Source organism: Paenibacillus sp. ACRSA, assembly GCF_022346845.1.
Classification (GTDB): domain Bacteria; phylum Bacillota; class Bacilli; order Paenibacillales; family Paenibacillaceae; genus Paenibacillus.
In genome coordinates this window covers 1-115343 of sequence record NZ_JAKRNP010000010.1, presented here as the reverse complement: position 1 = coordinate 115343, position 115343 = coordinate 1, and the positions used below count along the sequence as shown (strand labels likewise).

Annotated in this window: 79 protein-coding genes, 1 rRNA gene, 1 other RNA gene and 1 riboswitch (1 of these 82 running past the window's edge); of the genes, 63 read left to right on the top strand and 18 right to left on the bottom strand. The window is 45.8% G+C overall.

The window, feature by feature from the left end; genetic code table 11:
* The 14 genes from MH215_RS23265 to MH215_RS23200 form a co-directional block, all read left to right on the top strand.
* Window positions 1–512, top strand: the 3' portion of a protein-coding gene (locus tag MH215_RS23265; protein ID WP_239293547.1) for a sugar-binding transcriptional regulator. Its footprint begins 514 nt before the window's first position; 512 of the gene's 1026 nt are visible here — the last part of the coding sequence; its start codon lies beyond the left edge, outside the window; it ends in the stop codon at window positions 510–512.
* A 111-nt stretch (window positions 513–623) separates the two neighbouring features.
* Complete coding sequence (gap, locus tag MH215_RS23260; protein WP_056695277.1) at window positions 624–1631, top strand: type I glyceraldehyde-3-phosphate dehydrogenase; 1008 nt, start codon at window positions 624–626, stop codon at window positions 1629–1631.
* A gap of 147 nt (window positions 1632–1778) precedes the next feature.
* Window positions 1779–2960, top strand: a complete 1182-nt coding sequence (locus tag MH215_RS23255; protein WP_239293546.1) for a phosphoglycerate kinase — start codon at window positions 1779–1781, stop codon at window positions 2958–2960.
* Between the two features lie 33 nt (window positions 2961–2993).
* Complete coding sequence (gene tpiA, locus MH215_RS23250; protein ID WP_056695281.1) at window positions 2994–3746, top strand: triose-phosphate isomerase; 753 nt, start codon at window positions 2994–2996, stop codon at window positions 3744–3746.
* Window position 3747: 1 nt separating this feature from the next.
* A complete protein-coding gene (gene gpmI, locus MH215_RS23245; protein WP_239293545.1) occupies window positions 3748–5292 on the top strand; it encodes a 2,3-bisphosphoglycerate-independent phosphoglycerate mutase in 1545 nt (514 codons plus the stop codon).
* Window positions 5293–5532: 240 nt separating this feature from the next.
* Window positions 5533–6819, top strand: a complete 1287-nt coding sequence (gene eno / locus MH215_RS23240) for a phosphopyruvate hydratase (protein WP_056695285.1) — start codon at window positions 5533–5535, stop codon at window positions 6817–6819.
* A 209-nt stretch (window positions 6820–7028) separates the two neighbouring features.
* Window positions 7029–7262 (top strand): preprotein translocase subunit SecG, encoded by a 234-nt coding sequence (secG, locus tag MH215_RS23235; protein ID WP_056695287.1) that lies wholly within the window; start codon window positions 7029–7031, stop codon window positions 7260–7262.
* A gap of 526 nt (window positions 7263–7788) precedes the next feature.
* Window positions 7789–10560 (top strand): ribonuclease R, encoded by a 2772-nt coding sequence (gene rnr, locus MH215_RS23230; protein WP_239293544.1) that lies wholly within the window; start codon window positions 7789–7791, stop codon window positions 10558–10560.
* A gap of 292 nt (window positions 10561–10852) precedes the next feature.
* On the top strand, window positions 10853–11335 hold the full coding sequence (gene smpB, locus MH215_RS23225; protein WP_145051992.1) for an SsrA-binding protein SmpB: 483 nt from the start codon (window positions 10853–10855) through the stop codon (window positions 11333–11335).
* Window positions 11336–11855: 520 nt separating this feature from the next.
* Window positions 11856–12220, top strand: a transfer-messenger RNA (tmRNA) gene (gene ssrA / locus MH215_RS23220).
* 105 nt (window positions 12221–12325) lie between these two features.
* Window positions 12326–12985: a hypothetical protein gene (locus MH215_RS23215; RefSeq protein ID WP_239293543.1), complete on the top strand. Its 660-nt coding sequence runs from the start codon at window positions 12326–12328 to the stop codon at window positions 12983–12985.
* 103 nt (window positions 12986–13088) lie between these two features.
* Entirely contained in the window at window positions 13089–13286 is a 198-nt protein-coding gene (locus tag MH215_RS23210) for a hypothetical protein (RefSeq protein ID WP_239293542.1), read from the top strand.
* Window positions 13279–13851 (top strand): ATPase, encoded by a 573-nt coding sequence (locus tag MH215_RS23205; RefSeq protein WP_239293541.1) that lies wholly within the window; start codon window positions 13279–13281, stop codon window positions 13849–13851. Before MH215_RS23210 ends, MH215_RS23205 begins: the two co-directional genes overlap by 8 nt.
* Before the next feature lie 196 nt (window positions 13852–14047).
* Complete coding sequence (locus MH215_RS23200; RefSeq protein WP_239293540.1) at window positions 14048–14935, top strand: hypothetical protein; 888 nt, start codon at window positions 14048–14050, stop codon at window positions 14933–14935.
* A gap of 178 nt (window positions 14936–15113) precedes the next feature.
* Here MH215_RS23200 and MH215_RS23195 read toward each other — a convergent pair whose 3' ends face one another.
* The 3 genes from MH215_RS23195 to MH215_RS23185 all read right to left on the bottom strand — a co-directional run bounded on the left by MH215_RS23195 (window position 15114) and on the right by MH215_RS23185 (window position 16449).
* A complete protein-coding gene (locus tag MH215_RS23195; RefSeq protein WP_128099861.1) occupies window positions 15114–15404 on the bottom strand; it encodes a transporter in 291 nt (96 codons plus the stop codon).
* Between the two features lie 42 nt (window positions 15405–15446).
* Window positions 15447–15752: a hypothetical protein gene (locus tag MH215_RS23190; protein WP_239293539.1), complete on the bottom strand. Its 306-nt coding sequence runs from the start codon at window positions 15750–15752 to the stop codon at window positions 15447–15449.
* A 184-nt stretch (window positions 15753–15936) separates the two neighbouring features.
* A complete protein-coding gene (locus tag MH215_RS23185; RefSeq protein ID WP_239293538.1) occupies window positions 15937–16449 on the bottom strand; it encodes a hypothetical protein in 513 nt (170 codons plus the stop codon).
* Between the two features lie 318 nt (window positions 16450–16767).
* Between MH215_RS23185 and MH215_RS23180 the strand changes: the two genes are divergently transcribed.
* Window positions 16768–17394, top strand: a complete 627-nt coding sequence (locus MH215_RS23180; protein WP_239293537.1) for a polysaccharide deacetylase family protein — start codon at window positions 16768–16770, stop codon at window positions 17392–17394.
* A 219-nt stretch (window positions 17395–17613) separates the two neighbouring features.
* On the opposite strand, the gene MH215_RS23175 is transcribed toward MH215_RS23180, so the two are convergent.
* On the bottom strand, window positions 17614–18873 hold the full coding sequence (locus MH215_RS23175) for a hypothetical protein (protein ID WP_239293536.1): 1260 nt from the start codon (window positions 18871–18873) through the stop codon (window positions 17614–17616).
* Between the two features lie 289 nt (window positions 18874–19162).
* On the opposite strand from MH215_RS23175, the gene MH215_RS23170 reads away from it, so the two are divergent.
* The 5 genes from MH215_RS23170 (at window position 19163) to MH215_RS23150 (ending at window position 26127) form a co-directional block, all read left to right on the top strand.
* Window positions 19163–20116, top strand: a complete 954-nt coding sequence (locus MH215_RS23170) for an alpha/beta fold hydrolase (protein ID WP_239293535.1) — start codon at window positions 19163–19165, stop codon at window positions 20114–20116.
* Window positions 20117–20276: 160 nt separating this feature from the next.
* Complete coding sequence (locus MH215_RS23165; RefSeq protein WP_239293534.1) at window positions 20277–21530, top strand: mechanosensitive ion channel family protein; 1254 nt, start codon at window positions 20277–20279, stop codon at window positions 21528–21530.
* A gap of 236 nt (window positions 21531–21766) precedes the next feature.
* Window positions 21767–23689, top strand: coding sequence for an AraC family transcriptional regulator (locus MH215_RS23160; protein WP_239293533.1), 1923 nt, complete (start codon window positions 21767–21769; stop codon window positions 23687–23689).
* 375 nt (window positions 23690–24064) lie between these two features.
* A complete protein-coding gene (locus tag MH215_RS23155; RefSeq protein WP_239293532.1) occupies window positions 24065–24970 on the top strand; it encodes a phosphatidylinositol-specific phospholipase C in 906 nt (301 codons plus the stop codon).
* Between the two features lie 302 nt (window positions 24971–25272).
* Window positions 25273–26127, top strand: coding sequence for an aldo/keto reductase (locus MH215_RS23150; protein ID WP_239293531.1), 855 nt, complete (start codon window positions 25273–25275; stop codon window positions 26125–26127).
* A 139-nt stretch (window positions 26128–26266) separates the two neighbouring features.
* On the opposite strand, the gene MH215_RS23145 is transcribed toward MH215_RS23150, so the two are convergent.
* Window positions 26267–29437: an alpha-mannosidase gene (locus MH215_RS23145; RefSeq protein ID WP_239293530.1), complete on the bottom strand. Its 3171-nt coding sequence runs from the start codon at window positions 29435–29437 to the stop codon at window positions 26267–26269.
* Between the two features lie 198 nt (window positions 29438–29635).
* Here MH215_RS23145 and MH215_RS23140 point away from each other — a divergent pair, with 198 nt between their 5' ends.
* Window positions 29636–30562: a helix-turn-helix transcriptional regulator gene (locus MH215_RS23140; RefSeq protein ID WP_239293529.1), complete on the top strand. Its 927-nt coding sequence runs from the start codon at window positions 29636–29638 to the stop codon at window positions 30560–30562.
* Between the two features lie 236 nt (window positions 30563–30798).
* On the opposite strand, the gene pdxA is transcribed toward MH215_RS23140, so the two are convergent.
* The 4 genes from pdxA to MH215_RS23120 form a co-directional block, all read right to left on the bottom strand.
* Complete coding sequence (gene pdxA, locus MH215_RS23135) at window positions 30799–31800, bottom strand: 4-hydroxythreonine-4-phosphate dehydrogenase PdxA (protein ID WP_239293528.1); 1002 nt, start codon at window positions 31798–31800, stop codon at window positions 30799–30801.
* Entirely contained in the window at window positions 31797–33092 is a 1296-nt protein-coding gene (locus tag MH215_RS23130; RefSeq protein ID WP_239293527.1) for a four-carbon acid sugar kinase family protein, read from the bottom strand. Before MH215_RS23130 ends, pdxA begins: the two co-directional genes overlap by 4 nt.
* Before the next feature lie 312 nt (window positions 33093–33404).
* Window positions 33405–34391, bottom strand: coding sequence for a 2-keto-3-deoxygluconate permease (locus tag MH215_RS23125; protein ID WP_239293526.1), 987 nt, complete (start codon window positions 34389–34391; stop codon window positions 33405–33407).
* A gap of 166 nt (window positions 34392–34557) precedes the next feature.
* Window positions 34558–36240 carry a sigma-54-dependent transcriptional regulator gene (locus tag MH215_RS23120; RefSeq protein ID WP_239293525.1) on the bottom strand — a complete coding sequence of 561 codons (1683 nt, stop codon included), beginning with the start codon at window positions 36238–36240 and terminating at the stop codon, window positions 34558–34560.
* Between the two features lie 227 nt (window positions 36241–36467).
* Here MH215_RS23120 and MH215_RS23115 point away from each other — a divergent pair, with 227 nt between their 5' ends.
* The 13 genes from MH215_RS23115 to MH215_RS23055 all read left to right on the top strand — a co-directional run bounded on the left by MH215_RS23115 (window position 36468) and on the right by MH215_RS23055 (window position 48313).
* On the top strand, window positions 36468–36686 hold the full coding sequence (locus tag MH215_RS23115; protein WP_239293524.1) for a hypothetical protein: 219 nt from the start codon (window positions 36468–36470) through the stop codon (window positions 36684–36686).
* Between the two features lie 224 nt (window positions 36687–36910).
* Window positions 36911–37615: a PspA/IM30 family protein gene (locus MH215_RS23110; protein ID WP_239293523.1), complete on the top strand. Its 705-nt coding sequence runs from the start codon at window positions 36911–36913 to the stop codon at window positions 37613–37615.
* A 50-nt stretch (window positions 37616–37665) separates the two neighbouring features.
* Window positions 37666–38697: a TFIIB-type zinc ribbon-containing protein gene (locus MH215_RS23105; protein ID WP_239293522.1), complete on the top strand. Its 1032-nt coding sequence runs from the start codon at window positions 37666–37668 to the stop codon at window positions 38695–38697.
* Complete coding sequence (locus MH215_RS23100) at window positions 38694–39587, top strand: TPM domain-containing protein (protein ID WP_239293521.1); 894 nt, start codon at window positions 38694–38696, stop codon at window positions 39585–39587. Before MH215_RS23105 ends, MH215_RS23100 begins: the two co-directional genes overlap by 4 nt.
* An 83-nt stretch (window positions 39588–39670) precedes the next feature.
* On the top strand, window positions 39671–40726 hold the full coding sequence (locus MH215_RS23095; protein ID WP_239293520.1) for an SPFH domain-containing protein: 1056 nt from the start codon (window positions 39671–39673) through the stop codon (window positions 40724–40726).
* A gap of 229 nt (window positions 40727–40955) precedes the next feature.
* Window positions 40956–41186 carry a DUF896 domain-containing protein gene (locus tag MH215_RS23090; protein WP_239293519.1) on the top strand — a complete coding sequence of 77 codons (231 nt, stop codon included), beginning with the start codon at window positions 40956–40958 and terminating at the stop codon, window positions 41184–41186.
* Window positions 41187–41269: 83 nt separating this feature from the next.
* A complete protein-coding gene (locus MH215_RS23085) occupies window positions 41270–42244 on the top strand; it encodes a ring-cleaving dioxygenase (protein ID WP_239293518.1) in 975 nt (324 codons plus the stop codon).
* 93 nt (window positions 42245–42337) lie between these two features.
* Window positions 42338–43429, top strand: coding sequence for a low temperature requirement protein A (locus MH215_RS23080; RefSeq protein WP_239293517.1), 1092 nt, complete (start codon window positions 42338–42340; stop codon window positions 43427–43429).
* 149 nt (window positions 43430–43578) lie between these two features.
* Complete coding sequence (locus MH215_RS23075) at window positions 43579–46365, top strand: glycoside hydrolase family 3 C-terminal domain-containing protein (protein ID WP_239293516.1); 2787 nt, start codon at window positions 43579–43581, stop codon at window positions 46363–46365.
* 20 nt (window positions 46366–46385) lie between these two features.
* The gene (locus MH215_RS23070) at window positions 46386–46580 is read left to right on the top strand and encodes a hypothetical protein (protein WP_056697353.1); all 195 of its coding nucleotides are present in this window, start codon (window positions 46386–46388) and stop codon (window positions 46578–46580) included.
* A 196-nt stretch (window positions 46581–46776) separates the two neighbouring features.
* Window positions 46777–47004, top strand: coding sequence for a hypothetical protein (locus MH215_RS23065; protein ID WP_056697352.1), 228 nt, complete (start codon window positions 46777–46779; stop codon window positions 47002–47004).
* A gap of 111 nt (window positions 47005–47115) precedes the next feature.
* Complete coding sequence (locus MH215_RS23060; RefSeq protein ID WP_239293515.1) at window positions 47116–47679, top strand: hypothetical protein; 564 nt, start codon at window positions 47116–47118, stop codon at window positions 47677–47679.
* A 205-nt stretch (window positions 47680–47884) separates the two neighbouring features.
* The gene (locus MH215_RS23055; protein WP_239293514.1) at window positions 47885–48313 is read left to right on the top strand and encodes a VOC family protein; all 429 of its coding nucleotides are present in this window, start codon (window positions 47885–47887) and stop codon (window positions 48311–48313) included.
* A gap of 119 nt (window positions 48314–48432) precedes the next feature.
* On the opposite strand, the gene MH215_RS23050 is transcribed toward MH215_RS23055, so the two are convergent.
* Window positions 48433–49311 carry a hypothetical protein gene (locus tag MH215_RS23050; RefSeq protein WP_239293513.1) on the bottom strand — a complete coding sequence of 293 codons (879 nt, stop codon included), beginning with the start codon at window positions 49309–49311 and terminating at the stop codon, window positions 48433–48435.
* A 233-nt stretch (window positions 49312–49544) separates the two neighbouring features.
* Here MH215_RS23050 and ytxJ point away from each other — a divergent pair, with 233 nt between their 5' ends.
* Window positions 49545–50084: a bacillithiol system redox-active protein YtxJ gene (gene ytxJ / locus MH215_RS23045; RefSeq protein WP_239293512.1), complete on the top strand. Its 540-nt coding sequence runs from the start codon at window positions 49545–49547 to the stop codon at window positions 50082–50084.
* Between the two features lie 137 nt (window positions 50085–50221).
* On the opposite strand, the gene melA is transcribed toward ytxJ, so the two are convergent.
* On the bottom strand, window positions 50222–51523 hold the full coding sequence (gene melA, locus MH215_RS23040) for an alpha-glucosidase/alpha-galactosidase (protein ID WP_239293511.1): 1302 nt from the start codon (window positions 51521–51523) through the stop codon (window positions 50222–50224).
* Window positions 51524–51716: 193 nt separating this feature from the next.
* Here melA and MH215_RS23035 point away from each other — a divergent pair, with 193 nt between their 5' ends.
* The 6 genes from MH215_RS23035 to MH215_RS23010 all read left to right on the top strand — a co-directional run bounded on the left by MH215_RS23035 (window position 51717) and on the right by MH215_RS23010 (window position 58012).
* Window positions 51717–52559: an AraC family transcriptional regulator gene (locus MH215_RS23035; RefSeq protein ID WP_239293510.1), complete on the top strand. Its 843-nt coding sequence runs from the start codon at window positions 51717–51719 to the stop codon at window positions 52557–52559.
* Between the two features lie 74 nt (window positions 52560–52633).
* Window positions 52634–52824, top strand: a riboswitch (cobalamin riboswitch).
* A 176-nt stretch (window positions 52825–53000) separates the two neighbouring features.
* Window positions 53001–53939, top strand: a complete 939-nt coding sequence (nikB, locus tag MH215_RS23030) for a nickel ABC transporter permease (protein WP_056697361.1) — start codon at window positions 53001–53003, stop codon at window positions 53937–53939.
* Window positions 53940–54773 carry a nickel transporter permease gene (nikC, locus tag MH215_RS23025; protein ID WP_239293509.1) on the top strand — a complete coding sequence of 278 codons (834 nt, stop codon included), beginning with the start codon at window positions 53940–53942 and terminating at the stop codon, window positions 54771–54773.
* A 13-nt stretch (window positions 54774–54786) separates the two neighbouring features.
* Window positions 54787–56388 (top strand): ABC transporter substrate-binding protein, encoded by a 1602-nt coding sequence (locus MH215_RS23020; protein ID WP_239293508.1) that lies wholly within the window; start codon window positions 54787–54789, stop codon window positions 56386–56388.
* Window positions 56385–57185 (top strand): ABC transporter ATP-binding protein, encoded by an 801-nt coding sequence (locus tag MH215_RS23015; protein WP_239293507.1) that lies wholly within the window; start codon window positions 56385–56387, stop codon window positions 57183–57185. The genes MH215_RS23020 and MH215_RS23015 overlap by 4 nt, the downstream gene beginning before the upstream one ends.
* Window positions 57182–58012, top strand: coding sequence for an ABC transporter ATP-binding protein (locus MH215_RS23010; RefSeq protein WP_239293506.1), 831 nt, complete (start codon window positions 57182–57184; stop codon window positions 58010–58012). The genes MH215_RS23015 and MH215_RS23010 overlap by 4 nt, the downstream gene beginning before the upstream one ends.
* A gap of 209 nt (window positions 58013–58221) precedes the next feature.
* Here MH215_RS23010 and udk read toward each other — a convergent pair whose 3' ends face one another.
* The 3 genes from udk to MH215_RS22995 form a co-directional block, all read right to left on the bottom strand.
* Complete coding sequence (gene udk, locus MH215_RS23005) at window positions 58222–58854, bottom strand: uridine kinase (RefSeq protein ID WP_145052078.1); 633 nt, start codon at window positions 58852–58854, stop codon at window positions 58222–58224.
* A gap of 239 nt (window positions 58855–59093) precedes the next feature.
* A complete protein-coding gene (locus MH215_RS23000; protein WP_239293505.1) occupies window positions 59094–60215 on the bottom strand; it encodes a DUF4179 domain-containing protein in 1122 nt (373 codons plus the stop codon).
* Entirely contained in the window at window positions 60199–60735 is a 537-nt protein-coding gene (locus MH215_RS22995) for a sigma-70 family RNA polymerase sigma factor (RefSeq protein ID WP_239293504.1), read from the bottom strand. Before MH215_RS22995 ends, MH215_RS23000 begins: the two co-directional genes overlap by 17 nt.
* Before the next feature lie 331 nt (window positions 60736–61066).
* On the opposite strand from MH215_RS22995, the gene MH215_RS22990 reads away from it, so the two are divergent.
* From MH215_RS22990 to MH215_RS22975, 4 genes are all read left to right on the top strand, one after another.
* A complete protein-coding gene (locus tag MH215_RS22990) occupies window positions 61067–61900 on the top strand; it encodes a PRD domain-containing protein (protein ID WP_239293503.1) in 834 nt (277 codons plus the stop codon).
* Window positions 61901–62037: 137 nt separating this feature from the next.
* Window positions 62038–63969, top strand: coding sequence for a beta-glucoside-specific PTS transporter subunit IIABC (locus tag MH215_RS22985; RefSeq protein WP_239293502.1), 1932 nt, complete (start codon window positions 62038–62040; stop codon window positions 63967–63969).
* Window positions 63970–64011: 42 nt separating this feature from the next.
* Window positions 64012–65469 carry a glycoside hydrolase family 1 protein gene (locus tag MH215_RS22980; RefSeq protein WP_239293501.1) on the top strand — a complete coding sequence of 486 codons (1458 nt, stop codon included), beginning with the start codon at window positions 64012–64014 and terminating at the stop codon, window positions 65467–65469.
* A 6-nt stretch (window positions 65470–65475) separates the two neighbouring features.
* Window positions 65476–66441: a 2-keto-3-deoxygluconate permease gene (locus MH215_RS22975; RefSeq protein ID WP_239293500.1), complete on the top strand. Its 966-nt coding sequence runs from the start codon at window positions 65476–65478 to the stop codon at window positions 66439–66441.
* 136 nt (window positions 66442–66577) lie between these two features.
* Here the strand turns inward: MH215_RS22975 and MH215_RS22970 are convergent, their stop codons facing one another.
* Window positions 66578–67261 carry a type 1 glutamine amidotransferase domain-containing protein gene (locus tag MH215_RS22970; protein WP_239293499.1) on the bottom strand — a complete coding sequence of 228 codons (684 nt, stop codon included), beginning with the start codon at window positions 67259–67261 and terminating at the stop codon, window positions 66578–66580.
* 260 nt (window positions 67262–67521) lie between these two features.
* On the opposite strand from MH215_RS22970, the gene MH215_RS22965 reads away from it, so the two are divergent.
* Window positions 67522–68169, top strand: a complete 648-nt coding sequence (locus MH215_RS22965; protein ID WP_239293498.1) for a TetR/AcrR family transcriptional regulator — start codon at window positions 67522–67524, stop codon at window positions 68167–68169.
* Window positions 68170–68362: 193 nt separating this feature from the next.
* Window positions 68363–68827, top strand: coding sequence for a hypothetical protein (locus tag MH215_RS22960; protein ID WP_239293497.1), 465 nt, complete (start codon window positions 68363–68365; stop codon window positions 68825–68827).
* A 232-nt stretch (window positions 68828–69059) separates the two neighbouring features.
* Here the strand turns inward: MH215_RS22960 and MH215_RS22955 are convergent, their stop codons facing one another.
* Window positions 69060–72086: a DEAD/DEAH box helicase gene (locus MH215_RS22955; protein ID WP_239293496.1), complete on the bottom strand. Its 3027-nt coding sequence runs from the start codon at window positions 72084–72086 to the stop codon at window positions 69060–69062.
* The gene (locus MH215_RS22950) at window positions 72083–73858 is read right to left on the bottom strand and encodes an SWIM zinc finger family protein (protein ID WP_239293495.1); all 1776 of its coding nucleotides are present in this window, start codon (window positions 73856–73858) and stop codon (window positions 72083–72085) included. The genes MH215_RS22955 and MH215_RS22950 overlap by 4 nt, the downstream gene beginning before the upstream one ends.
* Window positions 73859–74137: 279 nt before the next feature.
* Between MH215_RS22950 and MH215_RS22945 the strand changes: the two genes are divergently transcribed.
* Window positions 74138–74968 (top strand): endonuclease/exonuclease/phosphatase family protein, encoded by an 831-nt coding sequence (locus MH215_RS22945; protein ID WP_239293494.1) that lies wholly within the window; start codon window positions 74138–74140, stop codon window positions 74966–74968.
* Window positions 74969–75084: 116 nt separating this feature from the next.
* On the opposite strand, the gene MH215_RS22940 is transcribed toward MH215_RS22945, so the two are convergent.
* Window positions 75085–75906, bottom strand: a complete 822-nt coding sequence (locus tag MH215_RS22940; RefSeq protein ID WP_239293572.1) for a methyl-accepting chemotaxis protein — start codon at window positions 75904–75906, stop codon at window positions 75085–75087.
* 541 nt (window positions 75907–76447) lie between these two features.
* Between MH215_RS22940 and MH215_RS22935 the strand changes: the two genes are divergently transcribed.
* The 15 genes from MH215_RS22935 to MH215_RS22865 form a co-directional block, all read left to right on the top strand.
* Window positions 76448–78760 carry a glycoside hydrolase family 88/105 protein gene (locus MH215_RS22935; protein WP_239293493.1) on the top strand — a complete coding sequence of 771 codons (2313 nt, stop codon included), beginning with the start codon at window positions 76448–76450 and terminating at the stop codon, window positions 78758–78760.
* A 327-nt stretch (window positions 78761–79087) separates the two neighbouring features.
* Window positions 79088–79567: an ArsR/SmtB family transcription factor gene (locus MH215_RS22930; protein WP_239293492.1), complete on the top strand. Its 480-nt coding sequence runs from the start codon at window positions 79088–79090 to the stop codon at window positions 79565–79567.
* On the top strand, window positions 79564–80847 hold the full coding sequence (locus MH215_RS22925; protein WP_239293491.1) for an MFS transporter: 1284 nt from the start codon (window positions 79564–79566) through the stop codon (window positions 80845–80847). Before MH215_RS22930 ends, MH215_RS22925 begins: the two co-directional genes overlap by 4 nt.
* Before the next feature lie 374 nt (window positions 80848–81221).
* The gene (gene kamA / locus MH215_RS22920) at window positions 81222–82625 is read left to right on the top strand and encodes a lysine 2,3-aminomutase (protein WP_239293571.1); all 1404 of its coding nucleotides are present in this window, start codon (window positions 81222–81224) and stop codon (window positions 82623–82625) included.
* A gap of 73 nt (window positions 82626–82698) precedes the next feature.
* A complete protein-coding gene (locus tag MH215_RS22915) occupies window positions 82699–88494 on the top strand; it encodes a non-ribosomal peptide synthetase (RefSeq protein WP_239293490.1) in 5796 nt (1931 codons plus the stop codon).
* Complete coding sequence (locus MH215_RS22910; RefSeq protein WP_239293489.1) at window positions 88487–96361, top strand: non-ribosomal peptide synthetase; 7875 nt, start codon at window positions 88487–88489, stop codon at window positions 96359–96361. The genes MH215_RS22915 and MH215_RS22910 overlap by 8 nt, the downstream gene beginning before the upstream one ends.
* A gap of 2 nt (window positions 96362–96363) precedes the next feature.
* Window positions 96364–102822: a non-ribosomal peptide synthetase gene (locus MH215_RS22905; RefSeq protein WP_239293488.1), complete on the top strand. Its 6459-nt coding sequence runs from the start codon at window positions 96364–96366 to the stop codon at window positions 102820–102822.
* 74 nt (window positions 102823–102896) lie between these two features.
* On the top strand, window positions 102897–106820 hold the full coding sequence (locus MH215_RS22900; protein ID WP_239293487.1) for a non-ribosomal peptide synthetase: 3924 nt from the start codon (window positions 102897–102899) through the stop codon (window positions 106818–106820).
* A 352-nt stretch (window positions 106821–107172) separates the two neighbouring features.
* Entirely contained in the window at window positions 107173–108507 is a 1335-nt protein-coding gene (locus MH215_RS22895; RefSeq protein WP_239293486.1) for an ABC transporter substrate-binding protein, read from the top strand.
* 50 nt (window positions 108508–108557) lie between these two features.
* A complete protein-coding gene (locus tag MH215_RS22890; RefSeq protein ID WP_239293485.1) occupies window positions 108558–109508 on the top strand; it encodes a carbohydrate ABC transporter permease in 951 nt (316 codons plus the stop codon).
* Entirely contained in the window at window positions 109505–110353 is an 849-nt protein-coding gene (locus MH215_RS22885) for a carbohydrate ABC transporter permease (RefSeq protein ID WP_239293484.1), read from the top strand. The genes MH215_RS22890 and MH215_RS22885 overlap by 4 nt, the downstream gene beginning before the upstream one ends.
* Before the next feature lie 24 nt (window positions 110354–110377).
* Window positions 110378–112225 (top strand): cache domain-containing sensor histidine kinase, encoded by a 1848-nt coding sequence (locus MH215_RS22880; RefSeq protein ID WP_239293483.1) that lies wholly within the window; start codon window positions 110378–110380, stop codon window positions 112223–112225.
* A complete protein-coding gene (locus tag MH215_RS22875) occupies window positions 112222–113826 on the top strand; it encodes a response regulator (protein ID WP_239293482.1) in 1605 nt (534 codons plus the stop codon). The genes MH215_RS22880 and MH215_RS22875 overlap by 4 nt, the downstream gene beginning before the upstream one ends.
* A gap of 50 nt (window positions 113827–113876) precedes the next feature.
* A complete protein-coding gene (locus tag MH215_RS22870; protein ID WP_239293481.1) occupies window positions 113877–114428 on the top strand; it encodes a GNAT family N-acetyltransferase in 552 nt (183 codons plus the stop codon).
* 826 nt (window positions 114429–115254) lie between these two features.
* Window positions 115255–115343 (top strand): 16S ribosomal RNA (locus tag MH215_RS22865); the annotation flags it as partial.

Sequence of the window (115343 nt, the reverse complement as noted above, 5' to 3'; positions counted from 1 at the left end):
TCCCTGCACGCGGTGGACTAGGAGAAAGCCTCGAAATTCAGGCCAATACGATCGCATCCACGATGGCAAAGCGGGTAGGAGCACAATACAAACTCCTGCATGTACCGGATTTGCTTAGTGACCATGCCTATGAATCCCTTGTTCAAGATCCGGGTGTCCAGGAGATTCTGCAGCTGATTAGACAATCGCGCATCGTTATTCACGGAATCGGTGATGCCGTGGAGATGGCACGGCGACGTAAACTTGCTACAGAGATCGTGGAAGAGCTTCAGGAGCAAGGAGCCGTATCGGAATCATTCGGTTATTATTTTAATGATCAGGGTAACGTGGTTCACACCATGCTTACACTCGGCATGCGACTTCAAGATATCGAACGAACCGATGTAGTGATCGGGATTGCGGGTGGCAAAAGCAAAGCGGCTGCCATTCACTCCGTGCTTAGATTCGGCCAGGAAGATATATTGATTATTGATGAGGCTGCTGCCAAAGTCGTCGTTGCCGAACTGGAATAAGAATTTGTTTTTTAGAACACTTCAAATTTGTTGTCTTGACGGACTTCACGGTCTGTCTTGAATATATAGCTTCATAAAAAAATTCAATCAAAACTTGGGAGGAACTTACTCATGATTAAAGTAGGTATTAACGGTTTTGGACGTATTGGTCGCTTGGCATTCCGTCGTATTCAAAATGTAGAGGGCATTGAAGTTGTAGCAATCAACGACTTGACTGATGCTAAAATGCTGGCTCATTTGCTTAAATATGATACAACTCAAGGTCGCTTCGATGGCGATGTTGAAGTACATGATGGCTTCTTCAAAGTGAACGGCAAAGAAGTTAAAGTATTGGCTAACCGCAACCCAGAAGAACTTCCTTGGGGAGACCTCGGTGTAGATATCGTTCTGGAATGTACTGGTTTCTTCACAACTAAAGAAGCTGCTGAGAAACACTTGAAAGGTGGAGCTAAGAAAGTTGTTATCTCCGCACCAGCTACTGGCGACATGAAAACCATCGTTTACAACGTAAACCATGAAATCCTCGACGGTACTGAAACTGTAATCTCCGGCGCATCTTGCACAACGAACTGCCTGGCACCTATGGCAAAAACGTTGCAAGACAAATTCGGAATCGTTCAAGGTTTGATGACTACAATTCACGCTTACACTGGCGACCAAAACACGTTGGATGCTCCACACCCTAAAGGTGACTTCCGTCGTGCTCGCGCAGCGGCTGAAAACATCATCCCTAACACAACTGGTGCTGCTAAAGCAATCGGTTTGGTTATCCCTGAACTGCAAGGTAAATTGGACGGTGCAGCTCAACGTGTACCAGTAGCAACTGGTTCCCTGACTGAGCTTGTAACTGTATTGGGTAAAAAAGTTACTGCTGAAGAAGTTAACGCAGTAATGAAAGAAGCTTCCGATCCACAAACTTTCGGATACACTGAAGACGAAATCGTATCTTCCGATATCCAAGGTATCACTTTCGGATCCCTGTTTGATGCAACTCAAACTAAAGTTCTGACTGTTGGCGACCAACAATTGGTTAAAACTGTAGCTTGGTATGACAATGAAATGTCCTACACTGCACAATTGGTTCGCACTTTGGAGCACTTTGCAAAAATGATTAAGTAATATCTGCAATAACATAGAGCGGAAACAGAGTATTGTTTCCGCTCTTTATATATCAACCTTTTGCAAATTTCTCAAAAACACCAGGATTGACAAGGGTTTTTCGCTCTTCATTGGTCCACAAAATACATGGGTGCGGAGGAAATACAGATGAACAAAAAAAGTGTACGTGATATCGAATTGACAGGAAAACGGGCTTTTGTACGTGTAGATTTTAATGTACCGCTCGAAGATGGTAAAATTACAGATGACAAGCGTATTCGTGCAACGCTGCCTACGATTAATTTCTTGATCGAAAAAGGTGCTAAAGTCATTTTGGCAAGCCACATGGGTCGTCCTAACGGCGAAGTGGTTGAATCCTTGCGTTTGACTCCAGCAGCAGAGCGTTTGTCTGAATTGCTTGGTAAAACAGTTGTTAAAGCTGACGATTCCGTTGGCGAAACGGTTAAAGCTCAAATCGCTGAATTGAACAACGGTGACGTATTGTTGCTTGAAAATGTTCGTTTCCATGCAGGCGAAGAGAAAAATGATCCAGAACTGGCAAAACAATTTGCTGAACTGGCTGACGTTTTCGTTAACGATGCGTTTGGTGCAGCACACAGAGCACATGCTTCAACAGAAGGTATCGCTCACTTGTTGCCGGCTGTATCTGGTTTGTTGATGGAAAAAGAGCTTGAAGTGTTGGGTAAAGCAATCTCTAACCCTGAGCGTCCTTTCACAGCAATCATCGGTGGTTCTAAAGTTAAGGACAAAATCGATGTGATCGACAACCTGTTGAACATTGCAGACAACGTAATCATCGGTGGAGGTCTGTCTTACACGTTCATGAAGGCTCAAGGTCATGAAGTAGGTCAATCCCTGTTGGATGAGTCCAAATTGGATGTTGCTCTGGGCTTCATCGAAAAAGCGAAGAAATTGGGCAAGAACTTCTACCTGCCAGTGGATATCGTGATTTCTGATGATTTCAGTGCGAATGCAAACACGAAGATCGTTGAAGTTGGCGACATTCCTGCAGATTGGGAAGGTATCGACATCGGTCCTAAAACACGTGAGATCTATGCTGACGTTGTTAAAAACTCCAAACTCGTTGTATGGAACGGACCTATGGGCGTATTCGAAATCGAGCCATTCTCCCACGGTACACGTGCAGTAGCACAAGCTTGCGCTGAGACAGAAGCTTACACTGTAATCGGTGGCGGCGACTCCGCAGCAGCAGCAGAGAAGTTCAAATTGGCTGATAAAATGAACCACATCTCCACAGGTGGCGGTGCATCCCTCGAATTCATGGAAGGCAAAGTGCTTCCAGGCGTAGTTGCATTGAACGACAAATAAGATTTAAGCTATAGCATGAAGGAGTTGAAAACCATGAGAACACCGATTATTGCAGGTAACTGGAAAATGTTCAAAACTGTTTCCGAATCTAATGACTTCATTCAGGAAGTTAAAGGAAAAGCGGAAGTAGAAGGCGTGGAAACTGTAATCTGCGCACCATTTACGAATCTGCCAACACTGGTAGAAGCGGTTAAAGGTACAAACATCAAAATTGGTGCTCAAAATCTTCACTTTGAAGATAATGGTGCATTCACAGGTGAAATCAGTGGCGTTATGCTGAAAGACCTGGGTGTGGATTATGTCATTATTGGTCACTCGGAGCGCCGTCAATATTTTGCGGAAACCGATGAGACTGTTAATAAAAAGCTGCATGCGGCATTCCGTCACGGATTGACTCCAATCTTCTGTCTTGGTGAGACGCTCGAAGAGCGTGAAGCGAACCAAACTAAAGACGTATGCAAAGTGCAAACGGTAGCTGCTTTTGAAGGTCTGTCTGCAGAGCAAGCAGCACAAGTCGTTATTGCTTATGAGCCAATCTGGGCGATTGGAACAGGCAAATCTTCCACTTCCCAAGATGCGAATGAAGTTATTGCTTACATCCGTACATTGGTGAAAGATCTGTACAACGAGCAGGTTGCGAATGCAGTTCGTATTCAATACGGCGGCAGCGTTAAACCTGAGAACGTAACTGAATACCTCGGACAAAGCGACATCGACGGCGCACTTGTTGGCGGTGCTAGCTTGCAGCCGGCTTCGTTCATCGCGCTTGTTGAGGGGGCGAAGTAAGATGACAGCTCCAAAACCTGTAGCACTGATCATCATGGATGGCTTCGGTCTTCGTAATACGGTTGAAGGCAACGCGGTAGCGCAAGCCAAAAAACCGAATTATGACCGTTATATGAGCCAATTCCCACACACAACACTCACTGCTTGCGGTGAGGCTGTAGGTTTGCCAGAAGGGCAAATGGGGAACTCTGAGGTTGGTCACCTTAACATTGGTGCTGGCCGGATCGTTTACCAGGATTTGACCCGTATCTCCAAATCGATTCGCGATGGTGAGTTTTTCGATAATGAAACTCTCGTTAAAGCTGTACGCGAAGCGAAACAAAGCGGCAAAAAGCTTCATCTTTACGGATTGTTGTCTGATGGTGGCGTACATAGTCACATCGACCACTTGTTCGCTATGCTGGATCTCGCCAAAAAAGAAGAAATGAATGATGTATATATTCATGCCTTCATGGATGGCCGTGATGTTATGCCGGACAGTGGTAAAGACTTCATGCAAAAACTGATCGCGAAAATTGAAGAGGTTGGTGTAGGAAAGATCGCTACGGTACAAGGTCGCTATTACGCGATGGACCGTGACAAACGTTGGGAGCGAGTTGAGAAATCATACCGCGCTATCGTTTATGGAGATGGCCCTAAATACACTGATCCACTCAAAGCGGTTGAAGAATCGTATGAGAAATCCGTATTTGATGAATTCGTTGAACCAACGGTTATCGTCAAAGCGGATGGTGAGCCGGTAGGTTTGGTAGAAAGCGGCGATTCCGTTATCTTCCTTAACTTCCGTCCTGACCGTGCAATCCAGTTGTCGCAAGTATTCACGAACCAAGACTTCCGCGGTTTCGATCGTGGACCGAAGTTCCCTCAAGGCTTGCACTTTGTGTGCCTGACTCTGTTCAGTGAGACGGTTGAAGGTTATGTGGCGTACTCGCCGAAGAACCTCGACAATACACTGGGTGAGGTTCTGGTACAGAACAACAAAAAACAACTGCGTATTGCAGAAACAGAGAAATACCCGCACGTAACGTTCTTCTTCAGCGGCGGACGTGATGTTGAGCTTCCAGGCGAAACTCGCGTACTGATTAACTCACCAAAAGTTGCAACATATGATTTGCAACCAGAGATGAGCGCTTATGAAGTGGCAGACGCATGTGTACGCGAGATTGAAGCAGACAAACACGATGCAATCATTCTGAACTTCGCTAACCCTGATATGGTTGGACACTCCGGCATGCTGGAGCCAACAATCAAAGCGGTTGAAGTAACAGACGAGTGCATGGGACGTGTTGTCGACGCAGTTCTCGCAAAAGGCGGCGTTGTGCTGATTACTGCGGATCATGGTAACGCGGATATGGTATTCGATGAGCAAGGACGTCCGTTCACTGCACATACAACGAATCCTGTTCCATTTATCGTTACTGACTCTAATGTAACATTGCGTGAAGGCGGAATTTTGGCTGATATCGCGCCAACAATTCTTGACCTGATGCAATTGCCTAAACCGGCAGAAATGACAGGAACATCTGTCATCGCTACCCGTAAATAAGATACACAACCTCTTATATGAATTGGGTAGTTTGGCGTTTGCCCCGGAACGAAGGCAGCAGAAATAGTCTGAAGAAGCAACGCGTTCGCCTTTATCACATGATTTCAACTTATGACGATAAGTTCAAAGAAATCAGGGGATAACAGCGATCGGAAGACGATTCTGCTGACGTAGTGAATAAGGGCAAGCACAAGTTTTCCCGAATTTAAATAAATCCAAATTTAAAGGAGATTATCACTCATGACTATTATTTCTGACGTGTACGCTCGCGAAGTCCTTGACTCCCGCGGTAACCCTACAGTAGAAGTTGAAGTATACTTGGAGTCCGGCGCAATCGGACGCGCAATTGTTCCATCTGGTGCATCCACTGGTGCCCACGAAGCTGTTGAGCTTCGCGATGGTGACAAATCCCGTTACCTCGGTAAAGGCGTTCTGCAAGCTGTTAAAAACGTAAACGAAACAATCGCTCCAGAAGTAATCGGTATGGATGCATTGGATCAACTGGGTATCGACAAATTGATGATCACTTTGGATGGTACGCCAAACAAAGGTAAATTGGGCGCTAACGCAATCTTGGCAGTATCTATGGCTGTAGCTCGCGCTGCTGCTGACGCTTTGGACTTGCCACTTTACGTTTACCTCGGCGGATTCAACGCTAAAGCTCTTCCAGTACCAATGATGAACATCATCAACGGTGGTGAGCACGCTGACAACAACATTGACGTTCAAGAGTTCATGGTTCTTCCTGTTGGCGCACCAAGCTTCAAAGAAGCTCTTCGCGTAGGCGCAGAAATCTTCCACAACCTGAAATCTGTACTGAGCTCCAAAGGCTTGAACACAGCAGTAGGTGACGAAGGTGGTTTCGCACCAAACCTTGGTTCTAACGAAGAAGCAATCACTACAATCATCGAAGCGATCGAAAAAGCTGGTTACAAACCAGGCGTTGACGTATTCTTGGGTATGGACGTAGCTTCCACTGAGTTCTACAAAGATGGTAAATATACACTTGCTGGCGAAGGCAAATCTTACACTTCTGCTGAGTATGTTGACCTTCTGGCTTCATGGGTTGAGAAATACCCAATCATCACTATCGAAGACGGTATGTCCGAAGATGACTGGGATGGTTGGAAATTGCTCACTGAGAAATTGGGAGACAAAGTACAACTCGTTGGTGACGACTTGTTCGTAACGAACACAGAGCGTCTGGGTAGAGGTATCGAGCAAGGCATCGGTAACTCCATCCTGATCAAAGTGAACCAAATCGGTACACTTACTGAAACATTTGATGCAATTGAAATGGCTAAACGCGCAGGATACACTGCTGTTATCTCCCACCGTTCCGGTGAGTCCGAAGACAGCACAATCGCTGACATCGCTGTTGCAACAAATGCAGGTCAAATCAAAACAGGTGCTCCTTCCCGTACAGACCGTATCGCGAAGTACAACCAATTGCTCCGCATTGAGGATCAACTGGGTGAACTGGCTCAATACAATGGTCTTAAAGGATTCTACAACCTCAACAAATAAGCTGTGTATACAGCTTTTCGGGCAAGCCGGGTAACCGGCTTGTCTTTTTATTATGGTGAGGAATCTGCGTCAAACTTTGCTATTACAGTGGATAAAGTTGGATGAATGTATAGGAAGCACTACTTGTATCACAGCAGTAGCTATGGTACAATCAAACTAACTGTTTTTATGGTGAGATGTTATGCCCACATGGGTAGGAGGTGGAAAGAATGGATATTGCTTTGAAATTGCTGCTCGTTGTTTTCTCGATCGGTCTAATCACTGTAGTATTGCTGCAGCACGGGAAAAGCGCTGGTTTGGCGGGTGCCATCTCCGGTGGTGCGGAACATCTTTTCGGTAAAACGAAAGCGCGCGGACTGGATCTTTTCTTGCAACGTGCAACGGTTGTACTCGGTGCAGGTTTCATGATTTTGTCTATTATTGTTACGATCGTGTCCAAGTAAGAAGGATACTTTCTTATACAATTCAATAGCATGAGCGGAATTCGCTTGTAAGATTAACCTTCGTTTCGAGAAGAAACGGAGGTTTTTTAATAAGTTTTAACGTGTCCAGTATTTTCCTGCCACTACAATCACATGATTTAATTTTCTCTTCTGTTCGGTTCTCCTTCCTTCGAAGGTATGCCCCTGCGATGTAGGGAATGTACCTGTCTGTGCTTCCGCGCATAATCTATTCCTATAATGAGGTTCATGATACATGAACATGTGGATTGATCCCTTTTTCAGTAAGTATAGAAGAAGTAATTCTAACTTGAAATAATCCGTAGTTACGTTTGAAAGCGTGCTTATGCTTAAGCAATCCTGCGTCTGTGGTTTTTTTGTTAGGGACGGATGTGCTGGATTGAATTCGTGTATACTAGGGTATGAGATAGTAAGGTATGCATTACATTGCATGAAATTGGTAAGGATTCCGATACATAAAGAGATGAGACCAGATCATACTTTTATGTTTCCCGAGGTGAATATATTAATGATAACAGAACAACAATTGCTCGACTTTATGCGGGAGACCGCTTATAAACCAATGACTTATCAAGAGCTGGAACAGCACTTCGAGATTGAAGATGCGGCTGATTTCAAATCTTTTTTGATTATGCTCAATACGCTGGAGGAATCCGGCAAGATTTTGCTTACCCGTAACAACCGTTACGGTATGCCTGAACGTATGGACTTGGTTCGTGGACGTTTGCAGGCACACGCCAAAGGGTTTGCGTTTCTGATTCCAGAGGATCGAGAGCACCCAGATGTGTACATTCACGCGAATGATATGAAAAGTGCGATGAACGGAGACATCGTGTTTGTGAAGGTCACTTCTAAAGGGCCATCAGGTGGACGTTTGGAGGGCGAGATTGTTCGCATTGTTACACGTGCGGTGACACAAGTCGTCGGTGTATTCCAAAGCCATGAAGTATACGGATTCGTCATTCCGGATGATAAACGTATTAACCGGGATATCTTCATTCCGCGTACCAATTTTGCTGGAGCTGTCGATGGACAAAAGGTTGTAGCGAAGATCGTTAGTTACCCAGAAGGCCGTGCAGCGGCTGAGGGTGAGGTTATTGAGATTCTTGGGCATAAGGATGAGCCGGGGATTGATATTTTGTCCGTCATTCGTAAACACCAATTGCCAGAAGCTTTCCCAGATGAAGTCGTTGGTGAAGCAGAACAGGCTCCGGACTCCATTACAGATGAGGAGATTGTGCAACAGGGTCGCCGTGATCTGCGTGGACTGAATATTGTTACGATTGATGGCGAGGATGCCAAAGACTTAGATGATGCGGTAAACGTTGAGAAGCTGCCTAATGGTAACTACCGTCTGGGTGTTCATATTGCTGACGTCGGTTACTACGTGCGCGAGAATTCTAAATTGGATCAAGAAGCTTACAACCGTGGATGTAGTGTGTATTTGGTGGATCGCGTTATTCCGATGTTGCCACAGCGCCTGTCCAACGGCATATGCAGCTTGAATCCGCAAGTGGATCGTCTGACATTGTCCTGTGAGATGGAGTTTAACGACCAGATGAAGGTTGTGAAGCACGATATTTTCACAAGTGTCATTAAGACCAAAGAGCGGATGACGTATTCCAATGTTCGTAAAATCCTTGAAGGCGAAGAGCCTGAATTGCTCGAACGGTATAAAGATCTGGTGGATGACTTCCATCTGATGAAGGAGATTGCCTTGAAGCTGCGTGCGATGCGTATGCGCCGTGGGGCAGTTGACTTTGATTTTGAAGAGTCCAAGATCATTGTAGATAAAGAATGCAAACCGATCGATATTGTAAAACGGGAGCGTTCAATTGCGGAACAAATCATTGAGGAGTTCATGTTAGCGGCTAATGAAACGGTGGCAGAGCATTTCCACTGGCTTAAAGTACCGTTCATCTATCGCGTGCATGAAGACCCAGATCAAGAAAAACTGCAAAATTTCCTCGCCTTTGCGGCGAATTTTGGACACCACGTGAAAGGTCGCGGTAACGCCATCCATCCACGTGCACTCCAATCGTTGCTTGAGGACATCAACGGAACGAAAGAGCAGACAGTTATTAGTACGATGATGCTACGTTCCATGAAACAGGCGAAGTATGATTCCGAAATGTCGGGTCACTTCGGTCTGGCGGCAGAATTCTATAGTCACTTCACGTCTCCAATTCGTCGTTATCCTGACCTTGTTATTCACCGTGTGATTCGTGAGGTTATTGAAAACAACGGAGCTCTGCCGGAAAATCGTCAGGAGTACTTGGCTGGACGTATGGCGGACATTGCACAGCAATCATCCGAACGTGAACGTGTTGCGGTGGAAGCAGAACGTGATACGGAGAAAATGAAAAAAGCGGAGTATATGCTAGATAAAGTGGGCGAAGAATTCGAAGGCATGATCAGCAGCGTAACGAGCTTCGGTATGTTTATTGAGCTGGAGAATACAGTAGAGGGTCTTATTCGCCTGAGTGCGCTCACGGACGACTACTACCATTTTGACGATCAACATATGGCTCTCATTGGAGAGCGTACTTCCAAAGTGTTCCGGATCGGTGACGAAGTGAAAATCCGCGTAGCACGTGTAAGCATGGAAGAGTATACGATTGACTTTGAAATGGTGGATATGAAGCCTCGCGGTGAACGTCCTGGTGGATTCAGTGGTGGTCGCGGCGGTAAAGGCGGTCGCCCTGGTGGTAGCGGTGGACGTGGTGCAGCGAAAGGTGGATTCAGCGGTTCACGTGGTGGCAAAGGTGGCTTGGGCTCTACAGGTGGTGCTGGAAGAGGCCGTGGTGGCAGATCACCAGAAGAGAGCAGCAAAGGCGGACGTAGTGGCGCAGCGAGTGCTGGAGCAGGCTCAACTGGCGGCTTTGCTGGTAAGGGCAGTGGCAAACCGAAGGGTGAGCGCCGGAGTGGAGAAGCTGGCGGATCGACTAATCGTGGCAAAGGAGCAGTAAGCTTCGGCTTCGGTTCAGGCAAAGGCGGTTACAGCTCTGCACCAAGTGGTAGTCAGGAGAGTAGTGCTGGCGGAGGCCATGGAAGTGGTTCAAGCGGTCGCAGCGAACGCGGTGAGGGCAGCTTCAAATCCGGTAAAGGTGGAAAAGGCGGTAGTAGCCGCAAAAAAACATCACCTAGTGGTATCTTTATTGGCGATGCAGCAACACCTGGAGGCACTCAAGAAGGTGGAGCACCTCGTCGTAAGCGGAAGAAGAACAAAGGCGGAGCGGGTAATAGTACGGCGGCTTTTGTACGGAAGAAGAAAAAGTAAGGAAGACTGTTGAATAGATGAGTTGAACTGAAAAGGTTCATGATCCAAATGAGCAGAACAATCCTTGAAGAAGCGTTATAGATGAAAAGAGACAGTCTTGAGGAATGTGTGAAGCTGTTTCGTATGGTCTGGAAAAGGTGTAATGAGGAGGGGCGGCTGAGGTCGCCTCTTTCTTGATTTTAACAGCTGTACTTGCTACAATTGAGGTCTGGCACAGGTACTTTGGTGCAACATGAATGCATGTGGACACAGGCATTGGAACGGATTTATTTTACGAAGAAGGAGTGAGGACATGGGCAAGAATGATGGACAGAGTAAAGTACTCGCACAGAACAAGAAGGCTTCCCATGACTACTTCATTGAAGATACGTATGAAGCGGGCATGGTGCTTACCGGAACGGAGATTAAGTCTATTCGTAACGGACGTGCGAATATTGGAGATGCGTTTGCCACAATTCGGAACGGTGAGATTCATATTCACAATATGCATATTAGTCCTTTTGAACAAGGGAACCGACATAATCCGATTGATCCAACACGTACGCGCAAGTTACTGATGCACAAGGCACAGATTCACAAGCTACTCGGGCTGTCGAAACAGGATGGTTACAGCATTGTGCCGCTGAAAATTTATGTGCGTAATGGCTATGCCAAGCTGCTGCTTGGACTGGGTAAAGGTAAGAAACAATATGATAAACGTGAGACTGCTGCCAAGCGGGATGCACAACGTGATATTCAAAGAGCAATGCGCGAGAAGCAGAAGATTGCTCGTTAATTGGATGGTTAGGCGTGAGAGGCTGTATCTAGATTTGTCAGCTAGTATTTATGCGTGAAGTAGTGGAAGTCGTATTACGTTAGAAGAATCTCAAGACTTGTCCGGTAAGGGCGGGATTGAGATTTTTTATTGTTTGTGGAGCAGGTATGGTTGCGTGTGATGCGATAAGATAAGTTGGTGGCTGCTTAATATGCACGAATCGTGGGTAAAATAGTTAAGTGAAGCTGATTGTGAAACGAAGCTACGTGGCAGTGAACTTTACTTCGTCTGAGGGACGCGGTATAATATGTAGACGATTCGCTCGTAACTGCTGTATTGGTTAAACTTGCACAGTTACTCAGTCAGCTGGAATGTCTTCCAGCAATCTGTACTATATCGGTGAGCTGTCCTGTGATAAGATTACTTATGTAGCAGACAGGAATGCCGAGTTAGAAAGAGCATCTTTTTACCTTGGAGGAAAAAGATGTGCAGCACCTTTGCTCCGTATTCACGGATTAATCCTGGAGCCCTTCTTATATGAGGGGGCGTTTATGGATTCGACGGGGATAGTTCGAGCATGGGTAGCGGGTAGTGGGGACGCGTCCGCTTCATCAACGCTAAAGCCTATTAAACGGCAAACAACAAACAAACTACGCTTTCGCAGCCTAAGAAACTGTGTGCGTGCTTCTAACCTGCATCGCCCATGTGACAGGATTAGGGGCTAACAAGTAGTGGGATACGCTGTCACATCTCCGCCTGGGGTGTGCTGAAGAAGACAATCAGGCTGACCCAACGTATAGCCGGTTACGGGGCGATACTCGGGTGACATCAAAACTGTGACTACACCCGTAGAAGCTTATGTGTCGTTATCTTCGGACAGGGGTTCGACTCCCCTCGCCTCCATTAGTAGTATCAGCGACGGCCACCATTTGGTGGCCGTTTTTGTTTGGTATATTAATCTATTACTCTGGTAACACTAGTTACTATACTAATAGAGTTGGAGTGAGAACATTGACCTTAATGACTAATCAGAAGAAAAAACAATTTCACATTTCAGACTATAAGAATTTAGTAAGAGAAATAATTATGGAAGGTTCGTTGTTCTCATTATTCAAATTCCAAACTGAAACGATACGAACGTTAACTACTGAGGATGAAGCAGAATACACACAACAGAGAATTGTTGAGTTTTTGAATATATTAAAAGAAGTAGCCGATGATTGCTTGTTATGCAATAAGTGCAATCAAACATATAAATTTAGGATTTGTACCGGACTAAGTTATAAAGAAGACAATGCAATTGAGTTAACTTGTGAAGGGTGTGACGATTGTTACACTCATTCTGAGGAGCGAAGTCATTTCACCTATTTTAACTTTGAAGCATGGAGAGAAGTAGATAATTTAAGGAAGCGATCTAGGGGATTCACTATAAGTTATCGACTTAGTAGTTCACCTGAGAGGGCACTTCTTTTAATAAATGATAATAAAGAGATGTGCCCTGAAATATGGATTAATGGCCATCGAGTTTTTCAAGCAGAGGAAGTGAAAAATTACTGGAATTACTCAAAAGAGCTACTTAAAAAATGGAAAAAGAATGAGGAAATACAAGCGGAATTTACACGGAAAAAGAATATAACGATTTATGAATTAGATGAAAGAAAAAATGGATAACTATTTTAGCTATATAACACCATCAATCAGTGTTCTGATTGGTGGTGTTCAGTTTGTGATATAATAGGGATAATAACAATATAAAACTGGAGGGGGACTGAGAATGTTTACAAATCGAAAACAACTCCATGAAATTCTAAAAAAAGCAAATCAACATGCACGGAAACAAGCTAAAGAATCAGGTGCCTCTATCTATTATATAAAGAACAACAAACGCGTTCGTGAGGATGCTGAAGGCAATAAATTCGAAATTATATTTGATGCTGCTGGGAAACGCCAGGAGTTTGAGTATCATGAGTGAGACCAGACCAGTCATGACTGTGTTTGCTGGAACCAATGGAGCAGGGAAAAGTACACTCAGCATGCAAATGAGAGAGTGGCTTGGTGAACTGGTCGATCCGGATCAAATTGCAAGAGAGTTGAATCCAGAGAATCCGCGCAGTGCTGACTTATCTGCTGGTAGGGAAGCTGTAAAAAGAATCCGATCTCTCATTAAAAGTGGTAAAAACTTCGCTATTGAAACGACATTGTCTGGATCGTTTGTTTTGAAACACATGCAAATTGCAAAAGAAAACACTTACGAAATTGTTGTTTACTATATCGGCCTTGAGGATGTTCAAATGCATATAGATCGAGTTGCATCTCGGGTTGAACAAGGTGGACATTGGATTGCAGAAGAAGACATTCGTTATCGATATGGTCAGTCATTGAAGAACCTTAAACCGGCTCTAGCCATCGCAGATCAGGTTATCATAATTGATAATACATACGAGCCTTTAATTGTTGCAGAAATCATACAGAGTAATTTGATCTATTGTGTTGAGTCCATACCTGCTTGGGCTAATCCTGTTCTTATTGGTTACTGATACTCGGTTGACATTAAAACTGTGACTACACCCGTAGAAGCTTATGTGTCGTTATCTTCGGACAGGGGTTCGACCCCTCTCGTCTCCATTCTATAGACCCCGGGCCTTTTACTGTTTGTAGTGGAATTTCCACATAGGAATTCGGTTTTAGGTAAAAAATTATAGAGTTTTGAGTTATTGATAGGGGAGAAAGCAGTTGAATAAGTTTATCAAAGGGTTTAAAATATTCACACTGAATGGATTTAAAGATCAAAGTAAAGCTCACATCATAGGTTTTATTAGTTTTTATTTCTCAATCTTTTTTACTATTGGGTCTCTAATCTTCTCAGTCTATGCTTATTACGTTCCGAATGAGTTGAACAAGGATGCTGTCTATAAAAATCTGAGATATTTAGAATCAAACGGGAAATGGGGAAGTTTAGTAAACGAAGTGGATGAATTACAAGATAGAGAGAAGTATAAGGATATTTATTATCTATTTAAAGGAAGGATAACAGCAAGAATTACCCAGGTTCCAAAGGTGAACCCTGATTTTTACTTTTCAAGAGTTGGTCTAGAAAGTCCTTACTATAATGAGATGTTGCAAAGCAGAGTTATTAATTATCTTATAAATTTTAAAGGCAATGAAAGGGCAGATAAGCTTACAAGTCTTGCTAACGAAATGGAGGATAGTAAGCTTAATTATAACTATTATTACTTTTATGTTAAACTTTTATCGCTTGAAACTTATAACTATCAAACTGTTCTTCAGCTTTATAAACAGTTTAGTAGTTTGTATGATGAATATCAAATTGCTGATTTTAAGTTTAATTTTACCACTACGGAAGTAGGGGCAGTTAATTTTGATAATAGAGCAAATACAGAAATACAATCATTATATTTGATATTCTTAACGGAACTATTGTATTTAGGTGAACAAGAAAATATGAAATCATTTTCGAAAGATATAGGGTTTGCGAAAGAACATATTATTAATAATAATGAATTTATTATAAACCAAGTCCAACTATTCTTAAGCTTTACAGAAGCACCTAAATCTTTTGAAGAGTTACAGGTGTTATTGCACGCAATTCTAACACAGTAGATAAAAAATGAATTTTGAACTGACATCAAAACTGTGACTACACCCGTAGAAGCTTATGTGTCGTTATCTTCGGACAGGGGTTCGACTCCCCTCGCCTCCATTAGTAGTATTAGAAAAAGCACCCAAGAGGGTGCTTTTTTGATTTTGGTGAGTTGAAAAGGGATCGCTATTCTCTTCTCTAAAAACATGTAAATGACACAATGCTTCTTAGATCAACTCCGGTAAACACCCATCTTCGACCGGTCCATCTAAAACCTGCAACGGATGTACGCCCTACAAAGGTTGGGAAGAACCAGAACGAGTTCCCATTTCTTAGCCACACATAGGTGTTGCGGAATAAACAACCGACAATAGCTCCGGGGTCGATGGCGAATGCTGTAGCAGCGGGTTGCGGTGGTGTGAATTGTGGAGGAGGAGAGGATGGTGGCTGCTGTGTTCCTTGTGGTCCTTGAGGCGGCATGAATGCCATAAGATTTCACTCCTTAATGATAGGATTAGGCTTAGGTCAGGCCTATAATAATGAAATGGCGAGTAAATTGAACAGCACTAGGGGTAATACGACATCATTTTGGAAACCAGGAACAAAGCCTCGATTAGTCATAGGGCTTGGTAGTTTTAAGTATAAAATTCCCCTTTCGCAGTGGATAAGTAACCCTTCAAAAACATCGCCATCTACTGTCTCCACTCGAACAAGTGTATTAACATGGTGTTTACATGTATTTGTTACATGGTCTTGAATGGATTTTAAGTTATTCATAGTGGTTGGATCCATTCGAAACAATGTTTGTTCTTGTTGCCCCTGCAGTTGCAAGTTCATGGTCATGACCTCCAATTTAGATTCGTTCATATTCTCCATGCTATGCAGAAGCCTATAGGGGAGTGACAGTCTGCATGCGGTTGTAACAGGTCTCCATTCTTTTAAATGGGCTGACCCGAAGGAGATTGAGTAAATAAAAAAGCCCCTGGATATCAGGAGCTTCCTCAATAGCACACTTGAATCGTTAATTCATAACATCAGAAATGGATGAACCCGTTACCCCGGAGAAGTCTCCATTTACTTTACTACCCCCGCCACTCCATTGAAGCGTATAGTCTCCACCACGCACGCCTTGTTCAAAACCTTGTTCGAAGCTTTTCCACGTGAAATTTTCTTTTCCGGCAATCTCCTGAGAGAAATATACTTTTCCCGTACTATTGTGTGTTAAGGAAACAAAAACCGAATGACTACTATGGTTGTTCATAGAAAGTTTAATATGGCCATGTCCCGCATTTACAGTGAAGGATTTTTGTACAACGGCATCACCACTTACAGTATCACCAATGGGATTGTCCGTACCAATAACCATTGAGTCGATCGACTTTTCTTCGGTAAAAGGACTACTATTGGGAATTTCAATTGTTTTCGAGTTTGCAAGTAAGCCTTCCTGATTTGTATTTGTGGAAATATAAGCAATTATCGCTGTTATCGTCATGGCTAAAGCTAATGTCAGCCATAAGCTACGTTTTTTCTTCATCAAATTAGTTTCTCCCTTATAGAGTCTGCTCTCTTAGACGTATTTAAATATATAAAGCTATCTACATATTATTAAGTATATTTGTAATATTATTACACTTAATGCTGCTAGTAAAGTTAGGTCTGCTATTGCCAGTTCAGAATTGAGAAAACCGATGATGGCTAATTTCTATTTCAGACCTCATATTTTCCCTATATTCCCATGCTGTTTGATATAATTGTTACCATAATACGATTGTACATATATCATAACTCCATGTGTAAAACACACACTTTAAGGTTTTATATTCAAGTTATCATAGAGAGGAGCTATTATTTCATGAATAATATGTCGTTGGTTGAGCAGCTATCTGTTCGGGAAAAGACTGTAGCTTTCACATTTGATGATGGACCGCATCCGGTATACACACAGCAAATCCTTGAGATTTTCCGTCGTGTGGGGGGACAAGCGACCTTCTTCATGATTGGTAAGGAGATGGAATCGTACCCGGAAATTGCAGCTGAGGTTCACCGTGAAGGGCATGAGATTGCAAATCATACGTTTACACATCCCAATCTGACCGAGTTGACGTTGGAGCAAGCTGGGGAGGAACTACAACGAGCGGAGAACGTCATTCAGGAAGTAACAGGAAATCGAGCGAAGCTTTTCAGACCACCATACTTTGGGATAAATGACGATATCCTATCTCTGGCTGTGGAACAGGGTTACCATACGGTTGCTGCGGTTAACGGTGGTGCGAAGGATTGGGACAATCCTGGTGTGGAGTATATTTTGGAGCATACAAGGCCTACGGTAAAGCCGGGTAGTGTACTCATTTTTCATGATGGGTATGGGGATCGTTCACAGACAGTGGAGGCTGTTCGAATACTGGTAGAAGAGCTTATTGCGCAAGGGTACCGTTTGGTAACAGTAAGTGAATTACTAGCCATCTCGGATGAAGCGTGAGGAAACAAGTTAAGGTGGATCTAGCATGAAGTTGTTATTCGCACCGCGTGCAGTGCCCAGCTCGCGGTGCGTTGCATCATACCAATGGTGTTAAACCAGCCCACTTAGAGACATCACATGATTTTAATAAGAACTATAAGAACTACAAGCGCTGCCGCCCAGTTAACTAGATCATAGTCATATTAAAAGGTGACCCTCTCACCCTGACAATCACTCAACCTACTTACCCGTAAGTTCATACTTCGCTAATGTTTTCTCCATGGTCAGATAAAATGTATTGGCATTCACGAAGCGGATGTTCTCAGCCGAGAATGGCGCTTGGTCTAATTTTAATGCGTTTATCGAGCTCAGCGTACGATCCAGCACATGATATACCGCTTTGGATGGCAGTGTAACATAATCATTGTGGGTAAACCCTTGCTCAATTAACTTCACAGGAACCAGTCCTTTATCCTCGACTGCACCGAATACAAAGGTATCTTTATTCAGAAACTGTAGCTTACCAAGCTCAGGAAGATCGTCAAAGGTTCTTGTGGAGATCTGTTTGTTGTTTGTGTCGTAAACGCTAAGTGTATTTTCCTCTTGAATGAGGAAGTGGTTTCCGATCGATTGAAACAGAGTACTGTTAGGTACTGGTGTGGGCAAGGAGCGCGTCCATTTCTTTTTCCCTGTAGGCGAAATGCCCTGCAACGTTTCCATCCCTGTCTTTTCGTCGATGAGAGGAACAAGAATCGTACCCCCGCTTAGCACATCAAAGTCGTTATGGTATGGGCTGAAGTACTCTTTTGGCCATTCGTAAGAAGTGACTTTTTTATTTCTTGAGATGGAATAAATCGTTATGACTGTAGCATTCTCCTCATAGTTGGCGGTACCAACATAATCCCCTTGGATGTGTCGAATATTGCCATTGTACAATCTACTAAGGATTTCTTTACCTTCTGGTGAGTACAGCTTGAGTAGGTTCTGCTCCTTTACAAAATCAATAACTGCATAACGGCCATCGCTCAGCACCTCGAAGTTTCCTCCATCAGGAAAGACCTTTTCCCATCGTGGCTTCATATTGGCATCCAACGCAATCAGCTTGCTGCCATGTTTGTTTCCGACTTTAACGTCCTCTACATAATAGGCATTTCCATTGGCATCAATGTTGTATGGATTATATCTGTAAGGTGAGGTGTGAACCCATTTTTGTTTGCCGGTTACGTCGTTGACAGCCATCATCTGATAGGTAGATTTGTTTCCTGCTTTATGACGTAGCAGCATGTAGGCCGTATTGTCCTTCGTAGACACGATGGGTAAGTACTGATCTTCGATAGGCTTATGGGCAAAATCATCTGTGGTTGTATTGGCCGGTACCGTCGTACTCCAAGTAAGCTTGGGGAATTCTGTGAAGTCTGCGGCCGAAATTGTGCTTACTAGTGTCATACTCAGTGCGGTGATTAGCATCAGTACTTTAGTACCGAGAGAAAGTCTGCTCATTCCTTCATATCCTCCTATAATTCATCATCTGTACGCGTATAACTAAAAAAACTAATATGTAATTATCGCCATTATACCAGGTATTGTAGTATATTTCGTATAATAACGAATAGTAGAACGTGATCCAGATGTATCCATTCTACGAGAATATGAGTATTGCATTAAGCAATATCGAGCTAACTTAATATGAGCCGGGTCACAAGTAGAGCTTCATGTAGAAAGTTTAACAGTTTGAAATGTACATACACATACCTGATTTACGGAGCAAACATGCTGTAGGAGGACAACAATGAGAGTTTGGCTGAAAAGAATGGGATATAGCGTCATCGCTTTGCTGGGTCTTCTGCTTATATTTATCGCTATTAGCTTCATGAATCATCGGATTCAATTAAAACAAGAATCAGCTCTACTTGTACCGCCAGGAACGATGGTCAATGTGAACAATCATCAGATGCACGTTTATACCGAAGGTACGGGATCACGAACGCTTGTCTTTATGTCGGGCGGGGGCACATCGGCTCCTGTACTGGATTTCAAAGCTTTATACACTAGATTATCAGATCAATATAAGATTGCAGTTGTAGAAAAAGCAGGTTATGGCTTCAGTGAAACCGCCAAGGTCTCCCGTGATATCGATACGATGTTAGAAGAGACACGAACCGCACTGAATTTGGCAGGACAGCAACCACCATATGTCTTGTTTCCGCATTCGATGTCAGCTATTGAAGCCTTATACTGGGCACAGACGTACCCTGATGAAGTCGAAGCGATCATTGGACTTGATCCTGCGGTTCCAGAGGTGTATGAAGAATACCCACTCCCTTCGCCTGGAACAATGGTAATTACCGGTATGGGAGCACGCATTGGAATCACCCGCTTTTTCCCCGGCATTGTAGATTCATCCGCAGCTATTCAGCAGAAGCATCTCTCGTCGCAAGAAGAGGAGCTTTACCGAGCCCTATTCTACAAAAGTACGCAGACGTCGAATATGAACGATGAAGTGAAGATGATTAGAGATAACGCGGCCAAGGTTCTGGAACACGGTGTTCCAGATGTACCGATGTATTTCTTTAGTTCAAGAGGAGAGGAAGTGCCGGTGAAGAACTGGCAGGCTGTTTTGAAGAATTACATAGCTTCTGTGAAGAATGGCGAAATTCTAATCTTACCTGGTGGACATTATATTCATAACGAGGTACCAGATCGCATTGCGGAGGAAAGCAAACGATTTATAGAGCAGTTATAACAAGCCAGCTGGCAGGCTGCGACTAAAGCGGCCTAGTGAGGTTAAACGAAAGAAAGACGAAGAAGCCACCTACTTAGGTGGTTATTTTTGTAGGCATTTTGCGTAGCATCACAAACTACTCTATAATAGTAGGCTAAACTAACTGTGTGGGGAGGATACTATGGACTTTATCAGAAATCAACTAGAGCAACTTGGCATGAGTGAACCATCCATTAGTTATCTTTCAAATATCATTATGGTTCTGTTTATCGCGTTGATCTCGATACTGGCAAATTATATCGCCAAGCGAATCGTGCTGAAGACGGTTCATCAAATCGTGAGTAACAATAGGTTCCATTGGGGTCACATCGTTGTTCAGAAGAAGCTGTTCCACAGACTCTCTCATCTGGTTCCCGCCATTATCATCTATTATTCAGCTTACATCTTTTCGCCTTATCAGGCCTTGATTGAAAAAGCAGCCATGACCTACATGATTATCATCATGATCACGGTGCTGAATGCCCTGCTGAATGTGTTCGATGATATCTATCGCACCTATGAGGTATCGAAGATTCGCCCGATCAAGAGCTACATCCAAGTGGCGAAGATTATCCTGTTCATTATCGGCGGTATTATCGTTATTTCGAGCCTGATCGGTCAGAATCCATTGATTATTCTTAGCGGACTTGGTGCATTATCGGCGGTACTGATGCTGGTGTTCAAGGATTCCATTCTTGGTCTAGTCGCGGGTGTGCAATTATCATCCAATGATATGGTACGTGTAGGCGATTGGATTGAAATGCCGAAATATAATGCAGACGGTGACGTCATCGACATTACACTGAATACCGTGAAGGTGCGAAATTTTGATAAAACGATTACGATGATTCCCAGCTATGCTCTAATCTCTGACTCGTTCCGCAACTGGAGAGGTATGCAGGTCTCTGGCGGTAGAAGAATTAAGCGAAGCATCTATATTGATATCAGTAGTATCCAGTTTTGCACGGAGGAGATGGTAGCTGAATTTGAGAAAATTCACTACTTAACCGATTATGTAACCGCCAAGCTAGAGGAGATTGAAGCCTACAACGTTGAGCATCAGGTAAATCGGGAAAGCAATGTGAACGGTAGACAGCTCACCAATGTGGGTGTCTTCAGGGAATATATCCATCAATACCTACGGAATCATCCTAAAATTAATCAGGATATGACGATGATTGTAAGACAATTAGCACCGGAAGATCGCGGACTTCCTCTTGAAATTTACGCATTCAGCAATGATATCAATTGGAGTGTATATGAATCCGTACAAGCCGATATCTTTGATCATATCTTTGCGGTTGCGCAAACCTTTGGACTTCGTGCGTTCCAGAATCCAACGGGGCATGATATTGTACAATTGAAAGATAACAAAGAATATGTGAGGGGATACTGACTAAGGTTTTGCCAAAATCTCACTTGAAAACGAATGAGTGAGATTATCCTAAGGTAAATGTTAACCATAATAATTTACCACTGCCAGTACAACGAATACCGGTATCAAAAGCTGTTAATCCGTAGAGGTTAATGGCTTTTTTTCTATGATATAATGGGCATATTTACTCCACAGGCTTCTCGTCTTCGGAGAAGATTATCGGTTTTCATCGGAATAGTCAGGGGAGAGGGAGATGTATGGATTGGGATGCTTATATTGAACGGTGGAGCCGAGCCGCCGTTCGATTGCTAGATATTCGGTATTATCATGCAGCACAAGATAAAGTCCCAAATGAGGAAGTGATCGATCATAACTTCTTCGTAGTTGTGACTCATGGAGAGGCCAGTATAAGTCTAGCGGGCGAGATGTATCAGGGTAGGGCACCCTATATAATGCACGGGGGAGAAGGAGCCGTACTTACCTTGCAGCCGCTGGATCAGGAATTTACTTGTTACATCATTCAATATGTTGCACACGCCACAGCATTGGAGGATCGTGAGAGCTTCAATCTCCCTTATGTATGTGTACCATTTGCGGTATTATCCATTCAGGATAAGTGTAAGACGATGAACCGTCTATGGCAACAACCTAGCTCGATGGACAAGTTACAGGCGCAAGCTATGTTTCTCCCGTTTGTGCATGAGGTCATGAGAGTAATTCAAACGACAGCAACGAAGGAAACGAGTAAACCTAATATTGTGACAGAGACAATTAACTACATTCACACAGATTACAGCGAATCGATTACAGCGGAAGAATTGGCAGGAAGGTTCCAGTGTAGCACAAGCTACTTGTCTCGTTTGTTCAAGAACCAGATTGGACTTGGTCCGATTGAATACCTCATTCATGTGCGTATACACAAATCGAAGCAGCTTCTATTAAAGACAGAGGCACGTATTCAGGAAGTCGCAAGCAACGTGGGGTATGCGGATGTTTACTATTTCAGTCGTTTATTCAAAAAGCATACCGGCTTATCGCCACTACAGTTTCGTGCAGAACATCAACAAACAGTTCAGGTTCAGTATAATCCATTACGATGGTTGGAATCGTCTATTGTAAGCCCCAACTCCTATTCCCATAATGAGAATGAGACTTATTATCAATTGAATAAGGAAGGGGACACATCGATGTTTAGATTTTCAAGACCAACCTTTGGAGCGATGATGCTACTATGCACATCCTTGCTTCTCAGTGCGTGCCAGACAGGCAGTACTACAGATACAGCGGCTTCCCAGCCGACTACACCATCAGAACCATCGACGACTACAGCTACATCCACAGACAGCAACACTACAGAAACGCGGATGTATACTCATTTGAAGGGTGAAACGGAAATTCCCGTGCATCCTCAGCGTGTCGTCAGTTTCTATCATATGGGTGAACTGATGACTCTTGGGGTAAAGCCGGTTGGTACAACAACATACATTCTGGATAATCCGCTGATAGAGGATCTTTCCGGTATCGAAGATGTTGGCGTTCCGCCGGATGCCGAGAAAATTCTGTCGCTGAATCCAGATCTGATTGTGACAACGGCTGCTTTTGCAGAGGCCATGGAAGGTGGATATGATGCACTAAGCCAAATCGCTCCGACGATTGTTGTCGAGCAGTATAATGACCCCATCAAGGATGTGGAAATGTTTGGTGATATTCTTGGGAAGCAGGAGGAAGCCAAGCAGTGGAATGATAAGTTCGCAGCCAAACTCGCTGAATATAAGGAGAAAGTTAGCCCTTATGTGAGTGATGATGAGACCTTTTCTATTTTGAACGTGAGACCTGATGCACTCTTTGTCTACGGGGATACCAATATGGGAGGCAATATCATCTACAAGTATCTTGGTCTGAAGCCAGCCGCGAAAGTAGAGACAGACGTGATCCAAGGCGAAACATGGGAGATCTCAGCCGAGGTGGTTCCGGAGTATATCGGTGATCGGTTATTGCTCGCGGTGACTGAAGGAGCAGAAGAACATCTCAAGGATGTACAGAAGCTGATTCAACAATCACCAGCAGGGAAGGCGGGCAAGGTATACTCTATTGATTTTGATAAGTTTCTTATGAGCGATCCGATCTCTGTCGAAAAACAGCTCGACATCGTTGTTGATATACTTACTGAGAATAAATAATAGCCAAAATCCTGATTATGTAACAGCTAATAGAACCTAGCCTCTTAAAAGAATTCCCAAAAAGCCCTCATTATTCATGATGAGGGCTTTATTCTATTTTACTTCTACTTATCTTCCCATCTACAATCGTCCCCCCTAAACACTTCATAAAGTAATCATACATGTTCTGTTAAATGTATTTTTCGTCCATTTTCTCAATTAATCTGCATTTTACCTAGACCTAATCACATGTAAACACTAGAGCAGTAGAGTTGAGGTATAGACATCTAGACAACCCCACAGTATGCACATCAGCCTGTAATAGGCATTTGATCATTGAGCTGGCGCCGCTTCCTGATCAGACACACACCAAAACAAGCAAAGGTGGTATTTACATTGTTCAAAAGAATAAGCCTGGCTCTTGCATTCGTCACTCTCTTTTCATGGACGTTGACCAGTGTGTCCTCCGCGTACAGCAGCTCGAATTGGATGGGATCACTTCCAGCCAATACCTCACTAGCTTCTCTTTCCATTCCGGGAACACATGACAGCGGTGCTCTATATGAGCCCATCAATGGAACTGCCAAGACACAGGATCTGACGATTGCGCAGCAATTAAATATTGGGGTTCGCTACCTCGACGTGCGTACGAGACATTACGGGAATGCGTTCACCATCCACCATGGGTCAGTCTATCAAAACCAGAACTTTGATGATGTATTAAATGCGGTCATCGGCTTCCTGAACAATAATCCATCGGAGACCATTATTATGAGTGTAAAAGAAGAACATACCCCAGCGAATAATACACGCAGTTACGAAGAAACATTTAAATCCTATGTCGCCAAAAACCCGGACAAATGGCTACTAACCGACCACATCCCTACCCTTGGCGAAGCCAAAGGCAAGATCGTATTACTGCGTAGATTCGATATGAGTCAAACTCCGTACGGTATTAACGCTACCGCATGGCAGGAGAACACAACCTTCAACATCCAGAATGCAGCCAAAATGAAGATCCAAGATTACTTTAAAGTATCGGATAAGAGCAAGAAATGGACGGATGTTCAGAACATGTACAATGAAGCCAAGACGCAAAACCCTTCCTGGCTGTACCTAAACTTCACAAGTGGGTATGACCCGGGTTGGATCGGCATCCCAAACATTCGCTCTGTGAGAGACTTCGTGAATCCCAAAGTAAACTCATTCTTTACGACCAATACCAAAGGACGTTTTGGTGTATCTGTAATGGATTTCATTGACGAGGGTGCAGCGGCTAAGATCATCTCCACTAATTTTTAATCGAAGATAGAACCTCCAAAGAAGACGTTGGTCCCTGTGACTGGCGTTTCTTTGGTTTTTGTTGAGAAATGGATAATGAATTATTACATTGCAGACCTCAGTGTATTTAACCTTCAAGAGAGTGAGTAGTATGCAAACTTAGATGTAGTAAGAAGTAAGTGTGTCTATTATGTGTGATCAGGACGGATAGCTTAACGGCGAATTGATTCAAGCGGGTATGAGGGGTTAAGATAAACCGAGAGGGGGATATCCCTTTTTTCTCCAAAACACATAAATAATATCGAACAAAGGAGCGTTCTCATATGAAACATTCAATCCCGCAATATACATTAAATGATGGCTTGCAAGTGCCCGCGATCGGGTTCGGTACGTATAGTCTAAAAGGAGAAGAAGGCGTGAAATCGATCGTGTCTGCCATGGATGCAGGTTATCGATTGATTGATACAGCGTACAACTATGAGAACGAGGCGACGGTTGGAAAAGCAGTCAAGCAGAGCTCCGTTCCTAGAGAAGAACTATTAATTTCCTCTAAGTTGCCAGGGCGCTATCACGCGTTTGACAAAGCATTAGTGGCTATCCAAGAATCACTCTACAGAGCAGACTTGGATTATTATGATCTCTACTTAATTCACTGGCCGAATCCAAAAAAGGATATGTATGTGGAGGCTTGGCAAGCTCTAATTGAAGCGAAGAAACGTGGATATATCCGTTCCATTGGCGTAAGTAACTTCCTGCCTGAACATAATGAACGACTGATGAAGGAAACGGGCGTAGCACCAAGCCTGAATCAGATTGAACTACATCCATTCTTTGACCAAACGAGTCAACGGGAGCAGGATGCGAAGCATGGCATTGTAAACGAATCCTGGAGCCCCATTGGACGTGGCAATGATGCCGTACAGGATATCTTAAAAGACGACAAAATCCTACGCATTGCTGAAGCGCATGGCAAAACGCCAACCCAGATTATTCTGCGCTGGCATATCCAGCTCGGTTCTATTCCAATCCCTAAGGCAAGCTCGCTCCAGCATCAGCAGGAGAATATCGATATTTTCGATTTCGAGCTGAACGCAGAGGAGATGCAAGTCATCTCTTCCTTTAGCCGACCAGATGGACGACTGTGGGATCAAGATCCGAGTGAGTATGAGGAGTTTTAAAGGGTGCAAATTAAATAGTTGCATATGTATCCTATAGTGGTTGTGTAATTGTCAGTATCAACAAAAAAAGTGCTCCTGTCTTTAATGAGACTAGGAGCACTTTTTGCGATAAAAGAGTACACGTAACATACCAACGTTATTATGCCTTCGGGATACGGAAAGTCAGTATTTCATACGGTTTAATAGCGAAGGAGATACGACCATTGTCGACGGCACATTCGGCTTCCACATTCTCCAATAGATCACATGCATATGCCGTTGAACTAGAACCTTCAGGCAACTGGAGAGCAGCCCGAGTGCGGCGACCATGTGCTTCATAAACACGGATGATGGTATCATCGTTGTCCTCGGCTTTTTTGATAACCTCTAACACGACATTGTCCTGATCCACGGATGCGAGCGACCAGACCCCTGGCATGCTGCCAGCTTGCAAGCCAATCTCACGAGCTACGAGCGGGCGATTGACATCGTATGCCGTTTGGATGACACGTCCCTCACGGAAATCGCCTTGGTGTGGATAGAGGGAGTACGTGAACTCGTGTAGCTCTTTGTCGGCATTCTCATTCGGATACGTTGCACTCTTAATGAGTGACAGTCGCATCACCGAATTATGGATGTCATATCCGTACTTACAATCGTTCAGCAATGCAACACCATACCCATTCTCCGCAAGATCCGCCCATTTCTGTCCGCAGACCTCGAACCTAGCCTGATCCCAGCTTGTATTCCGGTGGGTTGCACGCTCTACGTTACCGTATTGAATCTCATAGACAGCTTTCTCACTCCAGATATCCAGCGGGAAAGCAGTTTTCAACAATAAATGCTCCTGCTTCCAATCTACCAACGTACGGAAATCAATCCGGCGTGTATGTGCATAGAAAATAATTCTCTGCTCAATGACGGAATCGAGGAATTGCCGTTTGACTTGGAGCACAGAACGCACCGGCCCGCTTTCCACCCATTCAAGCGCCTGTAGATCACTAACTTCCCACATATGTTCTTCATAATATTCGTCAATGTTCCATGCCTCGTATTCGGCAGGACGATCCTCGAATACTTGCAGTACATTGCCACGTTTACCAGCCTGGAGCAGCTCGCGACCCTCTAATTTGTCCCAAACGGATACGAACTCGGCATTTTCATTCAGTTGAACATCGTACCACGGTGTCTGAATGCGTTGCTGACCAGCTTCCCATTGTGCAACCGATACGCCCACAATCTGTTCGGTGGACACATCAGGCAGGATGCGGAAGCTTTTATATCCAGAAGGTGGTACGTTCTCCGCAAGGAATACAAGTCCACCCTCCGGTGTACGTTGACTTGGTACAGGACGATCCCCGTCGTATACTGTCACTTGTTTCGTAAAAGTAGGCAGCTCGACGACAGCGGTTCGTTCGAAGCCGGTAGTGTTAAACACAACGATGGTTTCTCCATCCGACTGAATGCTACTCACAATTCCGTTCAACGCACTGCTTTTCAGTTCGTCCGTAACTTGAAAGACCTCTTCATATTGTTCTTTCGAATCAATATACACTTGCTCAATGGCACTTCCCGGTAGCGTGTCGTGGAATTGATTCAGCATGGTAAGCTTCCATGCGTGCTCTAGAGCATCCGTTGGGTAGGTCGCTTGTGCATCTACCTGCTGACGAATGACAGAGAATAACTCAGCATCAGCCAACGCAAATTCGCTGTGGCGGTTGTACCGTTTGTTGCGAGCCATAGAAGTATACGTTCCGCGGTGGTACTCCAGATACAGCTCACCTGACCAGCGAGGAACGGAACAAACATCGGTCAGATTCTGCTCCAGCTTCTCAAAGAACTCACGGACAAAGGTACGTTTCACCGTAGGCATGCCAGGTAATCTTTTCTCAAGACGTCGACCCTGCTCCAGCATTTCCTCTGTTGGGCCACCGCCTCCATCGCCAAATCCGTAGCACTGCAATACATCGGTATTGATGTTTTTGTTCTGGTATCGCTGCCATGTTCCCTTGATCTGAGATGCATTGAACCGTCCATTATAGGTTGTCTCGAACCTGCGCTGTCTGAATTCGGGATGCTTGTCGTAGTCTGTAGCCGTGATGAAATGCGTTAACACCTCAGAGCCATCGATACCTCGCCAGTACATCGTGTCGTTCGGAATTTGGTTCGTATCATTCCAAGCGATTTTGGTCGTCATAAAATAATCGATGCCACTCTTGCGCATAATCTGCGGCATGGCTGCACTGTAACCAAACACATCGGGTAACCATAACACTCGGTTTTCCACGCCGAATTCTTCCTTGAAGAAACGTTTGCCATAGATAATCTGACGAATCATTGATTCACCAGAGATCAGGTTACAGTCGGCTTCCAGCCACATCGAGCCTTCGGCTTCCCAGCGGCCTTCGGCTACTTTTTCTTTGATTTTGGCATAGAGTGCCGGATAATCAGCCTTCAAGTACGCATACAGCTGAGGCTGCGAAGACATGAACGTATATTCTGGGAACTTGTCCATCAGATAGAGCACACTCGCGAAGCTTCGGATGACCTTCTCCCGTGTCTGATCCAATGTCCATAGCCATGCCACATCAATATGGGTATGACCGATACAGTGGACTGTAGGGATATGATCTCCCGCAGGTCGGGCATCATGATAGACATGATTTTGCAAATATTGACGGGCTTCCAGCACCGATGCATGGAAATCAGCACTGTTCTCCTGGCGGAGATCCAGTAGATTAACCGCCTGATTCAGATGTTCAATCAGCTTGAGTCGTTCCAGATCATCGTCACGTAATAGGTCGGCGGCTTCAAGCGCCGCTCTGAGATCATAATATAAGTCAGATACAGGCTGATGATGTTCAGCTATATATACATTCAAGAATACATCCGCTGTCGAAGTGCTACAGTACGCATATAATGCCAGTTCGAACTCTTCGCCCTTAACTGCAGCCGGGGTGAGATCAATTTCGGTGTGGTTGACGTCGAGTCCGCAGATCAATTCCCCATTCAGGAATGCAAAGAATTGAGGGTTATCATAGTTCCACACATCGTCAGCACCCGTTACGATGGCGCAAACGACTCTTTTTCCTTCCATATGGTCAGGTATGTGAACACGGGTCTTGAAGCAACTGTGTGCATCCTTGCCACCCCAGCCGTCTCCCTTGCGGAAGACATTCCAGGAGGTCGGGTCTTCATGCACCAATTCCCATGAATGATAACCACTTTCTTTATGGTAAAGCTCAGGTATATCTGTTTTTGAAGTCAGTCGTGCACGTTCCAAGTGTTTAACAATGGTATGGATCCGAGTATACAAGGAATTCATTTTCATGTTTGTTTCCCACCTTGGTTTGAAGTAAGTACAGGCTGTAGTCGTTGATGGAGCTGAATTATTGCAAGCGCTAACATATCAACTTTATCATACCAGAAGAGAAATGGGCGAAACTATGTATTGTATGCTGAAAACAACGTTTTTTATTGCATTTCATGCTAAAATAAATTCAACAAACTCAGGATTGGGGGCATGTCCATGAGACCATCCGTTTTGGCATACGAGCAGGGATATGCAATCCATGTTAACCAGCCTGGAGAAGCATTGTTCTATCACTTGGATTATGACGAACGATCCCATGATCTGAATATGGAATTTCAGCACTTTCATGATTTTTATGAAATCTGTATCCTCATGGATCGCACGGCTGCACATATTATTGAAGGCAACATATATGAGATTCAGCCTTGGGATATTGTCTTGCTAAGGCCTTCATTATTGCACAAAACCAAATACCCTAAAGGTACGCCGCCCAAAAGACTCATTATTAACTTTGCAATACCACGCAATGTACCTGGACTTGAGAACGATTACAAAGAGTTATTCTCCATATTTGAGGAGCAGATACCGATATTCAGATTTTCCGAAGAAAGGCGTGCAGAGGTACTTGCGCCTATCAATGAAATTTTTGCGCTATCACAGCGTCCCTCAGCGCTTCATTCCGTCGCCATTCATAGCAAATTCGTTGAATTTCTGTGTGCGATCCATCAGCACTCCGCGGAGAATGACTATGTTCGAGAAGAGACAGGCTCTGCGATGTCGAGACGAATGTATGCCATTGCATCCTATATCCATAGCCATTACCAGCATGAGCTTTCTCTTGAGGAGATATCTAAGAAATTTTTCGTGAGTGCTCATCACTTGTCTCGCCAGTTCAACAAAATAACAGGATTTACGTTCACGGAATATATTCAGATGACTCGAATTCGTAACGCCCAGCAAATGCTCCTGAACACCAATCACAAAATTACTGATATTGCAGCACAGTGTGGCTTCGCCAGTTTCTCTCAATTCAATCGTATCTTCAACAAATTCAACAGCATGTCACCGAGTGCATATCGTCGAAGTAGACAGCCGCAGAGTGGGCGTGAAGTTATGCTGGTAGGGAGCGATCCGAGTATATAAGGCTCTGAGCCATTTGAGAAGTAAGCAATAAACTGGAACAATCAACAGAATGGCCGTGCAATGATAACCCAGACCATATGACAAATTCTAGAGACAGGAAATATGCGCAAGAAATATAAATAAGGCAAACCCTCGGAGTTAAAGAGGGTTTGCCTTGTTTCTTCTATATAAAGATACATCTACATAGAGATAGTTTCCTGACCAGACTCACTGATGTGCCCGTGTGAAGGATGCTTTTAAACTTGACCTTTTGGCGCCAACTCAATAGCAGATCGGATGGCAGCCAGCATGCTTTTATCATCGGCGATATTTTTACCAGCGATATCGAAGGCTGTACCGTGGTCTACGGACGTACGAATGATGCCGCCTTTCAGACCAACGGTGATGTTCACACCTTCCTCGATGCCCATCACCTTGATCGGTGCGTGGCCTTGGTCGTGATAGCAGGCTACGACGATATCGAAATCACCGCGACCAGCGCGGAAGAAGAGGGTGTCCGCCGGGAGTGGGCCAACCACGTTAATGCCTTCCTGTTGCGCACGTTCAATACCCGGCTGCAGCTTCTCTTCTTCTTCTCCGTTACCGAACAAGCCGTTCTCTCCGGCATGAGGATTAATTCCACATACAGCAACGCGTGGATTCTCAAAGCCTGCTTTTTTCAGTGTATCATGGGCAAGCTTCACAACGGTGTAGGTTCTTTCCGGATTAATGCTCGCGATCGCATCGATCAGACCCATGTGTGTTGTCAGGTGAATGACTCTTAAATTAGGCGTTGTCAGCATCATGGAAAAGTCCTGTGTATCTGTCAGGTCAGCCAGAATCTCGGTGTGTCCCGGATACAGGTGCCCCCCTTGGTGCAAAGCTTCTTTGTTCAAAGGTGCCGTGCAGATGGATTGAATCTGCTGCTTTTTGGCAAGGTCAATGGCTTTGGCGAGAAACTGAAATGCTGCATCTCCTGCCACGGCAGACACTTTGCCATATTCCAGATCGGCAGGAACGAGATTCAGATCAATCACATCCACAGTACCGAACTCATACTTGGCTTCGGAAGGCTCTTGAATAGCGTTGACGTTCAGACTTGAGCCGATAACCGGCAGCACGCGTTCTAGAATCTTCGCATCACCGATAACGAGTGGATTGCACTGATCATACATTTCTTGATGACCCAGTGCTTTCATAATAATCTCCGGCCCAATACCTGCTGCGTCGCCCATCGTAATTCCAATTGTAGGTTTCATACGAGAATACCCCCTTTTAATTTTTGAATTGCATGGATAAAGACATCGGGTTTGCCGAATCCGCCAGCTTTGGTAATCACATGCAGATCATCAATCCCGATAAACTTGGAGATCGGTACACCGATTTCAAGCTCATCCAGCAGCTCGAAACCGCTAATATTCCATTTCAGACAGATTTGTTTAGCTGTATCGCCACCCGTCATGGATACCCCTTTGAAAAGTCCCTCTTCCAGTAGTCTGGCACAGACCTCACCCATCGCAAGTACAATTTCATTGCTGACTTCCGTATGATTGAGACCACGTATTTCGCCCGTTGCTCGTGCCAGTTCAATGTCCACTTGTTCTGCGGTGGAGTATAGGACGACATCTTGTCCTTCCAGCGCTTTGGATCTCACCTCTGCATAGACGCGTTCCATTTCCTCTGCACGGTCAGCTGATGCAGACACAGCTTTGAAAGAGTGGAACAGAACGGACGAGATGCGAGTCTGTTTCAGCAGTAGATTTAACTGCTCGCGGGAATTTTTGTTCACGCTGCCCACAACTGTCAGGATGGGGCCGGGATTCATCGGTATTGTAAGTTCGGCCGACTTGGATTCAAGCTCGTAATGAGCAGGGAGGTAGTTAGCAATACCAGCAGATCCTGCCCAGGCAAAGGTATACTCCAGCTCGCGAGTCATCTGCAAGATCATCTCCAGATGCTGTTCTTCTGTGGAATCTACGAGTACATAGGGAATGTTATTTTGTTTAAACTGTTCCAGTTTCACTTGAATGTGACCTTCGCCAACCTCGAGATCAGCAATCGTAATTTCGCCCACTTCATAATTCGTCTGCTGTTTCAGCAAGTCCGGAAGGTAGGAAAGAGTTACGGGTGTCTTCGGATCATTCGCAATCTCGGTATCTGCGAGCGGAACGCCGTTCAGGTAATGGATACCCTCAAGGATAGTACGGTTATTCTTCGGATAGCCTGGAGCAATCATCATAAAATCAGGTTTGACGACATCATACAGGGCATCAATCTCGATGCCGATGTTTCCACGCATGGTCGAATCCATCTTTTTGAAGATTGTCTCAAACCCGTTGTTCTTCAGCAGTTGGGCTGCCTGATATACACGTTCATACGCTTCCTGTGAGGATATCGAGCGACTATCTGTATCAAAGACGACGGCATCGTAACGTGTAAGAGGCTCCTCATCCATATTAAAAAGAACACTGGTCTTCAAGCCATGACGGGCAAGCTGCACCCCGCTGTCATTGGCACCGGTCAAATCATCTGCAATAATGGCTAATTTCATGCAGTTATCCCTCCTTGTAAGCACAATTCTATAAGTCCGCTCAGATCATTATTTAAGCACATGTTCAAAAAGGTCGGTTTTCAGTACCGAGAAGATAGGATGAAGCTAGAAATGGAGTAGTGGAGCGTAGGCAAACCTACGTGAGCAACTACATTGTTTCCAAAGGAAACAACCTTCTTAAGCATCTACCTATTTCGGCTGAATCCTATCTTCGATGCTGAGATGCCGTTAGACATCTTTCGTAATCAAAAGCGGACTTTTTGAACTACCTCTTTAAGCACAGATTAAGCATATTAGATCAGATGAAACCATCTATGTGGTTGGTCGTTGATTGTATTTCTCGACTCCGCCTGATTTCTCCAGTCGTTTGGAGAGGAAACCGATGAAGATCGGTAATAGGATGGCTGTCGTAACAACACTCGCGGCAATCTGTACCGTTGCAATCTCGGCAATAGGGCCAAACGAAGCATTAGCAGCTACGATGGCAGCAGGTGTACCTACCGCATTCCCGGCCGTTGAACCTTCAGAAGCACCAACAATGGGATTCCAGCCAATCGCTTTGAACAACAGATATCCGATTCCGCCTGTGAGGAGAACCGTCAGAACGCCAAGCATGATTCCACCAAGTCCACCTTGAATGATCGAGGAGAAGTTGATTCCCATACCCAGTGAGAAGGCGAAGAACGGAACAAGTTTGTCACTGCCTTTGTGTAGCCATTCCGCCAGACTGCGGTCCAGATTACCAATAATGACACCAACGATGAGCGGAAGCAATACCGCAACGAATGCCATAGGAGAGAACATGCCGTTGGCAAAACCCATCGCACCGAAGATGGAGAGCGCTACCATAGTCAGGAATGGACCATCACTGAGCGCGAGGAATGGATAGGCGGCTTTGTCATCTTCTTTACCGTATTGACCAGCGAGTGCAATGTACAAACCGCCGTTCGAGTTGGTCATTGCAGCAATAATGGCAAGTGGGGCAAGGCCTAAGAATAACCCGCTTGAGTCGGCAAATAAAATGGCAACGAGGCCGAATGCTGCACCGATCGCCCACTTGACGGCCAGCAAGGTAACACCCTTACCGACGGATGAACCTGCTGTTTTGAACGTAATCTGTGTACCCGCAATCAACAGGAACAGCGCGATCAACGTACTGGAACTGTTAACGAAGAGAGCTTCCGTGAATCCACCAATGCGCAGAGCATTCGGGAAGAATGTATTAATGGTTGCACCAAGTAACAGGGGAACAACCATCATACCGCCAGGGATGCGATCTAAAGTTGCTTTAATGTTCATAGTCGTAGCTCCTTATGAAGTAATCGTTTTTATAAAGCGTTTGCAGGGATTATGTTATCCCAAATCGTTTAATATAGCAACAATAAATTATTGTAAATTTAAAATACATGAAAAAGTGTTTAAAAATGCAACATACAAAGACGATAAAAAAGACGCAAACTTAAAGTTAATCTTTAAGTTTACGCCATAATGTGGCTCGGTTAATCCCAAGGCGCTCTGCGGCCTTCGATTGGTTATTATTTTCCTCCTGAAGCACGGACTGAATAACTTCTTTCTCGATCTCCTTCAGCGTACCGTTCAACTTCATGTGACTTGCAGAAGGTTGCTGACCCAGCAAGCGGGACAAGGTAGCCGTGGTGATTACATAATCCTGTTCATTGAGTGCAGCCTGCTTAATCAGATGCTTCAACTGGTTGACGTTCATATTCGTGATCTGATCGCGGATTAGCTGTAGTGCATCTTCTTTTATCCTAACCGCAGTAGTTCCGTATTTGTGGTAGTAACCTGTAAGGAAATGCTGCATCAGTGGAGCCAGATCCTCGGGTCGATCCGCAAGATTTGGCATGATGATCGTATTAAGCTCCAGATCGAGTGACCACTGTGGGGTCAATGCTTGCTCCCCGAGGATGAATACTCCAATCTGGCTTTGAAGGCAGTTTTGGATAAAGGAGAGCAACTCCGGATCTGATATACGTGCTTCCATATGATTAATCTCTACATTTCTAACCTTGGATAGTGGTATTTTGTGCAAATGACCGGGTGGAACTTGCTCGAGATCGATCTGTAACAACAGTCCGCCACTGGAGTACATCTGATGCATGTGTTTGACCAGAAAAGATTTACCGGAATCCGCTTCACCCAGTAAATAGATCGGTTCATGATTCTCGTAGAGTGCCCGAATGTTCTTCAATACCATTTGCATGGCAGGGGACTCGGCAACGATGGGTTCCATCGATGCGTCCGTGAAGGTTGTTATGCCGAATTGTGCAAAGGTATAGGGTTGTCCTTTTTCCAGCATATATACCTTATAGCTATTGTTGTTCAGAGTTGTTTCATAGGCATTGACCGTGAGCTGGTAATCGTCCACCATGAACACATTTTGGATCTGGGATTGATGAAATTCCAGGCTGGTGTTGGTCAGATACATGTGATTATCGGTCAGTGGATTTTTCTCAAAGTCGGTCAGATTCTCGAACACAACTTCATTCCGTTCGTTTAAAATAAGCAAATTCGGATGTTCCTGTGTAACCAGGTCATTTAGGATGTTCGATATCGCATGATTTTTGCTCAAATACCGGTAGACCAGCTGTGCATCCTCCATCGCTCTAAGGATGGACTCCTGGCCGGATTGGATCAACAATCCTTCCAGACCATAGGTCTTCGCGGTGCTGACAGTGATCACATCTCCAACAATCTGACGGTAACCAGAAGCTTTCAACTCCAAGAGCAATCGTGCCACATCTTCCGAGCTATGTATGGTATAGACCTTGAGGGGAAGATCCATCAGATCAATAATGGATTGTGCACCCGAGGTGATGTTGGAGAAACCAACGATGGCCGTTTGGCCATTAAACTGGCTTGCCAGTGTAAGTGAACGAATCATATCATAGCCCGATAACTGCACATCAATGACGGGAATAGTCACTGCTTTCTTAATCAATTGAGCCGTTCCACCACGACTGATGATAATCTCTGCACCGTTTTTCTCAGCTTGAGTGGCTAGTTCCATACCTTTCGCCAAATCGCCCACGTCCGTCTGAATGGCTAACTGGGGAAAGCGAGGAATGCACTCTTGTATGATAGGAATCATGGATTCGTAGGGAGCGATAAAGTGAACTCGTGTACGCATAATTTTCCTGCCTTTTATAGAAATCATTGATCCCCTTATTATAGCCAACTTGCGGAGGAATGGCACCTTTGAACGAACCAACACGGTCATGTCTGCAAAATGTCCATGTGGTGTATTACCACAGCTCTTTGAGTCGAGTGTGATGAAGTGCACTGAACCGAACCGTGATGTATCTCAAAATGAATGGAAAATTGCACACGATACGTGTGGAAGTAAGGAGAGTTCAGATGGGAGATATTCATAAAGTGGCTGAATCGGATCACATTATTAAAGATATTGTTGGAAAGTTCCCGTGCAGGGTGCTGTGGAGTGAGGGCCGTCCATGTCTGGAGTATCAGAAGGAGGAAGATGTGGAGATAATAACCGAATACGTTCGAATAGTATACAATGTCGAGCTATTAGATGTTTTTTTCACAGCGGTGGAGAGCCTTCCCGTTGAACTGTAGTTCAGTAAGATTCGTGAAGTGCAAAAAGGATGATTCCTTGAGTTTGTGTGTGTTTATACAAGAACATGAGGCGACACGATAAGTGCTCGTCTTTTCTTATATTACGTTGTTATCGTACGGATTTGATTCGTAGTAACTCTACTTGCAATCTTGAAATGTGAAACCTCAAACCTCAAATTCATGTATTATAGTTACATATGAACTTATCGGAGGAGGAACAAATTATGGGAATCTTGTCGAGGTTTAGGGACGTGATGAAGGCAAATATGAATAGCTTGTTAAGCCGATCTGACGATCCGGAGAGAACGGTGAACGAGGTTATGCGTAGCTTGAGCAGTGATCTAGGACAGGTAAAAGCAGAGACGACTGCCGTACTCTCGGACGAGAGCAGAGCGAAGCGAGCTTTGGATGAATCGAGTGCGGAACTACGCAAGCTTCAGCGATATGCAGAGAAGTCAGCAGAATCCCGAGATGAGGATAAGGCGCTCCAATTCTTGCAGAAAAAAGCGAAGCAGGCCGAGAAGCACAATGAATTACAAGCCGCCTATGATCGAGCCGCAGCCAAAGCCAAAGTGATGAAGCATATGCAGGATAAACTGATCGCGGATATGGCGACGATGGAGGCCAGATATACTGAGTTGAAAAGCAAAATGGCAGATGCGAAGGCCAAGCAACAGGCTAATGAGCAGAATGCATCGGCGGGTAAAGCAAACGATGCACTCCGTGCAATGGAAGACAAGGCTAATCAAGCATTGAACGAAGCAGAGGCTCTAACAGAGCTTCGAGCAGGTGCGCAGGAAGATGACTTGGACGAATTAATTGCACAATTGGAGAAGGACATGAATGCCGAAACGGGTAATCCAGAGAAGAAGGTACCAACGGCAGAGGAAGAACTTGCAGTCATCCAACAGCAACTAAACAATAAGTGAACCTATTTATAGATGTAAAGAATACATTTTTAAGACATTGAGGTGAGCAGATGCCGGTTCTTGAATACAAATGTCCCAATTGCGGTAGCGGGATGAACTTTGATGGAAATACAGGCAAGTTATCCTGTCCCAGTTGTGGGCGTCAGGATAACATTGAGCAGATTCCAGACCCACTCAAGAAACAAGTGTTTACGGAGAACGAGGTCAAGTCATACCACTGTACCAGCTGTGGGGCAGATCTTGTGACAGACGCAGATACGAGTGCAACTACGTGTAGCTTTTGCGGAGCTGCCGTTGTGCTGAGTGACCGATTGAGCGGAGAGCTAGCTCCAGCGATGGTGATTCCTTTTGCTATTACGAAGGAGACTGCGAAGGAAGCATTCAAAAAGTGGTGCAAAAACGGCCTGCTTACGCCAAGTGGCTTCATGACGGCTGATCGGATTAAAGAAATAACCGGGATCTACGTGCCCTTCTGGTTATATGAGTTACATAACAGAATTGAAGTTCATGGTCGTGCCACCAAGGTGAGAAGCTATACGCAGGGTGATTATCACTATACCGAAACCCAGCACTATGAGATATACCGCAAAATTCGGCTGAATTATGTGAACCTACCCATTGATGCATCCAAGAAAATGGATGATAAACTGATGGATAAGCTGGAGCCTTTTCCCTACAACCAATTGAAGGATTTCAAAACACCGTATCTCGCGGGTTATATTGCGGAAAAATATAGCTATACCGATGAAGAGCTCTATCCCCGAGCTAAGGAAAAAACGCAACCTTATATTGAATCTTACATTGCCTCTACCGTTTCGGGGTATACGAGTGTGAGTTATACGGATAAACAGATTGATACCACATTGAAAAATGCAGATTACGTCTTGCTCCCCGTATGGATGGTGTACTATGACTTCAATCGCACGGAATACACGTTTGCCATGAATGGTCAGACAGGTAAAGTTGTGGGCAGACCTCCAATCAGCAAAGCAAAAGTTGCGGGATGGTTCGCAGGCGTGTCGGCCGTATCATTTCTCTCCATTAAGGTTGTGGCATGGATGATGGGAGGTGGCTTCCTATGAAAAAGGGAACGTACATTACGTTAATGACGGCCTTTATTTTCATTGTAATGTGTGTAGCATCTCCGTGGATTCCAGCGCAAAGCGCGGCAGCGGTAACGAAAGAATTGATTCTTGATGAAGCTAATTTGCTTAACTCGCAAGAGATTGAGGATCTGAATACCCTCGCGAATAAGTACAGTGCTGAACGAGAGACGGACCTCATCGTTCTAACGACGAATAATGAGGAGCAGCTTACCGATGAGTTAGTTACAGAGAACTTCTATGATGAGCAGGCACCAGGCTATGATAAGCCTCATGGTAATGCGGTTATTTTGACTCTGGATATGTACAATCGTAATGTGTATGTGGGTGGCTTCTATAAAGGGGAAGACTATGTTACCAATAGCAGGGCTGATGAGATTACAGCTCAGATTGCTCCTGACCTGTCTGATGCCAACTACAGCCAGGCCTTTGAGAAGTATCTTACGATGGCATATGAGTATCTAGGTGACAAACCTCTGGATGAAGATTCAGGTACAGGGTCTACATACCCTGGCTCGAATTCGGGCTCCAACTCAGGTTCGAGTTCAGGTAACTATCCTAGTGGGGGTTCGAACGCAAATCCTGATCATATTTTGTTCAATACATGGTTTCAGCTCGCAGTCTCTGTAGTTATTGGTGGGATCGTGGTAGGAATTATGGCATATAATTCGGGTGGACGCGTAACCGTCAATCGTGCAACGTATGAGGATTCAGGTGCTTCCAGTGTGGTAGATCGCGGAGATCGGTATATTCGGACAACAGTAACCAAAACGAAGATTGAAAAGAATAACAATAATGGTGGCGGAGGAGGCGGTGGTGGTACCACTAGCGGGGGACATTCTCATAGTGGTAGCAGCCGATCATTCTAATTTAGCCAATCACAATAATATAGCGTAGGACATGATGTTCGTGAGATGATGCAGCATGCGTACTATAGAAGGGACGGGATTGTATGAGTTTTTTCAGAAATCAATTTTCAAATGTGGTGGAATGGGAAGAGTTCAGAGATGATATGATTTTCTGGAAGTGGAGTAATCGGGAGATCAAGAAGGGTAGTAAGCTGATTATTCGTGCAGGTCAGGATGCGATTTTTCTGAATAACGGCAAAGTGGAAGGGATTTTTGAGGATGAAGGCTCATTCAACATTGATTCCGAAATTATTCCATTTCTGTCGACGCTGAAAGGCTTCAAGTTTGGGTTTAATAGTGGTATGCGCGTTGAAGTGTTGTTTGTGAATACGAAGGAATTTACGGTGAGATGGGGAACCCAGAGTCCGGTATTAATTCCGACGCCGCAGCTTCCGGGCGGGATGCCGATTCGTGCGAACGGTACATTTAACTTCAAAGTAAGTGACTATGTTACGCTAATTGATAAGATTGCAGGCATTAAGCAAAGCTACTTGGTCGATGATGTCAAAATTCGAATTACCTCTGTGCTCGATCAGTTGCTGATGAAGTGGATCAGCCGTGAAGGGAAAGATATGTTCAACCTGCAGGCGAATGCAACAGATATAGCCAAAGGGATTCAGGAAGATCTGGATATGCAGATGATGGATATCGGGATTGGCATTACCGGTTTCCAAGTGATGAGCTTCAACTATCCGCAAGAAATTCAGGATATGATTACGAAGACGGCTTCACATGAGATGATCGGCAATCTGCAAAAGTACCAACAGGTGAGTATGACCGACGGCATCTCCTCAGGCAAGGTACAAGGTGGCGGCGCGGCTTCGGATATGGCAGGTATGATGATGGGCATGAACATGGCGAATGAAATGATGAAGAACATGAACCAGAACCAAAATCAGAACCAAAATCAGAACTCAGGCCAAAACCAGAATCAGAACAACCAGGGTCAGAGCCAAAACCAAAGCCAAAATCAAAATCAAGGCGATAACTCAGGCTCTGCTTCATCCTCGGAAGGCAAGAAGCCTAACTTCTGTCCAAACTGTGGTGCCAAAAATGAAGGAGCTAACTTCTGTCCGAACTGCGGGCATAAGCTTGGCTAAAGGAATAAGAAAGCTCGGGCTAACTCACAAGTACATGGTACTGTGCAGTTAGCTCTTTTTTTTATAACGAAAGGCGATGTTTTATTTTTTTAAATAAAGTGTTGACAACCAAAACAAAATCATATATCTTTAACTTAAGATATTTAATTTAAAAATAAATCACACCAATACACATTCACATTAAACTTAATTAATCAAATCAAACTAGAACATATAAGGAGAGATCAAGATGATTATTCCTACATTAGATCGCATCAATGAACTTTCAAGAAAAGCAAAAGAAGAAGGATTAAACGAAATGGAGCAAGCGGAGCGGACTCGTCTGCGCCAAGAATATTTGCAAACGTTTCGGGGTTCGATTAACGACATTCTGTTAAACACAACCATCTATGATCCGAATGGCGACGATGTTACTCCAGACAAATTGAAACAGGAACAAGCAGGCCAAAAGCAAGAATGATTTATTTTTAAACTAATATCTTAATATTAAGACAAATATAAAAACAACATCACAATCAACCATTCCCTAAGGAGGAATTTATCATGACACTTCAAACTGCAGGTATCCACCACATTACAGCTTTTGCAGGAGATCCACAGGCTAATGTTGACTTCTATGCAGGTATTCTCGGACTTCGTTTGGTGAAAAAAACAGTTAACTTCGATGCTCCTGACGTATACCATCTGTACTTCGGTGACGAAGGCGGAAGCCCAGGAACAATCATCACGTTCTTCCCAGCAGCCGGATCTCCAAAAGGTAAAATTGGCGGCGGTCAGGTAGGGATTACCTCTTATGTCATTCCTCCTGGGTCTATGGACTTCTGGCAGGATCGTTTAGAAAGTTATAATATTCAGGTAACGAGAACAAGTCGTTTTAACGAACAATTTCTTCAATTCGAAGATAGCGAAGGCCTGCGGCTTGAGCTGGTTGAGCGTCAAGAGGGCGCAAATAGCACTTGGACACATGAAGGGATTGCAACCGACCAAGCCATTAAAGGATTTGGAGGTGCCGTATTATTCAGCGTCAATCCGGCAAGAACAATGGATGCACTAGATAAAATTCTTGGATTCACCAAAGTAGGTGAAGATCAGGAGTATGTACGTTATCAGTCTTTTGGTGACATTGGCAATGTAATTGATGTGCCTGTGGCACGTATGCCACTTGGCGTAGGCGGAGCCGGTACGGTTCACCATATCGCATGGCGTGCCAAAGATGATCAGGAGCATCAACAGTGGGGCGAGGCTGTATATCAATACGGCTATCAACCAACACCGGTGCGGGATCGTCAGTACTTTAACGCCATTTATTTCAGAGAAGCTGGAGGCATCCTATTCGAGATTGCTACAGATCCACCGGGATTTGCGAAAGATGAGCCTGTAGAAACGTTGGGCCATAAGCTGATGCTGCCGGAATGGTTCGAGAAATACCGCACACAGATTGAAGACAATCTGCAACCGATCCAAGTTCGTACGTTGGAACCGGCACGTACAGCCATCCCAATGGAAACGACCGTTTAATTACAGCAAGACACCGCGTGTAGAGATTGCACGCGGTGTGTAATTTCCCTAGCAATGTGCAATGAGATGAAATTGAACGAAGGAGTATGAAGGATGAACATGGAGAAGAAGGTTACCTGGCTAGAGCTGTTCTACGATCTGCTTTTTGTAGCTGCGGTGGCCAAAGCGAGTCATGTGTTGTTACATGCCGAACATGGAGTGATTACATTTGAATATCTGATGAAGTTTGTATTGATTTTCATTCCAGTCTGGTGGGCATGGGTGGGTCAGACCTTATTTATCAATCGGTATGGCCAGGATATCTTCATCCATCGTGTATTCCTCATCCTACAGCTCCTGTCTGTTATGGTGATGACAGCGAGTCTCTCGGTTGATTTTGACCAGCATTATTTGTCCTTCTTCGTGGGTTATATCGGTTCTAGGGTATTCACGATGATTCAATATTTCACAATCCATAAGTCTAAAAGTGAGCAGCAGCAACAAGCCGCTCGTTTCCTAGGTCAATGTTTTCTCATCGGTATATTAATCTCGACTAGCTCCCTGTTCTTCGATTCATGGATTAGATACGTGATTTTGTATGCTGGGATTGCGGTAGATATTATTCTTCCTTTGATCGGTCGCAAAAAACTGGTGAAGATGCCGATCCACACGCATCATTTATTGGAACGGTTCGCGTTGTTTACACTCATCCTGTTGGGTGAATCGGTAGTTAGTATCATTGCTGTCTTACAATTGGATCACTGGGATCTGAAGTCAGTGCTGTTCATCGCATTTACATCTATATTTGTTATTGCGCTGTGGTGGCAGTACTTTGATAACGTAGAGAAGAAGGTCAGCAAAGAAATACAGACGGCTGGTCAAGCCATTATATATGGACACTTGTTCATCTATATCTCTATGAGCATGATTGCAGCTTCGATTCAACTGTTGTATCTGAATAAACTCAATTATTTGTTCATGCTGGGCTTTGTGTTTGGATCAGTGCTGTTGTACTTTATGTCCACTTCGCTGGTGTTTCACCGTTACAGATATACACATATGCGACTGAGACCGTATCATTTGGCGATTATGCTTGGCGTCATTGGAACCTTTATCATCATAGATCTAATCTATCGTGTGCCGAATTATGCAATTGTGGGAGAGAACATGGCGTTCTTCCTCGTCTATGCCAAAATGACAACATGAATAAATAGCGCATGTTTAACCCCGCAACTTCAGAAGTTGTGGGGTTTTTCGTCTTCCTATGAATATCCTCATTTATTTTCTTATAGGGAATCTGTTAATATGAGACTAGATCCAAGTGAAACTACTCAGATACACAGGAGGGAAACCATTTGAGCACAAATTTAATCGGCGTTCCATTGGAAGGGTTTGCAGACTTTAGTCGCACAGTTGCGGCAGAAGGTGCGGTATTGTTAAGAAACGAGGGGAATCTTCTTCCGCTTCAGCATAACGAAAACGTTTCAGTTTTTGGTCGAATCCAGGTTAATTACTATCGCAGTGGTACAGGCTCAGGCGGAAGTGTACATGTAGCATATACAACGAACTTGTTAGACGGATTACGCAAGAAAACTAATCTAACCGTGAATGAGGAACTTGCTTCGGTATATGAGAAGTGGATTGAAGCCAATCCATTCGATGATGGCGGCAAAGTATGGGCGGCAGAGCCATGGAATCAGAAGGAAATGCCTCTGACTGACGAATTGGTAGCACAGGCGAGAAGCAAGTCTACCAAAGCCATTATCGTCATCGGGCGTACAGCAGGTGAAGATCAGGATAACGCAGACGCACCCGGAAGCTATCAGTTGACGGAAGATGAGCAAGCCATGCTGAAGCAGGTGACGAATCATTTTGAACAGACGATTGTGGTGCTAAACGTTTCTAACATCATTGATATGAGCTGGTTGGATGACGAGAGCTATGTGCATCCCATTCAAGCGGTCATCTACTCATGGCATGGGGGTATGGAAGGTGGTAGCGCCATTGCTGATGTATTGGCAGGAGATGTTACGCCAAGTGGTAAATTAACCGATACGATTGCGTATTCCATTGATGATTATCCTTCAACGAGTAACTACGGGAATGAGTTCAAGAACCTATACCAGGAAGATATTTACGTAGGCTATCGTTATTTCGAAACGTTTCGACCTGAAAAAGTACAATTTGAATTTGGTTATGGGCTATCGTACACCACATTTGCAACCGAATTTGAAGAGGCCAAATGTGTCTCTAGAGAAGGGCAATCCTTCATTGAGGTGAATGTAAACGTAACCAATACAGGAAATACGTATGCAGGCAAAGAAGTTATTCAGGTGTACTACGAAGCGCCGCAAGGTAAGCTAGGCCAACCTCTAAAATCATTAGCTGCATTTGGAAAAACCCAACTGCTTCAGCCTGGAGCATCGGAGCGTCTGAAGATCAGCTTCCCGGTTCATACGATGGCATCTTACGATGATGAGGGTGTAACAGGTCACGTGTCTGCGTATGTATTAGAAGAAGGCACGTATCGCTTGCATGTGGGGACAAGTGTCAAACAAGTAGAACACATTCTTGTTGACGGTCAAGAAGGCTATGTGGTCGAGGCGCTTCAGGTTGTAGAGCAGCTTCAAGAAGTTATGGCGCCGACAGAAGAATTTACACGTATGAAGCCAGGTGCACGCAAGGATGACGGTTCATACGAACTGGTGTACACAGCGGTGCCGAAACGCCAAGTTTCCATAGCTGACCGAATTCAGCAGAATCTGCCTCAAGCCCTAGAGCAAACAGGGAATCAAGGTTATAAGCTGAGAGATGTAAAGGATGGCCAAGTTAGTCTAGAAGCCTTTATCGCTCAGTTAAGTGATCAAGATCTGGCTGCCATTATTAGAGGTGAAGGAATGAGTAGCCCACTCGTTACCTCCGGTACGGCATCTGCATTTGGTGGGGTTAGCGACAGTCTGTTCAACTACGGCATTCCAGTGGCGTGTACTGCGGACGGCCCATCCGGTATTCGTATGGATAGTGGAGAGAAGGCAACGCAGGTTTCCATCGGAACGCTGTTAGCAGCTACATGGAATACAGAGCTTGTCGAAGAACTGTATGTGTTGGAAGGGCAGGAGCTCTTGAGAAATCAAGTGGACACATTGCTGGGACCTGGATTAAATATCCGCCGCAGTCCGCTGAATGGACGTAACTTTGAGTACTTCTCAGAAGATCCGCTGATCTCGGGCGTATTTGCTGCGGCATGTACGAAAGGCATCATGAAAGGCGGTTCTAACGCCACGTTGAAACACTTTGCATGTAATAACCAAGAGAAGCACCGCAGTAAAGTTGACGCCGTTGTATCTGAACGTGCGCTCCGCGAGATTTATCTGAAAGGCTTCGAGATCGCTGTGAAGCAAGGCGGCGCGAATTCGATCATGACTTCCTACAACCCGATTAACGGTCACTGGGCAGCTTCTAATTACGATCTGAACACAACCGTTCTTCGAGGAGAATGGGACTTCCAGGGAATCGTGATGACCGACTGGTGGGCGATTATGAATGATGTCGTTGAAGGTGGAGAAGCCGACCGGAAATACACCAACTGGATGATCAGAGCTCAGAATGATCTATACATGGTTGTTCCTAACTATGGGGCAGAGATTAACGGCTGGGATGACAACACCATTGAATCTTTGGAAAATGGAACCTTAACCCGTGGGGAGTTACAGCGCTCTGCTATGAACATCTGTACGTTCATTATGAATGCACCAGTCTTCTCTCGAAAACATGAGATTTTGGAGACCATTGCTTCATTCCAAGCGAATGAATCTCTTTCAACCCAACAGGCTCAAGTGCTCGCTGAGGATACACAAGTGAAACCTGCTGTGAACGAACCTGTATATATGAAGGTAGACCAAGCAGGGCAATATCGAATCATCGTACAGATCATGTCTCCAGAGCCTGAGCTTGCTCAAAGTGCTTGTAATGTGCTGTTGAACGACCAATTGATGACAACGATCCAAACGAATGGTACGGAAGGAAAATGGATCAGACAGAAGCTTGTCAAAGTAGAGCTTGCAGCCGGCGTGTACGAATTGAAGTTAGATTTCACTAAACCAGGCTTGCAGATCGACTGGATCGAGTTTAAACCACTGTAAGGTCAGGAGTGTTGCAAGGAATGAAAAGGTACAATTTTTGGAGTCCACTACTGCTGATTGCGGTGGCGCTGATTACGAGAAGCCTGGTCACAAACCTAGGCTTAGTGTTCGGTATGTCGCATGAAGCAGCGAGTAACATTGCCATTATTGCCATGATCATTGCCGCACTGATCATGTTTAATCGCTTGACCAAGGCTCGTCGTAATCGTAAATAATCCATTAGTTAGTTCTAAGCTGTAGTATGAAAAGAAGACACCCAAGAGGGTGTCTTCTCCTCATAGACGCTGAGGGGTTATGCAGTGGGATAAGTTGGTGTTGGTGAAGATGAAGTGACGGATATCACAAATGTGCTATAATAGAGCTATTCAGCCTGGAAAAGTACTGGCTATGGATGGGAGAGGTAACTGATCTATGCAGGTATTTGAAGACTGGAATCAGAAAGTGAAAAAAACGTTTAATGCGACGAATCCGGCGGTTGTGCTTACAGTTTCCGAAGCGGGCAATGCACTAGGTTTATCCAAAGACCAAATGAAGCTCTATGTGGATAAAAATAAGCTAACGAAGGTTCCGATCATGAGAAGTGTACACAGATACCTCTTATTGAAGAGCGAGATAGATGATATCGTTAATAAACGTTAAACTCATAGGATTTGTGACATCAGCCATTTAACCGACATGTATCTCGGGGAGTGGTTGTTTTTTTTTTATGATTAGTTTTTGCATAAGTCTGTATAAAAAGGGGAGACGAGCGTGACTACCTTATCAAGATGGTTTTATAATCGGGTAAATTGGAAGTGGATTGTGTCTGCAATCGTTCTATTTACCTGCTTTATCGTATTCATTTTGCCATGGCAGGCTGCGGAGTCGAAAGAGGCCACCGGAGGAGGAGAATCTCCAGATTCGTCCTTTTGGTATACTGCCGGTGATCTCTATCAAATGGCAGAAAGCTATGGCGAGTCCGGACGGAGTGCCTATATTTATGCAAGGTTTACGTTTGACCTCATCTGGCCGTTAGCCTATCTCTTTTTATTGGTAGTTCTAATATCAGCGCTCTACCGGGTGCTCCCTGCTGCGAGTCATTGGCGCAAATTAAATCTGATTCCACTGGGTGGCTGGGCTTGTGATATGTTAGAAAATATAGGGGCTTCGATAACGATGTATCGTTATCCGCTACGCACACCTGTCATTGCCGAACTGACACCGGTATTTACGATTGTGAAGTGGTGCCTAATCTATGCTAGCTTTGCCGCACTCGTACCAGGGGTCATTCTTACGATTATCCATTACGTCCGCGTTCGGCTGAATAAGAGATAAAGTCGAGTAAAGGATAACATCGAGAAAGGATAAAATCAGTATGATAGGACAATCCTACCTCAGGGTAGCTATTGTTCAATACGGAGGATGGCGAGAACCGTTGGAGCTAGATCTCTACTTGCCAAAGGGACAAACTGTCATTTATACTCTTGGCGCAAGGTCTTAACATGACACGAATATATGAGTTCAAGGAGATGAATAATGCATGGCAATCAGCTTGAATGTGTATCTAGTAACGGATGGTAATGGTCGTGAGGCAGTGGAATTTTACAAAGATGTGTTTAATGCAGAGGTACTAGCCATTCAGACATTTGGTGAAGGTCCGTCTAGCCCAGATCATCCGATTCCACCTGAAGCCAAAGATCGTATTATGCATGCCTCCTTGCAGATTGGTGGCTCTGTATTGATGCTGTCCGATACATTCCCTGGCATGGAACACACCATTGGTAACCATATTACCGTTACAGTGAACACAGACACAGCCGATGAGGCAACACGTATTTTCAACAAGTTGGAAGTTGGCGGAGAAGTGAAAATGCCGATTCAAGAGACTTTTTGGAGCCCGGCTTACGGATCAGTGACCGATAAGTTTGGTGTTCAGTTCCAAATTAGCTGTACGCCGAACAACGCATAATTTCATAGCAGTATATATGAAGAAAACCTCATGGACATCAGCAAGATCGTCCTGAGGTTTTTTGGTTTTATTTCATTACAAGAGGGTAATGCACAAGTAGCTAAGCAGCCTGTGATGAACTAGCCTTCCTTTTGAATCTTGGATGGGTTGTTGATTTTGTAAGGAACCGGATTGCGAGTGAGCTTCTTCTTAATGATTTTGGCTTCAAAAGAAAGAATGTCTCCCACTTCAAGCTCCTGCTTCTTCATTGTGGCACTGTGGCTAGACCAGGCTTCGCCAATTTCAATCAGTTCAGGCTCAGTAATGGCCACCGCTTCATAAATAATAACTTCATCGTCATTATCCGAGAAGTGATTCGGAACAGTCGTGAATTCTTTAACAACAGCAGACATCTTCACTTTGCCATCTGGCAGATCAATCTTAATCGCTTTTGATTTACTTGCCGTTTTGGCTTTGGGTTTGGCTTCTGCAGTAGCACTGTTTTGGGGGCCGACATACTCCTCGACCAATCCATCCGGATCGCCAACAAGACCCGAAACGCGGTGATCATCATCATCGATGTAGTCCATATGATCAGGGTACTCGGAAGGAATCGTTACCGTTGGTGGTGCAGATGCTTCAACATTTGGTTCATCGTGAGCGCTAGGCTCGTCCTCTGATGTCGCTGTAGATATCGTTGCTGGGGTTGATTCGCTCACCTTGCCCGTCCCTGCTCCTGCCAAACCTCTAGCACTGTAGCTGGACGCTTGCATTTCCTTCAAATACGAAGGGTGGATGCAGTGCTTTTGATCATTATCCAGTTGAATGACCGCAGCCATATGATCCACATAACCCAGGATGGTGCAGGGCAGATTGAGCCCGTTTCCTTTATAATAGAACTTTTTGAGCTTGGTGGCTTTACCCGAAAGTAGCCCCCACTCCTGACATTTTTCAATGAGTTCATCTTCGCTTTCCAGCGCTGTATACTGTTGTGGTTCAATCATAAAAGCATATGCCATAACGCATTTCCGCCTTTCTCTGGTTCTCTATGTTCATCGTTTCCAAATTACAATCAGTGTATCACAAAAGTGTACCGTGACATAAACATATCCGTGCGTTCGCAAGGAGTGTCTATGGTATAATTTTTCTAAGCGAGACACGTTGAACATACAATCAATTAGCAAGCCGTGTACCCCAAGTATACCTTGCGTTATGCTGTGTATATACCCAACATCTGCGGGAGGTAACTTCGATGAATCTAAAAGTAAATCATCAGCTTCTATGGACTTTAGTGGGCATCGCTATCGGGACGAGTATTGGTATAGCTACGAACCAGACAGCGTTAGGTGTTGCATTCGGGATCACCCTTGGCATATTAATCGGTTCTGTTGTTAGCAAAAGAATTCGTTCTGATTCGGATGAGACGCTCCGTGAACATGTGAGTGAATTGATTAAACCAAGCGACTGGCAGGAAGCACTTCAGAACTCGGAAGATCATCCTGTACTTATTCTTAAACATAGCACGACCTGCCCGACGAGCGCTCGCGCCTACCGAGAATTTATGGCCTTTGTAGGTTCCAATGCATCCGAGTCCAAGCGGCGCATGGACTACCATATCGTCAAAGTAATCGAAAGTCGCGCGCTTTCTCGCCACATTGCAGAAGAGACAGCGGTTATCCATCAATCACCACAGGTGCTGTTACTTGAACAGGGGCGTGTCATCCAACATACGTCACACGGTAAAATAACGAAAAAGAGATTAACTCAGTGGGCCCAAGATCCGTTCAATTAATGGAGAACGATTAGCTAAGCATGGTAGCGAGCAATCAGCATGTGATTTGGAGGTGTGACTTCCAAACGACCTACCTTATTCCAAAAGTAAAGTAAACGTCGTTCCCTCTTCACGAGGCGAACGGCGTTTTTAATAAATTATGATGTGAATTTTGGCAACCAGTCACCGTGAGCTTCGATCAATTCATCACACATGGCAACGATGTCGTCGATGGACAATTCAGCAGCGGTATGTGGATCAAGCATTGCGGCATGATAGATATGATCCCTTTTCCCAGTGATTGCAGCTTCAATAGTTAGCAGTTGAGTGTTGATATTAGTACGATTCAGTGCTGCCAGTTGTGGTGGCAGATCGCCAATGTATGTTGGGCTAATGCCAGACCCGTCCACGAGACAAGGCACCTCTACACAAGCTTCGCGAGGCAGGTTCGTGATTAAGCCATTATTCATGACATTACCAGCAATTTTGTAGGGCTTATTGGTCTCCATCGCCTCCATGATATGAGAAGCGTATTCCCGGCTGCGGGTGTGCTCAATGTTTTCGCTGGCAAACAGTTTCTCTCGCATTTCTTTCCAGCCTTCAATCTGGTTCACACAGCGACGTGGATATTCATCCAGTGGAATGTTGAACCGTTCGATCAGTTCAGGATAGTTACGTTTGATAAAGTATGGGTGATACTCAGCGTTATGCTCGGAGGATTCCGTTACATAGTAGCCAAAACGTTGCATGAGTTCAAAACGAACCATGTCATTATGCTGTTCCTTTTGTTTTTCTTTCGCCAAACGTTTGATCTCAGGATAGAGATCCTGTCCATCACGTGTGACTTCCAGCAGCCATGCCATGTGGTTAATGCCCGCAATCTTAGCAACCACGCCTGTCTGATCGATGCCCAGGGCATCAAACAGATGAGGCACACAGATCTGCACACTATGACACAGTCCTACCGTTTTGATGCCGCCATGTACGTTCATGACATTGGTAAGCACGGCCATCGGATTCGTGTAATTCAAGAACCAAGCATCTGGGCACACTTCCTGCATATCCCGGGCAAAATCGAGCATCACCGGAATGGTACGCAGGTTACGGAAGATTCCCCCAATGCCAAGCGTGTCTGCAATCGTCTGACGCAATCCATATTTCTTCGGAATTTCAAAATCGGTAATCGTACACGGATCATATCCGCCCACTTGAATTGCATTAATGACATATTTGGCTCCGCGTAGAGCTTCTTTGCGATCCGTATATACTTTCACGCTACAGCGGCTTCCTAGAGAACGTGCCATGCTGGTTAACAAACGCTCCGAATCGCTCAGGCGCTCGGCATCAATATCATACAAAGCCAGCTCGAAATCTTGCAGTGCTTCGGTCATCATAACGTCACCTAGTACATTTTTGACAAAGACGGTGCTTCCTGCACCGAGGAATGTAATTTTGCTCATCTAAAGTTCAGCCTCCCTGAATTTGTTGTACCTTCACTATAGGCTCATTCGAGGAGGATAACTATGGTGCAACCTATCTTAAATATGGCATAATCCCATTTATGGTGTCGCTTACAAAGACAATATGCCGTGTTTACCTGTTATAATATGAACAACGATCATTGGTGCGTATTGACGGAAGGGAGTGCTTGAGATGGGTCGAATCGAGATGAACGTAGTTTCTTTAGACTGGACACAGATGGAGCTGGTACTCCTGTTTTTCGGATGGGAGGACTGTGAGCCATCTCATTATTGGGGGTCGGGTGTACGGGATTCTTACATTATTCATTACATTCATGAAGGGCGAGGCACAGTGCAAATGGAGAACAAGGAATACCATCTCTCCCAGGGACAGGGGTTCCTCATTGTTCCCGATACAATTATCCATTATCAGGCGGATGCCAATGATCCATGGACATATTCGTGGTTTGGGTTCAGAGGTGTACATGCCAAGACATTTATGCAGCGTGCCTATCTAAGTCCAGAACACCCTGTGTTCGAAGCCCAGGACCCTGCATGGTTCAATCAGTTGTATACTGATATGGTTCAGACCTCGTCACGACATGGTGGGGATGTGTTTAGCCAAAGCCTGTTATACCGGTTAATTGCGGAGCTGATTGCTTCTTCCCCCGAGACGGAAGAACAGACCCATCGTCCTGTGTCCACCAAGGAAGAATATATTCGTCAGGCTCTTCAATATATGGAGAACCGATACAGTCAGAAGACTTCCATTCTGGATATCGCTCAATCTGTTGGGCTGGATCGAACATATCTCTCAGGGCTTTTCAAGGAGCGGTATGGCAAGTCACTTCAGACGTTCTTTCTTGAATATCGGATCCACCGCGCGGCTGAGCTGCTGCAAAACCCTGTATTGTCCATTAGTGAGGTAGCCCATTCAGTAGGTTACACCGACCCGTTGTTATTTTCTAAGATGTTCAAGCGGGTAACCGGAGTATCCCCCAAAGCATCAAGATCACAGCCTAATCTAACGATATAAATCGTTTATTTTAATTTCATGTAATAAAAGTTTTGAACATTATTGGCCTGCCAGCTATACTTGTACAGAAACCAATTGAATATGTGGAATTAGGTGCTTTATCGATTCGGATAAAAGCTTAATAGGGAAGTCCGGTGTAATACCGGCGCGGTCCCGCCACTGTAACAGAGGAGTTATACAGCGTATTGCCACTGGTGTAAGCCGGGAAGGTGCTGTCTGACGATGATTCTGGAGCCAGGAGACCTGCCTAATTTAACGACACGTTAGTAACCTACGGGAGATAGGAAGGTGTTTAGAGAAGCATGATTTTTTCTGAAAATCTGTCTATTTAAGGCGTCCTTATCCGGTAACACGGAGAAGGGCGCTTTTTTGATAGACCGGTATAGATTGTACCATTCCATTGCAGAGCGATGGAGCTTGGGGGAGAGGACGTCTGAACGCGTGAGCAGATACATCATTAAAAGATTAGTTCAACTGGTAGCCGTATTGTTCGGCATTACCTTTCTGACTTTCCTGTTAACCTACTTGTCTCCAGGAGACCCGGCGAGGCTAATGCTGATGTCCACGGGGATCACGCCAACCGACGAGTTGGTCAGACAGGTGCGGAGTCAGCTTGGACTCGACCAGCCCTTTTGGATGCGTTATGGGACATGGCTGGGGCAGGTGCTGCAAGGTGATTTTGGTACTTCCTATAAGTATGACCGCCCTGTAGTAGACATATTGTTGTCTCGTCTACCAGCAACACTACGACTAACAGGCAGCGCTATGCTTATCGTCATCGTTATCTCTTTTCCACTGGGGATCCTCTCGGCAATTTATCGGAATAAATGGTTGGATTATGTGATTCGTTTATTCTCTTTTGCTGGGTTGTCCATGCCAAGCTTCTGGCTAGGAATGTTACTGATGCTCGTATTTGGCGTTCAATTGAAGCTGCTGCCAGTGATGGGGAGCACGGGATGGAACAGCCTCATCCTGCCTACCTGTACACTGGCGGTTCCGCTGATTGCACAATACAGCAGGCAGATTCGAGCGGTTATGCTGGATGAAATGTCTCAGGACTATGTGAGCGGAGCGAGATCCAGAGGTGTGAAGGAGAGACAGGTCATTATGCATCATATTTTGCCGAACGCACTCTTGCCGATTGTAACCTTGATGGGCATGTCTACCGGGACATTATTAGGCGGTGCAGCTATTGTAGAGAGTCTGTTTGTGTGGCCAGGCGTAGGTCAGATGGCGGTGGATGCCATTTTCACAAGGGATTACCCGTTGATACAGGGTTACGTCATGTGGATGGCGACGATATATGTCACGCTGAATCTGCTTGTTGATCTATGGACGCATCTGCGGGATCCTCGGATTCGACTGGAAGTGGATGTGTAGATGAGCGAAATGATGCAGGTATTCAAACAAAATCGTTGGTTTACGTTAATTCTAGCCTTAACCGGATGCTGGGTAATTTTAGCGATGATCGCACCGATCTTGGCACCCCATGATCCACTGACAACCAACTTTGCCCATGTGCTGCAACCACCTAGCGCGGAGTATCCCTTGGGTACAGACCAGCTTGGGCGCTGTATTCTGTCACGTCTTCTGTATGGGGCGCGCACATCGTTACTTCTCACCTTTATGATGACGGGTATTGTCTTTGCACTCGGTGTGACGATTGGCATGATATCGGGATTCGCTCGGGGTGTAATAGATACCATATTAATGCGTTTAACAGATACGCTCATGGCTTTTCCAGGGTTGATCTTCGCTATTGCTGTAGTTGGCATGTTGGGACCAGGATTATTCAACACGGTGGTGGCTTTGTCAGTGGTATGGTGGGCGAAATACGCACGTCTTGCCAGAGGGCTTGTCATTTCATTACAGCAAAAAGAGTATGTCGCGGCCGCCGCCTTCGGCGGTGCACGGTGGAGTCAGATCCTTATTAGAACGATCCTACCCAACATGATCTCACCGCTAATCGTCATGGCTATGATGGATGTGGGCGGCATGATGTTATCCATCTCGGGTCTATCCTTCCTCGGACTTGGTGCACAGCCACCTGAACCGGAATGGGGGGCAATGCTGAATGAAGGCAGACGGTATCTACAGACTGCGCCATGGTTGTTAATTTATCCGGGGCTCGCGATATTTGGCACGGTGATGATCTTTAATTTATTGGGAGACAGCCTTCGAGATGTGCTTGATCCTAAGAAAGAAATAAAATAACGGGGGAATGAAAATGAACTTTATTCGCAGGAAGTCACTTATGCTTATGGCGTTATCCATCGTGATGTTATTTGTGCTTGCAGCATGTGGAAGTGCATCCCAGACAACCGATGGAACGGACAAGTCTGGGCAATCAGCGCAATCCGAGCAAACGGATCAGAGCCAACCGGGAAAGCCAACCCACTTAAACGTTGCGTTATTTTGGCTTGGCAGCAATCTGGATCCTGCAGAGGAATGGAATGGTTGGACACTTACGCGTGCAGCAATTGGGGAGACGTTGGTTCAATTTGATGAAAATATGAAGTTGGTTCCCAAAATTGCGGATACGTGGGATCGGATCGATGAGAAGACATGGCATTTCCATATTCGTGATGGCGTAACGTTCCACAATGGCAATAAGGTGACAGCAGAGGCTGTGAAGACATCAATTGAGCGCTCACTGGAATTAAATGAACGGGGACAGTCCACGTTACCAATTGCTTCCATGGCAGCGGAAGGACAAGACCTTACGATCAAGACGACCGAGCCTTACGCATCGCTACTTGGGAATATTGCTGAACCACTGTTTGTCATCGTAGATACCACTGCGGATACATCCAAGTTTAGTAGTGAGCCTATCGCTACAGGCCCATTTATGGTGACATCCTATACCCCGGATCAAGAGATTCGGGTGAAAAAATATGATGGGTATTGGGGCGGTGCAGCTGATCTAGATACGATGACGTTAAAGTATATTAAGGACGATAGCACGCGTGCACTTGCCTTACAATCCGGTGAGATTGATGTGGCTAGTAACGTCGGTCGCAGTAATCTCGCGTTATTTCAAGACGAGAGTCAATATACAATTGATGAAATCCCGAGCCTACGAACACAGTTTGTCTGGTTCAATCTGAAGAATCCTTTGCTGAGTGATCCTGAAGTACGTCAGGCCATTTCGTATGGTATTGATCGAGACATGTATGCGAACACACTTGTGGGAGGTCAGGGAGCCAAAGGACCATTTACGTCAGCTCTTCCATTTGGACATGACCAAATTACCGGATATAGCTACGAGCCCGAGAAGGCTAAACAATTGCTTGATGAAGCGGGCTACAAGGATATGGATGGCGATGGCATTCGGGAAAAAGATGGCGAGAAGTTATCACTCCAGTTGATTCTCAACACGGCGTACGAATCAGATTCCATTGTAGCTGCTGCGATGCAGTCCCAATTGAAGGAGATTGGTATCCAGTTGGAGATGACCTCGTATGAAGATCTGACGGATCATCAGAAGAGTGGTAATTTCGATCTCGCTCTAACAAGCATTAATACCGGCATTACAGGAGATCCACAATATATTCTGGATTTCTACTTCAAGACCGGAGCCGAGTGGAACGTAGGTGGTTATAGCAACAAGAAGCTGGATGGTGTGATCAATCAATTGCATTCGGAATTCGATGTGGAGAAAAGGTATGCTTTGGCGGCGGAAGCGCAACAGATGATTCTGGATGATGCTCCATATCTGTTCGTGACCTACACGCCAATCAATATCGTTAGTAAAAGCACGGTTCAGGGGGCAACGATGTATCCGATCGACTTTTACTTATTAGACCGTAATATCAAGGTTGACCAATGATGAAGCCGCTATTAGATATACGGAATCTTTCGGTGACGTATCAGAGCGGATCAGCCGCGCTACAAGACCTTTCTTTTACCATGAAGGCCGGTGAGATCGTGGGCATTGTAGGCGAGAGCGGCAGCGGGAAGTCTACATTACTTCGTGCGATACTTGGTATGTTACCCGACGGAGGGCAATGTACGAGTGGAGAGGTTTTTTTTCAGGGAAAGTCGATATTAAGCTATTCTCCGGCAGAGTGGGGCCAGATTCGGGGTAAACGGATAGCGATTGTATTTCAGGCGAGCGGTTCGTATCTCAATCCGATTCGTAAAGTGGGAAGCCAATACATTGAGGCCATTCGTGCCCATTTCACTATTTCCAAGAAGACAGCCTACGACATAGCGCTGAACATGTTATCTGGGATGGGATTGCAAGATCCACAGCAGATTATGAATGCATATCCTAACCAGCTCAGTGGCGGAATGAAGCAACGAACGGCTATTGCCATGGCGGTAACGATGGAGCCGGAACTTCTCCTGACCGATGAACCCACCAGTGCATTGGATGTAACGACCCAGCTCGAAGTGCTGAAACGTCTGCATGAACTACGAGATCGAAAAGGAACAGGCATCATAATGGTGACGCATAATATGGCGGTTGCAGCCCATATGGCAGATCAGATCGGTGTGATGCATCATGGTGCACTGGTCGAGTATGGGAGGACAACTGATCTGATTACGAATCCACGGGAAGAGTATACTCGGCAGCTATTACAAGCCGTACCCGAGCTTGATCTGGGAGGCCAATGCATATGAGACATGGCGTAAACCCGATTCTGGAGTTGAAAGATCTGTGCAAGACGTATGAAGCGAAGGGGCAAAAGGCAGTGCATGCTCTACGTTCGATCAACTTAGATCTCTATCCAGGGGAGTGTCTAGGAATTGTTGGTGAGAGTGGTAGTGGGAAAAGCACTCTTGCCAAATGTGTAACACATCTGGAGAGAGTGAGTTCAGGACAGATCAGGTATCATCATCAGGATATTACTCGATTGAAGGGAGAGGCACTGAGGCTGCAGCGCAAGCAGATTCAGATGGTTTTTCAAGAGCCGTCGGCGATTTTTAACCCACGCTTAAAGATCGGAGCCTTTATTAGTGAACCTCTGGTGAACTATGGCATGTCCAAACGCCGACAGGCTGGCAAAGAAGCCATTCAATTGTTGAATCGGGTAGGGTTACCAGCATCAGTCGCCAATAAATATCCTCACGAGCTGAGTGGTGGTGAGCAGCAGAGAGTTGTCATCGCCCGTGCTATGGGGGTTCAACCAGATATCATTATCTTTGATGAAGCAACTTCGGCGCTGGATGCCTCCATCCAGCAGCAAATTCTCCAGCTGTTGAAACAGCTTCGTGTGCAGACGAATATCTCCACGATTTTCATCTCTCATGATCTAGCCGTGGTACAGCAGGTAAGTGACCGGATTGCGGTGATGCATCAAGGAGAAGTGGTTGAAGTGGTGGAAAGTTCGCAGTTGAATCATTCGGCTAATCATCCCTATACCCGTAGTCTAATGGCCTCAGTGCTGTCGGTAAGAGAGATCAGGCAGCAAATGCAGGTAGGTGTCCTCCAAGGTATTACAGGGTAGAAGGGTATTGCATTGGTTGAGGTTAAAATGAGCAAAGGTTGAGCCGGTCAGATGAACTTGCGGTTGAACTGATATTAGCGAACTTACACCAGGTTGAGCGAGATAGATGGAGCGATAACAAAAGGAACATAACAAAAGGGTTACCTCAACGTCATGTGATGACATCAGGGTAACCCTTCTTCATTGATATAGGTAACTTCACAACTATATTAAGCTTGGTTCCAGTTCTCTCCGGTGAGGTATTTCTCGGTGAGGATGGATAACATCTGGATGCCGACTTCATTATGTCCACCTTCGGGAATAATGATATCTGCATATTTTTTGGATGGCTCAATAAAAGCATCGTGCATAGGTTTTACGGTTTCGAGGTATTGCTTGTACACCGATTGAATCGTCCGTCCGCGTTCCTCGATATCCCGCAGCACTCTGCGCAGAATCCGTACATCGGAATCCGTGTCTACGAACACCTTAATATCCATCAAGGCACGTAGCGTTTCATCGATTAGCACATGCAATCCTTCTACAATGACGATATGGTTCGGTGCCAGTTCAACCGTCTCATCGGCAGCACGGTTATCTATGGTGAAGTCATATACGGGAGCATACGCCGCTTGGCCTTTTTTCAACAAGGTGAGATGCTCAATTAACAGATCATTATCAAAAGCAAAGGGATGATCGTAATTGGTTAGTCGACGTTGCTCAGGTGTGAGCTGTGACTGGTCTTTGTAATAATTGTCTTGGGATATAAACGTTACTTTACCTGTTCCCAGACGGTCTATAACGGAGCGAGCTACCGTCGTTTTACCGGATCCGGTTCCTCCGGCGATACCAATGATGAGCATGGTTATTCCATAAACCTCCCTAGAATGGCAGCATGATCATGGATGAAGAGTGTGATATCTGATCTATTCATCACTCTTATCCACATGTCTGTCTGTGAATGCACAATTCCTTCATTGTACCATAGGGCACCACTTTTTTCACCTGAAGCAAGTGACCATGTTTTGCCTACTTGGGAGATTGTGCGCATACTGTCACGAATGGAACAATCCCTCTACTCCTCTACTCTTACGCCCTCAGGTTAATTTAACTCAATTCTCATATCCAACCCTGTGATGAATTGATCGTCCTGAATTTCTTCCGCAAAGTCGTCCTTAATCTCAAAGGGTTTAACCACCAAATATTGAATATCGCCAGATGTGCTGGCATAGATACGTTCAGAAGTGAGCTGATTGCCCTCATACAAGCCCTCTCCACTAAGAGCAGTTAGTTGTCGGCCTTGATTATCGTAGATGGCAAAACCGATTTTACGCAATTGCTCCTCCTCTTTTCTCGTGAGCGTGTCTTTGTTGTTTAGTGAGATGCTCGTAGATACGCGTGTAGTGATCGGTGTAACCTCAGCTTCAGTAACAGATACGGTGAATAGATCATTGGAACGTATGCTATCCGGTTGAACATGTTTAATATCTTGCGTTGATTTTGTAAAAGGAACGTTCAGTTTAAATCCATGGTCAATGCCTTGCAATGTTAATGTGATCTCTGCTTCAAATTGATCGGGTAGTGAGGCAGCGCCTTGATCGGCAGGAACAACTTGTTCGAATAAGAGGGTGTCCGGCTGCGTATTTCCTATGGAACTATAGAAGAGACCGCTATCCTGACTTGCTCCGTTGACTTGGAAAAAGACGTTATCGATTCCGTTACTCAGCTTCACAATATCCTTGCCGTTATCATATTGCCCCTGATCCAAGTTCGGTGCAGTGAAATGAACCAGGAATGCTGCACGAGTGCCGTCGTATACCGTCTCCAGCACCTCCAGCTTCACATCCTCATATGATACTTGGCTGTTCACAGCCTGGGTCAAGCCAGCTTCACCGGCTGTTCTTAGACCCATATCGGCTTCAATCGCACTGAAGAGATTGCCTACTAGCGGAATGTTACGTAAGGAGTCTGCCATGACAGGAGATACAAATCCAGAGGCGAACACTGTCAATCCGAATACTCCAGATGCAATCGTTGCAGCTACGGTTCGACGTATACCCTTTTGAAGTCGAGTGGAGCGCATCGTTTTCTCTGTTCTATACGTAGAAGACTCCGGTAATGAGTCCAGTGTGGCGTCAATTCGAGTACGTACGAGCTCAGACATGACGGGGCGCGCTTTCGCTTGATCCTTTAACTCTTGATCGATATTAAATGGGTTTGACATGTATATTGACCTCCCGGAAATTTTTGAATTTCTGATATAACTCCTGTCTTGCCCGAGACAACCTCATCTTGACAGCACTCTCGGAGATATTCAGCGCATCTGCGACCTGACGCAGGGTTAAATCTTCGAAGTAGTGCAGTACAATGACCATTCGTTTGGATTCCTCCAGACGATCGACTGCTTCTCTCATATCCACCTCATCGTAGGGACTGGAATGTCTCTGATGTGCTTCCGGTACTTCCGCATAGGATGTGGAGAGGGAACGACGAGATAACATGGTGTTGCATTCATTGATGAGTATGCGGAACATCCAGGTTCTGAAATACTGGGCTTCACGCAGCATGTGCATCGATTTGTAGGCTTTCAGGATCGTTTCCTGAATGGCATCAGCCACATCCTCCTCTTTTCGCAGCATGGATTTTGCCGTATTGTATAGGGAGTTTTCGATTTCTCTGATGAGACTGATAAAGGCGTCGCGATCTCCTGCTATAGCCTGATGAACGAGATCGGTTGAATCCATGGATAACAGCTCCTTCCTGGTAGCAGGGATATAAAGACAGCTCCCCGTTTGCTTAACCATGAATTAGACTTGCAGCCAGCATATATGGTCACAATTATTTTCTTATACGGAAAAAAAGGGTGCTGTTATATATGACGTACGCATATGGCATGCCCACTTCAACAGCGAAACGATCCAATTTTTCCTAATATTGAATGATTGACTTTTTTGAAGACAGGCCTATAATAATACATATATACTTAACACGGACTGTTACTGGGAGAGCCAGGCATGACCGAATTCGATTATTTAACTGTAATCGCTTTCGGTCTTTTTTTATTTCAGGCGGGGGGTGAGGGCATTGAAGGTTATTAAAAAGGTAAATAACAACGTGGCAATTGCCATTAATGATAAGAACGAAGAAGTATTCGTTGTAGGTAAGGGTGTAGGGTTTCTGAAGACCCCTTATGAGCTGACGGAGACGGATCTGGTAGAGAAGATTTTCGTGGCACCAAAGAACATCCGTATGTATGACCTGCTGAACAGCATTCCTATTGAAGATATATATCTGGCAGAGGAGATCATCAAGCTAGGCAGTCAGATTTTGAATAAACAATTTAACCCGAACCTGCTTCTCACCCTGTCCGACCATATTAGTTTTGCACTAACCCGGCATCGTGAAGGTGTGCATATCAAGAACCCGTTGGAATGGGAAGTTCGCACCTTATACCCAGATGAGACTCGTGTGGGTGAGGCAGCGCTGAAGCTGATTCAGGAGAAAACGAATGTGGACTTGCCACCGGCTGAGACGACACTGATTGCCCTGCATTTTGTGAATGCACAGGTGGGCTCAGGTGAGATGAGTGATACGACCAAAGTAACGACAGTGACGGGTGAAATTTTATCCGTGATCAAATATGCGCTCAAAATTGACTTTCAGGAAGACTCCATTCACTTTATGCGATTTGCAACACATATAAGGTACTTCATCATGCGACAGATGAGCGGTAAATCGCTGAAGGATGAGAATGAATCACTGTTCCTGATGGTCAAAGAGAAGTTTCCGAAGGAATTGGCTTGTGTTGAGAAAATCGCTGATTTTCTGAGTAACAACTATGGCTGGACCTGCTCTGATGACGAAAAGTTATATCTCATTCTGCATATTCAACGATTAATCTCGAACTAACGAACTGAATAACAACTTATGGACTGTTACTGATTCGATCAGGCATGACCAAGCGTAGGGAATGACGATTCCCCGGCTTGGTCATTTTTTATATACATTTAAAATCATGTTAATTTTCGATGTAGAGGAGAAGGGTCATGAACAACAAAGACTTAGCTAAAAACGTGCTTGATCTTGTTGGTGGGGAACAAAATATCTCGGGTCTGACACATTGTGCAACCCGGTTACGATTTGTATTAAAGGATGATAACAAGGCAGATCTAAAAGCATTGGATCAGCTCGAGGGTGTGCTTCGCGCGCAGAACTCCGGCGGCCAGGTGCAGATCGTCATTGGTGCCAAAGTGGACGCTGTTTACAATGAAGTGAGAAGTTTAACGTCTGACCGCATTGGCGGATCAGAACCATCCGCAGAGAGCAGTGGGCCGAAGAAAAAACGCAATCCGATCAATGTCGTACTTGAGACCATTGCGGGCATATTTACACCTGTACTGCCGGCCTTGGTCGGCTGCGGGATGATCAAATGTTTGTCCACCGTCATGGCTGCGATGGGATGGCTTGAAGGTTCAGGCTTCCTCACGATCATTAACATGATTGGTGATCTGATCTTTTATTTCCTGCCATTCTTCCTGGCAGTTAGTGCAGCACATCGTTTCAAAACCAATCCATACCTAGCAGTAGCGCTTGCTGCGGGTCTGATGCATCCAACGATCTTGAATGCTGCTGCTCAGATTGCTGATACAGGTGTAAGTACAATCGATTTCCTGGGTATGCCGATCCTTCTCATGAAATATTCATCTTCCGTCATTCCGATTATTCTGGCGGTATGGATTATGAGCTACGTATATCCACTCGTGAATCGTGTCATTCCTAAGTTTTTGCAAGTTTTGCTTACACCAATGATTGTCCTATTTATTATGATTCCGCTGGAGTTAATTGTATTTGGACCGGTTGGTTCACATATTGGTGACTGGCTCACGAATGGAATTAACTCGTTATTCTCAACCGCAGGTGTTCTGGCGGGGGCTATCCTTGGATTCTTCAAACCAATCATGGTTATGTTCGGTATGCACTATGCCATTATGCCCATTCAGGTTCAACAAGTGGCTACATTGGGGGCAACTGTCTTGTTGCCAACAGCACTCGCGGCCAACTTGGCTCAAGCAGGCGCAGCTTTCGGTGTCTTTTTCCTAACAAAGAGCAAAACCATGAAATCCGCAGCGGGATCAAGTGGTTTCACAGCATTGTTCGGTATTACTGAACCGGCGATATATGGGGTTACACTGAAATACAAACGCCCATTCTTCGCAGGATGTCTCGCTGGAGGTCTGGTTGGTGGATTCTACAGCCTGGTGCATACAACGGCCAACGCGATTGCCCTTCCAGGGGTATTGGCACTGGGCACGTACACATCTGACCGTTATATATATGTCGTTATTGGCTGTATTGCTGCAGTGGTACTGGGATTTGTGTTCACGTTGATTGCGGGCATTAAAGAAGACAACGCGGGAGCTACAACGAAGCAACCAGCTAATGGTGCAGTAGATGGCGTACAGTCCGTAATGGCGACAGAGCAGGCTTCCGCAGTCACTTCTTCTCAGGATGCGACATCGACAGACATGCTGATCGTAAGTCCAATGACAGGGGAGGTTAAACCGATCTCCGAGGTAGAGGATCAGGCTTTTGCACAAGAGCTAATGGGTAAAGGCATTGCCGTGGTTCCAACAGAGGGTAAAGTGTACGCTCCATTTGATGGTGTGGTTGAGGCACTTTATCGTACCAAACACGCCATTGGTTTGAAGGCGGCGAATGGAGTTGAGATTCTCATTCATATCGGGGTGGATACCGTCAGTCTGAAGGGAAAATATTTTAACGCTCATATTCAACAGGGTCAGGCCATCAAGGCAGGTGATTTGTTGGTGGAATTTGATCCCGACGGCATTACAGCCGCAGGTTATAACACCATCACGTCTATTGTCGTAACCAATATGCAGCAGTATGGAGATGTTCTAACTACAGCAACCAGTGGCCCAATTCGGGAAAGTGAAGCACTGATCAAGTTGATCCCATAACATTGTAAATAACTTAACAAAACGTAACAGGAGGAAACTGAAATGACAAATTCCAATTTTCCAAAAGACTTCTTGTGGGGCGGTGCCCTATCGGCCTGTCAGGCTGAAGGTGCATATAACGTAGATGGCAAAACGCTGACCATTCCAGAAGTGATGAAGTTTAATGAGAAGAATGATCGCAAGGTGACTAAGCAGATTCGAGTTAACCGTGAGATGATCGAAGAAGCTAAGAATGACCCGGATGTCGTGAAATATCCGAAGCGCCGGGGGATTGATTTTTACCATAACTTCCGGGAAGATATCGCCTTGTTTGCCGAGATGGGCTTCAAAGTGTTCCGTTATTCCATTGCATGGGCGAGAGTATTTCCTGGTGGTGATGATGCTGCTCCGAACGAAAAGGCGCTAGCATTCTACGATCAGGTCATTGATGAAGTTCTAAAACATGGGATGGAGCCTCTGATTACGATTAGCCACTTTGACACACCAATTGTCCTGATGGACAAGTTCGGCGGATGGTATAACCGTAAGTTGGTTGATCTGTATGTGAACTACTGCGACGTGCTGTTCAATCGCTACAAGGGCAAAGTAAAGTATTGGGTGACGTTCAACGAGATCAATATGAGTGTTAAAGCTTCTGCCAAGACGCTTGGAATTATTGATTATGATGCTCCTAATTATGAGGAAATGCTGTTCCAAGGCTTGCATCACCAATTTGTAGCCGCGTCCCGAGTGACTAAGATGGCTCATGAGATTGATCCGAATAATCAGATCGGCAGCATGGTGGCTTATTTTACAACATATCCTTATACCTGTAAGCCGGAGGATGCGCTCCAGATGCAGCAGGATGATCAGATGAAGAACCAGTTCTATCTGGATGTATTGAATAAAGGCGAATATCCTTATTACAGCAAGACGTATTTCAAGAACAAAGGGATTCAGCTCAACATCGAAGACGGCGATCTAGAGGGCATTCGGGCGCATACGGCTGATTTCGTGGGTATGTCGTATTACAATTCGATGATATCCAGCAGTGATACCGAGCAGCTCGAATTAACAGCAGGTAACGTGCACAGTGTGTACAAAAATCCACATCTGCCTGCGAACGAATGGGGCTGGCAGATTGACCCGATTGGTCTGCGCTATACGCTCAATCTGGTCTACGACCGGTATCAGAAGCCTGTCTTCATTCTAGAGAATAGCTCAGGCTTTTACGATAAACTCAATGAAGACGGAACGATCAACGACCCATACCGCATTGATTTTCTGAGCAAGCATATCGAACAGATGGGACTCGCTATTGCGGATGGGGTTGAGGTGCTGGGTTACACAATGTGGGGGCCAATCGACATGATTAGTTCAGGTACGTCCGAGATGAGCAAACGGTATGGATTTATCTATGTGGATCAAGACGACTATGGCAACGGTACGCTAAAAAGATATCGGAAGGATTCTTTCTTCTGGTATCAGAATGTGATCCGTACCAACGGAGCAGAGCTGTAACCTTCCATGAATATTTTGGGTCGTATTAAGAAAATTCCCGGCGGCTTGCTTATCGTGCCTATGATGCTCGCCGCTGTAATCAACACGGTGTTCCCGTCATTCTTTCAGATTGGTGATCCCACCACAGCACTGTTCACGTCCAAGGGTACCATGGTGCTCATTGGCATGATTTTGCTGGTATCAGGCACACAGCTGAACCTATCACAGCTCCTGGTGACCTTAAAGAGAGCGGGTGTGCTCTGTGCCTCACGTATTCTCATCAGTGTGCTGTTTGGCTGGGCATTCGTACATTTCTTCGGAATCAGTGGCATTGGCGGTGTATCTGCAGTAGCTTTTATCGCTGTCCTAACCAGCTGTAACCCGGGATTATATCTGGCTTTGATGAACACATACGGAGATGATGTGGATCGTGCCGCGTTTGGTATTCTGAATCTAATCGCTGTTCCGGTTATTCCGGTCATGATATTGAATTCGGCGAGCGGGGTAGGTATAGATCTGCTCAGTGTGCTGGCTACACTGGTGCCTTTTCTCATTGGTATCTTGCTTGGTAATCTGGACGGTAATATTCAGAAGATGTTCGCACCGGGGACACTGATTCTGCTACCTTTCCTGGGTACAAGCTTCGGGTCCAACATTGATCTGCGTATTGCATTTCAGTCCAGTCTGTCCGGGTTGTTGGTTACCGTGTTGTTTATGCTGATCTGCATGCTGCCGCTCATTGGCGTTGATCGGGCAATGTTGAGACGTCCAGGTTATGCGGCTGCGGCAACATGCTCGGTTGCTGGACTATCCATGGTTGTACCGTCGATGGCAGCGGAATTCAATCCGGCATATGCACCGTATGTGGATACAGCCATTGCTCAGATCGCGTTTGCTGTGATTCTGACCTCGCTGACTGTTCCTTATATTGTGAAGCGACTGGCAGGAGCAGGAATAAAGGCTTCGATAGCGGCAAATAAATCGAGCGAGTAAGTAAAAGCCAATAATTTAAGTTTATAAAATGAAACAGCACGTTATCCGTCTTGAGAAGATGGATAACGTGCTGTTTGGCATTGGTTCATCTATATAAACACATGGGGGAGATGAAGGTTTAGTACTGTTTTCAGACTTACAGACCAAGCAATTCTTTGACGCTTTCGCCTACAGCTTTGCTGGATTGCGGGTTTTGACCCGTAACTAGGCGACCGTCAGTAGTAACATAAGAGCTGAATGCAGCGGCTTTTTCGTAACGACCTGCACGTTCTCTCAGTGCGTCTTCCAGCAAGAAAGGAACGTAGTCGGTTTGTTGTGCCAGTGCTTCCTCTTCATTGGTGAAGCCGGAAACCGTTTTGTCCTTGATCAGCAGCAAGCCATTGGACAGCTTCACGTTAAGCAAGGCTGTAACACCGTGGCACACGCCGGAAACTACGCCGCCTTTTTCATAGATTTCACGAGAAAGCTCTTGCAGCTCAGCATTATCTGGGAAATCCCACATCGTACCATGTCCACCTGTGAAGTAGATTGCGTCATAGTCACTGGATTTCACGTCGCTTGGCTTCAATGTATTTTTTAATTTGTTCATGAATGCTTCGTTCTCATAATAGGCTTTGGTACTTTCATCTAGAGAATCACCCAGACTTTTCGGATCGAGCGGTACATTGCCACCCAGTGGGCTAACTAGATCAATCTGAACATTGTCATTATGGTCGAATTCCTCAATAAAGTGAGTTGCTTCGCTCAACCACAAGCCAGTAGGCTCATCCTTTGTTGCGTATTTATCCACATTGGTCAGGACAACTAATATTTTTTTCATAAAGAAAACCTCCTGTATAATTTGCGGTTATTTAAGTTGTGTGAAATATAATTTTGTAAAACTAATTGACCTAAATATATCATAACTAAATTTCAAAGTAAACTAAAATACCCAAAACAGTTTAGTTGGTACAATATATCTATTTCGTCTTTCCGTGCTATACTTTATATATCGCCTATTTTGTGCACCGTGAATCAGTTGCTATTGGAGCAATAACAACAGGGATGGGAAATTTGAATGTATATAGAGGAGGGCACTCCATGAAACGTTTGGAGAACTCGCAGAAATTTTTGACCAAGATGATTCCCGTGCTACGTACCACACCGATCAGTTCGCTTCGAATGGATGACGTGGCCAGACATATGGATATTAGCAAGGCGACATTATATAAATACTTCTCTTCCAAAGAGGAAATTATCCAGAATATTTTGGAGGACTATATCGAAGAAATTCATGATTCTAGAACTATGATGAAGGATGACTCAATTCCATTCGAACGTCGCTTCCAGATTGCGTATCAACATTCCATTTCGCATGTGTTATATCTGCCTGAATTTTTCTGGAGTGATGTGAAGAAGCTGTATCCTCATATTTTTGAGGGGTTCTCGACCGCATTACGTCATCATAGTGAGCAGTTATGTCACTTTTTTGAAGAGGGGATGGAGCGTGGGGTATTTAATCGAATTAATCCCATTCTGTACATGATCCAGGATGAGGCAGTCATTCGCCGAGTGGCCGAACCAACCTTTTCAATTATGTATGATATGACTATTCGTCAAGCGCTGTATGATTTCTATCTAATGAAGAAGAATCAATTATTGAATCCAGAGCTCATTAAATCTGTTGATGATCAGCCTGTAAAAGCACATATTCAAGAGTTGATTCAACAGCTATCACGAACGATGTAATGCGGGTACTTTGGTAACCAATTAGGTTGAAATACATCTGAAAATGTAAGTACAGGATGGTTACGGGATAGGTTGATCCAAACATTTTAAATTTAATTTTAAATGGATTGTACAACTAGGTCTTTTGATATAGAATATCGAAGAAAACCGTACCATATTGGTACATATTACATATCCAATCGGAGGAAATCAGATGAAACGGACTGGCAAATTCTTCACTTCGACAATGGTTGCTGCTATTGCAGCAGTATCGATCGTTGGCTCGGCTTCAGCGAGCGCAATCTTTAACTCGAACACTTCGAGCATTAATGCGATCGACATCAGCAAAATGGACATTGAGACTGCGCTGATGATGGTTCAGCAAGAGCGTACTAGATTACTGGATGCCCAATTGCAGACGCAAATTCAAGAAGTACAGAATCGGTATCAGCAGATGACAGAACTGAACGTGCAATTACAGGCAGCGCAACAAAATGGTGATGAGGCTTTGGCTCAGCAGCTGAAGAACCAAATTGATGCAGCAAGCAATACACAGCAAATGGACATGCTTCGTTTGCAATCGATGTCTAACAAACGCAACGAAGCTTTTGAAGTGATGACCAATTTCGTTAAGAAAATGCAAGATTCTAGATCCTCCATCATCGGTAACATGCGTTAAGCGAGAAGTGTTTCAGCAATAATATCTGTAGCTAGGCGGGGTGGAGAATTCACAGCCCGGTTCTGGTTATAACCCAAACGAGCGAAGACGGAATTCAATTTCCGTGCTTCGCTCTTTTTTTGGGATATATTCACGATGATAAATGCTACCTCTTCACATGTTTCGCCAAGCTGAAGCTATATATGTCCTACTTCCATCGTCTGATGTGAAACGAAATAAACATAACGATAGGTTATCCTGACCAGTCCCGCCGGCGAGTGAATAGATCTGTCAGCTCATCTGTCGAGAGCTCTGTTATCCAGTTCTCGGAGCTAGTAATGATATTGTCGCTAAGCTGCTGCTTGCTCTCGAGCATCTCGTCGATCCGCTCCTCAAGTGTGCCCAGGGAGATGAACTTGTGCACCTGAACATCCTTGGTCTGACCCATTCGGTAAGCTCGGTCAGTGGCTTGGTTCTCAACGGCAGGGTTCCACCAGCGGTCAAAATGGAATACATGATTGGCCGCCGTCAGATTAAGACCCACACCGCCGGCTTTAATCGAAAGAATAAAGACAGATGGCTGTTCTGATGCAGGAAGTGTCCGTGACTGGAACTGATCGATCATGCGATCTCGTCCTGTTTTGGAGGTTCCACCATGCAGATACAATACCGGTTCCTGCAGCTCTTGTTGCAGCACCTGTTGTAGCATCTGCCCCATACCAATGTACTGGGTAAAGATAAGGCAGCGTTCACCCTCTTCTCGCAGTTCACGGACTAGCTCCATCAACCGCTCTAGCTTGGCAGATCGGCTAATGAGCATTGCCATGTCTTGTGGGCTGTACACGTCATATGTTACACCTGAGTCATCCGATGTCACGGTCTCTGGAAGAGCCTCTTTGGTCAGCAGCAATGGATGGTCACAGAGCTGTTTCAGTTGCGTTAGTGCAGAGAGGATCGCACCTTTGCGTTTAATGCCTTCCAGTTCTTTCATCTTATCCATCAGGGCTTGAACGGATTGGTCGTATAGAGCACTTTGTTCACCGGTAAGGTGAATATACGTTTTCATCTCGTTTTTGTCCGGTAGATCAAGCTGGATATTCGGATCCTTTTTCTTACGGCGCAGCATGAACGGCTTCACTAATTGCTGCAGATCCTGCATACGTTGCTCGTCCTTATCCTTCTCAATGGCACTAATGAATCGGGTCTGGAATGCTCTTGCACTGCCCAGATAACCCGGATTAATAAAGTCATAGATCGACCACAGCTCAGCCAATCGATTCTCGATCGGTGTACCGGTTAGTGCAATGCGGTGCTTCGCAGGGAAACTACGGACGGCCATAGATTGTTTCGTTTGAGCATTTTTAATATTTTGTGCTTCATCAAGACAAATCGATGCCCAGTTATAAGATTGCAACATTTCTTGGTCGAGCGTTGCTGTGGCATAGGATGTAATAATGATATCCACCTGCTCTGTAGCTGAGCGGAATGCTTCTTCACTAAGCCGTTTGGCTCCATAATGCAGCATCACGTTTATAGAAGGTGCAAATCGGCTGATCTCTTTCTGCCAGTTACCCAGTACGGATGTTGGACAGATGAGAAGCGCTGGTGCTTGCCCTGGAGAACGTGGTTCATTTTCCTTCAGATGCAGCAGATATGTGATGAACTGGATCGTCTTACCGAGTCCCATGTCATCGGCAAGACAAGCACCGAGTCCGAACCGGCGTAGGAATCCAAGCCATGCGAATCCTTCCTTTTGATAGGAACGAAGTTCAGCCTGTAGCCCTTCCGGAATAGGTAGGGAAGGTGCACCACCTTGTCCGCCTCCGAGCTGTGCGATCACCCGGTGTAGATGTTCATTCAGTTCTACCTCCAGCTGAATGTTCTCATTCGCCTGAGGTTGCTCTTCTTCCTCGGCTTGCTGTCCTTCCTTCCATTTCTGATTGCGATATTCCCGTTGTTCATTGTGCAACAGATGCAGGTGCAGGATATCTTGGAAAGAAAGACCTTGCTCCCGATCCACGCCGCCCATCGCTCTTCGAATCTGCTCAAGTAGAGCAGGGTCTAGAGGAACCCATTCTCCGCGAAAACGAACGAGCCGTTCATTACGAGCCACTAGATCAGCGAATTCCTCTTCAGTCAGATCTGAGTCGCCAATAGCTATGCGCCAGTCAAAATGAATGATGGAGTCCAGTCCGAAGAAGGACTGTCCGCGTTCACTGCCCTCCTCCGGCTTAACCTTCGCACGCAGCTTCGGTTTTTTCTTCCGTGCGGCTTCCCACCAGCCTGGCAGCAATACTTGCCAGCCCGACTCTAGCAGTCGTCCGCTGTCAATCGTGAGGAACTGCCACGCCTCTTGGTCTCCTAGTGGATCGCTGAGTACATCACGGCTACCACTGACCTCACGGCTAATGCGTGGAAGGTGTGCCCGCAATTGCTCCAACCATGCGGCAGATCGATCTAGAATGAAGGCTGTCCAGCCCTCAGGCCATTCCCCCTCAAGCCGGCCGCGTGAATCCAGTCGCACTGGAATAAGTGAAGCGGCATCCAGCTTGTTTTGCAGCACCAATCGTAATCGCCATGAAGGCTCATCATCGTCTGGCTCCAGCAATTGTAGAAGTGGCCGGAAGGGTGCAGCATCTGCTTTCCAGCCGATCGAGACGAGCCATGATTGAGCATCCATGCCAAATGTTCGCGGAGGTTCCCCATTCTGCGGGAATAGCTGCGGGAACTCGCGTCTCAGATCTGTGGCTGCTTCCTCCGTGCTGTACCATCGCTGGAATACGGAAGCAGAATAGGCAGCACCTAGACCTTCGGTATAGCTCTCATCGGTTTGCTCGATGGCTTTGGTCATTGCGGCGCGGTCCTGTTGCTTCAACCGGTCTGAATCCCAGATCCATTGCAGTTGCCCTGTGCGATGAGCCGCAAAGCTAGGAATATATTTACGATCTTCAATCGTGGAAGCCAGCACTGGAGCAAGCTGAATCAGATGGGCAGCCTGCTCATCCCATCTCCATTCAATATGCAGTAAGGTGTGCATGTCTGCGAAGAAAGGAATCACTTCTTCTGCGGGCAGCACTACAAGTTCAATGTCTTCAAGCTGGCGGATTTCGAGCTCCGTACCATAGAACGAAGGAGCATGCCAAGCGAATAACCGTTGCTTGAGTGATTGTCCGGATACAAAATGGTGGGTATTGAGTGCACCATAGAACAAGGCATCTCCATATCCCGTTAGGGCAACGTGAACTTCAATGGTTTCGGTGTAAGGATGGTTAAGGCTCATGAGATTAATTTACCTTTCCGAAGCTCTTCCTGCAGAGCACGCAGTCTGCTATTACGAACTGCGAGAGCCGTGATAAACTGCTCCCAGCGTTCTTCTTGCTTCAATTTTTTGTATAGTTTCGCCAGTCGCTTTAACAACTTAACCGCTGCTTTGTAGCCGTCTCTGTTTTTGTGTCCGATATAACGTTCGACGGCTTGATGGTAGAAAGGTAACAGCAGCTCGGGTGCATCTTTCTCGATGGGTTGAAGTATTGCGACACGGAATTCGAGTGGCTCCGCCCCCGTACTAAGTTGAAAATCGATCCAACGCCGCCACTGGCTGCGACGATGAAGAGCATCCTCATAGGCAGGTCGAGAATGGGGCAACATGCTAACAAGCGTATTCCACATCGTATCTTCTGTTTCAGGAAGCTCCTGAATAACGGTGTCCCACAATCGCATGTAATCATGCAATGGGTCATTGCGCCGATTCGCAAGCAACGGTCCGAGCTCTGCCAGCCAATGTCCGAGCCTATTCCAATCCAGTTGTTCCACCAGGACGTGCAAATAGTGCAGTACATGCTCTGATGGAATGCCATAGGCTGAGCTTCCGCTCGTTAAGATCTGCCAAGCTTCCGAATCCCGTTTCAGGTGAAAGTATATCCAGCCCTGTGCCAACACCAAAGGTAGTGGAAGCGTGGATGGTCTTCTATTAGATGTGCTCGTTCCTGTGCCTGAACTGCTAGGGTTCATATTCAGCACACTTCCAGTGGTTGTTTTAGTAGAAACGGAGTCATCGCTTAATTTATGTTCAATTTCGCGTAGAGCTGTTAGTTCAGCTTCTAGCTCATCTTGTCGGCGTAGAAGAGGCACAAGCCAGTTTAGCCACAAGTCACGATAGATGGATGTAAATGCCATGATGCTGGACGTTTCGGACATCATCTGCTTCCGAAGATAGGTCACCGTTTCTTCGAGCCGTTTCCAATGCTCTGCATACTGCTCGTCAGTCAGATTGGATAGATCAATTGGGCGATTTAGCTCTTGTTCTATACTTCTCTGAAGGGCATCTACAGCAAGCTGCGCAGGATAACTAAGGTATACAGGCGAATTGGTGTTCGGATTACGGCTGGGAATACAGAAGCGCATAAGGTACATATGCACGTGTAGATCGAATATTTGATCCATGCCTGAAGATAACTTGGGTTTGATGGCATAGAGCTCGTCGGTTGCAGCCTGTATATAGCTTGTACTTGCTGTTCCTGTTCCCAGGCGGTTGAGACAGTTCCGAAACAGCTTATGCCATTCCGGAATCGGTAGCTGAGCAAGATCCATCGCTTGTTCCTTGATTTGGCTATATGAGTTGTCTGGGATTTCAAGCTCCTGTACATGAGTTTCAGAATCCGAGCGTACCGATGATATAGCAGAGGTAGGCTTCACGGATTGTTTCAGAGCAGTGCTCGAATGGGCATTCACAATGGCATGAACAGGACGTCCCATGCTTTCAGCGTAACTCATAAGAACAGCGATCATATGTTTACAAGGGGAATGTACCGGACAAGGGCAGTAGCTTGTAGGTAAGGACTGCATACTCAGCAGCACTTCATATTCCTCTGTACCTTGTACCATCGCATGGATGCCTTGCTGCGCCGTAAATGTTAATGCTCCAACACGTTTCTGTTTATAATATTGGAATCCGCGCATAATGGTCAGGTTATCGAAATGATCCGCAATTTCACGAATCAATTGTTGCCACTGTGCATCATCCATGATTATTTCATTGGGTATGTTCATCATTCCATCTCCTGGAGAAATCATAGGTTCATCATTCAACGCGTTCTGACGTTAAAGGTGTGAATTTAATGTATATATCATATCAGTTATAGGACAATCCGTGCAGGAGTTCTGTGAATGAAACCAATTTTTGGTGAATGCATTTCTCCATGAAGACAAGTTCATCGTAGCCATATGTATGCGAAATGTGCATGTATTGTGTATGCTTAGGGTATGTATTCTACCGAGGAACCATGCAATAACAGGCGATACCTAACATTAAAATCAGGCAGGAGAGAGTTTATGAAAATACTTACCTTAAACGCACACGCTTGGGCAGAAGAAGATCAACTGAACAAGATCAGCCAACTGGCTGATTTTATTAATACACATCAATTTGACATCATCTCCATGCAGGAGGTCAACCAATCGATTCAGGAAGAGGCCTTAACTACGGCAGAGCTGGAGCACTATTTTGCCACAGATTCAGACACGGTGGTCAAAAAAGACAATTATGCTTATGTGCTACTAACACAATTATCTGAAAAGTATTACTGGACCTGGATTCCTACCCATGTCGGATTCCGCAGATATGATGAAGGACTGGCGATTCTAAGCCGCACGCCAATTACGCAGGCATTTGGGGAATATGTATCCCACATGCGGGATTACAACAACTACCGAACACGCAAAATCGTCGGAATCCAGACGGTGTCGGATAGTGAAGAGGCATGGTTCGTGAATGGACATTATAACTGGTGGGATGACGAGCAGGAGCCTTTCAAGGGGCAATGGGATCTAACCGAGAGCAAACTTGCGCCGTATATGAAAGAACCTTTATATATTATGGGAGATTTTAATAATGTAGCCGAGATACGTGGACAGGGGTATGACTATATGATGAGTCATGGCTGGCATGATCTCTATACGACAGCAGCGCAGAAGGATGATGGCGCAACCGTTGTCAAAGCCATTGCTGGATGGGCGAATAACAGTCAGCCACTGCGCATCGATTATATTTTCTCGAATCGTCCTGTTCAGGCGAAGTCTTCAACGGTTGTTCTTAATGGCAAGAATGGGCCTGTTGTATCCGACCACTATGGTGTGGCTGTCGAAATTGAAATGAATACCTAAATTGAATCAAGCGAAAGCCTCCGCTGACTTCCAATTAAGGAATGAGGGCGGAGGCTTTTTGCTATCTAAACATATGTACATAACCTTCAAGAAAATCCTACATATCGAAACTAGGGTTATTCGAGCGACAACATCTTATGCACGAACGTTTTGAGATTGGCACTGGTGTGGCTCAGCTTATCAATACTTTCCATGAACTCACTTACGAGCTGTGCTTGATCTACCGTTGCTGTCGTAATCTGACCAATCTCTTGTTCCATATGTTTCATGGACTCCTGAACACTACCGAGGGAGGTTTCAATATCAGCCGCCGCTTGTTTCGTATGATCGGACAGTTTGCGTACTTCGCTCGCAACAACCCCGAAGCCACTCCCCAGATCACCTACGCGAGCAGCTTCAATCATAGCATTCAAGCCGAGCAGGTTCGTTTGTTCAGATACTTCACGAATCACATTGGTTACTTTGGTTACACTGACCGAGTTCTCTACCGCTTGCTTGGAGTTGCGCAGAATTTCTTCTGATGTCGCGGATAGTTCTTCTGAGTGTGCTGCGATCTGTTGAATGCCACCAACGAGGGCGTTAATCGTACTTTCATTTTCAGTAATTAGTGACTCTAGCGTAATGTGATTATCCAGTGCATAGTTTACACCGAGGATACCTACAACCTGATCATTCTCTTTAATGGGAATGAGAATCGCGTCGAACGGTCTACCTTGCAGATCACCAGGCATCCGTGCCACGGTACGTGTATCTTTGTTAACTAACATTTTGAAATTCTTATAATCATCATGCAGCTCATCGCCGACTTTCACACCAATATCCAGACTTTTTGCTTCGGAAAAGTATAAAACTTTCTCATGATCATTAATAGAGATGGATACATCATCACGAAACATTTGACTGACAAAAGGCATTGCATTTACCAAAGATTCAAGCATATTCAAATTTCATCTTTCCTTTCCAATACAAAAAGTGGAATTTCCAGTCTAATACCTATATCGGCAAGGCATTCCTTTTTTTAAACCATTGTTTAAATATTTATAGAGGTTGTTCAAAAAGTTCGCTTTTGATTACGAAGGATGCACGAGCAGCATCTCAGCATCGAAGATGGAATTCAGCCGAAATAAGCGGGATGCTTACGGAGCTCGTTTCCTTCGGAAACATGTAGTTGCTCACGTAGTTTTGCCTACGCTCCGCTACTCCATTTCTATCTTCATCCCATCTTCTCGGTACTGAAAACCGCCCTTTTTGAACACGCACTTGTAGGAAGTAAAATTGTAAGCGTAAACAAAAATCTGTAGCCATGAGCAAACATGTCAGGTATACTGGGGATAATATTCACCTATTACAAAACGATGAAGCAATCTATTGTATCGATAATCAAGGGGATATCCTACTTAGGTTAAGCGCTATACTTAATGTGTTTTTTCCCCAGCATACTTATAATTTTATTCCACGGGAGAGGAAAGTGGGCATTTCATGACAACCTATTTCAGTGAACCACAGAGCATGTACTATCGTTTCGGGGATGATCAGGATCAGGTATTGAAAGTGCTGGCTGAGCGATATATTGGAGCCAATGCCCAAGCGGATTTCGTATATCGTTTATTTCAGAAGTCGGGCATTATGCAGAATGATAAAGGGTTGTATGATCTGAATTTAGGTAAACGCTTTCCAGAAGCAGAGAAAGGGCAGACGGTTTACGCTGCAGCGCTGGTCTGGGGGGATGAAGACCGTAACCTGGATGTGCTTATCCGGTGTTATGGTCCCGTTCGATTTTATTTTAATGAGCAACTCGTGTACCGCTCTACAGTTATAGATGAAATTACCCCAGACGCAACGGTGAAATTGGGAATTGATATTAAACCAGGCTGGAACACGTTGCTGTTACAAATGAGCTGCACCCCTGCTGGTTTTGGGTGTCAATTTGGATCTGACGAGGGTAAGGTTCGCATTCTGAATGTACTTTCTCCTTTTGAAGAAAGACTGGGGCAAGCAGGTTGGGTATATTCCAATCTCACTAACCAGGATATCTCGGTATCACTAAACTCATCTGGTGGTGGGCAAACTGCGCTGAATTTAATAGGAAAAGAACAGGATACTGGGCTGACGTGGTTCCCTAACCCCGAGTGGTCAGAAGCCCAACAAGTCATGCCTACTCTGGAGCGTATATATGGACATCTTCCTGGCCATCGGGTGTATGCAAGAACTCGTCTGAACAACAACGATGCGACAGGAGCGAAGGTTCAATTATCTGGAACCTGCTCTGGTTCGATCCAAGTGTGGTATCAAGGTGAAGAAGTAATCCGGCTTGCAGAAGCAGGTTCATTTACGGAGGAAGTGGATGCTTCTTTTGGACGGAGCGAATTGTTGGTGTGCAGTGAATGTAGCGATGCTGAGACGCCGTGGCAATTTACATTAACGGCCTCGGTAAATGGAAAAGAATTAAAGTTCGAACTGCCGCAGCGAGTACACGGTGTGTCCGGAGAATCATGGTTATATGCTGGGCCGTTCAAGGCTGGATCTGAACCGGCGGCGCAGGATATGGATCGATTCGACAAGGTGTACGCAACGGGAACAACAGGGTCATCCCCATCCGATCGTTTACCAGAGGAGAAAACGTATTGGCGGCTGGATCGTCCAGATGCTTGGGTACGTCCGTACTATGAGAATGCGATGCTTAGCAATAAGTGGACGGTAGGTAGCGTGACCAACTATGGGCGTTGGGATTATCCACTTGGTGTAACCGTATATGGCTTGTTACAGGCTGGCCGTCATTTACAGCGACCGGATATTACGCGGTATGCGGTTGAACATGTGCAGACATGTACTCGGATGTACGAATATTCGTTGTGGGATCGGGAGCAGTACGGATTCCCGGCAGTGAACCAACAGTTGGTGATGCTCAAGATGTTGGACAATTGTGGTTCGTTTGGCTCAGCTATGCTGGAAGCGTATTCAGAGCATCAGGAACCAACAGCCCTACCGATTGCTGCACGGATTGCTGATTTTATGTTATCTCGATTGGAACGCCAGGAGGATGGTGCTTTTTACCGCGAGTGCACTGGGGAATATGCCGAGAATACGATGTGGGCGGACGATCTGTATATGAGCACACCGTTTCTGGTTCGTTATGCCCGCTTGACGGGAAATACAGCAGCTCTGGATGAGGCGGCTAGACAGTTTTTGTTATACCGAAAGTATCTATTTATGTCTGATTACAAAATCATGTCCCATGTATATGACTTCAAATATGGGCAAGCGACACGAGTACCGTGGGGGCGGGGAAATGGTTGGACACTATTCTCGTTAACGGAGGTGCTGGAGGCTCTTCCTGAAGGGCATGCGGATCGCCCAGCTTTGATTGATTTTTATAATGAACTATGTGAGGGGTATGCTGCACTTCAAGACCCGAGCGGGTTATGGCACCAGGTATTGAATGATGCAGATACGTATCTGGAGGCATCGTGTACAGCTATGTTTACCTACGGATTTTCCCGAGGTGTTCGATTCGGATGGTTCCATCATCCTGAACGTTATATTGTAGCGGCGGAGCAGGCATGGAGTGGGTTAACGAAGTATGCGATTGACCGTCAAGGTAATGTACATGGGGTATGTAGTGGATCGAGATACGCATTCACAGCAGAGTATTACAACAAGGATCTCCTGACAGTCACCAACGACAACCATGGGATTGGAATTATGATGCTTGCGGGTACAGAGTTAGCGCGAATGAAAGAGCACTTGAGTCAATCTGCTGCGAGTCAGACGAAGACCGCACTGCATTCCTAGTTTTTTTACGTGAACACAGTATTTCAATAGTCTGTATGCTTTATTCAATGGGTGTACATGTGTGTAGTTTTATGTGTTACATGCGATGTATCTCGGGGTGGTATCTCAGTTTATATGCTTCGTGTAGCTTTATATGTCCTGTGTGGCCTGGTTGCGGATTCTCCATTGGAGATCAGTGATCAGGCTATTTTTATAAAATAATTGACAAATTGTTCCATGAGTTGATATGATGCTTCCAATACGATTTAGATTTATAAATCGATTTAAATTAGCGATTTAATTTCTGGTTTAATGTTTACATTATGAAGGTTATTGAGGTGAACTACCATGTCAGACGAAACATTGCAACCGATGGATATCACATTGGAACAACAGAAGATTATTTCACATCCGTTCCGGGTTGAGATCATTATTTTGTTATCCGAGCAGCCGATGACCTCCAAGCAGGTAGCAGACCGGTTGGATAAAGACCCTGGTACAACGTATTATCACATCCAGCAATTGTTTAAGCATGAGATTTTGGAGCTGGTACATACGGAGGTTTCGAGAGGAATTGTTGAGAAGTTTTACAGAGCCAAAGCGACGTTGTTTCGAGTAAATGATTCAGAACTTAAGGTGAAGCGACAATTTCGGGCTAAGCGTGATAACTATATCATGCTGTCCGAGGCAGAATTGGCTGCTTTAAGTGACGAAATCTCAGAGTTGTTCTACAAATATACACAGCAGTCACTCACGTCTAAGCAAGATAGAACGGCGTACCAGATCAGTTTCGAAGCAAAAGAGTATGATGAGGGGGAGATCACTTGAGTACGCGTTTGTTCAATCGAAATTTTAATATACTATTGTCTGGTATGTTCGTCAAAGGCATCGGAACGGGTGTGTACGAGGTGGCTGGCATGCTGCTTGTACTTGCGATCAGCGGCAATGTATTTTATTCAGGATTAGCCTATTTTGCGATCAGTGCTGCGGATTGCTTAGGCTTCCTGATTGCCCCTTTTGCCAATTACGTATCGTACAAAAAAAGTCTCGTGTTCTGTGAATTTCTAAAGTCAGCCTTATTGTTCTCGATTCCGCTCTTTGCTGTATTATTTGGATTGAACGTATTTTATTGCATTCTCGTACTGTTCATCGTAGCGATGATCTCACAGTTTACCTACCCCGTAGAATCTACAGTCATCCCCAGTATCGTACCTCAAGATAGCCTGGTACAGGCTAACTCATATCTGAACACACTCCGGGAAAGTATGAACATCGTATTTCTCGCTGTTGCGGGCATCGTGGTTGCATTCATCGGCCCCGTGCAAGCGATTCTTATTACGGCTATATGTCATTTGTGTACGTCCTTAATCTACACCCTGTATCGCTTTGATTTTCAAAATACCGATGAGAAGGAGCAGCCAGAGATCAGTAAATGGCTCCAAAATTACAAACAAGACTTTATGGCTGGAATCCGTTATATCACAGGTTCATCGATTATCCCCCATCTGGTCGTTGCTTGCTTCTTCGTTAACTTTTTCATTGCTGCGATGTTCGCCACACTTCCGGCATTTGCCCTGATGCAAGGTGGGAGTGAATCCTACTATGGGTATTATATGGCGGCAATGTCCGTAGGACTGTTATGTGGAGCGATCATTACACCGCGTGTTGGGAAATTCCCTTTTGGTAAGCTAACCGTGCTCTGCGGCGTATCTTCAGGGTTATTGTGGATCGGTGCAAGTATGTTGCCGGTAATCCCATCTATTGCACTCTATGGTGCAGGGTTTGTAACGATTGGAATTTTCAATGTACTGATGTTCTCCGCAATTCAAAGACAGATCGAAACCTCCATGATTGGTAGAGTCATTACCGTTGTATCCAGTGCCGCAGCGTTTAGTATGCCGATTGGAGCTTTGGTGGGTGGAGCGATTGGTTCGATAAGCCCTCTGTATTCCATTTTACTTGGTGGCATTGCCATGGTGATCTTTGGTGTGTATTGGCTCGTTAGCGGTGTGCTCCGGAAGTTGCCATCCATTGATCAGCTGGAATTATCAGAAACAGCAACTGTTCCAAACTCATATCATGAACCTGTGAAGGATGCACATGCTTAGTAAAGTCTACTTTCATTTATATTTTTGGTTTCAAGAAGGGAAGTGCTAAATACGAAAGATAAGTCATTTGCGAATAAAATGTAAAATTAAGTAATCAATAATATAAAATTGTAATTTTCTATTTCAATTATAGCAAAATATGGTTACAATAGTCCTTAAAGATATATTTGTATATTATTTCAAATAAATCTTATAGAGTACATCGCTGATGTACTCCCGTGTGTATATGAATGTAATTGTGAATGTACTTATGAATGCACAAGGGAATTTTCGATGTTTCTGTAGAGTAGTCGTAGTCTTCGATGCTAAGTAGTCATGAATCACATAACTAGGTATGGTGAAGGGGAGAGATGTTTTTGTACACTCAACGTGAAATGCCAGATAAAGCCGCTCAGCACAGAAGACACTATCAGGAAGTCGAATTATGGGAGAACGTCGAAGAGAAGGACTGGAATGATTGGATATGGCAACTGACTAATACAATCAAAACTGTGGATCAACTCAAGAAAGTTATTCGTCTAACACCGGATGAGGAAGAAGGTGTTCGGATTTCCGCTCAGACGATTCCACTCAATATTACGCCTTATTATGCTATGTTAATGGATCCAGACAACCCCGATTGCCCTATTCGTAAGCAGAGTGTTCCGATATCCCAAGAGATGAAGATGATGAGTTACGACCTCGAAGATCCTCTTGCGGAAGATGATGATTCACCGGTTCCAGGGCTAACCCATCGCTATCCTGACCGAGTTCTGTTCCTCATTACCAATCAATGCTCGATGTATTGCCGTTATTGCACGCGAAGACGATTCTCTGGTCAGATCGGCATGGGAGTTCCCAAGAAACAGATGGAAGATGCAATTGCCTATATTCGTAATACACCAGCTGTGCGCGATGTGCTTCTATCAGGAGGAGACGGATTGCTGGTCAATGACAAGATTCTAGAGTACATCATCAGTGAGTTACGCAAAATTCCACATGTCGAGATCATTCGAATCGGCACGAGAGCCCCAGTTGTATTTCCACAACGCATTACCGAGAATCTGTGCAACATGCTCAAGAAATATCATCCTATCTGGCTTAACACCCACTTTAATACACCTATTGAAATTACAGACGAAGCCAGAAGAGCCTGTGAGATGCTAGCAGATGCAGGTGTTCCATTAGGCAATCAATCGGTATTACTCAAAGGAATCAATGATAGCAGCCATATTATGAAGAAACTAAATCTGGACCTCGTTAAGATGCGAGTTCGTCCTTACTATATGTATCAATGCGACTTATCGGAGGGAATTGGTCATTTTCGGACAACGATCTCCAAAGGAATTGAGATTATGGAATCGCTCAGAGGACATACTTCCGGTTATTCCGTACCTACCTTTGTGGTGGATGCTCCAGGCGGTGGTGGTAAAATTCCAGTTCAGCCTAATTACATCGTTTCTCAATCTCCTGGCAAAACCATTCTACGGAACTTTGAAGGCGTAATTACAGCTTATCCTGAGCCTCGCAACTATGAGGAAGGGACAGCAGATCGCTACTTTGATGCTTATTATGGCAATTCAGTTGCCTATCGAACCACAGGTGTATCTAACTTTTACCACGGGGATGAACAGGAGAGTCTCGTTCCGGATGAGCTGGAAAGATATTCCAAGAGGGAAGCCTTCAGGAACAGTGGAGCTGAGACCTTGAAGGATAAACGGGAAAATCGTGATCGACTTAAGGAGAAGAAGATGAATAAAGATCTTCGTCCATCCAGCGAACATATCCTTGCTGATTAATGTTGGTAAATTTCAATGAGACAGGCACCTCCATTCATGCAATGGGTCATCATAGTCAAGGGAGAGGATAGAGTTGATTTATTCTGAACGGAGCATCTCCTTTCTGGATGTGGATCATTCATTAATACAAGAGCTGCGGGGGATATGCCGGGCACAGGATACCTCTATGAGCATGATGATACTAGCAGCTGTACAAGTTCTCTTACATCGATATTCCGGTAAGGATGAGGTGGATATCGCCCTCGATTTCCCGCGGGATGAAGCAACGGAGCATGCCTCGCATTCTGGAGAAGACTTGAAGGATGTGATTTCGGTAAACACCGTTTTTACACCTACGCTTCCCTTTTCGAAGCTATTAACTCAAATTCATGATCAGTTTAGAAAGATTGCTGAAGAAGCTAGCCTTTGTCTGGGGTCTTGGACAGAGGGGATTGCTACAACGGAGAAGTGTCCAGAAAATCGGACGATGCGGGTATTTTTTAACATTGAGGATGCGCTAGGGTTAGTCAGAAAAGAGGAGAAGCAAGAAGTTCAAGCTAATACGCTATCATCGCTTGAAGATTCGTTCTCCACTGAGCTGATATGGAGTGTGACAGGGGCTTCATGTAACGTCCAGCTATTAAGTCATGGTAATACGGTTGATGAGGACAAGATAAGTGGCATGCGTGAGCATCTTGTATCGTTGCTTGCTCAGATTGCTGAGCAGCCTGACCTGGATGTAGATACAGTATCTTTTCTGACCCCATACGAGAAAGAACAGCTATTATCGGAGTGGTGTGCGCCGCACCTTGAGTTTCCTCAGGAGCAATGTGTGCATGAGCTTTTCGACCTTCAAGCCCAGAGCACACCGGATGCGATAGCGGTGGAATCACTGGATGCTCGCTTGAGCTATCGTGAGCTTGCAGAGGCATCTAACCGGCTGGCGAATTATTTGGAGACCAGGGGTGTGGTTCCCGGCGATCATGTTGGCATATATATGAGTCGATCCGTACATATGGCTGTGGCCAAGCTGGCTGTTCTGAAATGTGGTGGAGCCTATGTACCACTTGATATCAGTTACCCTGTAAGTCGGCTGGAATATATGGCTGGGCAAGCTGAGCTAGGATTTTTAATTATAGATGAGGCAGACCTCGAACTGGGAAGTGACGTAACCAAGATTCATTTAGGGACAGAACAGGACAGCATTGCTTCTCAAGCTATGACCTACCAACAGAGGGCACACGCTGATCTGCTTGCTTATGTTATTTTCACGTCGGGATCAACGGGATTTCCTAAGGGTGTGGCGATTCGTCACCGCTCATTGACTGGTTATCTGTACTCCATTATTCATGCATTGGAAATATCATCAGCAGATCGAGTTTTGCAATTTGCACCGATTAGTTTTGATGCCACGATTGAAGAGATCTTTCCGTTCTGGCTGAGTGGTGCAACGGTTGTATTTGTCCCTGATCCATATCGCTATCCAGATTCAGCTTTTACAACATATATCATCGAACAGCACATCAGCGTATTAAGCTTACCTACTGCGTTCTGGCATAGTTGGGTTGAGGACTGCGGAGAATTCGGATTTACTTTGCCTGATAACCTGCGCATGGTGCTGCTTAATGCCGAACAACCTTCTATGCTCATTTACGAAAAGTGGCTTCAGCTAGCCGGAGATCAGATCCAATTGATCAATACGTATGGTCCCACAGAGGCAACGGTTACGACCACATTGTTTGACATGAGCCAGATGAAAGAGGAATATGGCCGCATTCCAGCAGGATACGCTATTCCTAACGCTCGGATGTATGTGCTTGATGAGCGCCAGCAACTCATGCCACCTGGGTTTGCCGGGGAGCTTTATATCGGCGGAGAGGGCGTGGCGTATGGTTACTTGCAACAACCTGATCTGAATCGTTCTGTGTTTCTGGACAACCCTTTTGAACCGGGGTCTCGCATGTACAAGACCGGTGATCTAGTACGTTATCATCCCGATGGCTGTCTGGAGATCGTAGGTCGTATAGATAATCAGGTCAAAATTCGGGGATTCCGCATCGAGCTGGGTGAGATCGAAGCTTTATTATCCCAGCATCCTTTATTGAAGAATAACGTAGCGATGGTTCACGAATTTTCGCCGGATGACAAAAGAATTGTGCTCTACTATGTTCCCAAAATGCCCCATACCGGTGCAGTGAGTACAGAAGAACTATTTGCCTTTTTGAAAGATCACTTACCTGAGTATATGATGCCTTCCTTCTGGATCGAGCTGGATAACATCCCATTGTTGCCTAATGGCAAGCTGGATCGAAAGTCACTGCCATTGCCTGAGAGAAAGCATGAGGATTCCTCGAATCTAGACCTCTCGGAGTATCGGCCTACGGAGCGACAGGTGCTTGTCATATGGTCTGATGTCCTTGGACTGAGTGAGATTGGGCTACATGATCCGTTCTTCATACTTGGAGGGCATTCACTATTAGCTACTAGAATTATTTCTCGTATTCGACAGTCCTATCCTATTGATATAACGATCGCAGAGTTCTTTGAGCGACCAACCATTGCGGGCTTATCAGAGCTTATTGATGGCAGACTGCTGAACGGTAATGAATCGGAGTTACGACCAGCGCTGCTACTCCAATCTAATTTAGCGAATCCAGAGCCTTCTTTTGCTCAAAAGCGCTTTTGGTTCACACATCAGCTTCATCAGGATTCCTACAGTGATCATATGCCCTATGTGTGGGATGTAAAGGGTTCGCTGAATCTTGATGCACTGGAACGAGCAATTCATCAGATCCTATCACGGCATCATATCCTTCGAAGTAAGTATCCCAATATCAGCGGAGAGCCTGGTTATGCAATGGTACCTGAATCTGCTGACGATACGATTCTTATGTATGAAGATAGAGCCATTACCCGTAGTGAGGCCTTGCAATGGATTGAGCAGGAGGTAAAGCGTCCTTTCGATTTGACCTTAGGACAATTAGTTCGTATGCGTTTGTTCCGACTGGGGGAAGAGGAGTACCTGCTGTTCGTCAATATGCATCACATCGTTTCTGATGAATGGTCAGTGCAATTGTTTGTGAAGGAACTAGGTTTACTGTACGGAGATTACCTGCTGAAACGTCCTGTGTCGCTTGAGCCGTTACCTGTGCAGTATGAAGACTATGCCCAGATTCAGCGGCAATGGTTAAGTGGCGATGTTCTTCGCCGACATGAGGAATATTGGGTGAAGCAATTAGCTGATCTGACGCCTCTATCCTTGCCAACAGATAGGATGAAGTCGAAGCAGCAGAATAAGAGAAATGGGAAAACACTTGCGTTTCATATAAGTGATTCATTAAACAACGATTTGAAGCGTGTATGTGAAACGGCAGAAACGACATTGTATATGACGCTGTTATCTGCTTTCAATGTGCTGTTATATCGCTACACATATCAGGAAGATATAGCGGTCGGTTCTCCTATTACGAATCGAAATTGGTCAGAGACTGAAGATCTCATCGGGCTTTTTGTGAATACACTCGTTCTCCGTACACATGTCTCACCAGAGCAATCATTCATGGATCTGTTAGAGCAGGTGAAGAAGGTATCTGTTGAGGCTTATGCCCATCAGGAGTATCCATTCGAGCAACTAGTTGAGAAGCTGCAACCGGAACGGAAGAGAGAGACCTCACCGCTCTTTCAAGTGTTTTTTGCACTTCATAACACGCCGGACGAAAAGGTGATTATGCCTAATCTCAATATGGAATTATACGAGATGGATTTTGGCATTGCTCAATTTGATCTATCCCTCACGTTTAAGGAAACCGAGCACGGATTAACGGGGGAATGGGTTTACGATACGGATCTGTTCCATGAAGCAACCATTGTAAGAATGAAGGATCATCTCGTAACACTGCTTGAGGCGGTTGTTGCACAACCACAGCTTCAATTGAAAGATATTTCGATTCAGTCAGAGGCAGAGCATCAGCTTATGATTCACGAGTGGAATCAGACTGAACGGAGCTTCCCGGGAAGAGTTGCATTGCCGGAATTGGTCAGTTTGCAGGCTATGCAGACGCCAGCTCAAACGGCGCTTACCTTTGGAGAAAACGGTATATCCTATCAGCAATTAGAGAGCTGGAGTAATCAGCTAGCGTTTCAATTGCTTGAGCATGTGCAGTCAGGTGACTGTGTCGCTCTGTATATGGAACGTTCCATGGAGATGATGGTTGGCATACTTGGCATTATGAAATCAGGTTGTGCTTATGTTCCTATTGATCCTGCTCTCCCGGCAGATCGGATTAGCTATATGTTAAGCGACAGTGGAGCCAGTCTCGTGTTACGTGATGGTTCGATGCAGGTTCCACAGGATTACGCAGGTCACATCATGTCAGTGCCGCCTATGGAAACGAATCAAAAGGATGAGGAACGTCTTTCATTCACGAACCTGCAGGATTTGGCTTATATCATGTATACCTCGGGTTCGACAGGCAGACCTAAGGGTGTGGAAATCACTCATGAAGCACTTGTTAACTTTGCACATAGCATGATCCGACTGCTTGATTTCCAAACTGGAGATCGCATTGCTGCGCTAACGACCGTATCATTTGACATATTTGCTCTAGAGGCACTCGTGCCCCTTATTGTTGGAATGGAAGTAGCTCTAGCTTCAGGTAGAGAGCAGACGGATGTTCATGCGCTGAATCAGTTCCTAGCGCGTACGTCACCAGACTGGATGCAACTTACGCCTTCACGTCTGCAACAGATATGGGTGGATGAGCAGATGGAACAACGGTTAAGTGGAATGAACGGAATTATGCTAGGCGGGGAAGCACTACCGATGGCTCTGCTGCAACAATTACAAAGTCGATTCCAAGGTAAAATCTTCAACCTTTATGGTCCTACAGAAACCACAGTCTGGTCGCTTTCTCGTGATCTGACACATGCAGATACTGTAGATTTGGGTCGGCCGATTGATAATACAGAACTGTATATTCTAGATCCGTATTTGAATCCGGTTCCGATTGGAGTAGCTGGGGAGCTGCATATCGGAGGAAAAGGGCTTGCACGAGGGTATCACAACTTGGAACAGCTCACATCCGAGAAGTTTATAGCGCATCCCTATAGATCGGGAGAACGTGTCTACAAGACGGGTGACCTAGCCAAATATCGTGCAGACGGACATGTGGAATACTTGGGGAGAGCCGATTATCAGGTGAAAGTTAGGGGATTCCGCATCGAGCTACATGAGATCGAGCAGTACATGCACCAGCATGCTGCAGTGGATTCCATGGTGGTCACTGTGAACGAAGCGGTGCCTGGGGAAAAACAGCTCGTAGGTTATTTTGTTGTCAAAAGTGGATTACAGGTTACGGTGTCCGAGCTAAGAGAGTTCGCACGCCAGTCGCTACCTTACTATATGATCCCGACACTTTGGGTAGAGCTGGAGTCTATGCCGCTCTCGCCAAGTGGCAAAATTAATCGTAAAGCCTTGCCGGAACCTGATGAATTACATGTTACGCCCTCGAATGATTATGTTGAACCAACCACGGATTTGGAAGCAGTGCTATGCCAGATATGTGCGAACGTTCTGTCACTGGAACAAGTGGGAATCCATGATCACTTTTTTGAGATCGGCGGACACTCGTTGAAGCTAACACAATTCCTGTTCCAGGTAGAGCAGGCTTGCCATATCTCGATTCCGCTGGGTGATATTTTTGACCATCCTACCGTTCATGAACTGGCAACATATATCGAGGAAACGCATTCTGACTGGCAATTGACGTCAACACCGCTCACAGCAATCCAACGCAAGGAAACTGCGGATATCGTTGTGGATGCATTAACCGAGAAGGAAGTCGAGGAATTACTCGCAGCTCTATTAGAGGAGGATCAGCATCTTGGATAAAATTGAAACCTCAATGGAACAAAAGAGAGAGCTACTCAAAGCACTTTTGCAAAAGAAAGGGGAGAAAAAGTACTTCCCACTTTCATATACACAGCAGCGACTCTGGTTCATACATCAGTTCGACCCTGTGAATGTCGGTTATAACATTTCATTAAACTGGCGTATTCGTGGTTCATTGGATTGGCAAGTGCTTGAGCGGTGTTTTCAGGTAATTGTGGATCGTCATGATTCACTCCGCGCTACGTTTCACAATATGAACGGTCAAGTTGTTCAATCAATTCAGCCGCAGTTGCAGTTCAAGTTAGAACTGTTATCCCTAGATAAGGAACAAGAACTTGAGCAGGCTATCGTGGAGCGTGTGGAGCAGGAGAAGAATCGTGTCTTCGATCTTGGACAAGGTCCGTTGTTCAGGGCTGCTGTTCTCCCGGTTGAAGAGAATGATCATGTACTGCTCGTCAATATGCATCACATCATATCCGATGGCTGGTCGATCCGTCTGCTGTCCGAGGAGTTAACAACGCTGTACTCCTCGATGGCGAAGGGAAGCTCCTATACACTTGCTCCGCTCGATATCAAATACAGCGATTATGTGGTCTGGCAACGAGACTGGCTGCAGAGTGAGCAGGCAAATGAACAGATGGAGTTCTGGAAGGAGCGGTTGGATGGTGTACAGATGCTGCAGCTTCCAATTGACTTCCCTCGCCCTTCTGTGCAGACGTATCGGGGAGATCACGCTAGATTTAGCCTGTCATCTACACTGGAGAAGTCTCTCCAGCAATACGGTCGTGAGCACAAAGTGACACTTTACATGATCTTTCTATCTGCGTTCAAAACCCTAATGTACCGTTACAGCCAGCAGGAAGACATTGCTGTAGGTACACCTATTGCCAATCGGGTACGACAGGAAGTCACACCTCTCATTGGATCGTTTGTGAATACGCTCGTGCTGCGAACGTCGCTTCAGGGAAATACAAGTTTTGCTGAAGTGGTGCAGCAAGTGAAGAGCGAGGCAATGTTAGCTTACAAAAATCAGGATTTACCGTTCGAGAAGCTGGTTGAGGAGCTTCAGCCCGATCGAGATCCGGGTGTGTCGCCATTGTTCCAAGTGTTGTTCACCATGGAAGAGAACGATGATGCCTCTCTACAGCTGGACACGCTTGAGGTGGGCGCGATAGAGGTCAATTGGAGAACGTCTCTGTTCGATCTGTCACTGACGATGGAGCAGAATCACGACGGACTTTGTGGCTTATTTGAATATAATACCGACCTGTTTCATGAAGAAACGGTGGCTTGCATGGTAGGCCATTTCCAGCGGCTTCTTGAACAGGCTATGGCTAATCCAGAGCAGACTTTGGATCAATTTGAGCTATTGTCTACCCCAGAACGCCAGCAATTGCTGGTCGATTGGAATGAGACGGACCGAGCTTATAATTGGAGCTGTCTTGTGCACCAGCTGGTGGAAGAGCAAGCGGCAAGAGCGCCCGAAGCACTCGCTGCAACGGATGCGGATCGGCAGATCACGTATGGTGAGCTGAATGAACGGGCGAATGTCTTGGCGCATAATCTCCGTAAGCGGGGAGCACGTCCGGGGAGTTATGTAGGGGTCTGCACGGAGCGTTCCGTTGACTGGTTAGTTGGCATGCTTGGGGTGTTCAAATCAGGAGCCTGCTATGTGCCGCTAGACCCGACCTATCCAGAGGAACGACTGGCATACATGATGGCAGATGCCAATGTTCCGCTGTTGGTGACCCATTCGAAAGTACTGACCCGGTTGACCGTAGAGCCAGCGGTTGAGGTGCTCTGTTTGGATGGGGAATCAGATTGGGGGACATTGGATAGGGGCGAGAACGGTGAGCACAGAGCTAATCCGGAGCCATGGGCGACTGCGCAAGATCCAGCCTATGTGATCTATACGTCGGGTTCTACGGGACAGCCTAAGGGTGCAATCCTTCGTCATCAAGGCTTGCTGAATGTTGTTTTGTGGCACCAAGGTCGGTTTGGGACAAGCCCGGCAGACCGCGGTGCTCAGATCGCGCGGATGGGCTTTGATGCTTCCTTGCTGGAGACTTGGCCGCTGCTCTGCTCGGGAGGCAGTGTGCACCTGATGGAGCAAGAGATCGTGCTGAACCCCGAGGGATTGCAACACTGGTTGTTGGATCACCAGATCACCCTGAGCTGCTTCCTGCCTCCTGTGGTGGCAGAGCAACTGCTGCCGCTTACCTGGCCGCAGGATGGGGCATTACGAGCACTGCTCGCAGGCGGTGAACGACTACAGATGCGTCCACCGGCGTATCTCACCTTTGATTACGTGAACATCTATGGGCCAACGGAATGTACGATTCTCAGCACCGTGTCTACGGTAGAGGTGGAGGATGGTAGCTTTACCCCTCCATCGATTGGTGGAGCACTTCCGAATACGCAATTGTACGTATTGGACGCCCACCAGAATCCAGTACCTCGGGGGGTACCAGGAGAGTTGTACATTGGCGGGGTTGGAGTCGCTAACGGGTACTTGAACCGGGAGGAGCTGAATGCCGAGAAGTTTGTGGCACATCCGTTCCGTTCTGGGGAGCGCTTGTACCGAACGGGTGACTTAGTGAAATACAACCGGGATGCCACCTTGAGCTACATCGGTCGTGCGGATCATCAGGTGAAGATCCGGGGATTCCGCATCGAATTGGGTGAGATCGAATCGGTGTTAGTGGGTCACCCAGCTGTACATAGCGTCATTGTACAGGCGCGGGAAATAGGAGAAACAGGGAAGCAATTAGTTGCCTACATTGCGACTCAGCCGGAGGCCTCCCGTGGGAAAAGCAATGCTGTACTTGTCAACGAGCTGCGTGAATATATGAAGCCGAAGCTACCACAATTCATGTTGCCTGCGGCATGGGTCGTACTGGATCAGTTCCCTGTAACACCAAACGGCAAGGTGGATCGGAAAGCCCTGCCTGAACCAACGCCGAGTGAGCTGTATAGTGCACAGGACTATGTGGCTCCGCGTCATCCGGTGGAAGAGATGCTGGCGGGAATCTGGTCAGACGTACTGGGGTTACAGCGAATTGGTGCGCATGATCATTTCTTCGAGCTTGGGGGTCATTCGCTTCTAGCTACACAGATCATATCTCGGGTGAAGAAGTTATTTGGCATTGAGTATCCACTTGCCCAAGTCTTCCAACGTCCGGTGCTCTCTCAGATGGCGAAGTCCATTCGTGAGATTCAGGAAATTCAGGAAGAACGAATTGCTCCTGAAGAGATTGTTAGGGTTTCTCGGGAGCGGGAGTTGCCATTGTCCTATGCACAGCAACGGATGTGGTTCTTTGAACAGATGTATCCAGGCAATCGCAGTTATCATATCCCGTCCCTTTGGCGGATTCATGGTCAGTTGCGACCAGATCTGCTCGAGAATAGCTTAGCAAAATTGATACAGCGGCATGAATCGCTCCGTACTTGTTTTTTATCTGGATCAAACGGAGATCCGGTGCAGCACATTTTACCGACATTACCTTCTGTGTTTACTTATTTGGATTGGCAGAATCATTCTAACCCGCTTGAACAGGCACTTCACGGGATTGATGAAGATCGCGATCAAGCCTTTTCGCTGCAGGAAGGCCCGCTGCTGGGCGCATTGTTAATACAGATTGCACCGCAAGAATATCTGTTTAGTGTGACGATGCACCATATTATATCGGATGGCTGGTCTATGAGTATTTTTGCCCGGGAATTGGGTGAAATATATTCGGCTTTGAATGGTTCGGATGTGTCCGGTGAATCGAGCAATGTAGCAGAACGGGTGCTGCAAGGGCTACCTATTCAATATGCTGACTTCGCGGTGTGGCAACGAAAATGGATTGCGGATGGAATATTGGAACAACAGATGCAGTACTGGAGGCAGCAATTGCAGGGGGTATCGGTACTGCAGTTGCCGACGGATTATCCACGTCCTGCTGTACAGACATTTGAGGGAGCTGCGGAGCGTTTCACTCTAGCGCCTTCTCTACTCCAATCCTTGCAGCAGCTAAGCCGCCGTGAAGGAGTAACGTTATACATGTTGTTGCTGTCTGCGTGGAATGTGCTCTTATACCGTTATAGCCAGCAAGAGGATATTACAGTGGGTACACCGATTGCGAACCGGAACCAAGAAGCAACGGAAGGGCTGATCGGTTTCTTTGCGAATACACTCGTAATGCGTGCGTACCTATCGGATGATTTACGTTTTCGAGAGTTGTTGTCCCAGGTGAAGGAAATGGCACTAGGTGCCTACATGCATCAAGATGTACCGTTTGAAAAGCTCGTAAGCGAACTCCAGCCTGATCGGGAACCGAGCTACACTCCGCTGTTCCAAGTATTTTTTGCATTACAGAATGCGCCTGGGGATGATATCCGACTTCCGGACATGAAGGTAACTTCGGTAGAGCAGGCAAGCACAACTGCATTATTCGACCTGTCTTTGATTATGGAGGAAAGCGGCGAAGGTATATCGGGAGAGTTGATCTACAATACAGGATTGTTCGATCAGCAGAGCATCCAGCGGATGGTAGGACATCTACACATTTTACTGGAAGGTATCTCAAGTGCTCCGGAACAGGTTATTAGCCAGTTACCTTTGTTATCGAAGGAAGAAGAGAATCTTTTGTTAGTGGAATGGAATCGCACTGAGCGGGATTATTCCCTTGAGCAATGTATACATGAACTATTCGAGATGCATGCGGGGAGTGCACCTGATCAACTGGCAGTAGCTTACTTGAATGAGCAGTTAAGTTATGGAGAAATGAACCGTAAAGCGAATCAACTGGCTCATGAGCTTCGCAGACGAGGCGTTGTTCCTGGCACCAATGTAGGTGTCTATATTGATCGTTCTCCTGAATGGCTGACTGCGATGGTTGCAGTATTCAAATCCGGAGGATGTTACGTTCCACTCGATCCGAGTTATCCCGAAGGAAGACTGGAATATATGATGCAGGATGCTCGTGTTCCACTACTGATTACACAGTCTGGTCTGATGAATCGTTTGCAATGGACGGCAGAAACGATCTGTATTGATCAGGAGGAAACGTGGCTCAGGAGTGGTAATGACAACAATCCTTCAATAACGACAACGCCGGACGATGCAGCCTATATCATCTACACATCAGGCTCGACGGGTCTGCCCAAAGGTGTTGTGCTCAAGCATCGCGGTCTCCTCAATGTCGCACGTTGGCATCACGAACGGTATGACGTAACCCCGCGTGATCGCGCCGCACAAGCTGCGCGGATGGGCTTCGACGCCTCGATTTTAGAGGTCTGGCCATTCCTAAGCGCTGGGGCGAGTATTCATATTTTGGAGCAGCATATCGTTGCGGATGCAGAGGCGATTCGAGAGCAGATTAATGCCGAAGGTATTACCCGTTGCTTCTTATCTCCTATTATTGCAGAACAGCTCTTGGATCAACGCTGGCCGTCCCATGGATCACTGCGCACGATGATGACTGGTGGGGATCGGCTTCAGGTTCAACCGCCAGCCGGTCTGCCCTTTGAATATACGAACCATTATGGCCCAACAGAATATACCATTCTCTGTACAGCAGGAACGGTAGCTTCGAAGAAGGCAGATACACTGAATGTGGCTCCTTCCATCGGGAGTGTTCTGCCCAATACCGAGTTATACGTGCTGGATCGCCAGCGTAATCTGGTACCGGTTGGTGTACCGGGTGAATTGTATATCGGTGGTGTAGGACTGGCCTTTGGTTATCTCAACCGCGAAGAGCTAACAGCAGAGGCATTTATTCCACATCCGTTCAAGGCTGGAGAGCGTCTGTATCGAACGGGAGATCTGGTTCGTTATCGAACAAATGCCACATTGGAATTTGTTGGACGAGCAGATCACCAGGTGAAGCTTCGTGGCTTCCGAATTGAACTGGGCGAGGTTGAGTCCGTGTTGGCAGGGCATCCTGCCGTGAATTCTGCCATCGTACAGGTAAGAGAGACGGCAGGTACAGGCAGACAATTAGTCGCTTATTTTACATTACAGGGTGAGCAGAAGCAGATGGTGTCAGAGCTTCGGAACTATATGAAGCAGAAACTGCCACAGTATATGATCCCAGCCGCTTGGGTTCATTTGGATGAGTTGCCTCTTACACCGAATGGAAAGGTAGACCGCAAAGCATTACCTGAACCTAGTACACAAGAGAATGACAATAAGGAGAATCATGTAACGCCTCGTACACCTGTCGAAGAAGTGCTGTGCGAGATCTGGAGTGAGGTTCTGGGAGTTACACAGATCGGTGTGGAAGATAACTTCTTCGAACTGGGCGGCGACTCTATTGTCAGTATCCAGATGATTTTCAAAGCGAATGAGCGTGGCATTGCTCTCAAAAATCAGCAGGTCTTCCTCTATCCTACCATCGCCGAACTTGCTGTTCGAGCTTGGGAGGCACGGAGCTTAAATGAAGATCAGGGATCGGTTACGGGTACAGCGCCGTTAACTCCGATCCAGGAATGGTTTTTTGCACAACAACATGCGAGTCCGAATCACTGGAACCAGTCCGTTGTGATCAAGGTCGGAGCGCCATTGCAGCTGGATATCCTGCACCAGACGCTAGAGCTGCTGGAATCTCATCACGATGCATTGCGTATGGCGTTCAGCTTGGATGATCAACAACAAGCGTGGATGCAGACTGGTCGTGATTCAGGTACCGAGGTACAACTTACCATACGGGATTTATCTCATGTACAAGCTGCGGATATTCAAACGGCAGTAACGTCCGAATTGAATCAGATTCAGTCCAGTTTGGATATTGAAGCAGGCCCATTGTGGCATTCCCTTTATATGCGCATGGGTTCCACACGGCCAGATCTACTAGCGATCGTCATTCACCATCTGGTCGTGGACAGTGTATCGTGGAGAATTTTGATGGAGGATCTGGAGAATATCTATACGAATCTGGTGAGCCAGCAAAAAGTCCGTCTTCCTTTAAAAACGACGTCCTTTCTGAAATGGTCAGAACGACTGGCTGATTATGCAAGCCATAATATTACCGAACAAGTTGAGCAGTATTGGACACATGTCAGTGAGCAGATTAAACGACATGAATTCCAGCTTAAATTAGACGATGCACAAGGTAGCAATCAGGTAGCAGATACAGCAGTTGTCCTCAGAACGTTGAAGTTGGAGCCAACTACTATATTGCGAGAAGAAGTTACTCGGCAGTTGCATGTTCAGGTTAACGAGGTTTTATTTGCTGCTTTTGCCAGCACGTTAGCGAATTGGAGTGCAAGCGACCACGTATGGATTCATCTTGAAGGACATGGCCGTGAAGAGATCGCCGAGGATCTGAACCTAAACCGTACGATTGGATGGTTTACCAGTATGTATCCTGTGTACGTAAATCTCAGTGGTGTTCATCAAGTAGACGGACTGATCAAGCATGTTCAGGAGCAACTTCTCCGTATTCCGAACAAAGGCATGGATTATGGTATTTTGCGCTACTTGAAGCGCTATCCGGTGTTAACTCAGAATGCTGCAGCACCCATAGCGAGCTTTAATTATCTGGGTCAATATCAGACGTCTGGCAAATATTCCGGATTCGAGGAAACGGAAGAGTATACGAGCCTTGACTGGGGTTCAGATAATGAACGGGGTCATCTCATTGATGTTGTGTGCTGGATTTCAGGTGGGGAACTTCATTTGAAATGGATGTATAGCAACCGTCAATTTTCACAGAGTAGCGTGGAAAGAGCAGCAGATTATTTTAATGAAGTGATTCAAGAGGCCGTGGCACTTGTCCAACATACCGGAATGGTCAATAAGTTATCCCGAGTGCTTCAAGATAACCAATTATCCGAATTCGAACTGGAGAGTATTGCAAACGAACTAGAGGAGGAGTACTGACCATGAAGAACAAAGATGTTGTCGATATCTATCCTCTGTCGCCGATCCAACAGGGAATGCTGTTCCATTCCCTGTACGATCAGGGTATACAGGCTAACGATACGTACCTTACTCAGATCAATCTTGAAGTGGAGGGTTCGCTGAACCTGGACATGATGGAGGAAGCTTGGAACATTTTGATTGAGCGGCACTCGGTTTTCAGAACCCGATTTCTATGGAATAGCACAGCAGAACCTTTGCAGGCGGTATATCGCCAGGCAAGGATTACACTTGAACGGCATGATTGGCAAGCGCTTGAAACTTCAGACAGAGAAGCTGCTCTGGCACGTTTTCTTACCGAGGATCAGGAGCGAGGTATTGATCTAAAAAAGGTTCCTTTAATGCGAGTATCCCTCATTCAGTGGGAAGAAGAGCGCTACAATATGGTGTGGATGTGCCACCATCTGTTATTTGACGGGTGGAGCTTCTCTGTAGTACAGGCAGAGTTGCTTCATATATATCAATCGTTGGTACGTGGGCAACAGATACAGTTACCAGAGGTGCGTCCTTATAGGGAATTCATTCAATGGCTTCGAAATCAGGATGCTGGGGCGGCTGAATCGTTCTGGAAACAGGAGTTACAGGGCTTTGATTCACCAATTCAGCTCGGAATGAAGCTGGGCGGAAGTGCGGCAGAAGGGGCTTCATCAGCTCAGCATGACTTAATCATTCCGGAGGAGTACACTGCTGCGATCAAAAAACTAGCTACAGAGAGCCGTATCACGGTGAACACCGTGCTTCAAGGTGCATGGGCTCTTATGCTGAGCCGGTACAGCCAGGAATCGGACGTGCTGTTCGGCGTAACTAGCTCAGGACGTGGAGCAGAGCTTGAAGGTGCTGAGCATATGGTAGGTCTCTTCATTAATACGTTACCATTACGTATCCAAGTAGATGGAGAGCAGGTTGTCCGTGATTGGCTCCAATCTGTCCATCGTAGACAGTCGACCATTAGACAGTATGAGCATACCTCTCTCGTAGATATTCGTAACTGGAGCGACGTACCGCAGGACCAACCGTTATTCGAGACACTGTTTGTTTTTGAGAATTATCCTACACCGATTGACGACCAGCCTGGTGAGGAATTGGTAAGGATTACGGAAATCAAGGCTGCGGAGAAAACGAACTTTCCGATCACCGTATCTCTCTCACCAGCAGAGTCGGAGTTACATATGAAGGTGATGTATAAAAGCAACCAATTCGATGCCGAATGGATCGAGCGTTTATCCGGTCATTTCATGGAACTGCTGCGCCAAATGGCGGCAACGCCGGATCGTTCACTTGCTCAGTTAGGCATGGTGACTGCTGCAGAACGCCAGCAGCTACTGGTCGATTGGAATGAGACGGATCAAGCCTATGATTGGAGCTGTCTTGTACACCAACTGGTGGAAGAGCAAGCGGCTAAAGCGCCCGAAGCACTCGCTGCAACGGACGCGGATCGAAAGATTACGTATGGTGAGCTGAATGAACGGGCGAATGTCTTGGCGCACACTCTCCGTAAGCGGGGCGCACGTCCGGGGAGTTATGTGGGGGTCTGCACGGAGCGTTCGGTTGACTGGTTGGTTGGCATGCTTGGAGTGTTCAAATCAGGAGCCTGTTATGTGCCGCTAGACCCGACTTATCCTGAGGAAAGACTGGCTTACATGATGGCAGATGCCAATGTTCCATGGTTAGTCACCCATTCAAACGTGCTAACTCAGCTGACTGTAGCACCAACGGTTGAGGTGCTGTGTCTAGATCGGGAATCGGAATGGTGGGCTTTGGATAACGGAGAGGACAGTGAGGGCAGAGAAAGAAGTAAGAGCAGTAAGGATAGTGAGTATAAAGCTAATCCCGAGCCATGGGCGACCGCGCAAGATCCAGCCTATGTGATCTATACGTCGGGTTCTACGGGACAGCCTAAGGGTGCAATCCTTCGTCATCAAGGCTTGCTGAACGTTGTTTTGTGGCACCAAGGTCGGTTTGGGACAAGCCCAGCAGACCGTGGCGCTCAGATCGCGCGGATGGGCTTTGACGCTTCCTTGCTGGAAACCTGGCCGCTGCTCTGCTCCGGAGGCAGTGTGCATCTGATGGAGCAAGAGATCGTGCTGAACCCCGAGGGATTGCAGCACTGGCTGCTGGATCACCAGATCACCTTGAGCTGCTTCTTGCCTCCAGTGGTCGCAGAGCAGCTGTTGCCACTCACCTGGCCGCAGGATGGTTCATTGCGAGCACTGCTCGCAGGGGGTGAACGACTGCAAATGCGTCCACCAGCGCATCTCACCTTTGATTACGTAAACATCTATGGGCCAACGGAATGTACGATTCTCAGCACCGTGTCTACGGTAGAGGCGGAGGATGGTAGCTTTACCCCTCCATCGATTGGTGGAGCACTTCCGAATACACAATTGTACGTATTGGACGCCCACCAGAATCCAGTACCTCGGGGGGTACCAGGAGAGTTATACATTGGCGGGGTTGGAGTCGCTAACGGTTACTTGAACCGGGAGGAGCTGAATGCCGAGAAGTTTGTGGCACATCCGTTCCGTTCTGGGGAGCGCTTGTATCGAACGGGTGACTTAGTGAAATACAACCCGGACGCCACCTTGAGCTACATCGGTCGTGCGGATCATCAGGTGAAAATTCGGGGATTCCGCATCGAATTAGGTGAGATCGAGTCGGTGTTAGTGGGTCACCCAGCAGTGCATAGCGTCATTGTACAGGCACGGGAAATAGAAGAAACAGGGAAGCAACTGGTCGCTTACATTGCAACCCAGCCTGAGGCCTCCCTTGGCAAAGCCAATGCCGTAATCGTCAACGAGCTGCGTGAATACATGAAGCCGAAGCTACCGCAATTCATGTTGCCTGCGGCATGGGTGGTACTGGATCAGTTCCCTGTAACACCAAACGGCAAGGTGGATCGGAAAGCCCTGCCTGAACTAACGCCGAGTGAGCTGTATAGTGCACAGGACTATGTGGCTCCGCGTCATCCGGTGGAAGAGATGCTGGCGGGAATCTGGTCAGATGTGCTGGGGTTACAGCGAATTGGTGCGCATGATCATTTCTTCGAGCTTGGCGGTCATTCCCTCTTAGCCACCCAGATCGTATCTCGGGTGAAGAAGTTGTTTGGCATTGAGTATCCACTTGCTCAAGTCTTCCAACGTCCGGTGCTCTCTCAGATGGCGAAGCGGATTCAGGAGCTCCGCAGTACCGAAGGTGGGCAAGATGTTGCTGCGACATCCAGTATGGTGGATGTCACACGTGAACAGAATGTACCGTTATCCTTTGCACAGCAGCGGATGTGGTTCTTCGAGCAAATGTATCCAGGGAACCGAAATTATCATATCCCTTCCCTCTGGCGTCTGAATGGTTCTGTTCAACGGGAGGTACTGGAGCGTAGCATCCATGATCTGATCCAAAGGCATGAGTCACTACGAACCTACTTTCTTTCGGGAGAAAGAAACGAACCGCTACAGCTGGTGCAGCCTGAGATCCCGTCGGTGCTGACCTATATGGATCTTCAAAATCACCCAGATGCACTCCAACAAGCAATGAATTGGATTACAGATGAAGGAGACCAGGAGTTCTCGCTGCGTCAGGGTCCGTTGCTGCGTGCAGCCTTAATTCAGCTAGCGCCTCAAGAGTACGTGCTGGGGGTGACTATGCACCATATTATCTCCGATGGATGGTCTATGGGTGTCTTCATCCGTGAGTTGAGTGCATTATACACAGCTCATTTGCTCGGAGAGGCTGCGCCTCTTGCAGAACTTCCGATTCAATATGCAGATTATGCGATCTGGCAGCGGAAGTGGCTTAGTGAAGGTGTGATGGATCGCCAACTGGTTTATTGGAGGCAACAGCTACAGGATGTGTCCGTTCTTCAATTGCCAACGGATTATCCTCGTCCGGCTGCTCAGACATTTGAAGGGGCAACGGAACGATTCCATATTGCAGAGCCCCTCCTGGCTGAACTGAAGAAGCTGAGTCGCCGTGAAGGCACGACGTTATATATGACACTTTTATCTGCATGGAAGATTCTACTGCACCGGTACACCCAACAGGATGACATTGCCGTGGGTACACCAATTGCTAACCGGAATCAGGAGGAGACAGAAGGGTTGATTGGCTTCTTCGCCAATACACTTGTACTCCGATCTCAATTTGCAGGTAACATAAGCTTCCGCCAATTGTTAACCCAAGTGAAGGAAACGGCGCTACAGGCTTATATGCATCAGGATGTTCCTTTTGAGAAGCTTGTTGAAGAATTGCAGCCTGATCGAGACACCGGTCATACGCCATTATTTCAAGTCCTCTTTACTTTGCAAAATACACCTGCAGATGAATTCAGTATTCCTGATGTTCATGTACATTCCATTGAGCTTCAGGGGAATACAGCACTGTTTGATCTTTCTCTTATTATGGAGGAGAAGGAGCAAGGACTGGGTGGTGACCTGATCTATAATACGGCTTTGTTTGCTGGCGCAGGAATGAAGCGACTCGTACAGCATTTTCACATTTTGTTAGAAGGAATCGTGGCAAATCCGGATCAAGCAATGAATGAGCTTCCTCTTCTATCCAAGGAAGAACAGCATCAGCTCATTGTTGAATGGAATCAGAACCAACGTAATTATTCCTGGGAACGTTGCGTCCACGAACTCTTTGAAGCACAAGCCGCTACAGCACCTGATGCGCTTGCCGTGTCGGACGGAGACGAGCAGCTACGTTATGGGGAATTAAACCATAAGGCGAATCAACTGGCTCATGAGCTGCGTAACAGAGGTGCTAGACGGGGAATGAATGTCGGCGTTTGCATGGAGCGTTCTACAGACTGGCTGATTGCCATGATCGCTGTATTCAAATCTGGTGCATGCTATGTACCGCTGGATCCAACCTATCCAGAGGATCGGCTTCGTTTCATCATGGAGGATGCCCAGGTAGGGATACTGATTACAGGAACGACCCTAATGGATCAGCCTTCGGCAACTGTAGCTGAAGTCATCTACGTAGATCAAAGTGAGCCATGGATGCAAGGGAATCACGGAAATCCTGTGCCAGCATCTACTGCCGATGACATTGCTTATATTATTTATACCTCAGGTTCAACGGGCAAACCGAAGGGAGCTATGCTGAAACACAAAGGGTTGCTAAATGTGATCTTCTGGCATCACGAACGCTTCGGTATTACACCTTCGGATCGAAGTGCGCAGGTTTCAAGAATGGGCTTTGATGCTTCGTTGCTAGAGGTGTGGCCGTTCCTCACCGCGGGTGCCAGTGTTCATCTGATGGAGCAGGAAGTTGTTATGGATGCACAGGTATTACAGCAGTGGTTCCTGAATAAAGGCATCACGATAGGGTGTTTTTTGCCACCTGTTATTGCCGAGCAATTGCTTGATTTAACGTGGCCTCAGGACGGTGTATTCCGGTCTATTATGGTTGGTGGGGATCGTCTTCAGCTTCGTCCACCTGCAGATCTTCCGTTCGAATATATCAATATTTATGGGCCAACCGAGTGTACTATCTTTAGTACCGAAGGGCGTGTGGCTAGTCGAGAGACCACTAATCAAGCTCCATCCATTGGGTGGGGATTGCCGAATATCACGTTATATGTGTTAGATCCACAGCTTAATCCGGTTCCGATTGGTGTTCCTGGAGAGTTATACATTGGTGGAGTTGGTGTTGCTGCCGGCTATCTGAATCGTGAAGCGTTAACTGCCGAGAAGTTTATCCCGCATCCATTCCAGATTGGAGACAGATTGTACCGGACAGGTGATCTGGTGAAATTGAATGAAGATGCTTCCCTTGAATTTGTCAGCCGGGTAGATCATCAGGTGCAGCTTCGAGGGTTCCGGATAGAGCTTGGGGAGATTGAGTCTGTTATATCGAGCCATTCATCCGTGCAGGCAGCTCTTGTATTGGTGAAAGAAACCAAGCAGCATGGTTCGCAATTGGTCGCTTATTTGACCGGAAGGGATACTCAGGTTCCTGTTGTTGAGGATATAAGAGATCATGTAAAACGCAAGCTTCCGCACTTTATGATTCCATCGGCATGGGTGGTAATGGATGAGTTCCCATTGACTCCGAACCGGAAGTTAGATCGCAACGCATTACCTGACCCAGTTGGTGATGAGGCTTATGGCGTGAAGGAATACGTCGCTCCCCAGAGCCCGCTGGAACAGGTGATTGCCGAAATTTGGACAGAGGTATTAGGTGTATCCAGAGTAGGGATTCATGATGACTTCTTTGCACTTGGGGGACATTCGCTCCTTGCTGTACAGATGATCTCCAGATTGAATGCCAGACAGGGCACTGACGCCAAGTTAGCCGATTTATTTGGTCAGCCGATTCTACAAGCGTTCGCAGGTAAGGTAGAGCAGCAACCTTCTGCCTCCAGCACACTTACTCCAATCAAACGCATATCACGGAAAGCCCAAACTGTTCAGCCGTAAAGTGTATGTTCGAAAAGTCCGCCAAAGCGGACTTTTTGAATAACCTTCTAAACCTAGCGACAGGAGGAACTGTATTGAATACACATCTGAGTGATGAAGTGCATGATGATGTCTACGTCTTTCCACTATCCTTTGCCCAGCAGAGACTATGGTTTATTCAACAGCTCGACCCGGATAGTTCCGCTTATCATATGAATTCGTTATGGAGACTAGAAGGAGAGCTTGACGTAGATGTGCTACAACGCAGTGTTCAAGAATTGGTCGATAGGCATGAATCACTAAGGACGTTTTTTCGAGAAGAAGAAGGAACGGCTGTCCAATGTGTGGCGGAACGACTTCACTCTTGTGTCGATGTCATTGAATTAGCCCATGCGAATGAGCAGGCTGCTGTGGACTGGATATCAAGAAGAGCGGCTGTTCCTTACGAGATGTCGGAGGGGCCACTGTTCAGAGCGGTGCTTTTCCCTTTGGAGCCTAAGAAGTTCGTTTTCTCAATAATGATGCATCATATCATCTCGGATGGCTGGTCTATGAATGTACTCATGAATGAATTGAGGGTTCTATATAGTTCTTTCCTTGATCATCAGCCTTCACCGCTCCCTGATCTACCCTTACAGTATGCGGACTATACGATGTGGCAACGTGAACTATTAGAAGGAACATTATTAGACACTCAGTTGGACTATTGGAAAAATAAACTCAAGGGAGCCGAAGTGCTTCAGCTTCCAACCGATACACCTAAACTTCCTTTTCAGTCTGCCCGTGGCGGAAAACTGGAATTTACCGTGGATTCATCTCTGATTCAATCGCTAAGACAAGTAGCTCAACAAGAAGGTGCAACGCTATATATGGCTATGTTGACAGCCTTTAAGCTACTACTCCAGCGGTATAGTGGGCAAGTTGATATTTCGGTGGGTACAGTGAGTGCGAATCGTAATCGTGAGGAACTCGAAGGGGTATTCGGCTTTTTTGCCAATACACTTGTTATTCGTTCGCTACTCTCTGCGGACACCGGTTTCAGATCGCATTTGCGGCAGGTCAAGCAGAATACGATTGAGGCTTATGCCCATCAGGATGTTCCTTTTGAGAAAATAGTAGAGGCACTGCAGCCGGATCGTTCTATGACCAATAATGCGCTGTTTCAGGTTTTTTTCAGCATGGCATCCTTTGCCGAGGCTTCGATTGATATGGCAGGCGTATCGTTGGTTGAGCTTGAACCGGAGGTCGATACGGTTTCCTTTGATCTGACGCTAAGCCTGCAGGAGCAAGGCGATTGTGTAAAAGGCACTTTTTTATATCATGCTGATCTATTTAAAGAGGCGACCGTAGGTAGAATGGCTGATAGTTTTGGCGTGTTGTTACAGAGTATTGTTCATTCGCCTAATGAGGCAGTCGGTCATCTCCCTATACTATCTGAGCATGAATTGCATAAGCAGCTTGTGGGATGGAATGATACGGAGCGTGATGTGCCAGAGATCAGCATTCATGAGTTGTGGCAGCAAAAGGTGAAGGAAACTCCGGATGCACTAGCCGTCACATGTGGTGGGATGCAACTGACTTATATTCAATTGAACCAGCAAGCTAATCAATTGGCGAGGTATATGCAGGAACGTGGTGTGCGTGAACATGATCTTGTAGGGATATGTCTCGACAAATCTGTGCAGATGGTTGTATCCATTCTGGCTGTTTTCAAAGCGGGTGCAGCATATGTGCCTATAGATCCTAGTTACCCTGCAGAACGGTTGTCTTACATGCTTCAGGACGCTAGTCCACATACGATGGTGGTCAACAGTGCTGATCTGAAGCACGTATCAATGAATTCGATGAACGTCATTTGTCTGGATCGTGACTACGAGCAGATTAGTCTGGAGTCTATCAAGGATATAGAATCTACGGTAGCCTCCGACAGCATGGCGTATGTGATCTATACCTCAGGTTCAACAGGGAAACCGAAGGGTGTAATGATTGCTCATCGGGGTGTTGTTAATCTAGCGCTCGACAATATCGAGACCTTCGCAGTGACACCTGCGGATCATGTTATGCAGTTTGCATCATTCAGCTTCGACGGATCGGTGTTCGAGACGATGACGGCTCTACTGTCTGGGGCAAGTCTTCATATCTATCAGCGGGGTGAAGATCTGGGAGCATTTTTGCAAAGACAGCATATTACATTCGGGGCATTCCCACCCTCTGTTCTTGCCACATTGGAGGAAGAAGAGGTTGCGAATCTACGTGTGATGATTGTAGCTGGGGAGAAGTGTCCCGCAGAGCTGATTGAAAAATATAACCAACGTAACCGGATGTATAATTCATATGGTCCGTCTGAATCAACTGTAGCAGCCACTGTATATCAATACCGAGTGGAACAGCCGGATTCCATTGGACGACCGATTACCAATAGTCGTGTATATATATTGGATCAGTATCTTCAACCTGTGCCTGTTGGTGTGCAGGGTGAGATCTATATCGCTGGCCGGGGACTAGCACTTGGGTATCTGAATAAACCTGATTTAACCGCTGAACGTTTCGTGGAGTCCCGCTTTCATACGAATGAGCGGCTGTACAAGACCGGTGATCTGGGGCGTTATTATACGGATGGAAGTATTCAATTCTTAGGAAGAACCGATTATCAGGTGAAAATTCGTGGGTTTCGGATTGAATTGGGTGAGGTGGAGGCAACGCTCGCAGAGCATCCCCATGTGGATGAGGTGTTGGTGGATGCGCGAGCCAACCATCTGGGAGATCAGACATTGGTTGCTTACCTGGTGCTTAAAGAGAATTATGCGTGGGATTATGGATCGCTGGAGAAGTATGCACAGGAGCGATTACCTGTTCATATGGTGCCAAGCCATTGGGTGTTTGTGTCAGAATTCCCGCTCACACCGAATAATAAAATTGACCGTAAAGCATTGGCCGACCCTGTATGGGAAGATGAAGCTACGATGGATACAGAGCTAACCCAAGAAGAGGCGCGGCTACGTGACTTATGGGTGGAGGTACTCGGGTCAGGCAACTCGATTGGGTCGAATAGTAATTTCTTTAAGTTAGGCGGGCATTCGTTGAAAGCTATGCAGTTGATTAGCAAAATCAATAAATCGTATGGTGTGCAACTGACAGTGAAGCAGTTGTTCATGTACCCAACATTGTCTCAATTGGCAGTCAGTATTCAGAAAGGGATCATCTACGAAACGAATCAGATTCGTGTTCCTTTGCAGACAGGAAGAGGGGAGAAAACCCTCTTTGTGATCCACCCCCAAGGTGGGGATGTGCTTGGTTATCTGGATCTGGTACGTCAATTGGAGGATGATGTAACGGTCTATGGCTTACAGGCTCGGGGGTATAACTCGGAAGAGACACCTTTAACGACAATTGAAGATATGGCTCAAGCCTATCTGCAAGAAATGGATCAGGTTCAATCCCGTGGACCGTATCATATCTTAGGTTGGTCATTCGGCGGTTACATTGCAGTAGAGATCTCCCGACTGCTGGAACAACGAGGGGATGAAGTGGCACTACTGGGTATCGTCGATGTCCCTGCTGAAGCGATAAAAGCAGGAGCAGACTCTCGATCCACCTCAGTTCCATCGCTCAGCATGTGTGCGGCAACACAACTTGGATTGACCATGGAAATGCTGGATGGCGAGGTCGAGGAACATGATCTGGCGCAGATCTATGCACTTGCCAAGAGGTGGAATAGGCTTCCGCCAGGTTTGACAATGGAGCAGATGACACGCAATGCACGGATTATGGTTGTGAACCAGAGAGCTATTGAGAAATATATATTGAAAGGTAAACTACGGACTGATATTCATCTATGGTATGCTTCGCAACCGACAGACACGCATCAGGTTATTCATCCCTCGGGGTGGCATGGTTTGAGTGTAGGCAAGGTTTACGCACAGGAATTGGCGTGTAATCATTTTTCGATTGTAACCAATCCGTATGTCCATGTTATCGCGGAAAGGCTGAATCACTTTGTTATGATGGTGCACTCGTGAGCATTAGGTAGGTTAGGATATTCATAGCCCCTTAGTATTTCCTACGGCGGCTGTGGGTATCTTTGTTTTTTCTCTTTTTGGTGACCTATCTCTTGAAAATACCTTGAACCTATTGATTAAATGAACCTGCTATAATACCATATCCATGAAGATTAACCTCCACCTAAATACTCATGCTGATCTTATCAGAGATACAGAAGCTCATGTGTGATTCGAAATTCCCCTTGATGTAACAACCCCTTACTTTTTTGACAGGAAAGCTTACTTTTGTTTATGTCATGTGCGGCGATGGATCGTTACAATAGGTTTTGTAAGCGATTTCATAAAAGCAAAAAGGGGAGGAATTTCATTCATGATGATTAAGAAAAAGTGGGTAACCCTGTTCTGCCTGTCCCTGTTATTGTTCGCTACAGCCTGTTCTGGAGGGTCTTCCGGTACAACGGCTTCTTCTGATGAAGGAGGCAAAGGAGACACCTCAGGTAAGATTGAACTTCGTATGACCTGGTGGGGATCACAGACCAGACATGATCTAACAACCAAAGTGATCAAATTGTTTGAAGAGAAGCATCCGGGCATCACCATTAAACCTGAATATTCAGGCTGGGATGGTTATTTTGATAAGCTGACCACGCAGGTAGCCGGTTCTAACGCCCCAGATATCGTACAGATGGATTACGCGTTTCTGACGGATTTTGCTCGGCGTGGTGCCTTGCTTGACCTGACTCCGTATGCAGATAGCCAAGAGCTGCGGACTAAGGATCATGACCAGAGTATGATCACAGCCGGATCGATTGATGATAAATTGTACGCCATTACCTTAGGAGTCAATGCACCAGGTGTCATTTATGACGCTACCGTATTCCAAGAGTTAGGCATTGAAGAGCCTCAGGAGAGCTGGACATGGAAGGACTTTGAAGATATGGCGACTAAGATTGCTGCAGCCAAAGGGGATGGATTCTACGGTTCTGCAGATATTTCTGGAGCAACGAATATGTTTGAAGTATTTATCCGGCAAACGGGAAAAGGATTGTTTGACGGAGGCACAATCACAGCGACGAATGAGGAGTTACAGCAGTGGTTTGAGATGTGGGCTGCCCTACGTGAGAGTGGAGGCGCAACTTCTGCGGAGGTGACGGCTTCTACAACGAACGCACTGGAGACACGACCGATTTCACTTGGAACAGCGGCAATGGATTTTGCATGGTCTAACCAATTGCTGACGTTCCAGCAGGTGAACAAAAATCAGGATCATAAACTCGCCATCCAAGTACTTCCTCACGGTGCGAATGAAAAGCAAATCGGCGAATATCTGAAACCAGGTCAATTTCTCTCCGGTTATGCCAAAACGAAGCATCCAAAGGAAGTCGCTATGTTCATTGACTTTATGGTAAATGACCCAGAGGCAACGGCAATTCTAGGCTCAGAACGTGGTGTGCCAGTCAACGCAAGCATTCGTGAGCAGATGCAGCCAACTTTACCAGAAGCAGAACAAGCTATTTTCCAATTCATTGATACCGTATCGAAGCATTCCAGTGAGATCGACCCGCCATACCCGCAAGGATTCGCTGAGGTGGACACAAGCTTCAAGAGCACAAGCGAGCAGATCGCCTTTGGTCAGGGCAGCATGCAGGATGTCATTGCCCAGTTTATTGAAGGTGCCAAAGCTACGCTTGGATCGAGTCAATAACGAGTGAAGCTGTTCCAGACTTTCTAATTCTGCGGGGAGGTTGCGATAAGATGACTACATCACAGGTCAGTCAAGCTCGAATCGAGAATGTAGCCACCCGGCGAGTGAAACGAAGATACGCGCATAACGGAGCTGCCCTTCTGTTTCTCGCCCCATGGCTTGTTGGATTGTTATTTCTGACCCTAGGTCCCATGCTGGTATCGTTGTATATTTCCTTTACCGATTATAGTATCCTGGCCGCCCCTTCCTGGGTCGGTCTGGACAACTACATGACGATGTTTACATCGGATAAGCTGTTTATCCAGTCGCTCAAGGTCACGTTCACCTATGTTGCCGTATCGGTACCGGTCAAGCTTATTTTCGCATTACTTGTCGCCATGCTGCTCAACAAAGGCATACGTGGACTCGGCATTTACCGAACAGTGTATTACATCCCGACGCTGCTTGGAGGCAGTGTGGCGATTGCCATGTTATGGCGCAAAATGCTAGGCGGCGATGGGTTGCTTAACGGTATGCTTGCTATGGTGGGCATTAAAGCCCCGGATTGGGTTGCTAATCCGAAGTATGCTTTATATTCAATTGTACTATTATCCGTATGGCAGTTCGGTTCATCCATGATTATTTTCTTGGCAGGCTTGAAGCAGATTCCACCTGAATATGATGAGGCTTCAGCAGTGGACGGTGCGGGGCCTTTACGGAGATTCTTCTATATAACATTGCCGATCCTATCACCTGTCATCTTCTTCAATCTTGTCATGCAACTCATTACATCCTTTCAGTCGTTCACACAGGCCTTCGTTATAAGTAACGGTAGTGGAGGACCGGTGAATTCAACATTAATGTACTCTCTATACTTATACAAAAAAGGATTCTCCTTTTTTCAAATGGGCTATGCTTCCGCAATGGCTTGGGTGTTGGTTGTACTGATTGGGATATTTACATTGCTGGTATTCCGCAGCAGCAAACTGTGGGTGCACTATGAGGATGGTGGGAAATCATGATCGGACAACGAAATTCCGTTACTTGGGTGGTTGCCAAACATGTGTTGATCTCAGGCATCGCTTTTGTTATGTTGTACCCCATCCTCTGGATGCTGGGCAGTTCGTTCAAACCAGGACATATGATTTTCACGGAAACCTGGTTTTGGCCGAAGGAATGGAATTGGCACAATTATATGACTGGATGGTCGGGAATTCAGGGTAATCCATTCTCACGTTTTCTGACCAACTCCATCGTGCTGTCGCTGGGCGCTGTGCTTGGCAACGTTATCTCCTGCTCCATGGCAGCATATGCTTTTGCCCGTCTGAACTTTCGTTTCAAAGCGATCTGCTTCGGCTTGATGCTAATGACGATTATGTTGCCGCATCATGTCACGCTGATCCCACAATATATCCTTTTTAATCACCTGGAATGGGTGAATACGTATCTACCTCTCGTCGTGCCCAAATGGCTGGCAACGGATGCATTCTTCATTTTTCTCATGGTTCAGTTCTTCCGGGGGCTTCCGAAAGAGCTGGATGAGGCGGCCACTATTGATGGATGTGGCCCTGTGAGAATATACACCAAGATCATTATTCCACTTGCGTTTCCAGCACTGGTCACCACGATGATATTTACATTCTTATGGACATGGGACGACTTCTTCAGTCAGTTGATCTATCTAAGTGATGTAAGTAAATACACGGTGCCGCTAGGTTTACGTTTGTTCCTGGATTCCAGTTCCCAATCCGATTGGGGCCCGATGTTTGCCATGTCAGTGCTATCACTAGTGCCTTGTTTTATCGTATTTATCGTGTGCCAGAAGTACTTCGTGGAAGGAATCGCAACCTCCGGGCTTAAAGGGTAACTCCAAGACGAAACGAGTGATTCCATGAGGAAACGTGCATTATCCAGATGGTTTAATCAGAAGCTGCAACAAAGCAAGCTCTCCACGTTGATGGTGACTTGCTTTGTTGTATTTAACCTGTTGCTGGTGTCTGTCATTGTGTGGTTAGCATATCAATCCTTCTCCGCAGTCACATTCACCGAGATTAGTAAGGCTCGGCTAGCCCTTCTTAATGAGAGCACCCGTCGAGGATTTGATTTTATAACAGGGGTGACGGGGACTGCATACTCACTTACCAGCAATAGAGAGCTGTCTGCTCTCTTGGAGACCGCTGGCAAAGGCCGGTTGACCCAGATTCATCAGCGTCGCGAAGTCTCCAAAATACTGGATCATACGGTTGTCGTTAGCGAAGGTATTACGTTGGTGGAGCTGTACACAGATGCATTTAACGGTGTGGCGATAACAACAGAGGATCGGATCTACCCAGTGAATACGATTGCTGATGCCGAATGGTTTGTGGCGCTAGAGCAAGCTGATGGAGCCTGGGTGCCGCTTAGGGAAAATGAGTCTGGCCACTCGCTGATCGGGTATGCTCAGCGGATCTTTAACAGCCGTGGTAACACTGTAGCTTATGTTCTTATTCGGTTAAGTCGTGCCGATATTGTGCGCCGATTCGCAGATATGCCCATGGTGTTGGATGGGCAGGTACTGCTGGTCGATACCGCGGGTAACGTGATTATGCATATGGGTGATTCTGCACCTGAGGACCAGGCTTCTTCCAAAGTATCTGCACAGAACGTTATTCCGCTAGTCGACAGTGCCTGGATTCAAGAGCATGCCGAGCGTGGAGATGACGGGTTCGAAGTTGTATCCGGGCAATCTGGTAGCGCGCAGCTTGTACTGTATTCCCGCCCAGCGATGCTTCAATGGCGTCTGGTACAGACCATCCCTGTTCATATGCTGTTATCTCCAGTTAGAGAGGCAGGGTGGAAAGTGCTTGCGATTGCAGTGACAGGTCTGCTGTGTTCAGCGATACTTGCGTGTTTATTCGTGCGACGTATTGTTCACCCGATTCGTCAATTGATCAAACGAATGCGGCAATTAGAGAAAGGCGACTTTGAGACCCGGGTACAGCTTTCATTTACGGAGGAATATGCTCATTTAGCATATGGTTTTAACCATATGGCGTCCCAACTGACAACACTGATGGAGCAGGTGAGGGAAGAGAGTCGTGCCAAACGGGCAGCGCAGACAGGTTTGCTTGAAGCACAGATTAAACCTCATTTTCTGTACAATACACTCGATATGATCCATTGGCGTGCACTTGATTATGAAGCGAAGGATATCAGTCGTATGATTGTACAACTTAGCAAGCTGCTGCGAATCGGACTGAGTGGGGGGCGGTTGTTTATTCACGTGCGAGATGAACTAGAACATGCCCGTTGTTATGTTAGCATTCAGTCAGAACGATTACCGTTCTCCATCGATTATCAGGAAAGAATTGACCCGCGGGTTAGAGGGTATTACATTCCGAAGATTATTTTGCAGCCCTTTATTGAGAATGCCGTGATCCACGGATATCCTAAGGAAGACATGCTTCGAATTCGAGTGCATATTTATGAAGAGATTGGAGACGAAGGAACCCGAGTTCCATCAGGTATCGTAATTCGCATTTTAGATAATGGGCAAGGTTTGCCGGAAGGTTGGAGGATGGAAGATACGTCTGGAATAGGCGTACAGAATGTACATCAGCGAATTCAGCTTTACTGCGGGGCGCACTACGGGGTTCGTATAGGTGCAGGTGAGCTCGGTGGAGTCGAAGTGACCATTAAGTTGCCGCGAATCGAAACCGAAGAGCAGCTAAATCAGTGGTTGGGTGGTGAAAACAAATGAAGACGATCATGCTTGTAGACGATGACCCTCATATTATCAAAGCCTTAACGGATCACATTCATTGGTCTTCCCTCGGTCTTCGTATTGCCGGAACAGCTTCCAACGGGTTAGATGCGCTGGAACTATTTCATCATCTACATCCTGAACTAGTGATGACAGATGTGTACCTGCCAGGAATGACAGGACTTGAGTTGACGCAAGCACTGCGGAAAGAACACCCTCATCTGCCGATTATCATTCTGAGCGGATACGATGAATTCGAGAATGCCCGAGCAGCTATGCGCTGGGGTGTGAATCACTTTTTGCTAAAGCCTGCAGAGGTGGAGGAGATTGAGTCTGTGCTGCGTGATGTATTGCTGGAGCAAGATGTACGGGAGCGGCATGAGCGGCTAGAGCAGACATACAAACAGGAGATTGGACGAGTGCTTCCCTATTTGCGCAAACACTTTCTGCATGAATTGCTAACGACGCGGTATCGAGCAGACGAGCTGCCGGATGAACGTATAAGTTATGTAGGGATTCGTAAGGGCTCCCCAGTACGTGCCATCAGCCTACAACTAAATCGGCCTGGATTTCTAACGCGCATGAAAGAGCGGGATTGGCAGTTGCTACGCTACGGGGCAGCAGACATTATTCAGGAGACCATCAAGGCGCAGATCCCGCATATGCCTGATTGTCAGGTAGAAATTGTAGACTATTCCGATCGTTTATTTGTGCTACTGTTATTTGCCGAGAATGATGACCTTGAACAGGTTCAATCCCTTGTGGAGCAGATGATCGATCAGGTTTTCACGTACCTCAAGCTAGAATTGAGTGCTGGAATTGGTCGTGTGAAGGGTCACTTGTGCGAGGTGATGGATTCTTATCTAGAGAGTAGAGAGGCGCTGGAAGCAGCAGAATTTCAGGGAGGCAGCCGTGTATATCGTTATCAATCGTCAGAGGCAGCAGAAACTAGTGTGACGGATTATTCGCTTTTGCTGCGACAATGGAATGAAGCGTGGGTGGATATCCGGCCTGATCTGGCAGAAGAGGTATGGCATCATATCCGTAGTTTGCTGAATGGAGGGAGTTGTAATGGGATTCAGGATGTGCAGGTTGTGGCTGTGAGTCTGTTTGATACGCTGATTCATAGTTGGAATCGACATTATCCGATGCTAACACCTCCGCTCGCCATGAGTGATTTTTTGCAAGAAATTCAATCCAAGTATGCTCTGCAGAACCTGATAAGCTGGCTAGACGACATTATTCATAATTGGCTAGAGCAGACAAGGAAAGAGATGGGCGAGAAGAAGAGCAATAAACTCGTAGAACAGGTCAAACGATACGTGGAATTGCATTACGTTGAAGAGATCAGCTTTGAAGCGATCGCTAAGGGCCTTTTTGTGCATCCTAAATATCTGAGCCAGTTATTTAAAAGGGTGAGTGGAGAAAACTTTGTGAGTTATCTGAACGGGTATCGAGTCCAGAAGGCAATGGAATTGTTGCAGTCGGGGAATTACATGGTGTATGAAGTCAGTGAGATGACGGGATTCCGGAATGCGACGTATTTTAGCCAGGTGTTCAAAATGCTCACAGGTAAGAGTCCATCAGAAATTGGCTAGCGTGTGCAAATAACGAATGTAAATGCAGTGGAGAGGAAGGGTTAGTTTTTATGCTTCTTGAGCAGCAGGTATTTAACGTAAAAGGAATGAACTATTCGATCAGATCGGCAGAGGAAAAAGATGCTGGTGAATTATCTTCACTTCGTGTGCAGATTGATGGCGAAACCGAGAATATGGATCGTGAACAGGGTGAAGCGTACATTGATGAGGCAGGATTTGCGGGTATCATCCGGGTGGATGCACAGAAGCCAAGAAACCTATTTCTCGTGGCTGTGGTACAAGGTCGAATTGTAGGCTATGCGAGATGTGAGGGAATGGACTTAAAACGCTTTGCTCACAAGGTTGAATTCGGCGTATGTGTTGCGAGAGAATTCTGGGGGTACGGGATAGGGAAGAAGCTATTGGAGATATCTATTCATTGGGCAGATACGGCGGGTGTCGAGAAAATGACGTTGAACGTGTTAGGTACGAACGATAAAGCAGTAGAACTTTATAAGAAAGTAGGTTTTGAAGTCGAAGGAATTATGAGGAGAGATCGATTGCATGCAGACGGGCAGTTCTATGACACTATTGTAATGGGTAGGTTTAGATCTCAAGTGTAAGAGTAGGTGTGTTGAAAATGAGAAGCTAACGGGATGTGTGTATTGGAAGTAAGAGAAAGTGAAGTCTAGTAGGGTCTATTAGTAATGAGTAAAGTGTATTGAAGTAGAGTGGTCTAGTGAAGTCATAGATTAGCTCGACCTGGTCTAGCTTAGTCCAGATTAATGTGAAAAAAGTGTGCTTCTTCTATTATTCTCTCTATTACCTCTATTAATGAGGATTGGATGGTGAATATATTGTGGTCATTAAGTAAAGATATATTAGTGGATTGAGTTAATAGGTTTTATTACGAAGATTATATTAAAATAGAGATTGATGATGTTGTTGAAGGGTAATACGTTAGAACACTCTTAAATAACTAGTAGGCTTATATCTATTAATATAGACTGAAAGAGAGATGTTTAGGTACATGTGATCTATGATCTAGTTGAGAGTAAGTGAAGTGGAACTAGACTCAAAACTCAAAAGATAAATAAATTTGAAAAAAGAGTTGCATTAATTAAACTAGCATGGTATATTCTAATTCCGGCCAAGAAAACACGAGAAACACGGTGCGGCAAGCAAACAAAATAAGCTTCGAAAGAAACTTAAAAAAGAGCTTGCAAAGTTGGTTCGGATGTGATAAGATATAAAAGTTGCTGACGAGAACGAATGTCGGCGCTGAAACAAGTTTGATCTTTGAAAACTGAACAACGAGTGAGTAACGATCTTGCTTGCAAGATCGACGCTGAGAAATCGTACATGTCTTCGGACTGAATGATTTCAAAGCATAAATGAGATTTTTAATTTCGTCAGTTTCAAAATGAGCTAATCGCTCTTTTCAATACTTTATTGGAGAGTTTGATCCTGGCTCAGGACGAACGCTGGCGGCATGCCTAATACATGCAAGTCGAGCGGACTTGATGAGAAGCTTGCTT

Coding starts and splice junctions, on each gene's coding strand:
- MH215_RS23050 (WP_239293513.1), bottom strand. CDS start 49,311: ATGGCATATGCTTTTATGATTGAACCACAACAGTATACAGCGCTGGAA.
- MH215_RS22895 (WP_239293486.1), top strand. CDS start 107,173: ATGATGATTAAGAAAAAGTGGGTAACCCTGTTCTGCCTGTCCCTGTTA.
- MH215_RS23175 (WP_239293536.1), bottom strand. CDS start 18,873: ATGAGCAGACTTTCTCTCGGTACTAAAGTACTGATGCTAATCACCGCA.
- MH215_RS23095 (WP_239293520.1), top strand. CDS start 39,671: ATGAGTTTTTTCAGAAATCAATTTTCAAATGTGGTGGAATGGGAAGAG.
- MH215_RS22950 (WP_239293495.1), bottom strand. CDS start 73,858: ATGATGAACATACCCAATGAAATAATCATGGATGATGCACAGTGGCAA.
- MH215_RS23160 (WP_239293533.1), top strand. CDS start 21,767: ATGGATTGGGATGCTTATATTGAACGGTGGAGCCGAGCCGCCGTTCGA.
- gpmI (WP_239293545.1), top strand. CDS start 3,748: ATGACAGCTCCAAAACCTGTAGCACTGATCATCATGGATGGCTTCGGT.
- MH215_RS23125 (WP_239293526.1), bottom strand. CDS start 34,391: ATGAACATTAAAGCAACTTTAGATCGCATCCCTGGCGGTATGATGGTT.
- MH215_RS22870 (WP_239293481.1), top strand. CDS start 113,877: ATGCTTCTTGAGCAGCAGGTATTTAACGTAAAAGGAATGAACTATTCG.
- MH215_RS23255 (WP_239293546.1), top strand. CDS start 1,779: ATGAACAAAAAAAGTGTACGTGATATCGAATTGACAGGAAAACGGGCT.
- secG (WP_056695287.1), top strand. CDS start 7,029: ATGGATATTGCTTTGAAATTGCTGCTCGTTGTTTTCTCGATCGGTCTA.
- MH215_RS22970 (WP_239293499.1), bottom strand. CDS start 67,261: ATGAAAAAAATATTAGTTGTCCTGACCAATGTGGATAAATACGCAACA.
- melA (WP_239293511.1), bottom strand. CDS start 51,523: ATGAGCAAAATTACATTCCTCGGTGCAGGAAGCACCGTCTTTGTCAAA.
- MH215_RS22960 (WP_239293497.1), top strand. CDS start 68,363: ATGAAACGGACTGGCAAATTCTTCACTTCGACAATGGTTGCTGCTATT.
- MH215_RS23010 (WP_239293506.1), top strand. CDS start 57,182: ATGAGACATGGCGTAAACCCGATTCTGGAGTTGAAAGATCTGTGCAAG.
- tpiA (WP_056695281.1), top strand. CDS start 2,994: ATGAGAACACCGATTATTGCAGGTAACTGGAAAATGTTCAAAACTGTT.
- MH215_RS23000 (WP_239293505.1), bottom strand. CDS start 60,215: ATGTCAAACCCATTTAATATCGATCAAGAGTTAAAGGATCAAGCGAAA.
- pdxA (WP_239293528.1), bottom strand. CDS start 31,800: ATGAAACCTACAATTGGAATTACGATGGGCGACGCAGCAGGTATTGGG.
- MH215_RS23035 (WP_239293510.1), top strand. CDS start 51,717: ATGGGTCGAATCGAGATGAACGTAGTTTCTTTAGACTGGACACAGATG.
- MH215_RS23020 (WP_239293508.1), top strand. CDS start 54,787: ATGAACTTTATTCGCAGGAAGTCACTTATGCTTATGGCGTTATCCATC.
- rnr (WP_239293544.1), top strand. CDS start 7,789: ATGATAACAGAACAACAATTGCTCGACTTTATGCGGGAGACCGCTTAT.
- MH215_RS22985 (WP_239293502.1), top strand. CDS start 62,038: ATGAACAACAAAGACTTAGCTAAAAACGTGCTTGATCTTGTTGGTGGG.
- MH215_RS23145 (WP_239293530.1), bottom strand. CDS start 29,437: ATGAAAATGAATTCCTTGTATACTCGGATCCATACCATTGTTAAACAC.
- MH215_RS22935 (WP_239293493.1), top strand. CDS start 76,448: ATGACAACCTATTTCAGTGAACCACAGAGCATGTACTATCGTTTCGGG.
- MH215_RS22955 (WP_239293496.1), bottom strand. CDS start 72,086: ATGAGCCTTAACCATCCTTACACCGAAACCATTGAAGTTCACGTTGCC.
- MH215_RS23210 (WP_239293542.1), top strand. CDS start 13,089: ATGTTTACAAATCGAAAACAACTCCATGAAATTCTAAAAAAAGCAAAT.
- udk (WP_145052078.1), bottom strand. CDS start 58,854: ATGCTCATCATTGGTATCGCCGGAGGAACCGGATCCGGTAAAACGACG.
- MH215_RS23085 (WP_239293518.1), top strand. CDS start 41,270: ATGACACTTCAAACTGCAGGTATCCACCACATTACAGCTTTTGCAGGA.
- MH215_RS23195 (WP_128099861.1), bottom strand. CDS start 15,404: ATGGCATTCATGCCGCCTCAAGGACCACAAGGAACACAGCAGCCACCA.
- MH215_RS23140 (WP_239293529.1), top strand. CDS start 29,636: ATGAGACCATCCGTTTTGGCATACGAGCAGGGATATGCAATCCATGTT.
- MH215_RS22975 (WP_239293500.1), top strand. CDS start 65,476: ATGAATATTTTGGGTCGTATTAAGAAAATTCCCGGCGGCTTGCTTATC.
- gap (WP_056695277.1), top strand. CDS start 624: ATGATTAAAGTAGGTATTAACGGTTTTGGACGTATTGGTCGCTTGGCA.
- MH215_RS23090 (WP_239293519.1), top strand. CDS start 40,956: ATGATTATTCCTACATTAGATCGCATCAATGAACTTTCAAGAAAAGCA.
- MH215_RS22905 (WP_239293488.1), top strand. CDS start 96,364: ATGAAGAACAAAGATGTTGTCGATATCTATCCTCTGTCGCCGATCCAA.
- MH215_RS23115 (WP_239293524.1), top strand. CDS start 36,468: ATGGGAGATATTCATAAAGTGGCTGAATCGGATCACATTATTAAAGAT.
- MH215_RS22995 (WP_239293504.1), bottom strand. CDS start 60,735: ATGGATTCAACCGATCTCGTTCATCAGGCTATAGCAGGAGATCGCGAC.
- MH215_RS23120 (WP_239293525.1), bottom strand. CDS start 36,240: ATGCGTACACGAGTTCACTTTATCGCTCCCTACGAATCCATGATTCCT.
- MH215_RS23180 (WP_239293537.1), top strand. CDS start 16,768: ATGAATAATATGTCGTTGGTTGAGCAGCTATCTGTTCGGGAAAAGACT.
- MH215_RS22885 (WP_239293484.1), top strand. CDS start 109,505: ATGATCGGACAACGAAATTCCGTTACTTGGGTGGTTGCCAAACATGTG.
- nikC (WP_239293509.1), top strand. CDS start 53,940: ATGAGCGAAATGATGCAGGTATTCAAACAAAATCGTTGGTTTACGTTA.
- MH215_RS23015 (WP_239293507.1), top strand. CDS start 56,385: ATGATGAAGCCGCTATTAGATATACGGAATCTTTCGGTGACGTATCAG.
- MH215_RS23165 (WP_239293534.1), top strand. CDS start 20,277: ATGGACTTTATCAGAAATCAACTAGAGCAACTTGGCATGAGTGAACCA.
- MH215_RS23205 (WP_239293541.1), top strand. CDS start 13,279: ATGAGTGAGACCAGACCAGTCATGACTGTGTTTGCTGGAACCAATGGA.
- MH215_RS23130 (WP_239293527.1), bottom strand. CDS start 33,092: ATGAAATTAGCCATTATTGCAGATGATTTGACCGGTGCCAATGACAGC.
- MH215_RS23080 (WP_239293517.1), top strand. CDS start 42,338: ATGAACATGGAGAAGAAGGTTACCTGGCTAGAGCTGTTCTACGATCTG.
- MH215_RS22875 (WP_239293482.1), top strand. CDS start 112,222: ATGAAGACGATCATGCTTGTAGACGATGACCCTCATATTATCAAAGCC.
- MH215_RS22945 (WP_239293494.1), top strand. CDS start 74,138: ATGAAAATACTTACCTTAAACGCACACGCTTGGGCAGAAGAAGATCAA.
- ytxJ (WP_239293512.1), top strand. CDS start 49,545: ATGAATCTAAAAGTAAATCATCAGCTTCTATGGACTTTAGTGGGCATC.
- MH215_RS23110 (WP_239293523.1), top strand. CDS start 36,911: ATGGGAATCTTGTCGAGGTTTAGGGACGTGATGAAGGCAAATATGAAT.
- MH215_RS23170 (WP_239293535.1), top strand. CDS start 19,163: ATGAGAGTTTGGCTGAAAAGAATGGGATATAGCGTCATCGCTTTGCTG.
- smpB (WP_145051992.1), top strand. CDS start 10,853: ATGGGCAAGAATGATGGACAGAGTAAAGTACTCGCACAGAACAAGAAG.
- MH215_RS23190 (WP_239293539.1), bottom strand. CDS start 15,752: ATGAACTTGCAACTGCAGGGGCAACAAGAACAAACATTGTTTCGAATG.
- MH215_RS23185 (WP_239293538.1), bottom strand. CDS start 16,449: ATGAAGAAAAAACGTAGCTTATGGCTGACATTAGCTTTAGCCATGACG.
- MH215_RS23150 (WP_239293531.1), top strand. CDS start 25,273: ATGAAACATTCAATCCCGCAATATACATTAAATGATGGCTTGCAAGTG.
- kamA (WP_239293571.1), top strand. CDS start 81,222: ATGCCAGATAAAGCCGCTCAGCACAGAAGACACTATCAGGAAGTCGAA.
- MH215_RS22965 (WP_239293498.1), top strand. CDS start 67,522: ATGAAACGTTTGGAGAACTCGCAGAAATTTTTGACCAAGATGATTCCC.
- MH215_RS22890 (WP_239293485.1), top strand. CDS start 108,558: ATGACTACATCACAGGTCAGTCAAGCTCGAATCGAGAATGTAGCCACC.
- MH215_RS22940 (WP_239293572.1), bottom strand. CDS start 75,906: ATGCTTGAATCTTTGGTAAATGCAATGCCTTTTGTCAGTCAAATGTTT.
- MH215_RS22880 (WP_239293483.1), top strand. CDS start 110,378: ATGAGGAAACGTGCATTATCCAGATGGTTTAATCAGAAGCTGCAACAA.
- MH215_RS22930 (WP_239293492.1), top strand. CDS start 79,088: ATGTCAGACGAAACATTGCAACCGATGGATATCACATTGGAACAACAG.
- eno (WP_056695285.1), top strand. CDS start 5,533: ATGACTATTATTTCTGACGTGTACGCTCGCGAAGTCCTTGACTCCCGC.
- MH215_RS23100 (WP_239293521.1), top strand. CDS start 38,694: ATGAAAAAGGGAACGTACATTACGTTAATGACGGCCTTTATTTTCATT.
- MH215_RS23070 (WP_056697353.1), top strand. CDS start 46,386: ATGAAAAGGTACAATTTTTGGAGTCCACTACTGCTGATTGCGGTGGCG.
- MH215_RS23065 (WP_056697352.1), top strand. CDS start 46,777: ATGCAGGTATTTGAAGACTGGAATCAGAAAGTGAAAAAAACGTTTAAT.
- MH215_RS22980 (WP_239293501.1), top strand. CDS start 64,012: ATGACAAATTCCAATTTTCCAAAAGACTTCTTGTGGGGCGGTGCCCTA.
- MH215_RS23105 (WP_239293522.1), top strand. CDS start 37,666: ATGCCGGTTCTTGAATACAAATGTCCCAATTGCGGTAGCGGGATGAAC.
- MH215_RS23055 (WP_239293514.1), top strand. CDS start 47,885: ATGGCAATCAGCTTGAATGTGTATCTAGTAACGGATGGTAATGGTCGT.